The 115,343-nt window shown below is 43.1% G+C and carries 86 protein-coding genes, 1 tRNA gene, 1 other RNA gene and 1 pseudogene (1 of these 89 cut by a window edge); 59 read left to right on the top strand and 30 right to left on the bottom strand.

The genetic code is table 11. The features are described from left to right. Window positions 1-133 precede the first annotated feature (133 nt). The 6 genes from M8998_RS05415 (at window position 134) to M8998_RS05390 (ending at window position 5,662) form a co-directional block, all read left to right on the top strand. On the top strand, window positions 134-1,405 hold the full coding sequence (locus M8998_RS05415; RefSeq protein ID WP_249991114.1) for a dihydroorotase: 1,272 nt from the start codon (window positions 134-136) through the stop codon (window positions 1,403-1,405). A 9-nt stretch (window positions 1,406-1,414) separates the two neighbouring features. After that, entirely contained in the window at window positions 1,415-2,083 is a 669-nt protein-coding gene (locus M8998_RS05410; protein ID WP_249991111.1) for a hypothetical protein, read from the top strand. A 10-nt stretch (window positions 2,084-2,093) separates the two neighbouring features. After that, entirely contained in the window at window positions 2,094-2,717 is a 624-nt protein-coding gene (locus M8998_RS05405) for a DUF4199 domain-containing protein (RefSeq protein ID WP_249991110.1), read from the top strand. 39 nt (window positions 2,718-2,756) lie between these two features. Beyond that, window positions 2,757-3,722, top strand: coding sequence for a glycosyltransferase family 2 protein (locus M8998_RS05400; protein ID WP_249991108.1), 966 nt, complete (start codon window positions 2,757-2,759; stop codon window positions 3,720-3,722). Next, window positions 3,723-4,718 (top strand): glycosyltransferase family 2 protein, encoded by a 996-nt coding sequence (locus M8998_RS05395; RefSeq protein WP_249991106.1) that lies wholly within the window; start codon window positions 3,723-3,725, stop codon window positions 4,716-4,718. Between the two features lie 179 nt (window positions 4,719-4,897). Beyond that, entirely contained in the window at window positions 4,898-5,662 is a 765-nt protein-coding gene (locus tag M8998_RS05390; protein ID WP_249991104.1) for an MBL fold metallo-hydrolase, read from the top strand. A gap of 9 nt (window positions 5,663-5,671) precedes the next feature. On the opposite strand, the gene M8998_RS05385 is transcribed toward M8998_RS05390, so the two are convergent. Both M8998_RS05385 and M8998_RS05380 read right to left on the bottom strand, forming a co-directional pair. Continuing rightward, entirely contained in the window at window positions 5,672-6,466 is a 795-nt protein-coding gene (locus M8998_RS05385; protein ID WP_249991102.1) for a murein L,D-transpeptidase catalytic domain family protein, read from the bottom strand. Between the two features lie 97 nt (window positions 6,467-6,563). After that, window positions 6,564-7,616 (bottom strand): L,D-transpeptidase, encoded by a 1,053-nt coding sequence (locus tag M8998_RS05380; protein WP_249991100.1) that lies wholly within the window; start codon window positions 7,614-7,616, stop codon window positions 6,564-6,566. Window positions 7,617-7,972: 356 nt separating this feature from the next. Between M8998_RS05380 and M8998_RS05375 the strand changes: the two genes are divergently transcribed. The 3 genes from M8998_RS05375 to M8998_RS05365 are packed head-to-tail and all read left to right on the top strand — an operon-like array spanning window position 7,973 to window position 13,822. Further along, complete coding sequence (locus M8998_RS05375; RefSeq protein WP_249991098.1) at window positions 7,973-9,139, top strand: efflux RND transporter periplasmic adaptor subunit; 1,167 nt, start codon at window positions 7,973-7,975, stop codon at window positions 9,137-9,139. A gap of 48 nt (window positions 9,140-9,187) precedes the next feature. Then, window positions 9,188-12,355 (top strand): efflux RND transporter permease subunit, encoded by a 3,168-nt coding sequence (locus M8998_RS05370; protein ID WP_249991097.1) that lies wholly within the window; start codon window positions 9,188-9,190, stop codon window positions 12,353-12,355. 3 nt (window positions 12,356-12,358) lie between these two features. Beyond that, on the top strand, window positions 12,359-13,822 hold the full coding sequence (locus tag M8998_RS05365) for an efflux transporter outer membrane subunit (protein ID WP_249991096.1): 1,464 nt from the start codon (window positions 12,359-12,361) through the stop codon (window positions 13,820-13,822). Between the two features lie 4 nt (window positions 13,823-13,826). Here the strand turns inward: M8998_RS05365 and M8998_RS05360 are convergent, their stop codons facing one another. Beyond that, window positions 13,827-15,263: an alkaline phosphatase gene (locus M8998_RS05360; protein ID WP_249991095.1), complete on the bottom strand. Its 1,437-nt coding sequence runs from the start codon at window positions 15,261-15,263 to the stop codon at window positions 13,827-13,829. A 203-nt stretch (window positions 15,264-15,466) separates the two neighbouring features. On the opposite strand from M8998_RS05360, the gene M8998_RS05355 reads away from it, so the two are divergent. Genes M8998_RS05355 through M8998_RS05340 form a run of 4 tightly spaced genes read left to right on the top strand, consistent with a single transcriptional unit; the run spans window position 15,467 to window position 19,916 of the window. Beyond that, the gene (locus M8998_RS05355) at window positions 15,467-16,459 is read left to right on the top strand and encodes an NAD(P)H-dependent glycerol-3-phosphate dehydrogenase (protein ID WP_502957361.1); all 993 of its coding nucleotides are present in this window, start codon (window positions 15,467-15,469) and stop codon (window positions 16,457-16,459) included. A gap of 8 nt (window positions 16,460-16,467) precedes the next feature. Next, a complete protein-coding gene (hemF, locus tag M8998_RS05350; RefSeq protein ID WP_249991094.1) occupies window positions 16,468-17,361 on the top strand; it encodes an oxygen-dependent coproporphyrinogen oxidase in 894 nt (297 codons plus the stop codon). Between the two features lie 16 nt (window positions 17,362-17,377). Next, the gene (locus tag M8998_RS05345) at window positions 17,378-18,634 is read left to right on the top strand and encodes a M16 family metallopeptidase (protein WP_249991093.1); all 1,257 of its coding nucleotides are present in this window, start codon (window positions 17,378-17,380) and stop codon (window positions 18,632-18,634) included. After that, complete coding sequence (locus tag M8998_RS05340; protein WP_249991092.1) at window positions 18,624-19,916, top strand: M16 family metallopeptidase; 1,293 nt, start codon at window positions 18,624-18,626, stop codon at window positions 19,914-19,916. Before M8998_RS05345 ends, M8998_RS05340 begins: the two co-directional genes overlap by 11 nt. Window positions 19,917-20,231: 315 nt before the next feature. Here the strand turns inward: M8998_RS05340 and M8998_RS05330 are convergent. Then, window positions 20,232-20,302 (bottom strand) — tRNA-Cys (locus tag M8998_RS05330). 345 nt (window positions 20,303-20,647) lie between these two features. On the opposite strand from M8998_RS05330, the gene M8998_RS05325 reads away from it, so the two are divergent. Further along, the gene (locus M8998_RS05325; protein WP_249991090.1) at window positions 20,648-21,283 is read left to right on the top strand and encodes a porin family protein; all 636 of its coding nucleotides are present in this window, start codon (window positions 20,648-20,650) and stop codon (window positions 21,281-21,283) included. 123 nt (window positions 21,284-21,406) lie between these two features. Here the strand turns inward: M8998_RS05325 and M8998_RS05320 are convergent, their stop codons facing one another. Further along, window positions 21,407-22,243: an MBL fold metallo-hydrolase gene (locus M8998_RS05320; protein ID WP_249991089.1), complete on the bottom strand. Its 837-nt coding sequence runs from the start codon at window positions 22,241-22,243 to the stop codon at window positions 21,407-21,409. A 28-nt stretch (window positions 22,244-22,271) separates the two neighbouring features. Then, entirely contained in the window at window positions 22,272-23,006 is a 735-nt protein-coding gene (locus tag M8998_RS05315) for an SIMPL domain-containing protein (RefSeq protein WP_249991088.1), read from the bottom strand. A 104-nt stretch (window positions 23,007-23,110) separates the two neighbouring features. On the opposite strand from M8998_RS05315, the gene M8998_RS05310 reads away from it, so the two are divergent. Both M8998_RS05310 and M8998_RS05305 read left to right on the top strand, forming a co-directional pair. After that, entirely contained in the window at window positions 23,111-25,957 is a 2,847-nt protein-coding gene (locus tag M8998_RS05310; protein ID WP_249991087.1) for a S9 family peptidase, read from the top strand. Window positions 25,958-26,139: 182 nt separating this feature from the next. After that, window positions 26,140-28,329 carry a glutamine synthetase III family protein gene (locus tag M8998_RS05305; RefSeq protein ID WP_249991086.1) on the top strand — a complete coding sequence of 730 codons (2,190 nt, stop codon included), beginning with the start codon at window positions 26,140-26,142 and terminating at the stop codon, window positions 28,327-28,329. Window positions 28,330-28,564: 235 nt separating this feature from the next. Here M8998_RS05305 and M8998_RS05300 read toward each other — a convergent pair whose 3' ends face one another. The 3 genes from M8998_RS05300 to gyrA form a co-directional block, all read right to left on the bottom strand. Next, the gene (locus M8998_RS05300; RefSeq protein WP_249991085.1) at window positions 28,565-29,737 is read right to left on the bottom strand and encodes a tetratricopeptide repeat protein; all 1,173 of its coding nucleotides are present in this window, start codon (window positions 29,735-29,737) and stop codon (window positions 28,565-28,567) included. Between the two features lie 69 nt (window positions 29,738-29,806). Then, window positions 29,807-30,922 (bottom strand): tetratricopeptide repeat protein, encoded by a 1,116-nt coding sequence (locus M8998_RS05295; RefSeq protein WP_249991084.1) that lies wholly within the window; start codon window positions 30,920-30,922, stop codon window positions 29,807-29,809. After that, window positions 30,906-33,497 (bottom strand): DNA gyrase subunit A, encoded by a 2,592-nt coding sequence (gene gyrA, locus M8998_RS05290; RefSeq protein ID WP_249991083.1) that lies wholly within the window; start codon window positions 33,495-33,497, stop codon window positions 30,906-30,908. The genes M8998_RS05295 and gyrA overlap by 17 nt, the downstream gene beginning before the upstream one ends. A gap of 325 nt (window positions 33,498-33,822) precedes the next feature. On the opposite strand from gyrA, the gene serC reads away from it, so the two are divergent. The 4 genes from serC (at window position 33,823) to lysA (ending at window position 38,498) form a co-directional block, all read left to right on the top strand. Next, window positions 33,823-34,890, top strand: coding sequence for a 3-phosphoserine/phosphohydroxythreonine transaminase (gene serC / locus M8998_RS05285; RefSeq protein ID WP_249991082.1), 1,068 nt, complete (start codon window positions 33,823-33,825; stop codon window positions 34,888-34,890). Between the two features lie 26 nt (window positions 34,891-34,916). Beyond that, entirely contained in the window at window positions 34,917-35,864 is a 948-nt protein-coding gene (locus M8998_RS05280) for a D-2-hydroxyacid dehydrogenase (protein ID WP_249991081.1), read from the top strand. A 119-nt stretch (window positions 35,865-35,983) separates the two neighbouring features. Beyond that, entirely contained in the window at window positions 35,984-37,297 is a 1,314-nt protein-coding gene (locus M8998_RS05275) for an aspartate kinase (protein WP_249991080.1), read from the top strand. A gap of 16 nt (window positions 37,298-37,313) precedes the next feature. Further along, entirely contained in the window at window positions 37,314-38,498 is a 1,185-nt protein-coding gene (lysA, locus tag M8998_RS05270; protein ID WP_249991079.1) for a diaminopimelate decarboxylase, read from the top strand. Between the two features lie 99 nt (window positions 38,499-38,597). On the opposite strand, the gene M8998_RS05265 is transcribed toward lysA, so the two are convergent. After that, a complete protein-coding gene (locus M8998_RS05265) occupies window positions 38,598-39,203 on the bottom strand; it encodes an NUDIX hydrolase (RefSeq protein ID WP_249991078.1) in 606 nt (201 codons plus the stop codon). 22 nt (window positions 39,204-39,225) lie between these two features. On the opposite strand from M8998_RS05265, the gene pyrE reads away from it, so the two are divergent. The 12 genes and pseudogenes from pyrE (at window position 39,226) to M8998_RS05205 (ending at window position 50,541) form a co-directional block, all read left to right on the top strand. After that, window positions 39,226-39,867 carry an orotate phosphoribosyltransferase gene (gene pyrE, locus M8998_RS05260; protein WP_249991077.1) on the top strand — a complete coding sequence of 214 codons (642 nt, stop codon included), beginning with the start codon at window positions 39,226-39,228 and terminating at the stop codon, window positions 39,865-39,867. A 45-nt stretch (window positions 39,868-39,912) separates the two neighbouring features. Next, a complete protein-coding gene (locus M8998_RS05255) occupies window positions 39,913-40,311 on the top strand; it encodes an SRPBCC family protein (RefSeq protein WP_249991076.1) in 399 nt (132 codons plus the stop codon). Window positions 40,312-40,421: 110 nt separating this feature from the next. Then, window positions 40,422-41,837 (top strand): tRNA uridine-5-carboxymethylaminomethyl(34) synthesis GTPase MnmE, encoded by a 1,416-nt coding sequence (gene mnmE / locus M8998_RS05250; protein WP_249991075.1) that lies wholly within the window; start codon window positions 40,422-40,424, stop codon window positions 41,835-41,837. A 181-nt stretch (window positions 41,838-42,018) separates the two neighbouring features. After that, a pseudogene (locus M8998_RS16345) lies at window positions 42,019-42,473 on the top strand (JAB domain-containing protein). Between the two features lie 218 nt (window positions 42,474-42,691). Next, window positions 42,692-42,877 (top strand): hypothetical protein, encoded by a 186-nt coding sequence (locus tag M8998_RS05240; RefSeq protein WP_249991074.1) that lies wholly within the window; start codon window positions 42,692-42,694, stop codon window positions 42,875-42,877. A 168-nt stretch (window positions 42,878-43,045) separates the two neighbouring features. Further along, window positions 43,046-43,297 carry a hypothetical protein gene (locus M8998_RS05235; protein ID WP_249991073.1) on the top strand — a complete coding sequence of 84 codons (252 nt, stop codon included), beginning with the start codon at window positions 43,046-43,048 and terminating at the stop codon, window positions 43,295-43,297. A gap of 449 nt (window positions 43,298-43,746) precedes the next feature. Continuing rightward, window positions 43,747-44,028 (top strand): helix-turn-helix transcriptional regulator, encoded by a 282-nt coding sequence (locus tag M8998_RS05230; protein ID WP_249991072.1) that lies wholly within the window; start codon window positions 43,747-43,749, stop codon window positions 44,026-44,028. Between the two features lie 98 nt (window positions 44,029-44,126). Beyond that, the gene (locus M8998_RS05225) at window positions 44,127-45,002 is read left to right on the top strand and encodes an alpha/beta hydrolase (protein WP_249991071.1); all 876 of its coding nucleotides are present in this window, start codon (window positions 44,127-44,129) and stop codon (window positions 45,000-45,002) included. A 312-nt stretch (window positions 45,003-45,314) separates the two neighbouring features. Further along, on the top strand, window positions 45,315-46,829 hold the full coding sequence (locus M8998_RS05220; protein ID WP_249991070.1) for an ankyrin repeat domain-containing protein: 1,515 nt from the start codon (window positions 45,315-45,317) through the stop codon (window positions 46,827-46,829). Window positions 46,830-46,833: 4 nt separating this feature from the next. Then, complete coding sequence (locus tag M8998_RS05215; RefSeq protein ID WP_249991069.1) at window positions 46,834-47,319, top strand: DUF2271 domain-containing protein; 486 nt, start codon at window positions 46,834-46,836, stop codon at window positions 47,317-47,319. A 10-nt stretch (window positions 47,320-47,329) separates the two neighbouring features. Continuing rightward, window positions 47,330-49,546, top strand: a complete 2,217-nt coding sequence (locus M8998_RS05210) for a PepSY domain-containing protein (protein ID WP_249991068.1) — start codon at window positions 47,330-47,332, stop codon at window positions 49,544-49,546. Beyond that, complete coding sequence (locus M8998_RS05205) at window positions 49,546-50,541, top strand: FAD:protein FMN transferase (protein WP_249991067.1); 996 nt, start codon at window positions 49,546-49,548, stop codon at window positions 50,539-50,541. The genes M8998_RS05210 and M8998_RS05205 overlap by 1 nt, the downstream gene beginning before the upstream one ends. A gap of 67 nt (window positions 50,542-50,608) precedes the next feature. Here the strand turns inward: M8998_RS05205 and M8998_RS05200 are convergent, their stop codons facing one another. From M8998_RS05200 to M8998_RS05185, 4 genes are all read right to left on the bottom strand, one after another. After that, entirely contained in the window at window positions 50,609-52,462 is a 1,854-nt protein-coding gene (locus M8998_RS05200; RefSeq protein WP_249991066.1) for a RagB/SusD family nutrient uptake outer membrane protein, read from the bottom strand. A gap of 18 nt (window positions 52,463-52,480) precedes the next feature. After that, the gene (locus M8998_RS05195; RefSeq protein WP_249991065.1) at window positions 52,481-55,534 is read right to left on the bottom strand and encodes a SusC/RagA family TonB-linked outer membrane protein; all 3,054 of its coding nucleotides are present in this window, start codon (window positions 55,532-55,534) and stop codon (window positions 52,481-52,483) included. Window positions 55,535-55,875: 341 nt separating this feature from the next. Beyond that, entirely contained in the window at window positions 55,876-56,457 is a 582-nt protein-coding gene (locus M8998_RS05190) for an HD domain-containing protein (protein ID WP_249991064.1), read from the bottom strand. Window positions 56,458-56,467: 10 nt separating this feature from the next. Beyond that, window positions 56,468-58,522 carry an adenylate/guanylate cyclase domain-containing protein gene (locus M8998_RS05185; RefSeq protein WP_249991063.1) on the bottom strand — a complete coding sequence of 685 codons (2,055 nt, stop codon included), beginning with the start codon at window positions 58,520-58,522 and terminating at the stop codon, window positions 56,468-56,470. A 605-nt stretch (window positions 58,523-59,127) separates the two neighbouring features. Between M8998_RS05185 and M8998_RS05180 the strand changes: the two genes are divergently transcribed. Then, a complete protein-coding gene (locus tag M8998_RS05180; protein WP_249991062.1) occupies window positions 59,128-62,067 on the top strand; it encodes a M16 family metallopeptidase in 2,940 nt (979 codons plus the stop codon). A gap of 170 nt (window positions 62,068-62,237) precedes the next feature. On the opposite strand, the gene M8998_RS05175 is transcribed toward M8998_RS05180, so the two are convergent. From M8998_RS05175 to M8998_RS05160, 4 genes are all read right to left on the bottom strand, one after another. After that, on the bottom strand, window positions 62,238-63,095 hold the full coding sequence (locus M8998_RS05175) for a glycoside hydrolase family 16 protein (RefSeq protein ID WP_249991061.1): 858 nt from the start codon (window positions 63,093-63,095) through the stop codon (window positions 62,238-62,240). A gap of 41 nt (window positions 63,096-63,136) precedes the next feature. Then, window positions 63,137-64,417, bottom strand: coding sequence for a glycoside hydrolase family 2 TIM barrel-domain containing protein (locus M8998_RS05170; RefSeq protein WP_249991060.1), 1,281 nt, complete (start codon window positions 64,415-64,417; stop codon window positions 63,137-63,139). Between the two features lie 122 nt (window positions 64,418-64,539). Further along, the gene (locus tag M8998_RS05165; protein WP_249991059.1) at window positions 64,540-66,090 is read right to left on the bottom strand and encodes a RagB/SusD family nutrient uptake outer membrane protein; all 1,551 of its coding nucleotides are present in this window, start codon (window positions 66,088-66,090) and stop codon (window positions 64,540-64,542) included. Window positions 66,091-66,116: 26 nt separating this feature from the next. Continuing rightward, complete coding sequence (locus M8998_RS05160; RefSeq protein ID WP_249991058.1) at window positions 66,117-69,173, bottom strand: SusC/RagA family TonB-linked outer membrane protein; 3,057 nt, start codon at window positions 69,171-69,173, stop codon at window positions 66,117-66,119. Window positions 69,174-69,350: 177 nt separating this feature from the next. On the opposite strand from M8998_RS05160, the gene M8998_RS05155 reads away from it, so the two are divergent. Beyond that, complete coding sequence (locus M8998_RS05155; RefSeq protein WP_249991057.1) at window positions 69,351-72,248, top strand: triple tyrosine motif-containing protein; 2,898 nt, start codon at window positions 69,351-69,353, stop codon at window positions 72,246-72,248. Window positions 72,249-72,370: 122 nt separating this feature from the next. Here M8998_RS05155 and M8998_RS05150 read toward each other — a convergent pair whose 3' ends face one another. Then, a complete protein-coding gene (locus M8998_RS05150) occupies window positions 72,371-72,940 on the bottom strand; it encodes an ankyrin repeat domain-containing protein (protein ID WP_249991056.1) in 570 nt (189 codons plus the stop codon). A gap of 63 nt (window positions 72,941-73,003) precedes the next feature. Beyond that, window positions 73,004-74,530, bottom strand: a complete 1,527-nt coding sequence (locus M8998_RS05145; RefSeq protein WP_249991055.1) for a catalase — start codon at window positions 74,528-74,530, stop codon at window positions 73,004-73,006. A 227-nt stretch (window positions 74,531-74,757) separates the two neighbouring features. Between M8998_RS05145 and M8998_RS05140 the strand changes: the two genes are divergently transcribed. Next, window positions 74,758-75,096, top strand: a complete 339-nt coding sequence (locus M8998_RS05140; protein WP_249991054.1) for a zinc ribbon domain-containing protein YjdM — start codon at window positions 74,758-74,760, stop codon at window positions 75,094-75,096. Between the two features lie 459 nt (window positions 75,097-75,555). Here the strand turns inward: M8998_RS05140 and M8998_RS05135 are convergent, their stop codons facing one another. Then, window positions 75,556-76,485, bottom strand: coding sequence for a DNA/RNA non-specific endonuclease (locus M8998_RS05135; protein ID WP_249991053.1), 930 nt, complete (start codon window positions 76,483-76,485; stop codon window positions 75,556-75,558). 87 nt (window positions 76,486-76,572) lie between these two features. Here M8998_RS05135 and rnpB point away from each other — a divergent pair. The 7 genes from rnpB to M8998_RS05100 all read left to right on the top strand — a co-directional run bounded on the left by rnpB (window position 76,573) and on the right by M8998_RS05100 (window position 84,602). Next, an RNA gene (gene rnpB / locus M8998_RS05130) (RNase P RNA component class A) lies at window positions 76,573-76,955 on the top strand. 69 nt (window positions 76,956-77,024) lie between these two features. Next, the gene (locus tag M8998_RS05125) at window positions 77,025-78,380 is read left to right on the top strand and encodes a sigma-54-dependent transcriptional regulator (protein ID WP_249991052.1); all 1,356 of its coding nucleotides are present in this window, start codon (window positions 77,025-77,027) and stop codon (window positions 78,378-78,380) included. Window positions 78,381-78,620: 240 nt separating this feature from the next. Next, a complete protein-coding gene (locus M8998_RS05120) occupies window positions 78,621-79,535 on the top strand; it encodes a hydroxypyruvate isomerase family protein (protein WP_249991051.1) in 915 nt (304 codons plus the stop codon). Between the two features lie 92 nt (window positions 79,536-79,627). Further along, window positions 79,628-80,851 (top strand): nucleoside permease, encoded by a 1,224-nt coding sequence (locus M8998_RS05115; RefSeq protein WP_249991050.1) that lies wholly within the window; start codon window positions 79,628-79,630, stop codon window positions 80,849-80,851. A gap of 34 nt (window positions 80,852-80,885) precedes the next feature. Beyond that, window positions 80,886-82,571, top strand: a complete 1,686-nt coding sequence (locus M8998_RS05110) for a GMC oxidoreductase (RefSeq protein ID WP_249991049.1) — start codon at window positions 80,886-80,888, stop codon at window positions 82,569-82,571. Between the two features lie 31 nt (window positions 82,572-82,602). Further along, window positions 82,603-84,027 (top strand): Gfo/Idh/MocA family protein, encoded by a 1,425-nt coding sequence (locus tag M8998_RS05105; protein ID WP_249991048.1) that lies wholly within the window; start codon window positions 82,603-82,605, stop codon window positions 84,025-84,027. Window positions 84,028-84,032: 5 nt separating this feature from the next. Then, window positions 84,033-84,602, top strand: a complete 570-nt coding sequence (locus M8998_RS05100) for a gluconate 2-dehydrogenase subunit 3 family protein (RefSeq protein WP_249991047.1) — start codon at window positions 84,033-84,035, stop codon at window positions 84,600-84,602. A 134-nt stretch (window positions 84,603-84,736) separates the two neighbouring features. Here M8998_RS05100 and M8998_RS05095 read toward each other — a convergent pair whose 3' ends face one another. The 6 genes from M8998_RS05095 to M8998_RS05070 form a co-directional block, all read right to left on the bottom strand. Next, window positions 84,737-86,092, bottom strand: coding sequence for a hypothetical protein (locus M8998_RS05095; protein WP_249991046.1), 1,356 nt, complete (start codon window positions 86,090-86,092; stop codon window positions 84,737-84,739). A gap of 247 nt (window positions 86,093-86,339) precedes the next feature. Continuing rightward, window positions 86,340-87,506 (bottom strand): homogentisate 1,2-dioxygenase, encoded by a 1,167-nt coding sequence (locus tag M8998_RS05090; RefSeq protein WP_249991045.1) that lies wholly within the window; start codon window positions 87,504-87,506, stop codon window positions 86,340-86,342. 34 nt (window positions 87,507-87,540) lie between these two features. Beyond that, window positions 87,541-88,404, bottom strand: a complete 864-nt coding sequence (locus tag M8998_RS05085) for a flavin reductase family protein (protein WP_249991044.1) — start codon at window positions 88,402-88,404, stop codon at window positions 87,541-87,543. Next, a complete protein-coding gene (locus M8998_RS05080; RefSeq protein ID WP_249991043.1) occupies window positions 88,401-89,396 on the bottom strand; it encodes a fumarylacetoacetate hydrolase family protein in 996 nt (331 codons plus the stop codon). The genes M8998_RS05085 and M8998_RS05080 overlap by 4 nt, the downstream gene beginning before the upstream one ends. Before the next feature lie 12 nt (window positions 89,397-89,408). Next, a complete protein-coding gene (locus M8998_RS05075) occupies window positions 89,409-90,800 on the bottom strand; it encodes an MFS transporter (RefSeq protein ID WP_249991042.1) in 1,392 nt (463 codons plus the stop codon). A 429-nt stretch (window positions 90,801-91,229) separates the two neighbouring features. Beyond that, the gene (locus M8998_RS05070) at window positions 91,230-92,102 is read right to left on the bottom strand and encodes an AraC family transcriptional regulator (RefSeq protein ID WP_249991041.1); all 873 of its coding nucleotides are present in this window, start codon (window positions 92,100-92,102) and stop codon (window positions 91,230-91,232) included. A gap of 385 nt (window positions 92,103-92,487) precedes the next feature. Here M8998_RS05070 and M8998_RS05065 point away from each other — a divergent pair, with 385 nt between their 5' ends. Genes M8998_RS05065 through M8998_RS05055 form a run of 3 tightly spaced genes read left to right on the top strand, consistent with a single transcriptional unit; the run spans window position 92,488 to window position 96,538 of the window. Next, window positions 92,488-93,165 (top strand): hypothetical protein, encoded by a 678-nt coding sequence (locus M8998_RS05065; protein ID WP_249991040.1) that lies wholly within the window; start codon window positions 92,488-92,490, stop codon window positions 93,163-93,165. 17 nt (window positions 93,166-93,182) lie between these two features. Then, window positions 93,183-95,201 carry a hypothetical protein gene (locus M8998_RS05060; protein WP_249991039.1) on the top strand — a complete coding sequence of 673 codons (2,019 nt, stop codon included), beginning with the start codon at window positions 93,183-93,185 and terminating at the stop codon, window positions 95,199-95,201. Between the two features lie 5 nt (window positions 95,202-95,206). Continuing rightward, entirely contained in the window at window positions 95,207-96,538 is a 1,332-nt protein-coding gene (locus tag M8998_RS05055) for a hypothetical protein (protein ID WP_249991038.1), read from the top strand. A 3-nt stretch (window positions 96,539-96,541) separates the two neighbouring features. Here M8998_RS05055 and M8998_RS05050 read toward each other — a convergent pair whose 3' ends face one another. Continuing rightward, entirely contained in the window at window positions 96,542-97,723 is a 1,182-nt protein-coding gene (locus M8998_RS05050; protein ID WP_249991037.1) for an MFS transporter, read from the bottom strand. A 144-nt stretch (window positions 97,724-97,867) separates the two neighbouring features. Beyond that, window positions 97,868-98,104, bottom strand: a complete 237-nt coding sequence (locus M8998_RS05045) for a hypothetical protein (protein WP_249991036.1) — start codon at window positions 98,102-98,104, stop codon at window positions 97,868-97,870. Between the two features lie 945 nt (window positions 98,105-99,049). Here M8998_RS05045 and M8998_RS05040 point away from each other — a divergent pair. The 14 genes from M8998_RS05040 to soxC all read left to right on the top strand — a co-directional run bounded on the left by M8998_RS05040 (window position 99,050) and on the right by soxC (window position 114,208). Continuing rightward, a complete protein-coding gene (locus M8998_RS05040) occupies window positions 99,050-99,454 on the top strand; it encodes a DoxX family protein (protein WP_249991035.1) in 405 nt (134 codons plus the stop codon). Between the two features lie 362 nt (window positions 99,455-99,816). Beyond that, window positions 99,817-100,407 (top strand): TetR/AcrR family transcriptional regulator, encoded by a 591-nt coding sequence (locus M8998_RS05035; protein WP_249991034.1) that lies wholly within the window; start codon window positions 99,817-99,819, stop codon window positions 100,405-100,407. A 241-nt stretch (window positions 100,408-100,648) separates the two neighbouring features. Further along, window positions 100,649-101,107, top strand: coding sequence for a hypothetical protein (locus M8998_RS05030; RefSeq protein WP_249991033.1), 459 nt, complete (start codon window positions 100,649-100,651; stop codon window positions 101,105-101,107). Window positions 101,108-101,173: 66 nt separating this feature from the next. After that, window positions 101,174-101,485, top strand: a complete 312-nt coding sequence (locus M8998_RS05025; protein WP_349665647.1) for a DUF3817 domain-containing protein — start codon at window positions 101,174-101,176, stop codon at window positions 101,483-101,485. Then, window positions 101,482-101,847 carry a rhodanese-like domain-containing protein gene (locus M8998_RS05020; protein ID WP_249991032.1) on the top strand — a complete coding sequence of 122 codons (366 nt, stop codon included), beginning with the start codon at window positions 101,482-101,484 and terminating at the stop codon, window positions 101,845-101,847. The genes M8998_RS05025 and M8998_RS05020 overlap by 4 nt, the downstream gene beginning before the upstream one ends. Before the next feature lie 160 nt (window positions 101,848-102,007). Further along, window positions 102,008-102,421, top strand: coding sequence for a DUF4267 domain-containing protein (locus M8998_RS05015; RefSeq protein ID WP_249991031.1), 414 nt, complete (start codon window positions 102,008-102,010; stop codon window positions 102,419-102,421). A gap of 87 nt (window positions 102,422-102,508) precedes the next feature. Beyond that, entirely contained in the window at window positions 102,509-103,081 is a 573-nt protein-coding gene (locus tag M8998_RS05010; RefSeq protein ID WP_249991030.1) for a Crp/Fnr family transcriptional regulator, read from the top strand. Window positions 103,082-103,136: 55 nt separating this feature from the next. Then, window positions 103,137-104,006 (top strand): DJ-1/PfpI family protein, encoded by an 870-nt coding sequence (locus M8998_RS05005; RefSeq protein WP_249991029.1) that lies wholly within the window; start codon window positions 103,137-103,139, stop codon window positions 104,004-104,006. 940 nt (window positions 104,007-104,946) lie between these two features. Next, window positions 104,947-107,982, top strand: a complete 3,036-nt coding sequence (locus tag M8998_RS05000) for a SusC/RagA family TonB-linked outer membrane protein (protein WP_249991028.1) — start codon at window positions 104,947-104,949, stop codon at window positions 107,980-107,982. Window positions 107,983-107,989: 7 nt separating this feature from the next. Then, complete coding sequence (locus M8998_RS04995; protein WP_249991027.1) at window positions 107,990-109,336, top strand: RagB/SusD family nutrient uptake outer membrane protein; 1,347 nt, start codon at window positions 107,990-107,992, stop codon at window positions 109,334-109,336. A 1-nt stretch (window position 109,337) separates the two neighbouring features. Then, the gene (locus M8998_RS04990) at window positions 109,338-110,681 is read left to right on the top strand and encodes a hypothetical protein (RefSeq protein WP_249991026.1); all 1,344 of its coding nucleotides are present in this window, start codon (window positions 109,338-109,340) and stop codon (window positions 110,679-110,681) included. A gap of 17 nt (window positions 110,682-110,698) precedes the next feature. Then, window positions 110,699-112,318 (top strand): hypothetical protein, encoded by a 1,620-nt coding sequence (locus M8998_RS04985; protein ID WP_249991025.1) that lies wholly within the window; start codon window positions 110,699-110,701, stop codon window positions 112,316-112,318. Beyond that, a complete protein-coding gene (locus tag M8998_RS04980; RefSeq protein WP_249991024.1) occupies window positions 112,305-112,919 on the top strand; it encodes a c-type cytochrome in 615 nt (204 codons plus the stop codon). Before M8998_RS04985 ends, M8998_RS04980 begins: the two co-directional genes overlap by 14 nt. A gap of 32 nt (window positions 112,920-112,951) precedes the next feature. After that, window positions 112,952-114,208 carry a sulfite dehydrogenase gene (soxC, locus tag M8998_RS04975; protein WP_249991023.1) on the top strand — a complete coding sequence of 419 codons (1,257 nt, stop codon included), beginning with the start codon at window positions 112,952-112,954 and terminating at the stop codon, window positions 114,206-114,208. Between the two features lie 155 nt (window positions 114,209-114,363). Here the strand turns inward: soxC and M8998_RS04970 are convergent, their stop codons facing one another. Beyond that, window positions 114,364-115,343, bottom strand: partial view of a PAS domain S-box protein gene (locus M8998_RS04970; RefSeq protein ID WP_249991022.1) — the 3' portion only. 1,954 nt of this gene lie beyond the right edge of the window; only the last 980 of its 2,934 coding nucleotides appear in the window; its start codon lies off the right edge, out of view; it ends in the stop codon at window positions 114,364-114,366.

Genomic DNA, 115,343 nt, shown 5'->3' with positions numbered 1-115,343 from the left:
CACTACTTAGATATTTGAAGTTGGAAAATCTACCTAAGTCCGTCCAGATCACTTCTGGAAGCTGTTTGATACGAAGATATCAAATGGAGAGTAAGTCATTATTTTTACATTACCTATTCACGTACACATATACATGGCTACTGTTCTAATTACTTCAGCAACATTGGTATTGCCGGGGCATGCTTATCACCTGTCGGAGGTTGACGTATTGCTTGAGGATGGCATCATCAATTCTATTGGTAATCAACAAACTAATAAGCAAGACAATTGGGAGGTGATCGATGCAAAAGGCAACTACATAGCACCTGGGTTTTTCGATCTGAATGCTAATTTTGGCGAACCAGGATTAGAAACTAAGGAAGATTTACAAACAGGTATCGCGGCTGCGGCTGCGGGAGGTTTCACTGGTATAGCGATCCATCCTAACACCAACCCTGCCATTTATACTCGATCAGAAGTTGCTTTGCTTATCAATGAAAGTCGCGGTGCATCGGTGGATGTATATCCGATCGGTGCCATAAGTAAAAAGCGGCAAGGGGAAGAGTTAGCCGAGCTATATGATATGAAATTAGCGGGAGCTTTAGCATTTAGTGATGGTGATCGTCCTGTGCAGCAAGCTGGTTTAATGAGTCGCGCGCTGCTTTATTCTAAAGGATTCGATGGCTTGATTATGTCATTCGCACAAGATGAGTCTATTGCTGGCGGCAATAAAATGAATGAGGGACCAGTAAGTACTTACCTTGGTATGAAGGGTATCCCTAACCTGGCAGAAGAGTTAATGATATCTCGTGATTTGAAATTAGCGGCGTATCACGATGCTAGAATTCACTTTTCAACGCTATCTACTGCCGAAGGTGTGGCCTTAATTCGTCAGGCAAAGCAAAATGGATTGCGTGTTAGCTGCGATGTGGCAGCACATCACTTGCTGTTAACCGATGAATCTGTACAGTCTTTCGATAGTAATTTTAAAGTTAGCCCGCCACTACGCACACAAACTGATGTCGATGCGCTACTTCAGGGTGTGCGAGATGGTGTAATTGATGCAGTGGTATCACAACACACGCCACATGAGGTCGAATTTAAGGAAGTTGAATTTCATATTGCCTCAGACGGGATCGCTTCCTTACAAACGGTACTGCCTACCTTGGTATCTGCAGGCCTGTCTGCCGAAGAGATTGTAACTGCATTGTCGATTCGATCGCGCGCCGCAGTTGGTGTAAAATTGCCTACTTTCGAACAAGGTGAAATTGCTAATTTTGTGCTGTTCGATCCGAATGGGAAATGGATTTTTGATAAAACAACCAATCGATCGAAAGCTTCGAACAGCCCTTGGTTTGGCCAAGAACTTCAAGGTAAAGTAGTGCTTACCGGAATGAATAAAATACTCACACGTCACACAAAATAATACATTGATATGGATGCAAATGTAAATAATGCCTTGCACAATGCTTTACAGTTTTATGGTACTGTAGAAGAGCAAGATTTTAAGACCATAGAATCAGAGCTGACCCTTACTTTTGATGCTGACCTTCCATTTATGGACAAAGTTTCCAAATTGGACGAAGCATTTGATAATAATCCTCGGTTTGAAGAATTACGAGAGTATGTATTTGATCTATTGATGATCAACTTCTTTTCAGAAGATGTACAGAAACTGGAAGAAGATTATCTGGATTCTGAAGAGTGGGAAGCTATTGAAGAAGATACATTGGATCGCGGTAGCGAATTGCTGAATGTATTACTTTATCTGCGAGAGTGTGAAGACGCTGAGGTAGAGCCATCTTTGGATGATTATCTAAAAGAATTTTTGTTGGTAGAAGAAGATGAGTTCCAGGATGAGCATCGCATTTATGAAGAGGTGATTAAGAACCAGATTTTGGTAGAAAGCAGCTTTGCGGAAATTGCTAAAGTAGCGGCTAAGATTGATGTAGAAGAAGAAATTAAAGATATGTTTTATCCATTGATGTCCTTTTTTGCAGAACCACGTCCTGATGAGGCTGCTATTACAGAATTTTTGGAACAAAGTGATCGCAAATCGTTAGATTTGGCTATTTACCAACTGATTATTCAATTCAACAACTAAAACTATTTTTATGGACAGTATACAGGTGGAATCAACCGATCTAAAGAAACAAGCCGCCATCTATGGCGTTATCCTGGGTGTAATAAGTTTCGTATTGGCCATTATCACGCTCATCATTGGTGCAAATGCGAGTGGCATCATGACGGTTTCTTTTGTGAGTATTTTATTGGTATACGTAGTGCCATTGGTGATTACTTGTCTTTTGGCCGTTCGACTCCGTCGCATGGTTGGCGGATATTGGGATTTCCGTACAGCCCTGAGTCATATCTTTATTATGTTGGCCGTATCGGTGGTATTATCTACCGTAGGTTCTAAGATTGTAAGTCGCGTCATGCCTTCTTTGGAAGAGCGTGCGATTGATAACATGATGAATAACTCCATTGAGTCGTTAGAATCGATGGGTTTTCCAGATGAACAGATTGACGCCACTGTAGAACAACTAGAATTGCAAAAAGAAGGTTTATACACATTTTCTTTTGTTAATCTGGTGCAAGCTTTAGCAGTATCGTTGATTATGTATTTTATTCTTGCCTTAATTTTGGCAGCCATTTTCAAAAAGGAGAAACCGATCTTTATTGATGTGCCCGCTGATAACGCGCATCCTTGGCAAGATCCACAAGAGCCTAAAAATTAGGTGCTTGTTTCGTTCTGTCTATACAATTTATTCTGCTAGATGTTAAATCCTGTGCGCGTAGATATTTCGGTGGTTGTACCACTATATAATGAAGAAGAATCCTTGCCGGAACTTACGGCTTGGATCGACAGAGTCATGGTGCAGCATCATTATGCGTACGAAATTATTCTGATCGACGATGGGAGTACAGACCGATCATGGAAAACGATCACACAGCTGAAAGAAGTGAACCCAAACATTACCGGTATTCGGTTCCGTCGTAACTATGGTAAGTCAGCAGCGCTGAATGTGGGCTTTGCCGCCGCAGAAGGAGAGGTAGTCATTACGATGGATGCAGATCTGCAAGACAGTCCGGATGAGATTCCCGAGCTGTACGATCGTATTACCAAAGGTGCAGACCTGGTATCCGGTTGGAAACAAAAGCGTCACGATCCTCCCTCCAAGACCATTCCTACCAAATTGTTCAACGCTGTTACGCGCAAAATGTCGGGTATACATAATCTCCACGACTTTAATTGCGGCCTAAAAGCCTATCGTAAAGAGGTAGTGAAGAGCATTGAGGTTTATGGGGAAATGCATCGGTATATTCCGGTATTGGCAAAGTGGGCGGGATTTAGAAAAATTCAGGAGCAGATCGTGCAGCACTATCCGCGCAAATACGGTACAACCAAGTTTGGTCCAGGTCGCTTTATAAAAGGCTTTTTAGATCTGGCTTCTATCTTTTTTGTGGGTAAGTTTGCCAAACGACCTATGCACTTCTTCGGGCCGATTGGCGTGTTGAGCTTCTTGGTCGGGTTCGTTATCACACTGTACCTTATTTTCGATAAGTTAGCCAGCATTGCCAATTCCACGCCTTATCGAAACATCACCGATCAACCATTATTCTATCTATCATTGGTTGCGATTATTTTGGGAACTCAGTTATTTCTGACAGGATTTATAGCGGAGTTGGTATCCCGTAATGGATCCGATCGGAATAAATACCATATCGAACAAGTTATATAAATGTTCTTTTCTATCATTATACCACTTTACAATAGGCCGCAGGAGATCCATGAGCTGTTGCAATCATTAACGCAACAACAGTACCGTGACTTTGAGGTCATTGTGGTAGAGGACGGCTCTAGGATCCAGGCCAATGATATTGTGGAAGCGTTTAGTGATCGCCTAGATGTTCATTATTTCCTCACCGAAAACACAGGACAGGGTTTTGCCCGGAATTATGGATTCCAAAAGGCAAAAGGAGATTTTTTTATTGTGCTAGATTCTGATGTGATAGTACCTGTACACTATCTTCAAGAAGTAGCGGCAGGCCTGTTAGAGCAACAGTTGGATGCTTTTGGCGGTCCAGATGGTGCTCATGCTTCCTTCTCTAGTATGCAGAAAGCGATCAGTTATACTATGACTTCTCCACTTACCACGGGTGGGATACGCGGAAATAAAAAGCATATTGGTCCGTTTCATCCCCGCAGCTTCAACATGGGCATTTCTCGTGCGGTATGGGAACAGACTAAGGGCTTTCGACTTTCGAGACGTTCAGAAGATATTGAATTCAGTATCCGGATGATTGCCGAAGGCTTTCATGTAGGTTTGATTCCTAAAGCATTAGTGTACCATAAAAGAAGGACGGACCTATCTCAATTTTTTAGACAAACGTATCAGTTTGGTAAAGGCAGGATTGATATTTACAAGATCTATCCCACAGAGTTAAAATGGGTACATGCCTTGCCGGCAGGATTTGTTATTGGATTGGTGGCTATAGCCATGCTCACGTTACTCAACGTATTGACCTACGGTGGTATCACACTGTTTGTGCAAATTGCTTATCTAGGATATGCTTTATTGTTAATATATACCTTTGCCTTATTTGCACATGCGTTAAAAGCGACCAAAGATCTTTCCGTCGCGCTACAGTCCGTACCTGCTGCTTATGTGCAACTCGTAGCCTACGGATCAGGTTTTATTCAAAACTATATGGATAAAATCTGGTTTCAGAAATAAGGTCTGCGCTTTGATGTTACCGGAATCATTCTTAACTTGATAGACGGTAAAACGTGATCTGATGTGCTTATGAAATAAGAGCATATGACTTAACAGAGCATCCCGATTAGTTTATCAACAATAGATCAGCGTGCGAGAGCAAATTTTGCTATACATAACACAACAAATCGATCAATAATTTGAAAGTTACATTTTTAGGAACTGGTACCTCTCAAGGTGTGCCGATGATTGGTTGTCATTGTCATGTATGCTCATCGGAAGATAGTAAGGATAAACGTTTGCGTTCTTCCATATTAATCGCTTATGGTGGCCACCAAATTGTGGTAGATACTGGCCCGGATTTTCGGACACAAATGCTAAGAGAGAAAGTGCAGCGCCTCGATGCAGTGCTCATTACTCATTCGCACAAAGATCATATAGCCGGAATGGATGATGTACGGGCTTTCAATTACTTACAGCAGGAATCTATTCCTATTTTCGGTACTACGATCTCCCACGATGCGCTTCGCAGAGAGTTTTATTACGCCTTTTCCGACCATAAATATCCGGGTGTTCCGCAGTTGGAACTCCAGGAGATCGAAGCCGCAAAACCGTTCGATTTATTTGGTAAGCAGGTGACGCCCATAGAGGTCATGCATCATCGTATGCCTGTGATGGGCTTTCGGATTAATAACTTCGCCTACGTGACTGATGCAAAGACGATATCTGAAGAGTCATACAATTTATTGGATGGGGTGGAGGTGCTAGTGCTTAATGCATTACAGCGAGAACCGCATATTTCACATCTCACGCTAGAAGAAGCTTTAGCTGTGGTAGCTCGTGTGGCGCCAAAACAGACCTACCTTACGCATATCAGTCATCGTTTTGGCCGACATGCTGAGATACAGTCGGAGTTGCCTCCTCATGTATCTTTAGCATACGACGGTTTACAGATCGAAATCTAGTATATTTTATTAATTCAATACGACAGTAGGTGCAGCCGTATGCTCGACCTCATCGTGCTGTGCTAGCATGGTTTTGGAGGCTGTTTTGGTTTTTAGAATGGTACTGCTCGCCATGTAATTCTTATTGTTGGCATAGATGTAAAGCATAGAGCCCCCTTTAATGGTATTAATTACTGCTGCATTGATTTCCCGCGGTAACGCAGGGCAGCCATAAGAACGGCCTAATCTTCCCATGCTTTTTGCCAGATTAACGTTGCAGTAATCTGCGCCATGCATCACGATAGCGCGAGCACGAGCCTGATCATTGATTCCTTTTTCTAAACCATCCAGACGTAAAGAATAGCCATTGCCTCCCTGGTAAGTTTCGGCAGTAACATAGAAGCCTAATGAACTTTGAAAGGATCCGTGTTTATTAGAAAAATTAGTAGCATAGTTCTCACCAGTATTACGACCGTGAGCTACTACGGTATGATGGAGTAGTTTTTTATTTTTAAGATCGATTACGTACAACCGCTTTGCGGTAGACGGCAATGTAAAATCGATTACGGTGATTAGGTTCTTTTTGCTGCGGTGAGCCATAGACTCGTAACCATACATCGCTTCTTCAAAGGCTTGATAACTCAGGATACTATCTACATGCAAACTATCATACAAAGAACGAATTTGATCAAATGGATCAGGTTTTGCTACGTCTATGGCGGTTATTTGCTTATTAAATTGTTCAACATATCGGTCTTTAAAGCTGGCGAATGCAATAAAAATCATCGATACAAACGCCAAAATTCCAAAAAAAATCTTCCTCATAATCCCTTCTTCCCTTTTTTTAATCCCTTCTTCCCTTTTTTTATGAATTCACAAATCTAGTAATAAAGGTGTTACGAATATGTTAAATTATGTCAAACTACTCAATTACAATAATGAGAGACGATAAAGTTTTCGTCCAATCGTACACAAATTTGGCATGTGAAGACGCATTTCTAACACACATATGGGATCGAGGAACGGTTCCTAAGGACCAGCTATATTCCACAATTTTACCTTTGGGATTATTAACAGGCACACCGTGAATATAACCCCCATTACAGAATCTGGTCGCGTATGGCGCAAACCCCTGTATGCTTGAAGTACCATCCTTCAGGAACATCATTTTTTCCTTCTTTTCTTGTACTACATATACTCCCAAAGGTGTTTCCGTAGAAAATGGAGGTTTGTGCATACCACTGGTAGCCGGATTCATACTTAATACTTTCCAGGCACCTTTATCTGTCTTTTGGAATGTAGAGACATTTTGATTGGTGACATCTACCACCACTACACGGTCAAAAACAACCGTATCGCCTAAGGTTTTGACATACCTTTTCGGTACATCAAACTTACCCGGCAAGGAAATGCCTTCGATTTCCATCATATCTGTCGTATCGTTACTCGTCACAATCACCAGGTGGCCATCCCGACCATAAATCACCGGAGCATCGTGTTCCCCAGTAGCATATAATGGCACACCTTGCCAACGTTCCGTACCTAAAGAATCAGCTACCCGTTTGTAGGCATTCCTTTTCCAGTTCTTCACTAAAGGAGCTTCCTTATTTTTGTTTCGGTGATTTTGAAGCACCGCGTACTGGTGCGGCATGCGCTGAAAATTCTCCACATCTGCCAATCGTTCTTTGATTTTATCCCATTGAAATACTCTAACCGTATCCTCGTAAGGATAAGTATCTTCCAAGGTATGCTTGTCGTATTCCAGATCTTTAGTCAGGTTGATATCTGCTGCTGTTAATGGTTGTTTTCTGACTTCTTCTTCTGCGGCTTTCACCTGTGCCAAGGAATCTGCTGTCCTTTTTTCCGCATCGGATACCGCCTTTTCTTCCGCAGTTTTTTGCTGGCAGGAAAACAGCATGCTGATGGATAATAATGTGCAGAAGATAGCCTGAATTTTGTATAATTTTTTAACCATTTTATAGTTTTAAAGAAAGTGAGAAACCGTAGAAACAAAGCGGTAGACGGCATCTCTTGGAATATTTGTCTATGCAATGAAACAAAAAGCCGACCAATTTATTACGTGTTATTCGTATCTTGTTGCCACAAAATGATCTACCCGAAAAATAGTGTTTTATTGCAAGATTTAATTAGGCAGCGCAGCACTTATGAAATTTCATTGATTATCAGTGAGTTTGCTTCTTATGCTGAACGTAAAAATAACAATTTGATACGTTAAAATAGCGTTAATTTTCATTTAAACATACCATTCGAAGGTATTTTAACGTTTTGTAGATTGAATTGTAATAAAAACGTTACTTCTAAAGCACATCTATGCTAATAATGAAAAACAATTGGTTTCGACCACAATGGATTGCCGTACTTTTTAGTGCGATTTTTTTATTGGAAGGCTGTAGCCACAGCGAATCCAAAGAAAAGGAAAAAGGGGAGAAAGCTTTGGCTTTGCCTGTTTATGAGGTAAAGCGAAGTGATGCCGTAACTGTAAAAACATACCTTGGAACCATCGAAGGTAAGGTAAACGTCGAAGTTCGTCCGCAGGTAGAAGGCTTATTGCAGGAAATTTATATCGATGAAGGCGCCTATGTTCAGAAAGGGCAAAAATTATTTAGAGTTGATCAATCGGCCTATCAGGAAAGTTTGAACAATATGCTTGCCACTGCCGAAGTGGCAAAAGCACAATTAAAAAATGCCCAATTAGAAATCGATCGGCTTAAACCTTTAGTGGCCAACGATGTAATATCTGATGTGCGACTTTCGGCGGCACAATCGGATTATGAAGTAGCACAAGCCACCTTACAACAGGCTCAAGCGGCAGTGCGTAGTGCACAGATCAATAAAGATTTTACCGTAATTACGGCACCTGTGAGCGGATACATTGGTCGTATTCCTAAGCGTATTGGTAACCTGGTTACGAAAGGAGACAAAGAGCCTTTGACGTTCCTGTCGGATATTCAGGAGGTATATGTTTACTTCGCCATGAACGAATCAGATTTTCTTTATTTTTCCAAAGCACAGGCAAAAAAAGACAGTATAGCTGGCCGGGAGTATAATAGAAATAATAAACTGACTTTTCCTAAAGTAACGCTGATGCTTGCCGATGGCGAAGAGTACCCTATCAAAGGCGTCGTGGACGCGGTAAACGGACAGGTAGACCGGAGTACGGGGGCTATATCACTACGGGCGACCTTCATCAACCAAGATAATATCCTCCGTTCGGGAAGTAGTGGTACCCTTAAAATTGCAGAAGTAAAAGAAGCGGTATTGCAGGTGCCTCAGTTAGCGACCAATGAGTTGCAGGATCGTACGTTTGTCTATGTAGTAGATGGCTCCAATCAGGTACAACGTAAAAATGTAGTGGTCAGCGGTAAAAGTAAGGACAACTACATTATCTCCGAAGGAGTTGATGAAGGCGATCGCGTGGTGTTAAGCGGCTTTGATAAGCTGACCGACGGTTCCACAATCATTCCTATTCAGAAATAAGTAGGGAGGAGAATTCCTTGCTTTATTCTTTTACACTAACATCTATCTATGCTTAAAATATTTGTCGAACGTCCAGTACTAGCTACGGTGGTATCCATCGTATTAGTTATCCTCGGATTAGTAGGAATGAAATTATTGCCGGTTACGCGATTTCCGGAAATTGCACCACCGAGTGTGGTGGTGTCGCTAAGCTATCCTGGTGCAGATGCGGAAACCGTTGCTAAAAGCGTTTTGCTTCCCATAGAGGAAGCGATCAATGGTGTAGAGGATATGACGTACATCCGTTCTAATGCCTCCAATTCAGGTGCTGGAACCGTCACGGTGTTCTTCAAAACAGGCACCAACCCAGATGTGGCCTCCGTTAATGTACAAACGCGTATTTCACGGGCAATAAGCTCCATACCAGCGGAGGTAAACGAGGCGGGTATTACCACGATGCCGCGGCAGAGTGGCGTGATCATGACCATCAATCTGTACTCCGATCATCGTGACACCGTGTACGATGAAACTTTTCTACAAGCCTATGCACAGATCAATCTGATGCGCCCACTGTTGCGGGTAGATGGCGTAGCACAGGTATCTAGGTTAGGTGCACGCGATTATGCGATGCGTCTCTGGCTTAACCCAGAAAAGCTAGCCCTATACAATCTTGTTCCGCAAGATGTTATGAAAGCCATCAGCGATCAGAACTTTGAAATGGCGCCCGGCAAATTCGGTGAAACCTCCGAAGAGGTTTTCGAAACGGTGATCCGGCACAAGGGACGATTCTCCCAGCCCGAACAATTCGAAAATATGGTCATTAAGACCAATAACGATGGCTCTGTTTTATATTTAAAAGATCTGGCTCGTATTGAGTTTGGGGCAACCAACCTCAACTCGGATAATAAAGTAGATGGCAACCCTGGTTTAACACTGAATCTCACCCAAACCAGTGGCTCTAACGCCCATGACATCGATGTCGCTGTTCGTGAAGTGCTGGAAGAGCAGGCGCGCTCCTTTCCCAACGGGATTAAATATGAGATCACTTATTCGGTACGGGAGCAGATCGATGAGTCTATCAGTCAGGTGCAACACACCTTGTTTGAAGCCTTTATTCTGGTGTTTATCATTGTATTCATCTTCTTGCAAGACCTCCGCTCTACGCTAATTCCAGCTATTGCGATCCCGGTTTCTTTGGTCGGTACTTTCTTCTTCTTGCAGATGTTTGGCTTTTCGCTCAATGTACTTACCATGTTTGCCCTGGTGCTGGCCATTGGTATTGTGGTGGATGATGCCATTGTGGTCGTCGAGGCCATTCACCAGAAGATGCACAGCACCGGCCTAAAGCCGAAGGCGGCCACCATACGTACGATGTCGGAGATTACAGGAGCGATTTTATCTATTACGATGGTGATGGCTGCGGTGTTCTTGCCGGTAGGTTTTATGGAAGGTCCTGCCGGGATTTTTTATCGACAGTTTGCCTATACATTGGCCACCGCCATCTTAATTTCGGCACTCAATGCATTGACCTTAAGTCCGGCGCTATGTGCCTTGTTGCTGAAAGCTCCCAAACACGAAGATGCCGAAGGCGAGCACGCGAGTATAAAGAAGAATAAATTCGCGCAGTACCGAGACCGATTTTTCACCGCTTTCAATACCGCTTTTGATCGTTTTACAGAGAAATACATCGCTGCTGTGAAGTTTTTGATTACCCATAAAACTGTCGCTTGGGTGGGCTTAGCACTTATTAGTGTCATTGGATTGGTGCTGATGTCCCGCTCTCCGAAGAGTTTTATTCCGACCGAGGACGATGGTTTTATTACCTACAATCTGGCAATGCCTCCAGGAGCATCACTCGCGCGTACCACAGAGGTTTTGCGCAAGGCGGATAGTATCTTGCGCAAGCGCGAAGATGTCTTGGGTATGACGACCGTATCGGGTTTCAATGCCTTGGATGGTAGTGCTAGTCCGGCATTTGCCGCAGGCTATATCAATATGTTGCCGCATGCAGAACGCTTAGGGATTAAAGGAATTGAAGCCTTTATGGATACCATAAGGAAAGATCTTTCCCAGATTCATGAAGCACAATTTACCGTTTTTGCCCGTCCTACCGTCCAAGGTTTTGGTGATTTTGCAGGTACGGAATTGGTGTTGCAAGATCGTATGGGGGGTGATATCCGCGACTTCAATATGATTGCAGATACTTTTATCAATCAGCTCAATACCTTGCCGGAGATCGACAATGCCTACACTACCTTTAAATCGAATTTTCCTCAATATGAAGTCAATATCGATGTGGTGAAAGCAAAATCTTTAGGGGTAGATGTCCTGGATTTGATGTCGACCATTCGTTCGTATTATGCCCGTGTGCAGGCCGGAGATTTCAGCCGTTTTGGTAGGCAGTATCGCGTATATATCCAGTCGGATTTCGACTATCGGAAAGATCCTGAATCTTTCAATTCTATCTTTGTGCGTAATAAGGCAGGCGAGATGGTTCCTATCAATACCCTGCTTACCTTGGAGAAAGATGTGGGGCCCGAAACCATCACGCGGTACAACCTTTATAATGCGATTGCTGTCAATGCTACTCCGGCACCTGGTTACAGTTCGGGAGATGTGATGGAAGCTATTGAAGAATTGGCCGAAGCACAATTACCGGGCAACTATGGCTTCGAGTGGACGGGTATGAGTTTTGAGGAAAGCCAATCGGGCTCTCAAATGATTATGATCTTCGCGCTCAGTATACTCTTTGTTTACTTCTTGTTGGCCGCTCAATACGAAAGCTATATTCTGCCTTTTGCGGTGCTGCTTTCCATTCCGGTAGGTTTGGTGGGGGTGTATGCTACCATCGGCCTGGTGGGTTTGCAAAACAATATTTATGTACAGGTAGGTTTGATTATGCTCATTGGTTTGCTCGCTAAGAATGCCATTCTAATTATAGAATTTGCCGTACAGGAGCGTGATAAAGGATTGACGATTGTGGATGCGGCGATTATGGGAGCACGTCTGCGACTTCGCCCCATTTTAATGACCAGTTTGGCATTTGTGGCCGGTTTGGTGCCGCTGATGTGGTCGGTAGGTCCGTCTGCTATTGGCAACCATTCCATTAGTTTTAGTGCTGCCGGAGGAATGCTGTCCGGTGTCGCTTTTGGTATTTTTGTGATTCCGATGCTCTTTATCGTCTTCAAAACACTGGATGAGAAGGTAAGGGATAAATTTAAAGAAGAGGAGGACTAATCTATGCGTAATAAGTTACTATTTGCTTTGTTCGGTCTGGCGTTGGCGGCATTATTTGGTGTACAAGGGTGCAAGGTAGGGAAGAAATATGTACAACCTGAGCTGGATCTGCCAGAAACGTATCGCGGCGATACCATTGCTTACTTTGCCGATACGATCAGTATTGGCCGCATTGATTGGCGTACCTTTTTTCAGGACACGATACTTAAGGACTTGATCGACTCGGCATTGCTTAACAACAACGATATGCGGACGGCCTTGCTGAATATTGAGATTGCTGACCAGCAGGTTCGGCAAAATCGCGCCAACTTTTTACCTGCCGCAGAAGCACGCATCGCCAGTGCCAATCGGCAATGGCGCTCGCGCGATTTTATATCTGCTCCGCCGTCCAAGTACTATGGCGATGGTGGGCGGGAGCTGCCCGAAAACATGTATGTCTTGCTTTCGCAGTTTGGTACCGATGTAAGTTTTAGCTGGGAATTAGATATCTGGGGTAAGATCCGAAATCGACAAGATATGGTCGTGGCCGATTACCTGGAAACGCACGAAGCACGGAAAGCAGTGCAGACTAATTTGATTGCGCGGGTAGCGATGGGCTATTTCAACTTATTAATGCTAGATGCAAAAATTGAGGTGGCTAAGCGAAACGTACTGCTCAACGACAGTACCTTACAAATTATCAAATTGCAATACGCTGCCGGAGAGATTACTGCTTTAGCCATTCAGCAAACGGAATCGCAACGACTTCTAGCCGCGTCTCTGGTACCCGAACTGGAACAGGAGATTGCCTTACAGGAGAATGCATTGCGTGTGCTTGCTGGTGAGATGCCTAATCGTATTGTACGTGGGGCAAGCTTTGATGAATTGCTAGACGATGCCAACGAGATTTCGTTGGGTACGCCGGTCGAGGTGATTCGGAATCGTCCGGACATTCGCAGTGCCGAGCTGCAATTGATTGCTGCCAATGCCAATGCCAACGTACAACAGGCCATGCGTTACCCGGCGCTCACTATTGGTGGCACATTGGGGGTGAATGCGATGTTGCCAAAAAACTGGTTTAATATCCCCGGAGCTTTATTAGGTGGAATTGGAGGTGATCTCACGGCGCCTATCTTTCAAAACAGACAGTTGAAAACACAATATGAGATCGCGCGATTAGAACGTGATCAGGCCGAAATAGGATTACAACAAACCGTACTGGAGGCGATCGGTGAAGTATCGGATGCGGTGATTACGGTGGGTAAGCAACGGGAACAATTGGAATTTGCGCAGCAACGGGTGAGCAATTCCGCATTAGCGGTACGCAATGCAGGCTTGTTATTTAAGGGTGGCTATGCATCTTATCTAGAAGTAATCACTGCCCAGAGCAACGCGCTGGACAGTGATCTAGCTTTGGTAGAATTGCGTCAGCAATACCTGGCCTCTTATATTGATTTATACCGCTCCCTTGGTGGAGGCTGGCAATAAAATATTAATGAGTTGCGGTAGCTTGGAGTGCCATAGGCCATTCTGCAGCTTCCGCAATTTTTCTTGGAATATCGATGTTGTCCATTTTATGGTGAAAAAGATCGGCACCTACTCCGATCGCATAAATCGGGATATAAGCGGCAGAGTGATTGCCAGATGCCCAAGAAATGCTAGATGCTCTATTCAACGCTTTCACGGCTAGTGCTGCAATGCGGTCATCAATAGCATATAAACTTTTCTCCGTTTCGTTTTGGTGTTGTACAAAGCTTCGCGTGTAAGCTTCCTTAAGCTCGTTCTCCTCGGTTTCACTGATTTTTACGGCCTTCCATAGTCCGGTGTTTTCTTCCAATAACTGTTTTACCGCATCCCATGTTGCATTTGGATTAGCTTTCCTTAAATCAGAGATCTTTTTACTCAGGGCACCTTGCGATACCTTTTGATGTTGGATACGACTCAGCTGTAACGAGGAGCTACCATTGCCCAGCACCATGCCGCCTGTCTCATGATCAGCAGTTACCAGGATCAAAGTTTCCTCTGGATGTTGCTCGTAGAACCGGAATGCCTCTGCTACTGCCGCGTCAAAATCTTTGGTTTCCTGAATAGCAGTTGCGCCATCATTACTATGGCAAGCCCAATCAATCTTTCCGCCTTCCACCATCAAAAAGAAACCCTTATCGTTATCTTTCTGCAATGTCTGAATGGCGGAAGCGGTGATCTGTTGCAAGGTCAATTCTTCCCGTTTACGATCTATGGCGTAAGTCAATGCATCGGCTGCTGTGCCTTTGTCTGCCATCAAAACCACTTTATTAGAAGATTTTGCGATCTTATGGTAATCGTTAAGGCCATAAGCTAACGTATATCCGGCTTTTTCAAACTGTGGGAATAGGGAAGGGGCTACTTCTTTTTTATAAGTTTTCTCTGGACTGAGGAAGCCAGATCCGCCAAAGAAATCAAATCCCGACTTGATCAAATCCTGTCCAATCTCATAATACATATTCCGGTCTGCTTGGTTAGCATAAAATGAAGCCGGTGTCGCATGATCAATACTTACACTGGTGGTGATACCCACTTTCATACCTTGTTCTTTGGCAAAATATGCAATGCTTTTATAGGTTTCTGTACGGCTGGAATCCATACCGATAACGCCATTTTTTGTTTTATGACCTACAGCTAATGCCGTACCTGCTGCTGCCGAGTCGGTGACCCCATGTGATAGCGAAAAGGAGGTCGCAAAAGTGCCAAAGGGAAATTTAGTAAATGTTAAAGGGAATACTGTATTTCTGTTCTCCAACGCTGCCTGATAGGATTCGGCGATATGTACTTGATTGAGCCCCATACCGTCACCGATCATATAGAAAATATATTTTGGCTTATTTTGCGCGAAGGATGCACTAATTTGTAATAGGAATAGTAAAATAAGGTAAAAAACGTGTTTTCTCATGGCTTGCTTTTTTTGCAAAGATATGCTCCTAATGTTAAGGCACTGTTACTATTACAGGTAAAATCATTGGCAAATGGTAACAAATATGCATCACATGGAATAGGTAAATCTGTTTGGATATGCGCATCAAAGCCTTTGCTAATTCGACTATTGCCTCGGATTGCGTACCTTTACGGGATAACCAAATGCAGCATATATTAGGTATGAAGATAGGTGTAATCGGTAGTGGAAGTTGGGCAACGGCGATGATTAAAATGCTTTCTGACAACAACCAGGCAAAACAAGTGCACTGGTGGGTTCGTAAGGAGGAGGATGCAGCACACATTCGAACTTACAAACACAATCCAAGCTACCTCAGTTCGGTAGAAGTTGATTTTGCCGATGAATTTGTTACGTCTAACTTATCCAAGGTCGTTGCACAATCAGATATCATCATCTTAAATACACCGGCTGCTTACCTGAAATCCGTATTAGCGCCACTATCGGCTGCAGATTTCGAGGGAAAAATAGTCGTATCTGCCATCAAGGGCATTGTACCCGACGAAAATATGGTGGTCGGAGATTACTTACCTTATGCATATCAAGTGCCTTTGGAGCAAATCGTAGTAGTAGGCGGCCCCTGTCATGCAGAGGAGGTTTCTTCCGAACGCTTGTCATATCTTACGATCGCTTCCCGAACAATGGATCATGCTAAAACAGTAGCCAGTTTGTTGGAAACACGCTATATTAAAACCATTATTTCTTCTGATATCATCGGTATTGAGTACGCTGCCGTGTTGAAGAATATCTTCGCATTGGCGGGCGGTATTTGTCATGGATTGGGGTTTGGAGATAACTTTCAGGCGGTGCTCGTGTCCAATGCGATCCGTGAAATCGATTACTTTGTTAAGGTGTTGGATCCCAGTGACCGTGATATCAACCACTCGGCTTATTTAGGCGACCTTTTGGTAACCGCCTATTCGCAATACAGCCGCAACCGTACCTTCGGTGCGATGATCGGTAAAGGATACAGTGTAAAATCCGCTCAGGTCGAGATGAATATGGTTGCCGAAGGCTATTATGCCTCCGCTTGTATCCAATCCATTATTAAGAAATATCAACTCCATATGCCCATATGCGATACCGTATACCAGATTCTTTATCAGGGAGGGCAGCCTATGCAGGAGATAAAAAAATTAGCAGATTCCCTTACTTAATCATAAACATGACAAGAGATCATATCGCCAATACATACAAAGAGATTCAACAAGAGATCACCAAATCGCTGGAGCAATTGGATGGTGGTGCTCGATTTGTGGAAGAAATTTGGGAACGCGATGGAGGTGGAGGCGGAAGAACGCGCGTCATACAACATGGCGCCATTTTTGAAAAAGGGGGCGTAAACTTTTCTGAAGTGCATGGCAAGCTTCCCGAACCCATCCGTAAGTCATTTGGCGTTGAAGAAGAAGATTTTTTTGCCACAGGCGTATCCATTGTCATCCATCCTAATAATCCCTGGATACCGATTATCCACATGAATATTCGCTATTTCGAACTCAATGACGAGATCAAATGGTTCGGCGGAGGGATCGACCTTACACCCCACTACGTAGATCAAGAAGATGCAAAATACTTTCATGAAAGTCTAAAAGGGGTCTGCGATAAATACCATCCGGACTTTTACGCTAAATATAAGGCTTGGGCAGATCGCTACTTTTATATCAAGCATCGCCAGGAAACGCGCGGTATAGGCGGTATTTTCTATGATAAGATCACACCACAAAACACGGAACTGAGCTATGAAGAGATTTTTGCTTTCTCCTGTGATTTAGGTCGTTTATTTCCAGAAGTTTATACCACACTGGTCAGCAAATCGCGACATAAAACCTTCACTGAACAAGAAAAAAACTGGCAATTGTTGCGCCGTGGTCGATACGTAGAATTTAATCTCGTATATGATTCGGGTACAAAATTTGGTTTGGAAACCAATGGGCGCATAGAATCCATATTAATGAGTCTACCGGAACAGGCCAACTGGTTTTATAATTACCAGGCTGAGCCCGGCTCCCGGGAAGAACAGACACTTTCGTTACTCAAGCAGAACATCGCCTGGGTATAATTTTTTTAAAATTTCGATGATAAATTACAACAAGTTTGTGCTTACAAACGGACTTCGTGTACTCGTACACGAAGATCCTACCACGCCAATGGCCTGCGTAAATGTATTGTACGATGTAGGCGCTCGAGATGAGGATCCTGATCGTACTGGTTTTGCACATCTTTTCGAACACTTGATGTTTGGCGGGTCAGTCAATATCCCTAATTACGATGAAGTATTGCAACAGGTAGGTGGCGAGAATAATGCCTTTACGAGTAATGATATTACCAATTACTATATCACCCTACCAGCGGTGAATTTGGAGACAGCACTTTGGTTGGAAAGTGATCGCATGCTCAGCCTAGCCTTTAATGAACAGAGCTTGGAAGTACAGCGTCAGGTGGTGATCGAAGAGTTCAAACAGCGCTACCTCAATCAACCGTATGGCGACGTATGGTTGCGCCTACGACCTTTGGCCTATCAACAGCATCCTTATCGCTGGGCTACGATCGGCAAAAATATAGCACACATCGAACAGGCTACGATGGAGGAAGTAAAGCATTTCTTTCAGACATTTTATCACCCTTCGAATGCTATTATGGTGATCGCCGGCGATGTGAAAGTCGATGCCGTGAAGCAACTGGTAGAGAAATGGTTTGATACGATACCCGATCATCCGGTTAAAAAAAGATCTTTACCACAAGAAGTACCCCAACAGGCTGCTCGTCGGGAGTCGGTGGAAGCAGACGTACCGGTAGACAGCATCTATATCGCATTTCATGGGCCAGATCGCCATCACACGGATTATTATACGTTAGACCTCGTTTCCGATTTGCTTTCTCGTGGAAGCTCTTCCCGGTTATACCGCACATTGGTTAAGGAAGAGCAATTATTTGTCGATGTAAATGCCTATTTGATGGGAAGTGTGGATAGCAATCTTTTTGTGGTAGAAGGAAAGCCATCCGATGGTGTTTCTCTGGAACAAGCGGAGCAAGCCTTATGGGAGCAACTGGAGCATTTAAAATCGGAGATGGTCTCGGAAACAGAATTGCAGAAAGTAAAGAACAAAGTAGAATCTACGATGGTATTTTCCGAACTTTCTGTTTTGGATAAAGCCATGAATTTGGCCTACTTTGAACTGTTGGGAGATGCTAATGATTATAATAAAGAGGTAGCTAAATACACGAGAATCAACGTAGCAGATATTCAGCGGGTTTCTTCCGAAATATTCCGGGCAGAAAATTCTTCTACACTATTATATAAAGCAAAACAACAGGAAGCACATGTTGAATAGAGCACAAGCACCCCAATCGCACAACATTCAGGGAATGTCATTAGTAAGTCCAGATCACAAGGTGCTGGAAAATGGCTTGAATGTCTGGATCTTCCAATCCAAAGATCAACCATTGGTGAAGGCCGAATTTGTATTCAAAAATAGGTTTGATACGCTTTCAGAAAACCCACTGCGCAATACGGCGCTAAGTGCGCTGATGAAAGAAGGTACCAGCACGCTATCCAGCGCTCAAATTGCAGAAGCCGTAGATTATTACGGTGCCTTCCTGATGCCAGAGTTTAGCTTTGATTACACCTCATATACGTTGTATACACTCAATAAATATGTATCTCAGGTACTGCCGCTGATGTACGATATATTGGTCGATGCGCAGCTTCCGCAACAGGAACTAGATAATTTCAAACGTACTAATCGCCAGAATTTACAGATCTCTTTAGAGAAGAATGAATTTATTGCAAAGCGGTTGTTTTATCAAACTTTATTTGGTGATAATCGGTATGGTGCCATGATTACAGACGAGAGTTTGCAGGAATTAGATCGGCTAGACTTATTAGCACTGTATACGCAACAGATACAACCTGCGAATTGTACCCTATTCCTATCCGGAAATATCACAGCCGAGGTGTTAGCCGATGTGTCTGAATTTTGTGGCAGTAAGTGGGGAAATACCGGTGATCTTAAGCAAAGTTCAATAGCTGATCAGTATCAGCTCAGTAATCAGTATAATAAAGAGGTACTATACGAACATCGACCAGATGCGGTACAATCTGCCATTAGATTGGGTAGGCAAAGTCTTCGTCGCACAGATCCCGACTTTCCAGCACTGCAATTTGCCAATACGTTGTTTGGAGGTTATTTCGGATCCAGGTTGATGCGAAATATCCGGGAAGATAAAGGGTACACTTACGGTATTGGTTCATCCTTGGTAAGTTTAGAACATACGGGTATGTTAGTCATCTCCACACAAGTAGGTACGGAGGTCACTGCAGCAGCCATGCAGGAGATTCAAAAAGAAATGAATGCACTACAGCATGATTTGGCAGAGGAGACGGAGATTAATTTAGTGCGAAATTATATGCTTGGAGCCATGTTAGGCAGTTTGGAATCTATCTTTTCGCATGCAGATAAATTTAAAGCAGTGCATATGTCGGGTTTGGATTTAAGCTACTACGACCGTTATGCCGAGGTGTTGCATAGCATGAATGCTGAAAAGGTACGTACGATGGCGCAGCGTTATTTGAAATACGAAGATATGGTGAAGATCGTGGTAGGGAAGATGTAAATCCTCTGTCAAAAAGAATACATTATAAAAAAGGGAAGGATTATATAATCCTTCCCTTTTTTATAATGTAATTAAGGCTGCTTAGCCCTAAAAATTAGTTTGCGTTGCTAGATAGTGAATCTAAAACCGCGTTGTTTAACGCGATTTGATCTTTATCAGACATTCTACTTTTCGATCCCAACTCGATGTTACGGCCTAATTTCAAAAATTGAACTTGAACGCGAGAAACAGTTTTGTTTCTTCTATCTTTTCTTTTTAAACGACTAACTCCCATTGTGCTAAATTTAATGTTTTACCTTTTATTATTTAAGTACGAGGTCGGAAGCGGATTCGAACCGCTGTAGGAGGTTTTGCAGACCTCAGCCTAGCCACTCGGCCATCCGACCATTGCCCTTTCGGCTTGCAAAAATATAATTTTAGTTTGATATAATAAAGTTTTTTTGCGCTGGAATATGATTAAATGAATTTAATACCTGTTTAACTTTGGGTAGCTAGCGATGATCTGCATGTGAATTAGCTGGATATATAATAACGTGTACTAGAGCTGTGCATTCAGTAATTAAGCCGTGGTAAGCAGTTTTATCCGTTTTGTTTACATCTTAAACTTCTGGTTGTCTGTACGTTGCTTTCAAGTTAATGACGTTTTATTTTTTTGGTCTGAACTTTGATAAGTATGAGTCAAATGTGGCGTGCAGTACTAAGCTGCCGTCCGAAACTTAAAGATTAAAATCATGAAAAAAGTTTTACTAACATTAGGCGTAGCGATGCTATTAGCAGGTGCTGCACAAGCTCAGGTTTCTTACGGATTACGTGGTGGCGTTAACTTAGGCAAGATTAGTAATTTGGGAGACAATCAATCCAATAACACCTCTTTCCATGTAACAGGTTACGCAGATCTTCCTGTAGCACCCAACTTCTCCATCCAACCAGGATTGTCTTTGCAGGGTAAAGGAACGAGATTTGATTCTGGAAACCGAGAAGGATTTGCATCAGGCAATTGGAGTCGTAATACGATGTCTTTAGAGATTCCGGTTAATGCTGTTTATTATATCCCAACAGGTTATAGCGGAAGTATCTTCTTAGGTGCTGGACCCTATGTAGGTTTCAATTTAAGTGGCCGCGATAGATTTAGAGGTGATGTTGCTGGTATAACTGGAGAAACTGAACGCAGCTTAAGCTTTAGCGGAGACGACAGAGATATGAATGTGATTGATGCCGGTGTGAACTTTTTAGCTGGCTATCGATTTAATGGAGGGTTGTTATTGAATGCTGGTTATGGATTAGGTTTAACAAACATGATACCAGCAAACAATAATACCACTTACGCTAACCGCGTATGGTCATTCGGAGTTGGTTTCCAATTCTAGAAATGCCAAAAGATCTTTTAATAAAATTTAATTATGCAGTAAAAAGGCGAGCAATAGGCTCGCCTTTTTACGTTGTTAAGATCGCTTCTTCCTGACTTATCGCGATGACGAAATTGGCCGACGTTACAAATCGCTGAGTTTGAAAGTGTCCTTTACACGGATACCTTTTTCAGTCTGCTGCAGTGTGCAACACTCATTAATTGGATCATGCTCTAAGTACAGTATATATTCTTTGTCCACGATCTCTTGCCAATACTCTTTTCGTTCATCCATGGTGACCAATGGCCTCACATCATAACTCATAACGTAGGGGATAGGAATATGCCCGACAGAAGGCAATAAATCTGCCATATACAGTATAGTCTTACCCTTATATTGAATTTCGGGCAACATCATGGCTTCGGTATGCCCGTGTGCATAGCGAATGTTGATCTGTTCATTGAAAGGCTGACCTTCGGCGATAAAATTCAGCTGACCAGATTCCTGAATGGGCAGGATGTTCTCTTTTAAAAAGGAAGCTTTCTCCCTCGGATTCGGATCTATTGTAGCCCAGTTCCAATGCTTCTCATTAGACCAATATTGGGCATTTTTAAATGCAGGAATCAATTGATCATTTTCACGTTTTATGGCGCCGCCACAATGGTCAAAATGCAGATGAGTGAGGATGATATCTGTAATATCATCCCGGTGAAATCCGTGTTTAGCCAGCGAAGAATCCAAGGTATCGTCACCATGTAAATCGTAATGACCGAAAAATTTAGCATCTTGTTTGTCGCCCAGTCCGGTATCTACTAGTGTGAGTTGGTTCCCATCTTCGATTAGCAACAAGCGCGTGGCCCAAGTACATAAGTTTTTACTATCGGGAGGATTCGTGCGCGACCACAAGGATTTGGGGACAACGCCAAACATGGCGCCGCCATCCAGTTTAAAAAATCCGGTATCTATTGTGTGTAGCTTCATGACAATATTTTTAAGTAGTACGTCGCTACTAACGTGCCAAATAGCTGGCTTTGACGGTGATGTTTGCTGTTTTGCTTCTAGAACTGGTGTTGAATGCACCCCCGTAAGAGTATTCCTCATTATCATTCTGCCCGGTAATTTGGAAAATTCCTAGATCTGCTTTTACCAGCTGTCCTAGAGACGTAGCCGACTCGGTAGCGATATTCTGAGCGCGTAATTTTGCATTTTCAGACGCTTGAGAGATCAATTGCAACTTTAGATCCTCCAGGCCAGAGAAATAATAATTGGGAGCGTTAGAGCTTAGTTCAACTCCTTGAGAAATTAAACTAGAAATTTCACGGGAAGCATTATCTACCTTTTCTAAATCTTTAGATTCTATACTAACTTGTTGAGAAAGGTTGTATCCGGTAAAAGTATTGGAACTATTGCCTTGGCTATCGGTATGATAGCTGAATTCGCGACTGATATTAACAGCATTAAAACGGATTTCCTTTTCCTGGATGCCGCGCTGTACCAAAAAATTCTTGACCAAATCCCGGTCTCTACCCAATTGTTCAGAGGCTCCACTCAGGTCGGCAGATTTGCGACTGTATGACGCGGACCATTTTACAATATCCGATTCAAAGTCCATCTTTGCGTTACCCGTTACATTGATGGTGTTGCTATTATTGTATTTATACCGGTATGCCGAACTGAAAATCCAGGCCACTACGATAAGGGCAATGGCGCCAATAATGCTGATAATAATGGAGGTGTTTTTCATCGCGGTGATTTTGATTGTGCCAAACTTGTTGCAAAACAAGCATAGGCAAGATAAACAAAAAATGCTATTATTGGGCTTCACAAACTGTCAACTTAACATTTAATATGAATAATTGGAGCAAATTATGTCTTGCACTGAGCACCTTTGTTAGCGTGCAAGCCATAGCACAAAAACCACCTTTAAACCATGGTGTATACGATGATTGGAAAAATATCGGTACAGCAAACCTGAGCAAATCGGGTAACTTTCTGCACTACACAATCACGCCGCAAGAAGGGGATGCTCTGGTAGAGCTAAAAGACCAAAGAAATACCTTATTACTGCGCGTGCCGCGGGGAGATAACGCCAGCTTGACAGAAAATGACGCTTTTTTTATTACTGGAATTAAACCCTTTTTTAGTGCCGTAAGAGAAGCTAAGATCAAGAAAAAGAAGTCTGAAGACATGCCGAAAGATTCGTTGCTGATCTTTAATGTCAATGCCAAAACGGCGCCTTCGAAATATGCCGATGTAAAATCGTATAAGCTGGCGCGCAATAGCCGGGAGTATGTGGCATTTCTGGCGGAAAGTAAGCCAGCTATCGTAGCGAGCGACACCGTAGCACTCAAGGATAGTACGACGGTAAGCAAAAATGCTCCAGCCAGAAACAAGGCTAAAGCTAAAACAATTTTGCACCTTTTGCACCTGCCTACCGGGGATACTACCAACTTTGAAGGAGTAGATCAATACGAGTGGAGTGCCGATGAAAAGCAACTTTTGATTACCAAAAAAGGGGATGATAAGGACAGCACCCTAGCACAAAACGCTGGACTGTACCTGTACACGATAGCAGACAAATCCTTAAAGAAAATCAGTCACGGTAAAGGCACGTATAAACAATTTAGCTTCTCTGACGATCAATCCCAGCTTTCCTTCGTAGCCTTTAAAGGAGATGACAAAACCTTGTCCAAGGAATATAAATTGTATTATTATACGGCACAGCAAGATTCGGCCAAAGTGATAGGTCAGCAATCCTCTGCTGGCGTACCCAAAAACTGGTGGGTTAGTGGCGATGCTTCGCTGAACTTCAGTGCAGATGGCCAGAAATTGTATCTCGGTCTGGCACCCATTCCATTGGTAAAGGATACCACTTTGGTTGAATTTGAACACGCTAAGTTGGATATTTGGCATTGGAAAGATGACTACTTGCAGCCCCAGCAATTGGTCAATCTGAAGCGTGACCAGGCTAGAAGTTTTGCTGCGGTTGTGTATCCGCAATCATCTGGAAGCATCATTCCTCTAAGTGATGAAACATTTAACCGTGTGATCACTACGGATTCTGGTAATGAAGAATGGGTGTTGGTCACCTCCGACTATGGAAACCGTATTCAATCTCAATGGGATCTTGGTACGCGTTCTAATATTTACAAGGTGTCTACAAAAACAGGGAAGAATGAATTGATTTTACCTAACTTAAGTGGACAAGCATATCTATCGCCAAAAGCGGAATATGCTGTTTTCTTCGATCGTGAAACGGGTAGCTGGCATAGTTATGATATCGGGAAAAATGTGAGAAAATCCCTGCACGAAGGCTTATACGTAGATTTTGTTGACGAAGAAAATGACGTTCCGGCACTTCCAGGATCTTACGGTCTGGCGGGATGGTCTAAAGATGGGCAAACAGTTTATATTTATGATCGCTATGATATTTGGGCCTTCGACTTATCGGGCAAGAAGCCATACATGATCACCAATGGCTATGGCCGAGCCAACAAAATTGAACTACGTACTTTACGACTGGCTCGGGAAGATAATCCGAGATGGCGCACGTCTTATTTATCGGACAAAGATCAGTTCCTAACCGCTTTTGATGAGACGACAAAGGAGAATGGCTTTTACAGCATAAATAGCACTAAGCGGAGCTCCGATCCTAAGAAAATCCTGATGCAACCTAAAACCTATCGTCGACTAATGGCTAATGCCGATTTATCGCAGGTGATCTATACCAAGGAGGATTATCAAAATTCGCCAGATCTTTATATTAACAATGCGAAGATGGATCAAGAGCGTCGACTAACGGAGATCAACACACAGCAAGACAGCTATAATTGGGGGACGGCTGAGTTGGTACGTTGGGAAACACCACATGGACATGCTGCTTCTGGCATTTTGTATAAGCCGGAAGATTTTGATCCTAATAAAAAGTATCCAATCATTGCCTATTTCTACGAAAAATTATCGAATGGTCTCTATGCATACCAAGCGCCAGCACCTACACCGTCACGACTGAATATTCCTTATTTTGTGAGCAACGGCTACTTGGTTTTCGCTCCAGATATTGCTTACGAAACCGGTTATCCGGGGCAAGCAGCAGAAGAATATATCAATTCGGGCATGCAAAATCTAGCACGTAGTAATAGCTGGGTCGATTCTACCAAGATGGGTATTCAAGGACAGAGCTGGGGCGGCTATCAAGTGGCGCACTTAATTACGCGCACCAATATGTATGCCGCTGCTTGGACTGGTGCACCTGTGGTGAACATGACGTCCGCCTATGGTGGTATTCGGTGGGGATCGGGCATGTCGCGCCAGTTTCAGTATGAGAATACACAAAGCCGGATCGGACAGACGCTTTGGGAAGCGCGTGATCTGTATATCGAAAACTCTCCGTTATTCTTTATGGATCGTGTAAACACACCGGTAGTAATCATGCATAACGATCAGGATGGCGCTGTGCCATGGTACCAGGGTATCGAAATGTTTACTGCATTGCGCCGTTTGCAGAAGCCTGTTTGGTTGTTGAACTATAATGGTGATGATCATAACCTTATTCAGAGACAAAACAGAAAAGATATTCAACAACGCGAAGTGCAATTTTTTGATCACTTCTTGAAAGGGAAGCCTGCTCCTGCGTGGATCTCGTCTGGCGTGCCAGCAATCCATAAAGGCATAGAGTGGGGGTTAGATATATAAAATTTGATGTTAGCGTATAAGTAGAATAGGGGAAAGGCAACTTTCCCCTATTTTTGTCTGAAATAAATTTTAATTTTTGCATTTATTGGCAAAAAGAGCCATATTTACAACAGAAAATATGATGTGCAGGTGATTTTTTAATGTAACCTGGCAATTTATTGCAAAATTAACTTTCAAAATATATGTCATTCTTACGGTTTCAATCTGTAAATTCAGCTGGTTCAAGAGAAATTAACCACGAAGGATATGCAGAGTCAAAAAAAGCCATAGCGATTTATGGTAAAAGTGTGTTTACAGTAGATAAAATGCGGGACTACCTGCCTAAGCCTACCTTTGTAGAACTTAAAGATTCTATAGAAGGCGGTAAACGCATTTCTCGCGAATTAGCAGAAGATATTGCGCAAGCCATGAAATCATGGGCTTTGGCCAATGGTGCTTCTCACTACACACACTGGTTTCAGCCACTTACCGGATCCACTGCCGAGAAACACGATGCATTCTTTGAGCCGGATAGCAACGGATTAGCAATAGAGAAATTTACAGCAGATGCGCTGGTTCAGCAAGAACCTGATGCTTCCTCCTTTCCAAATGGTGGTATTCGTAATACGTTTGAAGCGCGCGGATACACGGCTTGGGATCCTTCTTCACCAGCCTTCTTATTTGAAACAGGCGGTGGCAAAACGTTGTGCATTCCTACCGTTTTTGTATCGTACACAGGCGAGTCGTTAGATTATAAAGCACCTTTGTTGAAAGCGGTATCTGCTGTTGATAAAGCAGCTACGGAGGTGGCGCAGCTTTTCGACAAATCTGTTAATAAAGTAACTGCTTCATTGGGTATTGAGCAAGAATACTTTTTAGTCGATTTATCGATGTACAATGCACGCCCTGACTTGCAGTTAACCGGTCGTACTTTGTTCGGTCATATGGCTGCTAAGGGTCAACAGTTGGATGACCACTATTTCGGAGCTATTCCTGAGCGTGTTTTAGCGTTTATGGTCGACTTAGAGAACGAGGCATTGAAATTAGGTATTCCTTTGAAAACGCGTCATAACGAGGTTGCGCCAACACAGTTCGAGTGTGCACCTATGTTTGAAGAGATTAACTTGGCGATCGATCACAATCAATTGTTGATGAATTTGATGGAGCAAGTTGCTAAACGTCATCACTTCAAAGTCCTTTTGCACGAAAAACCATACAGCGGAATCAATGGATCTGGTAAGCATAACAACTGGTCATTGATTACCAATACAGGTGTCAATTTACTTGCTCCTGGCAAAACACCTAAAAACAACTTGATGTTTTTGACATTCTTTGTCAATACCATTAAAGCGGTTTCTTCGTATGCTGATCTGTTGCGTGCGTCTATTGCCAGTCACTCTAATGACCATCGCTTAGGGGCAAATGAGGCTCCTCCTGCGATTATTTCTATCTTCCTGGGCTCTCAGCTAGATGAGATTTTAGACGAGGTAGAATCGGCTCGCATAGCGAAAAAGGTACGGAATGAAGCTAACCTATGGCATGGCATTCCGAAGATTCCTGATTTGAAAATGGATAATACCGATCGTAACCGTACATCACCATTTGCATTTACAGGTAATAAATTTGAATTCCGCGCAGTGGGTTCTTCGGCCAATTCTGCTTTACCAATGACGATCTTGAATGCGATTGTAGCAAACCAGTTGATCGAGTTCAAAATCGAAGTAGATAAGCAGATCAAAAAAGGTACTAAGAAAGATTTGGCATTACTAAACGTAGTGCGTAGATATATTAAGGAATCTAAAGCGATCCGATTCGAAGGCAATGGATATAGCGACGAATGGGCACAGGAAGCTGAAGCTCGTGGTCTTTCTAATATCAAATCTACACCTAAAGCATTGGATGTATACGTAGCAGAAGAGTCTTTAGCTTTATTCGAAAAATTGGGTATTTACTCCAAACGGGAATCGGAAGCGAGACACGAAATTTTGTTGGAGAACTTCTATAAGAAATTGCAAATCGAAGCACGTGTGATTACCGAGTTGACTAACAGTTTAATTGCACCAGCTTGTTTTGCATATCAGAATCAATTGATCGAAAATGTGAAAGGACTGAAAGATCTTGGTTTGCCGGCAGAAGCATTTAGCTCACAGAAAAACTTTATCGAGCGTATTTCTTCCCATATCAATATTGCTTTAGAGAAGTCGGAAGCAATGCGTCAGGAACGTAAAAAAGCGAACGAAATTGAAGATATCCGTGAACGTGCTATTGCCTACGATGAGTCTGTTAAGCCATACTTTGACGAGATTCGTTACCACGTTAATAAACTAGAGAAGATAGTAGATGATAACAAATGGCCATTGCCGAAGTTGCGTGAGCTATTGTTCATTCACTAATATAGCATAACTAACTAACCTGCTATTATCCGGAAACCACTTGCTTTGACGCAAGTGGTTTTTTATTTTTAAGGTCAGCAATACGAGAAAGGATTTAAGACTTTTGAGTCTTATCGAGTTACTAGATAGATATCAAATTCTAATTGCAAAAAAAGGAGCCGTATTTACGTTGTAAATACGACTCTTGTTTGATTAGCGTCGTTACAAAATAAACAACGCGATGTTATTAGTAAAACTAGCGAGCAGCCTCTAATCTAGCTTGTACTTCATTCGCTTTATCTTCATCTTGAATGAAGTTGTAATAACTTTTTAAGTTACTCAATGCATTCGTGTTTTTTGGATCTTTGTTTAACGCTTTTTCCAAGTAAGGAACCGCTTGTCCCATTTCTGCTTTTATTTTCTCTACACGTGTATTGTAATCGCCATCAGAAACAGACTTGTCGCCATTAAGATCCATTAAGGCTTGATTTGCCATATTCATGATGATTGCAGCAGAGTTTAAATTTGCCTCTACATAATCAGGATCGATTTCCAAGGCTTTTTTGTAAGAAGCCAATGCTTTTTCGTCATTATCATTGGACGCATAAGCAGTACCCAAATAATAATGCAACGTTTTGTTGCTTGCGTCACGCTCTAGTTGACTTTCGATACCGCTGATGATTTTCTCTTCGTTACCTGTGATCAGGTTCAACTCGATGTTTTGCATTACGATATCATTGTCATCAGGAAATGCTTCCGCAGCTGCAGCAGCATATTCTAAGGCTTTGGTGGTATCACCCGTAGATAGATATAACTTCGGCAAATCCGCTCTGATCATTCGATATTCCGAATGGTCTTCGTGAGGAAGTAAGGCCTCGTATTTTTTGATCGCAGTGGGGTAGTCTTGTGTTTGGATTGCAGCCAATGCTCCAAAGTACGTCAAAGTCGTATCGCCTGGCATCAATGCCAAACCCTTGTCAAACTCTTCGGCAGCGCCTTTGAAGTTTTCGTTTTTCCACTCTTCATATCCAGTAGTTTGGTAGAAGTTGCGTAGGTTGACTTTTGCCGCGTTGATATTCGTTTCGTTTTTCTTATCGGTATCTAGTTCATTTGCTTTAGCTAAACCCGTGATTGCTTTTTCAGCATACTCGCCATTTTTCTCTGCAAAAGCTAGGTTTGAATAAATTAAAGAATAAACGGTCCAGGTTTCTGGATTATCTTTTGTTTTCTCGTGCTCAATTGCTGCCTCGATAGGCTCAACACCATCCTTCAACATTTTTGCAGACAGCTCACCCGCCTCTGGCCCACCTAACTCTTCGTATTTGGTATACGCAGATTTAGCTTTTCTGAGGTTACCACTCTGTCCGAAGACCGTACTCATCGAAATCGCTAAGACTCCGGTTATAAAAAGACATTTCTTGGTATTCATATTACGTTTGTTTGTTTAATATTCTTGTTGTTCTTAACTCTGTTTACCAAAATATAACAAAGAATATGCCTAGTAGTTTTGCAGTCGGTTAAGAAGAAGGTTTACGCGATCCAATTGCATATCATCTTCAGCATTTTCATAATACATCGCTAATGAGCGTAATGCATTGACCTCGTGCGGACGTATTTCGTTGGCTTTCAGTAAGTAATTTTGTGCATTGTACTGTGCTTCCTGATCGTCTACGTTTTCCATGAACTGTTGTAAATACAATAATCCCAAGGCTAGATTTGCCTCATAATTATTATCGTTTAACTGCACGGTACGCTCATAAAACTGCTTGGCTTTTTCAATATTACCTACATTTTCGAAAGAAAATCCAGCGAGGTAATTGAGATCCACATTCTCCGGCTCCATCTTCACGGCCTGTTCAGCAATTGGTACGATGGCGTTGTAATTTCCCTGCTGCGAATAGGTCTCAATCAATTTAAACAGAATCTCTTTATTATCAGGATAGGCAGCTCTTCCTTCTTCCAGAGTTTTACGCCGCTCGGTAATCTGGTTATTTTTATTAAAAATCTGTGCCAGCTCCAGATATTGGATAGGCTGGCGAGATTTTAGTTTAATAGCCTGCTGATAATAATCGATAGCTTCCTTCGTACGGTTGGTCTGGTTAGCCAACAACCCGAGATTGTAAATGATATCTTCATTCTCAGGTTGCAGGTCTTTGACCCGAAGAAATTGTGTGTAAGCTAAATCGTATTTCTGATCTTGCAACGCTTCATTTGCCTTATATGTGTAGGCCGCAGCAAGATTTTGCGTAACGTAAGCCATTTCACTTTCATGCGTATTCCTGTCGCGCTCTTTCAAACGTGCTAGGGTCGACAAAGTGAGATCAATCGGATCTTTATCTGTCTTGATCTTGCGCGTAGAATCTGCATAAGCAATAGAGCTATAGATCATAGCACGTGTAATATTAATGCGCACATTGGCAGAGTCACGTCTAGTCTTATAAACACCATCGATGAATTTTTTGGCATTTTCTAGATGCTTCAACTCGCCTGTCTGCGTGTATAAAGCAAAGTTATTGGTCGCTTCTTTCACGGCAGACTGAGCAAAAGCAGACAAGCTACCAATGGCTAAACCAAAAGTTAAAACATACCTTGTAATATTACTCGCTTTCTTCATCGTTGTTATCTGATACAGCACCCTCGTCACTTCCCGGTGTTGCAGCTCCTTCTTCATTAGCTACATAACCTTCACCCTGCTCTTCGCCCTCTTCCAATTCGTCTTCGCGGGCTACTTTTGTGATCGATGCAATCTCGTCATTATCATTCAGTCGGATTAGCTTCACACCTTGCGTAGCTCTACCCATTACACGAAGCGTTTCTACTCCGATGCGGATTACGATACCGGATTTATTGATAATCATCAGATCATCCTGATCATTGACATCTTTAATCGCGACCAGTTCACCTGTTTTCTCCGTTACGTTCAAGGTTTTTACCCCTTTACCACCCCGGTTTGTGACACGGTAATCCTCCACATCGGTACGTTTTCCATATCCTTTTTCGGAGACCACCAAGATGGTAGCTTCCTCATTATTATTAACACTAATCATGCCAACAACCTCGTCATTGTCATGCGCTAAACGTACTCCACGCACTCCTGTGGCCGTTCTGCCCATTGGTCTTACGGTAGATTCGTTGAAGCGGATGGCACGACCTGAACGGAGCGCCATCACGATTTCGCTGGTGCCACTCGTTAAGTTTGCTTCGATCAATTGATCGCCTTCGTTGATGTTGATGGCGTTGATACCATTTGCACGAGGGCGGGAATAAGCTTCCAGAGAAGTTTTCTTGATCGTACCTTTCTTCGTACACATGATGATGAAGTTGTTTTCCAAGTAATCCTGATCTTTCAGGTTTTTAACCTTGATGAATGCTTTAATCTTCTCGTCTTTTGGTACGTTGATAATGTTTTGTAATGCTCTACCTTTCGACGTTCTCGATCCTTCTGGAATCTCGAATGCCCGTAGCCAGAAACAGCGTCCGGCTTCCGTAAATAGCAACAAATAGTTGTGTGCCGAAGCGGTAATAATGTGCTCTGTGAAGTCTTCCTCTCGTGTGCTGGACCCTTTAGAACCCCGGCCACCACGACTCTGACGGCGGTATTCCGACAATGGCGTACGTTTCACGTAGCTATTATGGGAGATCGTGATCACAATCTCTTCATCATCAATGAAGTCTTCCATGCGCATATCTTCCGCAGAATGCACGATAACAGAACGACGCTCGTCACCGAATTTTTCGCGAATTTCTATGATCTCATCCTTGATGATCTGCATCCGCAAACCTTCATCTGCCAATACACTCTTCAAATATTCGATGGTTTTCATCAATTCGGCATATTCTTCCTTGATCTTGTCGCGCTCTAGTCCAGTAAGACGGCGTAACGTCATATCTAGGATAGCTCTCGCTTGAAGATCGGATAGGCCAAATTGCTCCATCAAACCTACGCGAGCATCTTCTGGTGTGTCCGACGCACGAATCAATTTGATCACCTCATCCAAGTGATCTAAAGCGATCAGGTATCCTTCTAAGATGTGCGCCCGCTTCTCTGCTTCTGCTAATTCGAATTTGGTACGGCGCACCACTACATCGTGTCTGTGCTCTACAAATTCATGAATCATATCCTTCAGATTCATCAATACCGGACGTCCTTTTACTAGGGCGATGTTATTGACAGAAAAAGAAGTTTGTAGGGAAGTATACTTAAACAAATTGTTGAGCACTACGTTTGCGTTAGCATCACGTTTTATCTCATAGACGATACGGATATCTTTAGTCGATTCGTCACGGATTTCGGAGATTCCCTCAATCTTCTTTTCGTTGATGAGGTCTACCGTCCGCTTGATCATGTCTGCTTTGTTGACCTGATAAGGAATTTCTGTAACAACAATAATCTCTTTGCCGGTTTTAGTCGCTTCAATCTCCGCTACGGCACGCATTACGATACGTCCACGTCCTGTTTCGAAGGCATCTTTTACACCACTATATCCATAAATCAATCCGCCAGTAGGGAAGTCGGGTGCTTTGATGTGTTGCATCAATTCACTTACCTCAATCTCGCGATTGTCGATATAAGCGACGGTGCCGTTTAACACCTCCGTTAGGTTATGTGGCGCCATATTAGTCGCCATACCAACAGCAATACCCGAAGCACCGTTGACCAAAAGGTTAGGAATTCGGGTAGGCAATACGGTTGGCTCCTGCAAGGAGTCGTCAAAGTTTAGTTGAAAATCAACGGTGTCTTTATTGATATCAGAAAGCATTTCTTCTGCAATCTTCCGCAGTCGTGCTTCTGTATAACGCATGGCCGCTGGCGGATCACCATCAATCGAGCCATAGTTACCTTGTCCGTCGACCATCGGATAGCGCAACGACCAAAACTGAGCCATACGCACCATCGCATCGTACACGGATGTATCGCCATGCGGGTGGTATTTACCCAATACATCACCTACGATACGTGCCGATTTCTTGTATGGCTTGCTGCTGGTAACGCCCAAGTCGAGCATGCCATACAGCACACGACGGTGAACGGGTTTTAGCCCGTCTCTGGCATCAGGTAGTGCACGGGATACAATCACCGACATCGAATAATCGATGTACGCTGATTTCATCTGATCCTCAATATTTATGGGGATGATCCTGTCGTTAGCAGGTACTAAATTGTTTTCGTTTTCTGTTTCTTCAGCCATATTATTGGGTTACATACTAACTAATATTAACACCTTGGAATATTGTAGGCGCAATCGTGCGAAGATACGGATTTTTTTGCTACCATTTGAATAAATGCCCCCTCAAATAAGCAGGTTTGCAAAATCCTATTGCATTAGATGGCTTGAAAATGTATTATTGATAATAAATAAATGTATTGATTGATTTGTTTTCAATGAATCTATGTATTTTTTGTTAAAAAGAAACTGTAATCAATTTTCTGTTATGAACTCAGTTAAAAATCTAGTACATTTGTCGCATAATTTTTTCATTCACGTTATTCATTCATTTTAGCATTTTACGCATATGAAACATAATTTCGGTGCCGGACCTTGTATTTTACCAAAGGATGTCTTTGCAGAAGCCTCGCAGGCAGTTTTAGATTTTAATGGATCAGGTTTGTCTATTTTAGAGATTTCGCACCGTTCGAAGGAATTTGAGGCTGTGATCGCTGAAGCAGAAAATTTGGTTCGCGAGCTTTTAGAGGTGCCAGAAGGTTATTCTATTCTTTTCCTGCAAGGAGGTGCGAGTCAACAGTTTGCTATGGTGCCATTTAATTTGCTTCCTGCATATGGGCGTGCGGCTTACCTGGATACGGGTACTTGGTCGTCTAAAGCGATTAAAGAGGCTAAAAACTTTGGCCCGATCGATGTGGTGGCTTCATCCTCGGATCGCAATTATAGTTATATACCCAAATCATACACGGTACCTGCCGATGCGGCGTACCTGCATTATACGTCTAACAATACCATCTTTGGTACAGAAATCTTTGAATTGCCAAAGGCTGATGTGCCCTTGGTGACGGATATGTCTTCTGATATTTTTAGTCGCGTAGTATCCGTTGCCGATCACGGATTGATTTATGCTGGAGCACAAAAAAATATGGGCCCAGCCGGCGTAACTTTGGTCGTTGTTAAAGATGAACTGCTTGGCAAAACCGGGCGTACTATTCCAGCTATATTCGACTATCAACAACATGCTAAAGCGGATTCCTTATATAATACACCGCCAGTGTTTGCTATTTATGTATCGATGCTCAACCTGCGTTGGTTGAAAGCTAAGGGTGGCGTAAGTGTAATGGAGCAGGAAAATATTATTAAAGCGCGCAAATTGTATGAGGAAATTGATCGCAATCCATTCTTCCGTGGTACGGCAGAAGTGGAAGATCGTTCCCGTATGAATGTCACCTTTGTCATGAACAACCCTGCTTTGGAAGAAGAGTTCCTAGCTTTGGCTAAGGAGCGTGGCATGGTTGGATTAAAAGGACATCGCTCTGTGGGTGGCTTCCGGGCTTCGATCTACAACGCACTGGGCATTTCTTCGATCAATGCCTTGATCGATGCGATGCGGGAGTTTGAAGAGACACATAGTTAAGTTACATTTTTAAGGATTTTTTGAACATGAGAATATTAGCAAATGATGGTATAGATCCAATCGGACAACGTTTGTTGGAAGAAGCGGGTTTTACCATAGATACAGTACATATACCACAAGCAGAATTAGCAGAGAAGTTACCCGCATACGATGCCATTACGGTACGCAGCGCTACCTTGGTGCGCCAGGATCTCATCGATGCTTGCCCAAATCTTAAAGTGATTGGTCGTGGTGGTGTAGGTATGGATAATATTGATGTAGACTATGCACAATCCAAAGGTGTTGTGGTGGTCAATACACCTGCTGCTTCCTCACATTCTGTGGCAGAATTGGTGTTTGCTCATTTCTTGAATGGTGTGCGCTTTTTATACGATGCCAATCGCAAAATGCCATTAGAAGGGAATACGCAATTTGGGGCGCTGAAGAAAGCATACGCAAAAGGAGTGGAGTTAAAAGGTAAGACACTTGGTGTAGTAGGTTTTGGTCGTATCGGCCGCGAGACGGCGAAGGTTGCTTTGGGTCTGGGAATGGATGTCGTGTATTCTGACCTTTTTGAAGGCCCCTTATCTTTGCCCCTGGCTTTCTCTGGCAATATTGAAGTAGAAGTACCCGTGAAGCAGCTTCCTTTTGAGGAGTTGTTGGCTGTAGCAGATTTCATTTCTCTACACGTGCCATTCACCGATAAAGCGGTGTTAGGCGCGGAAGAGTTTGCGAAAGTGAAGGATGGTGTCGGCATCGTCAACGCCTCTCGCGGAGGTGTGATCGATGAGTTGGCTTTAATCGAGGCACTCGACGCGGGTAAAGTTTCATTTGTAGGACTAGATGTATTCGATAGCGAGCCCACGCCACGCGCGGAGTTGCTACAGCATCCAAAGGTATCCCTTACGCCACATATTGGCGCAGCCACCAATGAAGCACAAGAACGTATTGGCGAAGAATTGGCCAACTTACTCATCTTAAATCTTAAGAATTAATCATATTGCTCTTGAAATAGCCTGTAATGTGCTATATTCACGCGTTTTTCTGTTTGCGTGCGCAGCGATGCGTCACGCAAACGGAGGTTAATCAGTATCTATAATAACGTAATATTCTAATGAAAATTCTAAAATTCGGTGGCACTTCGGTAGGGAGTGCAGCGCGTATTCAAGGGTTGCTCGAGATTGTAGCACCCGAGGAACGGCAGATTGTAGTGTTGTCGGCTGTATCTGGCACGACCAACGCATTGGTGGAAATTGCACAGGCTTTTGCTGGTGCCAAGACGGAGGAAGCCAAACAGCTGATTAAGAAACATAAGGATAAGTACGAGGAACTAATTACCGAGCTTTTCGCTACCGAGGAAGGTTATAAAAAGGGTAAGGATCTGATCGATCATCATTTCGAAAGCATTTCTTCATTCGCCAGTGACCTATTCACCCCGTCGGAGGAGAAGATTATCTTAGCCCAGGGGGAATTGTTATCGACTACCTTATGGCACTATTATCTGGAAGAATTGGGCATTCGCTCGGTATTGCTTCCTGCGTTGGACTTCATGAAAATTGATGAAGATAACGAGCCCATGATCGAATTTACGTCCGAAAAATTGGGCGCAATTTTGAGTCAGCATCCGGATAATACACTTTTTATTACGCAGGGCTTTATCTGTCGTAATGTATTTGGCGAGATCGATAACCTACGCCGAGGTGGGTCGGATTATACCGCTTCACTGATTGGCTCTGCCATCCGGGCAGAAGAAGTACAGATCTGGACGGATATCGATGGCATGCATAACAATGATCCGCGTGTGGTGCATGGTACCACGCCGATTCGTCACCTGAGCTTTGACGAAGCCGCGGAGTTAGCCTATTTCGGCGCAAAGATCTTGCATCCGCAGAGCGTATTTCCAGCGCAGCGTTACAATGTGCCTGTACGTTTATTAAATACGATGGATCCGCAAGCACCCGGCACCTTGATTAGCAAGGAAGGGGCACAAAAAGGTGTCATCCGCGCTGTAGCAGCCAAAGATGGCATTACGGCCATTCATATTCATTCGTCGCGCATGCTGCTCGCCTATGGTTTCTTGCGCCGCATCTTCGAAATCTTCGAGCGGTACAAAACCCCGATCGATATGATTACGACATCCGAGGTCGCTGTTTCACTCACGATTGATGATACGACGAATCTCGAGGATATTATTAAAGAGGTAGAAGATTTTGGTACCGTAGCGGTAGATCGCGAACAAACCATTGTCTGTGTTGTCGGAGATTTCAGTTCCAACGCCCATGGCTACGTAGGTAGGGTACTGGAAGCCGTAAAACACCTCCCTGTTCGTATGGTATCTTACGGTGGATCCGATTTCAACGTATCTGTCTTGCTGGATACCGAACATAAAACCGAAGCATTACGTTCTTTACATCACCGTTTATTTTAACAATACAACCCGTTTGATGTCTTATTTTGATTCCAAGCTATTAGCAAAATTCGAAGGGATGGAAACGCCCTTCTATTATTATAATTTAGATCTCCTGCAACAAACCTTGTCGGAAGCCAAAGCAGCAGCAGATAAGCGTGGTTTTCATGTGCATTACGCGCTGAAGGCCAACTTCAATCCGCGCGTACTTTCTACGGTGCAAGCGCAGGGGTTTGGTGCCGACTGTGTGAGTGGTAATGAGGTGCAGAAAGCGATTGAAGTCGGCTTTCCGGCTTCGAAAATTACTTTTGCCGGGGTAGGCAAGTCGGACAAAGAGATTCGTACTGCTTTGCAGCATGGCATCTTTGCGTTCAATGTAGAATCCATTCAGGAGATGGAGATTATCGATGGATTAGCCGCAGAGATGGGCGTACGTGCCAATGTGTCCCTGCGTATCAATCCGAATGTAGATGCCAAAACCCATCAGTACATCACGACAGGACTAGACGAAAATAAATTTGGCTTACCTAATTCTGAATTGGAACGCGCTGCCAGCGTTTTGCGTAACTGCACCCATATCGATCTGGTAGGACTGCACTTTCACATCGGATCACAGATTACCGATATGAATGTATTCAAGAGTCTTTGCGTGAAGGTCAATGAGTGGAAGAATTGGTTTGAGGAGCGTGGCACTACGATTCGCGTGCTCAATGTAGGCGGCGGACTGGGCGTAGATTATTACGGGCCAGACGAACGTCCGATTGCGGATTTCGAAACCTATTTTGATATTTTCGATCGGTTCTTGGAGCGTACATCCAACCAAGAAGTGCATTTCGAACTCGGGCGTGCTTTGGTAGCACAATGCGGCTCACTAATAAGCAAAGTGCTTTATACGAAGAATGGGGTAAAAAAGCATTTCCTTATTCTGGATGCAGGTATGACCGAGTTGATGCGCCCAATGCTTTACCAGGCGTACCACAAAATAGAAAAAGTAGGCGCGGCAGGAGAGGATACGATGAATTACGACGTCGTCGGACCGATCTGTGAAAGTACAGATGCTTTCGGCAAGGAGGTTCCATTGCCAATCAGCGAGCGAGGAGATTTGATTGCCATTCGTACCGCCGGTGCTTACGCGGAAGTGATGGCCTCCCGGTATAATCTACGCGATGAAGTGCGTTACTGTTACGCCAGCGGAGATCAACTGGAATCAGTCTCTATGTAAGGTTTAGTTACTGCTATATAGTAAATCAGGCGTGTTTTTAGGGGTGATATTCATCTCCTAAAAACGCGCCTGATTGATTAAAGGCCCATTTCTATCTAATTACTGCGGGTCGCTACTCTGGTATAGGATGCTTTTGGCAATATCGGCTATCAATGGATAGGTGTCGTCTAATATCGTGTCAAAATCTTCTATATCCACCCATGCTGCCTCATCAATATCTTCTTCCAACTGCGGGATTAGCTCTGGAGATTTATTGACTCCCATCTCGTACCAGTTTGTTTGCTTGAGTACGACTTTCCCGCGCATGGTGTAGGTATGGTAGGTAGTACAAAACTTGGCTCCGAGATAATCCACCTTCACGCCGCACTCTTCCTCTACTTCTCGCTTGGCTGCCGAACGCACTTTCTCGTCTTCTTCCAGTTTCCCTTTTGGCAGATCCCATTTACCAAGCCGATGGATGAAAAGATATTCTCCATGGCCATTCTTTACAACGCCACCTGCTGCCTTGATAACCTTGATGTTCTCTAAAAGGCTTTTAAAGAAGGATGTCGGATCAGGTAGGATCAACAAGTAGGTAATCGGATCGGATAAACTGGTGCTGGCTTTAAAAAGTTTTTCTATATCAATTTCTTGTAAACCAATCGTTTGAGGATTGACTAAGTGCTGCGGTACGAAATCTGCTAAAATTAGCAGGTTCTGGTTCATATAAATTTTATAAATTTGTGGCATGAATAACTACAATGAGGTTGAACAAAAAATTGCTGAATCGCTTCTGCAAATTAAAGCAATTAAATTGCAACCTAAAAACCCTTTTACTTGGGCATCGGGTTGGAAATCGCCTATTTATTGTGACAATCGCATCACACTATCTCATCCATCCATAAGAACCTATATCAGACAAAATTTATCGCAACTTATTCAGGAAGAGTACGGTACGGTAGATATGATATCAGGTGTTGCCACAGCAGGAATCCCTCAGGGAGCTCTGGTAGCGCAGGATTTAGGTCTTCCTTTTACCTATGTTCGCAGTAGCGCGAAAGAACATGGTCGCCAAAATCTGATTGAAGGTGAAGTAAGTGGTGGTCAACGTGTGGTGGTTATCGAAGATTTAGTGTCTACAGGAAAGAGTAGTTTGGCAGCTGTACAGGCATTGCGCGAAGCGGAATGTAATGTCGTTGGCTTAGTTTCCATCTTTACCTATGGTCTGGATGCTGCTGAAAAGAACTTTAAAGATGCTAAGTGTAAGTTGCATAGCTTGTGTAACTATGATGCATTGATCCACGTGGCTTTGCAAAATGGCTACATCATGGAGTCGGATATGGAGGTGCTGCAAGACTGGCGCAAAAACCCATCGACCTGGGGTCAGTAGATTTGGCCTGTTAGTTGTTCTGGTTCTTTAAAAAACACACTCGATATGACTATTATTCAAAATTCCACCGTTATCCATAAGCCGATAGGCGATGTCTATACATTCTTGTCAGATCTAAACAATCATGAGCAATTGATGCCAGACAATATCTATAACTGGTCGTCGACCACAGATGAGGCACAGTTTACGATCAAAAACATGACGAAGCTGGCCTTGCGCATCAGTCAGCGCGTGGAAAACAAAGAATTAGTTTGTGTACCGTCTAACGATGTGCCTTTTGAGATATCGCTCCACTGGAAGGTAGAAGAGGCGGGAGAAGGGCAGACAAAAGCAAGCTTTGTCATTGAAGCACAATTGAACATGATGATGAAAATGATGGCTTCCGGTCCCTTGCAAAAACTAGTAGACCATCAGGTAGCTCGCCTAAAAGAAGTATTAGGCTAAGCGAGCTTTTATATAACTTATTGAATGAAGCGTGCAGGAAATCCTGCACGCTTTCTTTTTGCCCAGTATATGCCGTCTTTGCATTCACATTTATTCCTTAATTTTGCGGCATGATTACCTCCGATATTATTTCTTCTGATACCATTGTGGCATTAGCCACATCTCCTGGCGCGAACGGTGCGATCGCTGTGATCCGGCTATCGGGTGCGGAAGCCATCAACATTGCCAATACCGTTTTTAAAGGAAAGGATTTATCTCAGCAAGCCACGCATACGCTGCACTTTGGCACTATAAGAGATGGGGAAGATATTGTCGATGAGGTCGTCATCTCGCTATTCAAAGGTCCGAACTCCTATACCAAGGAGCATGTAGTTGAAATATCAACGCATAACTCTACTTATATTATTGAGCGGGTGCTCAGCCTGTTGATCCGCCATGGTGCGCGCGCCGCTAAGCCCGGAGAATTCACCTTGCGAGCGTATCTCAATGGTGGCTTGGATCTATCGCAGGCCGAGGCGGTAGCCGATCTCATTGCTTCTGAAAATAGAGCATCGCATGAGATCGCTATGAATCAAATGCGTGGCGGTATCAGCAGCGAATTGCAACGTATGCGGGAGCAGCTGATCAATTTTACTGCATTGCTGGAGCTAGAATTGGACTTTGGCGAAGAAGATGTCGAATTTGCGGATCGTTCGGAATTCCTATCGCTGATCGCTACGCTGAAATCTCATGTGACGCAACTGATTAATTCTTTCGAGTATGGCAATGCAATTAAGAATGGGGTACCGGTAGCGATTATTGGTAAGCCGAACGCTGGCAAATCTACTTTGCTGAATACCTTGCTGAACGAAGAACGTGCTATTGTGAGCGATATCGCCGGCACGACGCGCGATACTATTGAGGAGATGATGACCATCGATGGCGTCACGTTCCGTTTTATAGACACGGCGGGGTTGCGTGACACGTTGGATACGATCGAAGCCATTGGTGTAGCGCGTGCCAAGGAAAAGGTGGCTGCCGCTAAGATATTGCTGTACTTGTACGATTCCGAAAGCAACACAGCGGAAGAAGTGATTACACAGATCAAAGCCTTCCATCGGGAAGGTTTGATCACTATTCTGGTGCGCAATAAGATTGATCTGGAGGGAGGTTATTCTGCTAATGAATTTGATGATCAAATTAAAGCCGCACTGTTCCCAGATGGGTATGCGGATGAGATTGTTGCGATCTCAGCCAAAGATCCGGCGTCTGTCGCTCGCTTAACGGCATCTTTAGTAGACAGAATACGAGGAATGGTTTCCGATAATCAGCAGGTGATTACCAATATTCGGCATGTAGAAGCACTCAAATTAGCTTTCCAGTCGATGGAGGATGTAGATCACGGCTTTCAAATCGGCCTCTCCGGCGATTTGCTGGCATCACACCTTCGAGATGCCCTTCGTCATATCGGTACCATCACTGGGCAGATCGACGTAGATCGGGATATCCTGGGAACGATTTTCGGGAAGTTCTGTATTGGGAAGTAGTACTAGCGCGCTACTGCTAATATTTTTGATGTATACCCAATAAAGTATAAAATCATTTTATTTTTTTATACCCGAAGGGGTATAAATATGGACTCTTTATGTTTACTCACCATGCAGAATCGAAAGGAGCTAATTTACTCGCTAACAAGAAAGAAAAAAGATCTGCTGAAAAGGCGGTAGTATTACCAAGACGATCGACGTAAATGAGCTTTTCATTTCTTACAAATGCTTCAGACAATTAAAGCAGCCAACATATAAATCATTAAATAGTTCCAAGAAGCTCGCGGAATTACTTAAAAATATTTGGAACACAGATGATCTTATTGTACGAGAAAGTTTCTACTTACTTTGCTTTTCACAAAGGATGGATCTTATTGGGTTTTACGAAGTTTGTGATGGAGGATTTGATTGTATAGCAGTTGATGACAGATTGTTATTTACTGCTGCATTGCTGTGCCGGGCCTCATCCATCGTGATCGCGCATAACCACCCGGATCTCTACGGCCAAGTGATGCGGATATAGCTTTCACTAAGTGCATAACACGCGCAGGAAAAATACTATCAATTAAGATGCTAGATCATATCATACTTACTTCAGAAGATCACTATTCGTTTCTGGATAACGGAGACTTATAATAATTCCCTGGTTGCGTAGTCTTCCAACAAAATATGGACGCCTCGAAATAATTGGTCCTCTTCAGACACAGGGCAAAGGGCAACCTGAACTAAAGGCGAATAAACGTGAACTCATAGCCAACTAACAGTGAACCTATGGCCAGCTAATCGCGAACTAACAAGCACCGCACTAAGGTTATGAAGTCCGTACCAAGGGCGGTGTAGACAAGCAACGCATCATGGACGATCCAAGTTTCCAGCGTACCTGGCAGAACATGAGCGAATTTGGATCTGCCGCAAGTATGTCCAGACAGATTCGCCAACAGTTGAACAACATTACCCGAGGCGCAGCAGATTCCTCGTCGACCAATCGCCTTATATCGCGGTGGTTTCGCCGAAAAAGCGAGCAGAAACTAAAATTTTGATATATTTGGTAAATTATGAAATCTATGAAAACCAGACATTCCAAAAGGACGTATTGGAGAGACGTCATGTTCTTCGCTTTAGGTGTAATCTTATACAAAATTATTGTTGACTTCGCTTTTCCCCTGTTTTCTTAACCCTAAAATTCATAAATCTAACCTTACAAACTTATGTTAAGTAAAATTGACTTCAAGAGCACATCGGATGATGATTTAATACGTAAATCAAAAAAGATGCAAAGACATTACAAAATATCTTTAACATCTGCGATCGTATTGTCAATCGCATCGATTGTCTCGATTATTGATGGTAATGCCAAAGTGTATACATTTTTGTTTATTCCTTTGCTTTTACTGCTGATCGCTAACCGTCGACAGCGCAAATCTATCTTAAACGAGCTGGAACAGCGCAAAACTGCTTGATGAAAGATCATGTATTTACTTACTTAGTTAGGACGAGTGTAAGCGCTCTTTTCACTGATCATATATCACTACTTAATAGCATTTAATTCAATGAAAAACCAAAGCAATAGCCTAAATACAATATCTATGGAAGAGCTTTTGAAAAAAAAGGCTTCTGTTCGGGGTGTAATCATAGGTACTACTTTATCTACGACATTATTAATAAGCATACTGATATACTTAGCCATAAGTAAGGATAAATTCGCACTACTAATAGTGGCTACAATTCTTCCACTGACTCTAACACCGAGTCTGATATACTTGAAGAACATTAACGACGAAATCGGAAGAAGAAGTTAATTGTCATAAAATATTTTATTAGTCATTTTTACTACAAAACGAATGATAATTTTTTTGTTTGTTATTTCAATCGTTTTATCTATTTTTGTTTGAAATAACAATCATTAATTGTGAGAAAGCAATCTGTGCTACCTAATTTTCAAGCTGCATTGCAACAAATGGGCGAGAATATTAAACTTGCACGTAAGCGAAGGAAGTTAACTACGGTTCAAGTGGCGGAGCGCGCCGGAATCGCTCGATCGACTTTGTATCTAATCGAAAAGGGAGAGCCTAGTGTGGCGATGGGCGCCTATTTTAATGTACTACGCGTTTTACGTCTTCAAGATGATTTCTTAAAATTAGCAGCAGATGATGTCTTTGGACGTAAACTTCAGGATTTAGATTTGTTGTAAGATGGCTTCATGAGCAAAATTATAAGTTGTCGTAAGCATTACATCAATTAAAATTACACGGAATAGTCACTATATTTACTACTTGTAACAATCCAATTATGAAGAACTTCCTATTCCTATACACATTTCTGCTGCTTGGCCTCAACTCACATGCCCAAACGGCCAACCTTAAAAGCCAAGTAAAAACGGATACTATTCATAGCGAGATCCTAAATGCGGATCGGGCGTATACCATCTACTTGCCGAAGGGTTACGAAAGTAACACAGACAAGAAATATCCTATTTTATATTTGTTGCATGGTTTGTCTGGCATTAACAGCAGCTGGTTCGAAAGTGCCAGCGTAAAGCAGGTGCAAGATCAATTGGCCGCAAGTGGCGAATCCGTGGATATGATTATTGTAAGCCCCAATGCTGGAGGTAATCCAGACACGGAATGGAACGGTTATTTTGATATGCCCGGTTGGAATTATGAGCAATTCTTTTACAAAGAATTTTTACCACATATTGAAAGTATGTACCGGGTGATTGGCAATAAGCAGAATAGAGCCGTAGCAGGTCTATCTATGGGCGGAGGAGGAAGCACAGCCTATGGGCAACGTCACCCAGAGTTATTTGGATCGGTGTACGCCATGAGTGCACTGATGGACCTTCCTGAAAATCGTAACAATCAGACGGATCAAAACAGCCAGACCAAGCGCGCGTTGCTCACTAAATCAGTAATCGAAAATAGCTGTGTAGATTATGTGATTAATGCCACAGAAGAGCAGAAGGAGGCCTTGCGGAGTATTCGTTGGTTTGTAGATTGCGGCGATGACGATTTCCTATTAGATTCCAATATCGATTTTTTTCGCGCCATGCGCAACGCCAAAATTCCGCTTGAATTTAGAATAAGAGATGGAGCACATGATTGGCTCTATTGGCAATCGGCATTGTTGGATTGTCTGCCATTTGTTTCACAGAGTTTTCAGCGATAATCTGAGTCTATAATCAATTCGGAGATCAGTTTCGATAGAGTAGACGCTAACTATTGACTTCCTGGAGAGCCGGGAGATCGCACTGCAATTTTGGGATAAAGATCAGAAGGATATGGATGATGGTATCGCCAAATACCCGTTCTCGCGTGGTAAACACCACATTTTTTTCAACGATATTCTTATTGAAATCGGACAATCTAACTGTACACTAAAGACATTATGTAACTATTTCGTATTTAAAAGCACTATTTATTGATAATTTGGTTAAGTTTGGCTTTAATTAGACTTATAATAAATAAAGCCAGATCATATATGAAGACTTATCAACTAGCCCTACTACTTTTTGGTCTTAGTACAGGTGCTGCCTCCGCACAAAGCCAGAATGTATTTTTGAGCCGCGATTTTTGGGGAACGAACCCAGACCTGAATAAAGTAAAAACATTAACAGCCGAAGGAAATAATCCTGCCGAATCCAATGCAGCGTCTTTCGATGTGCCCACCATGGCAATCAATAGCGGTGCTTCCAACGATATTATATTCTACTTGCTGGACCAAGAGGGAAACCCAGTAGATAAGAAAACACACCATAGTCGCCATTACTTACACTGGGCTGCCGCGTCTGGCAATAAAGAAGTCGTAGACTACCTGTTAAAGAAAGGTGCTGACGTGAACTATGCTGACAGTTATGGCGTACCTATTGCAGCGTATGCGGCGGGCAATGGGAATACCAATACGGCAATATACGATGCATTATTTGAGAAAGGTGTCGACCCGAAAAAGACCTATGCCGATGGTGCCACACTTTTGATGTTAGTTGCCCCGGGTGACGAAGATCTAGCTTTGGTGGAATACTTCGAAGCTAAAGGTCTTTCCATCAAAGATAAAGATGCACACGGCCGTACTGTAGCCGATTATGCGGCGAAGTCCGGCAAGCCTGAGTTAATCGAAAAATTAATTCAACGCGGATCAAAGTTAACTGACAATGCACTGTTTTTTGCCAGCCAAGGATATCGTAGAGAATCCAACGGTTTGGATACCTACCAGTATCTAGTCGAGAAAAAGGGGTTAAATCCACAAGCGATCAGCCACGATGGTGCTACCGTGTTGCACGGATTAGTACGTGGAGGTAATATGGAAATTATCAATTATTTCCTGGCTAAAAATGTTCCGGTAACCAAAGCGAATAATGATGGTACTACGGCATTGATGCTAGCATCGGCTGGACAAAATGAGGAGGTTGTAGCCGCATTATTAAGCGCTGGTAGCGAGGTAAATGCCATCAACGAAAAAGGAGAATCAGCGCTGACGTTAGCAGTAGGCAACGGTTCGCCAGAAAATGTAAAACTATTGCTGGCACAAGGCGCAGAGACAGGTTTGTTAAACAAAGATGGACACAATCTGGCCTATTATTGGTTCAACTCCCATCGTGCTGCTACAGGTCGTGGTGCCGGTCGGGAAGGTGCAGCGACTACATCCGCTAACCCGTTCGAACAAAAGCTAGCGCTTCTGCAAAGCAAGGGAATTGATGTTGCTGCGCCACAAGCAGATGGCAGCTCCCTTTTCCACTTAGCGGTAGCGAAAGAAAATATAGATTTAGTACAGCAGGCTGCAAAGTTGGGTGCTAATATCAATGCGCAGGATAAAGAAGGGGTGACGGCATTGCACAAAGCAGCCTTGATTGCGAAAGATGACAAAATGCTTAAAGCATTAGTTGCGCTTGGAGCAGATAAGTCGTTGAAGACCGAATTTGATGAAACGGCGTTCGATCTGGCGCAGGAAAATGACTTTTTATCCAATAATGAAGTTTCTACAGACTTCTTAAAATAAGCAAATGAATACAACTGTGAAAATACTGTTGGCTTTGGCCTTAGGATTAGGTTTTATGTCTTCCGTTGCTGCTCAGTCCAGCAAATATAAATGCATGATTCAAATGAATGCGTACGAAGGCGAAGCGGCCTACGTAATCATTTCTTTGATAAACCCCCAAGGTGGCTATGAAAAGACCTTGTCTGTACTGGGGCCAGACAAACAATGGTACAATACTTTGAAAGAGTGGGACAAATTCCAAAACAAAACCAAGGAAAAGCTACACGCAGTAACTGGAGCTTCTGTCGGTGGTGGTGATCGCGCGGTAAAAGTGCTGGAAATAGATAACGATAAATTGAACAAAGGTTATAAATTACGTTTCGAGTCGGCTGTAGAAGAGCAGAAGTACCACACGGCAGATGCGGAAGTATCACTAACGACAGACGGTATTACCGCACGAACAAATGGAAAGGGTTACATTCGGTTTGTAAAACTGACGAAAGCCCAATAGTTCGCCAACAATGACGTTATCGGTTTGGAGGTACGCGCACCTTTTGTTAGCGTTGATATCCTCCTTGTTCTTACTCATACTATCGCTTACCGGTGTTATACTTGCTTATGATGCGGTGGAGGATAATAGTAGCTCGTATCGATCCACGAGTTTAGACAGTCTCTCCGTCGCCCAAACTGTGCAGGTTGTTAAGAATCTATACCCGGAGATTATCGAGCTGTCGGTGGATAAGCAATCCCGGGTATACATAGATGCGCTGGACGAGGAGAGTGAGACAGTAAAAGGATACATTGATCCTCATACCGGATTACTGTTGGGGCCTGTGGCAAAGAAGAGCGACTTCATCCAATGGACGACCACCTTACACCGGTCGTTGTTTCTGCATGAAACAGGGCGTATTGTAGTCGGCGTGGTTTCTTTCCTACTCTTGCTGATTACCCTTACCGGTATCCTTCTGATCGTTAAAAGACAACAAGGCTGGCGACATTTCTTTGGAAAAGTACATCGGGACTTCTTCGCACAATATTTCCATATTGTAAGTGGCAGGTTTATGCTCATTCCTGTCCTGATGATTTCCCTAACAGGGACCTATCTTTTTCTTGTGAGGACAGGTATCTTGACTAAGCCAGAGCTGCGACAAGAATATAACTTGGAGGAGCGTACAGCAGAAGAGTGGGGTGAGAAGCAATTGATGCCGGCAGATTTTCCGATTTTTCAAGAAATTATGCTGGACGAGGTCGAACGGCTGGAATTTCCTTTTATGGAAGACGATCCAGAGGAATACTTTGTACTTACTTTAACGGATCGGCAAGTTACGGTGCATCAAATAAGTGGTGAGGTTGTGGAAGAAACACGCTATGCCTACGCTGCTGTTTGGGAAAAACTGAGTTTGGATTTACATACCGGACAAACTAATCGGGTATGGGCTGTTATTTTAGGCTTAGGGGCATTAAATATTCTCTTCTTTATCTATTCGGGGTTTGTTATTACATTTCGCAGAACCGGCACAAAGATCAAAAATAAATATCGCGCTCATAATGCCGAGATCATCTTACTGTATGGCTCGGAAAATGGCAGTACCTTGGCCATGGCCAACCGGGTATTTAAGCAATTACTGGATCAGGGCGAACGTGTTTTGCTCACCAATATGGATCAATATACCGTTTATCCCAAAGCGCGGGAAATGGTGATCTTCACCTGTACCTACGGATTGGGCGAAGCGCCGAGCAACGGAAAGAAATTCGAGCAGCTCTTGTCTGCCTCTCTCCAGCAGCAACCGATCGGTTTTTCCGTTTTGGGATTTGGATCTCGATCCTATCCGGATTTTTGCGCATTTGCATATCATATCGATACGGTATTAGAATCGCAGGCTTGGGCGAAGCGTACACTACCTTTGCACACCGTTAACGAAAAATCAACCGCAGATGTGGTGGCTTGGGCGCAGGAATGGAGTAAGGAAACGCTGATGACCTTAGCGACAGCCGAAACCGTATATGCTTCGGCGCAACCACCGTTACACCAACTGACCGTAATCTCCAAAACCGCCGTAATCAGCGATCACGATCCCGTGTTTAAGGTTATTCTAAAACCCAAAAAGCGCCTCCGTATTGCTTCTGGGGATCTGTTGGCCATCTATCCGGACAATGATGCGAAGGAACGGTTTTATTCGATCGGTTTAACGGGCGGAAAGATCCAACTCATCGTCAAACTTCATCCAGAAGGGTTAGGCTCCGGCTACTTACACTGCCTGGCAGCAGGTGATCGTTTATCGGCTCGTTTGCTGCCGAATCCCAACTTCCACCTGCCGAAGAAGTCGAAACCAATAGCCATGGTGGCTAATGGAACAGGCATAGCACCTTTTCTGGGAATGGTAGACGCTAATAAAAAGAAAAGATCTATCCGTTTGTATGCCGGATTTCGGTACAAGACGCCCTCTAATGAGGAATATGCCGCATTTGCTAATCAGCAGATAGCGAAGCGACAACTGTCATCCTATCATGTCGCCTATTCCCGGGAGAAGAGTAGTCAGTACGTACTGGATCTAATTCGACAGGATTCGAACTACTTTGAACAACTGCTACGAGATGGCGGCGTGATCATGATCTGTGGCGCGCTGCAAATGCAACGTGATGTAGAAGTAATTTTGGAAGCTATTTTGCACTATGCCGGCCTAGCGAACCTAGAACATTACCGAAGCAAAGGGCAACTTTTAACAGACTGCTACTAATGAATGCTGGATGGCTGCATACATGCCGGAAGGCGTTGGTGTTTGGTGCTTTAGTCATCACTAGCCATGCACTGATGGGGCAGGAGATCCTGCTTACCCGACAGGCCACTTTGATGGGATCGGTTTTCGATATCAGTATCGTTGACGTGGATTCTGCACAGGCGAATCAACATATTGATCAGGTCATTGCAGAAGTAATCCGTATCGAAAACCTGATCTCGGAATGGCAACCGCACACCCCCATATCGCGAGTGAATCAGCAGGCAGGAGCTCGTCCTGTCGTGGTAGATCGAGAAGTATTTGAACTGACAAAGCGGGCACTGATGTATTCTCAACTATCGGATGGCGCTTTTGATATTAGCGTGGCCGGACTGGATCAGGTGTGGCGATTTGATGGCAGCATGAATGAATTGCCAACGGAGGAAATGGTACAACGAAGTATAGCGCACGTAGGATATCAATACATCGTATTGGACAGTGCCGCCTCGAGCATTTACCTGAGCAAGAAAGGCATGAAGATTGGCTTTGGATCCATTGGGAAAGGTTATGCAGCCGACAAGGGACGAGAATTGATGCAAAAGCTGGGGGTAAAAGGTGGGATCGTTAATGCTTCTGGCGACTTGGCGACTTGGGGAGCACCTCCACAAAAGCAGTATTGGAAGATCGGGCTGAATCATCCGTTTCGTCCACATAAAATGATACAGGTTTTGAAGCTGGAGGAGGAGGCGGTGGCTACCTCAGGCAGTTATCAGAAATACGCCGAAATAGCGGGTACTCGGTATGCGCACATTATTAACCCCAAGACTGGATACCCATCTACTGGCCTTACCAGTGTCAGTATATACGGACCGTCGTGCGAAATGGCCAATGCGCTGAGCACATCCATCATGGTATTGGGGCGTGAAAAAGGGAAAGCTTTGATGAAAGCTTTCCCCGGTTACCATTATATTTTTGTGACAGATGCAGGTCGCATCTTAAAGAGTAGAAAGCACTAGAAACGTACCATTAAGTGGCTTTCTTGCCAGCAATTTGCCGGATATCGGATCAAAAACGACTACCAAACTATTCATCGCCTGCATCACCGATCTGATCAATCACGTAATCTAATGGTTCTATATTGGTCTCCGCACCCACGTAGCCGTTATTCTGGTTAATGTTTCCCTGCGGATTTCCGTTGATGGCACTAATGGGTACCGGCCACAGCACGTGATACGGACTCATGCGGTAGTTAATCCCAAAGTTTGTCCGCACCCCTTTATTATAAAAGTCGCTTTTAGCCATCACCCGATCGTAGAAGTAATTGTTTTCGGAAAAGTTGACCAAGCTATACGTTTTACCTTCTTCGGAGGTAGCCCCGGTTTTAGCAAAGATATAAGCGACGCGGGTGATCTCTGTTTTTCGTGGTTCTTCGTAATATAATTCCCTAGCCCTTTCGTCTAGCACGATGCCGATATTCACATCTGCTGCCGCAATAGGCAGTGCATTAGCGCGCGTTCTTACGGCGTTAATATCTGTCGCGGCACTAGCTAAATCGCCCTTCCATACGTAGGCTTCGGCACGAAGTAGCAGCGTTTCTGCCAGGCGGAAAACGTACCAATCGGAGTTACCACCCGCAGGCTGCACGCGCTGTGGATCTTCTACATACAGCTTGTAATGTGGCCAATCAAACCAAAACCGTATGCTATCGGTGGTCAATAGTCCGCCTTGCGCATTACGCTTCTGTAGTGGTTGTCCGTAACTTGGATCACTACCTTTTAAGCCTGGCGCATTGTACACCAAATCCTCCATACGCATCCAATTCCCCGGTGCATGGCGTAAGTCGGTGTCATCCGTCCACAAGCTATGTTGGCTATACCAGGTTGGTCGCACACGACCGATTCCACGGCCATATTGCAATACCTGCGGTAGCTCGATGGTATGCAGATCCGACATGGCGCGATTTCCGGCCGGCGTCACAATGCCGGCATTGCTCCAGAACGGCAGACCATTTCGCATGGACTGCACGCCACCGGATTGATTGCCATCCAGGTTGATACGGTCGATCACCAGGAATAAGGCTTCGCGGTTGTTCGACAGCGATTTATTTTCCGGACGATGCAGATCCCAAATGACATTCCGACTCGCATTGGTTTGCGCGGAGCCAAAGCGCGTGGTCATTAAGCTATATGTACCGCCGTTGATGACGTTGTTTGCAGATTGTATCGCGTCGTCAAAGTAACCTAAAGCTAGATTGACTTTGGTGAGCAAATGACTGACGGCACCTTTAGTTACCTGCCCTTTATTGACATTATCGGGAACCCATTCCTGGGCAAATTCCAAATCTTCTTTGAGTTGTTCGAGGATGACTTCCCGCTTGGTACTGTAGAAATCCAATTTCGGTTCGGTGGCCATAAAGAATACCGCAGGCACATCCCCAAATTGGTGTACCAGGCGATAGTAGCGCAGCGCCCGGTGAAAGTAAGCGGCACCCAAGAGATGATTTCGTTCGTCTTCGCTAGCATAATCCTGCGGAACATCGATATAATGGATGGCCGTGTTCGCGTAGCGAATGCCGCGATAGCCTTCTTTCCAATACCATTCAATACGATTTTCGTATTCAATATTGTCCAGGTCACCATCTGGTGTGATGGCTTGATTAAGATCAATGGCCGGACCGGGCTTGTCGGTACTACCCGACACGGCGATATCCGAATAAATCATTTCCGTCACAATGGGAGCGCCGTCGCCCATAAATTCAATCCGGGCGTTACGCTCGCAGGCGACTAGGGTGGCCCATAGGGCGGCAGAACTTTGAAAAGTTTCATCGGGCGTGTAGATGGAAAGCGGATTTGGCTCTAAAAAAGAGCGCTTACAACCTTGTGTTACCATGGCCAGTAGGAGGAAAGAATATATGGAGTATTTTGAAAACGTTTTCATACGATGGGTAGCTTTAAATTATAGAGTGATGTCCAATCCGATGGTGTAAAATCTGGGTGTGGGGCCAGGGCCATTACTCGGATCCCATTCTGGATCCCAGAAAGACCATTCTGGTGCCCACATGCCGGCATTTCGCACATTGGCAAATACACGCAGCCCACGTAGACGGTAGCGCTCCAACCATTCGGTGTTGACATTGTAAGCCAAGGAAATATTATCTATCCGCACAAAGGAACGCTTGCGGTATACGTTGAAACCGGTCGCACTGCCTTCGTTGGAATTAATGCGTGCCCATTCATTGGAAGGATTCTCTGGTGTCCAGTACGGAAAAGCATAGCTATTTCTGCGATCCGGAAATCCATCCCGACTTTTCAAGGAATTGAAAGGAGATTGATGCCCCCATAATGCATACATAGAGATCGAAGCCGAGAAGTTCTTTAGGAATTGAAAATCATTTCGGAAAGACCAACGGTATCTAGGTTCTGTAAAGCCTAAAAACTGGCGGTCTGCATTGCTGAACCGGCCATCGCCGTTCACATCCTCTAATCGATAATCTCCCGGTTGAAGACCATAACGGGCGGCTTCTTCTTCTTGCCCCAATTGATAAATCCCTTGGGCTTTCCAATCCCAGATGGCATCAATCGGTTGCCCGATGAACCAGCGGTTTTGGATATCGTTGAGCTCTTGGCCATCGGGACCATAATCGCGGTAGATATGCTTAATCGCATTACGATTCAGTTGAAACAAAGCGGTGGAGCGCCAGCTAAAATTCTCTCGGGAAATATTTAAAGAGTTCAAAGTAACCTCAAAACCCCGATTCCGCACTTCCCCTAAATTGTCCATCACATTATCAAAACCGATAACATTTGGCAGGCTGCGTAAGACCAATAGATCCGTAGAATTCATCTGATAATATTCCAGATTACCTGATAGGCGGTCATTAAACAGGGAAAAGTCTAGTCCAAAGTTGTACGAGGTATTTCTTTCCCAGCGGAAGTTGGGGTTTTGCATGCGGTTCACCCAGAGCTGATTGGCTTGAATAACAGATCCGTCTGGTCGTACATAGAGGTACTTACCTGTCGTGAGGTCGGCCAACGCAACATACATATCTCTGCCTGCACCCACATCGCGGTTTCCGTTGCTACCCCAAGAAGCCCGTAGCTTTCCGTAATTGAACCAGTCCACATCAAAAAAGGACTCTTCAGAGAAAGTCCATGCTCCTGCAATGGAACCGAAGCCAGCGCGCGGATGCCGCTGTCCAAAGGCCGAATAGCCATCGCGACGGTACGTTCCGGTGATGGTATAGCGATCTTTCAAAGTATACACCATGCGCGCCATCAAGGCATCGCCCGTGCTGTAGCTATCATAGCTGCCGATAATGGGGTTGATCCCGTTGCCAATACCGTGAAAACCCAAATCGTCGTTCGGATCAAAATTATCGTTCGACATATTGTTGTCCCAACGTTGTAGCTTCTCTGCATTGGCGAGTAAGGTGACATCAAAGCGATGCATACCCGCAAATTCCTTGTTCCAGTTTAGGATATTATCGACCTGCCAGAAGTAGGTAGTCCGCTGCTGACGAGATGCTCGACCACCAAAAGTGGCCCAGCTTTCATGTGTAGACCGCTCATGGTTATAGCGCTCGTACAGTTCCAGCCGTGGAGTGAAGTTCGTCGTGAAGGTAAATCCGAGTGGGAGTTTTAACTTGGCGAAGATCGTACTGTTTAGAGAATTGGTACGATCGATGCGATCCGTATGAAAAGCGTCGTAGCCAGGGCTCACACCGCCAGAAACTTCGTTGTTAGGTCGCCAAGTTAAGTTGCCTTCTGCATCGAATTGATCGCCGTAAGGTGATAGGGCGGTGATCTCCCCCCAGGCATGTGGTATGGCGCTGTCATCTCGGGAAACCGCCTGAAGATTCATTCCGAAAGACAGAAAGCTCGTTACATTCGCCTCGAGATTGACGCGGGTACGCAAGGTCTTGAAGCGGTCTCCTACGATGATTCCTTCATTATCCAAGTAGCCTGCACCTACATAATAGGATATGTCTTTGTTTTTACCTGATACGCTCAGATTGTGATCCTGTCGCAAACCTTGTTGAAAAACCTGACTATACCAGTCCGTCACGTTCCCATTCATATAATTGTCTACTTCGTTGGGTTGCAGGTTTAGGCGTCTCAGCCAGACCCGAACCGGGTCGCCAGATGACTGATCGTAACCCAACCAGGTATCTGTACTGATGTCGCTAGGTAAATTTCGTGGATCATCAAACTGGAAAGGTTGTGCATTTTCATTGATGCTTTTGAATACGTCGGATCGCCAGTTGACGAAATCTTGTCCCTGATGTACCGGCTGGTTGATGGCCATGGTGGCCAGGCCAATTGTGGTATTGTAGTTAATGAGTGGCTTACCTTCAGTACCTTTTTTAGTGGTTACCAAGATCACGCCGGAAGCTGATTTCGCACCGAATACGGCGGCGGCGCTGGCATCTTTCAGTACATCGACCGTTTCTATATCTGCCGGGTTAATATCTTCCCAAGCACCGTAGTAAATGGCTCCGTCTAGGACGATGAGTGGACTCGTGCCAGCATTTAGGGACGTTCGTCCTCGAATTTGCAGAGAACCACCACCCTTGGCACGTGAACTAAAACCAACATTCAATCCGGCGACATTTCCCCGTAGTGCATCGGTCAATTGCGTGGGCGCTTCATTTTCGATTTTTTTCGCATTGAGCGAGGAAACAGCACCCGTCACATCTCGCTTTCGCATCGTGCCATAACCCACGACCACCACTTCATCGAGATCTGCCGCGACGGCACCCATGGTAATATCGATGTTGGTTTGGCTTTGAACACTTCGTTCTACATTAGGATAGCCGATGAGCGAAAAAACCAAGATCGCATCTGGAGCCACGTTTTCCAGCGTATACCTTCCTTCGCTGTCTGTGCTGGTTCCTGTGTTGGTTCCCTTTACTTCTACCGTGACATTTTCCAATGGATTGTTCGTCTCTGCCTCCCGCACGAATCCCCGAACTTGTATCGGATCTTGGGCATGTAGATGTGTGGGCATCATAGAAAAGGAAATATACAGCAGTAATAGTTTACAGATGACAGACACCCGACAAGGGGGCCGCCTAGATAACATCATCATATGGGTATTATTTTATGTTTATAATTCAGTTAGTGTGACTGAACAATCCTAATGGAAGAAGCTAATTCTCCCAAAACGACTGGATTTTCCTTTTGGTCATCAGATAGCCAAAAGTTGTTCATCAAAAGTAGGGATTCAAATAGGGCAGGGGTTGCCATATTGTATCAAAATATAGCGATATAGTCTCAATCGCCTTTCGGAAATACGAGGGCGCTAAGGAAGGAAATTTCTACAAAAAGAAGGTAGAATGTAACTTAATGCAACTATTGTGATAGCTTCTGCTTGATAATCGCTAGATTTTCATCCTTTTTTTGTTGTCGCGTGCTAATAGCTGTTGGGGTGAAATAGTGGTGATTTTCTAAGAATTTTTCCTGCAAGCTATTCCAGTCGTTTTCTGTCTGTACAATGCCAAACATGGCTAACTCTTCGTAGAGTTTGTCGCCAATGACGAAGAAGTCGTCCCGACCGAGGTAATCCAAATCGGCGTCTGCTAGTATTTCTTCCAGGTGATTTTGGGGAGATTGTGGGATTTTGGTCGCCATAATCATGCCTTTGATAAGCGCGATATCGTGTTCTGCGTAGCCATATTCTGGCAGGTACGAAGCGGCAATCTCGCAGGAGCGTTCCTCATGGTTTTTGGAGCCATAGATAAAACCTGTATCATGAAATAACGCAGCAGTTACTATTAAGGTGAGCGTGTCTCCGGTGATGCCTTCGCTTCTTGCTATATTTTCTGCCGCATGAATCACATCTTTTACATGGGTGACGCTATGGTAAGAAAGGTGACCAGGAAGTTCGTCACGCAATTTCTGTATAATTATATCATGCAATTTATGGTATTCCATCCTCGTAATCTTATGCTTGGTATTCATCTATGGTGGAGTTCACAAAATACATGGGTATCTCGCCCTTACCTTTGGCCTCTACCAGTCCACGGTTTTCAAATATATAATAATCTTTCACTAGTTGATAAGTGGATTCGGAGATATTGATTTTGCCGGGCAAACTATGTTGCTCCAGGCGTGCGGCGGTGTTTACCGTGTCTCCCCAAATATCATAAGCAAACTTTTTAACGCCCACAATACCGGCTACCAAAGATCCGGAGTGAATCCCAATGCGAATATTTAAGGCATTGCCCTCATTTCTAAGCGCCTTTTCCCGTACATAGTCCAAGATATCGAGCGCAGCCAAGACCGTTTGGTGTGCATGATTGGACGTTTTGATGGGGATACCACATACCGCCAGGTAAGCATCGCCAATTGTTTTGATCTTCTCGAGCCCGTGTTTCTCCATAATTCTATCAAAAGCGGTGAAATCCTCGTGCAGTTCGGCAATCATACGCTCGGCACCCCAACGCTCCGAATTCTCCGTGAAATTGACGAAGTCGGTGAAAATAACGGTTACTTCCTCATGATAGCGCGTTTGCGTCGCACCGCGTTCCTTCAGTTCTTCGGCGATTTCCTGCGGTAGAATGTTGAGTAGCAATTCGTCCGATTTTTGCTTTTCTAACTGCAAATCTTCGGTACGTATACGCACTTCTTCTTCCAGATGGATATTCTGATTTTGCAGAATTTGCTGCTTTTCGTGTTCCTGCTCCAATGTTCGGGTGGAGAGGCGCTTTACTTCTGCTAGTTGTTGCTGTAAACTGGTATTTGTCTTGCCGAATTGATAGGCCAGATAGGCTGATATGGACAGCGGAAAGCTAATTAGGATGAGTAGTAACGCATTTCGGCTGTTGCTGTCCATAAAGTTGTTGATGGGATTGGCCTTCCCTAAGAAGGAGACTAAAAACAACAAGAGGATATAAGCAAAGCATGCCAAAATGCCACCACCCACGATAAATGCCGCACGCTCCCGACGAAGCATCGCGCGGAGTATGATGTAAAATGATTCTATTAACACCGCGAATAGGTAGAATGGAAATAGTAAGACCATGATGAGTGGCGACACCAGTGTAGAGAAAAAACAAAGCGCACCAATACCTAACATGATAATTCGTCGAATACGGCTGCGGCCGAACAATGTATTCGTAAATCCGGTCAATGCGACAGAAAATAATATGGACGTATACACCGAGGCTTTAACATAGAATAGATAGAGATCTATTTCATACGTAGATTGTATCTTAAATATCAGTATACAGAAGATGCCAATAGCCAGATTGTACGCTCCAAAATATAAATTATACCACCCTTTATAATAAAAGCAAAAAAGTAGGAAGTGTACCGCTGCTAATGCGCAGAAAACCCCGCTTAACACCATCGATACGGTGGTGATTTTTAGGTTTTTAGCAATGCTTTTCTCGTAATAGGTATTGGCATCGCGAAAGGAGATGTTAAAGTCTTTATAAGAATTCAACAATCCTGCACGAAAGCTGCCGTCTAAATCATTCATGGCATTCACCTTGGGATGGTTTTGATAGCGTACGGCAATGACATGCACACCGGTGTCTGCTACGGAAAAAGTAGTGGGAAAGCGCTTGCTTAATTCGTTTAATTTGGGTTCGTCCTGGCCTATAATGCCAACGGAGTCCAATAATATGCCATCTAAATAAATCTCCGACGCTCCGTTTTGCGAAATATCCAAACAAAGTGGCGTTCTTAATAATTCTGGCGCTACTCGAAATGATAGCCTACGCCATGCTATATAATGCGCATTACGCTTATCCACTTCGGTACCCCGTAGCGCCCAGCCGCTGTCATCGTATGTCGGTAATTTAAATTGGGGATCATCCTCGCCAATTGTCCTCCATAGCGAATCGTACTTTATGTCGTCTTTTTCTGTCAATATCTCCAGCAGAAGAACGCGAGGTTCACGTAAGCTATCTTGTGCATGGCTAGTTAGGAAAGAGAAAAGAAAGCAAATAAGGATTGAAATTCGTACGTAGCAAAACTTCTTGTCAGCATTCATGAAAGTCGGCATCCTGGTCAATCAAAAGTGGGTGATATGGTTAATTATGGTCTTAAAGATAGCTGTTTACGACTATATTATAAAGGACAGATGCGCATTATAAAAAAGAAACACCTGAAGCGGGGAACTTCAGGTGTTTCACTAACTAACCAATTATTAACCTAAATTATGAATACTTGTACATAATCAATACTTATGCCAAAAATATACTACAGTGTATTTTTTACACTTTTTAACAACTTTATTTTCTTATACCCATTCTCTGAAGTTGGTATGAAAGGCGTAATTGATATTAAAAGGTGTTTTGTTTCATTCGCGATTCAATATCTGGTGTCTTCATAAAGGACTACACTGGTTTTAAAATAATAGAGATTTCAACGTAGTGAAGAATATCTTTTCCACGTGAATTAATATTTTGTGTTTCAAAATTATCTTAAAGAGAAAATAATAATATTTTAACCTAAGTTGGTATAGTTGTAGTTTGTTTGTATAATTGTGTGTATGTCGACGAAATTGTTTGCAATTCGGCATAATGGAACGATCGAAACTTCTAGGCACGACTTGTTTTTCCTTCGAAACCATACTATTTAACCAAAATCAATAATATGAAAGTAATTTCCAGAGAAACTTTATTCACGCTATTGTTTTTTCTTTCCGTTGGCGCATATGCTCAACAGAAAGAATATGCTTGGGCCGAGGCAGAAGATGGTGGATATTCATACCGTTATGTAAATAACGATCCGACAGAATCCCGGTTTTATAAACTTAGTAATGGGCTAACGGTTATATTAAGTGCCAACAAAAAGCAACCACGCATTCAAGCCTATATCGCGACAAAGGCAGGAAGTAAAACCGATCCACAAAATCATACCGGACTAGCACATTATCTAGAGCATATGCTATTTAAAGGTACGGATACGTTTGGCTCACTGGATTGGTCTAAGGAGAAGCCGCTACTTGATCAGATTGATGTGCTCTATGAAGCTTACAATTCCACCACGGATGAAGAGGAAAGAAAAAGTATCTATCGTCGAATTGATTCGGTTTCGGGCGAGGCGGCGAGGTTCGCAATTCCCAATGAATACGATAAAATCATGGGCAATATGGGTTCAGAAGGAACCAATGCTTTTACCTCCTTTGAACAAACGGTGTATGTAGAAGACATTCCTAATAATGTGGTAGAAAAATACCTTGCTGTGCAAGCCGAGCGTTTCCGCGCACCCGTGCTTCGATTATTTCATACTGAACTGGAGACTGTTTACGAAGAGAAAAATATAGGACTAGATAATGATAGCAGGAAAACCTTTGAAGCGATGTTTGAAGCCATGTTCCCTAACAATAATTATGGCAGACAAACGGTGATTGGTACGGTAGAACATCTTAAAAACCCTTCACTCAATGCCATTCGTGAATATTATTCTACCTACTATGTGCCTAATAATATGGGTATAATTATGTCTGGCGATTTTGACCCGACTGAAATGGTACAGAAGATAGATCGAGCATTTTCTTACATGAAACCCAAAGATATTCCGGAATATACCTTCGCCCCGGAACCGGAAATTACGCAACCAGTTAGTCGAGAAGTGAAAGGACCAAGTACAGAGTTCGTGTATCTTGGTTTTCGCTTTCCAGGCGCCGCAACTGATGATGCGCAAATGCTGGATTTAATATCTAATGTCTTGACCAATGGAGCTGCAGGGCTTATTGATCTCAATCTGGTAAAAAAGCAAAAACTACTTGGAGCTGCGGCATTTGCTTACACATTAAAGGATTATTCGATACTTATGCTTCAGGGGAATCCTTCACAAGGGCAATCTTTGGAAGAAGTACGGGACCTACTGCTTGCGGAGCTTAAAAAGTTGCGCGATGGGAATTTTTCGGACGATCTAATCACCGCTATTATTAATAATGAGAGAAAAGCGGAGATTTCATTAAATGAAAGCTATAAAGGTAGGGCACGTGAGCTTATGGAGGCATTCACCTCGGAGGTAGACTGGGCGAAAAATGTAGGGTATACAGATCGATTGGCCTCGTTGACCAAAGATGATGTAGTCGCATTTGCCAACAAATATTTGAACAATGATAATTATGTAGTAGTATACAAGCGCCAGGGAACAGATGATCAGGTAGTTAAAGTACAGAAGCCAGAAATAACACCCATTGTGCTGAATAGGGATAGCGAATCTGCCTTTTCTAAAAATATTAATGCTTTACCTGAAGCGAGTATAGAACCTGTGTGGCTGGATTACGAGAAGGACGTGACCAAGGGTAAACAGGATGATATAGAGATTTTAGCGGTAGAAAATAAAGACAATGCATTATTCAATCTATCCTACCAATATGCTTTTGGGAAATGGGATAATAAATTGCTGCCTCTGGCATTGGATTATCTAAAATACTTGGGTACGAAAGACAGAGATAGCGAATCGTTTAGTCAGGCATTTTATCAACTGGCCTCGAATTTTTCGGTATCAGCAGGTAATGAGGAAACGCGAATCAGTATCTCAGGCTTAAATGACAATTTCGATGAAACAGTTTCTTTGATTCAGGATCTTTTGAGAAATTGTATAGCAGATGAAGAGGCTTTTGATGCCTATATTTCGCGGTTGAAAAAATCTCGTTCGAATGCTAAAGAAAATAAACAGGCTATCATGGAAGGGCTGCGTGCTCATGCAAAGTTTGGTGCGGAAAATCCATTTAATTATACGCTTAGTGATGCCGAATTGGACGGGTTGACCGCTAAGGACTTGGTCGAAATTCTACACGATCTACCACATACCAAGCACAGGGCATTGTATTATGGACCTCAGCTGGTTAGCCAGCTAATACCTCGGTTACCAGCTTTAAATAACGGCGGTAAACCCTATGTAGAAGTAACAAAAGGAACCATATTTAAAGAATTACCGACGACTGAGAATCAGGTGCTTTTTGCTCATTATGATATGAAACAGGCCGAAGTACACTGGTTTCGAAATTCCGGGGAGTACGATGTAGCGAATACACCAGTAATCTCTCTGTTTAATAATTATTTTGGGGCAGGAATGTCGAGTATTGTTTTTCAGACTATTCGTGAATCAAAGGCTCTCGCGTACTCTACCTACGCCTATTTCTTTGAACCACAGAAGAAGCAAAACGACTACACGGTTAGCGCCTATATTGGTACGCAAAGTGATAAATTCGCCGAAGCGATAACGGGAATGAATGACCTACTGGACGAACTGCCGGAATCAGAAACAACTTTAGAAACAGCAAAAGCCAGTTTATTGAAGTCTATCGCTAGCGAGCGCATCACCAATGCAGCCATCCTGAACAGCTACATAGCAGCAGAACGACTGGGCAATACCAGCGACGTTCGAAAAGCGATATACGAGCGAGTACCTGCATTAGGGTATCAAGACCTGCGAAATTTCCACGGGGAAGAATTTAGTAAGAAGCCGTATGTGTATTGCGTAGTAGGAGACGAAGAGGCTTTAGCCGAGCATCAACTAGAAGAAATAGGGAAGGTGAAAAAGCTGTCCTTAAAAGAGATATTCGGCTATTAGTCGGCACATGGTGATCATGCGCCACCAAGCAGGATCAGGTGCCTTCTTATGTAGTGTGGCCGATTTTGTATCTTAAAAGGACAGATGGATTCAATATTTGAAAAGGTGAATCGAGAAAAGAGAATAGGCTGTTTCAGGTTACGAAACAGCCTATTCTCTCTTGATTGTATTTACTTGACTAAATCGTATACCCGCACATAATCTACAACGAATGCGGCCGGAAATGCTTCCCGATCGACGCCCTTTGCACCACCCCAAAAGCCACCGACAGCTAGGTTAATTAACCAGTGGAACTTTTGGTCAAAAGGCCATGCTTTAAAACCGGATCTTTCATTAGCAAAAGAGAATAATTCCTGGCCATCCACAAAACCTTTGATGTAATCCGGCGTCCAATCCACGCGATACACATGAAAGTCATCACGCGCATTCTCGATCTTCCGAAAGGCTGTTTTCTGTGTGCCAATAGAATGGTGGTATGCTTTGGTATGCACACTGATGTGCACCACATCAGGATCATAACCAACATGCTCCAAGATATCAATTTCTCCAGAGTTTGGCCAAGCTCCATATTTCCAGTCGGTCGGCAACATCCAAACAGCTGGCCAAGTGCCTTTTCCTTCCGGCACTTTTGCACGAACTTCAAACCTTCCATACAGAAAATCACCTTTTCCTTTGCTAACCAATCGAGCAGATGTATAGTCTAGCCCTTCTTTTTGCTCAGGAAGCGCATGAATGTAGAGATGCCCATCTTTTACCGCTACATTTTTTGAATCCGCATCGGTGTAATATTGTAACTCTTGATTTCCCCAACCATTATGTAACGAACCCACATCGTAAGACCATTTGTTTGTATCTGGCAAACCATCTTTATCAAATTCATCGGCCCATGTAGGCTCTGAAGTAAAGGTGTAGCCCACCGTGTCTACGGAGTCTTTTGCTGCTGAATCTTGTTTGGATCCCGATCCGCAAGACACAAGCGTGAACGACGTAGCAATAAGCAACCAGGTTGGATGTAATGAATTCAGCATATATTTAGTTTCTTGATATTTAAATCGTGTGGTGAAACCCCTTATTTCTTAACGAAAAATGGGATGTTAGCTGTGGCAACCTTATTATTTCCGTCTGAAGAATAATAAAACAAACGATACGCTCCCTCTTTCTTTGGTGCAGTAAGTACGGCTTCGTCAAACGAATTTTGCTGTACTAAGCCATCAACAGCAGTAGGGCGATCTTCTCTATCACCACCTTCTTTCAGGTCAGTACTTTCGGCCAGCAATTCCCAGCGAGCTGTTAGTGGCTTTCCGGCAGGGTCTGTGACGCGTGCATTTACTGGGTATTTGGTACCTGGTTTCAGATAGATATGATCAGCCGCTTTTTTGTTATTGATAGTAAATGAGGTGATATGCGGAGCGCGCTTTGCTGGCCATTTACCTGTCCACAAGTATTGCATGACGTCGATCACCTCAGATTGTTCCCCATTTTCGGTGAATAAGCCATACCAGGTTGGTGTGCGTTCCTGTTTTTGTCCCCACAAAAACACGTACGAACCTACACAACGTGGGTCTTTTGCGATAGACGCTTCGTATCGACTTTTGTATACAGTTGCTTTTTCACTGCTTGTTTCTTCGATAGAAGCTCCCCAAGGAGTTTGCAAACCCTCCCAATGTCCGGTTGGTCCCCACTCAGTTACCATATAGGCCTTATGCCAGCCTGCATCCTCAAGTTGTTGTGGCACGGAGGCTAAAGTGCCATACACTTGTACAGCTATTAAATCTAACGAAGGACATTTGCTGTTGATTAGATCAATTTCCTTTTTATTCACGCCGGCCAACATAGTGGTTACGAGATGATGCGGATCTTCTTGATGAATCATAGTAGCAATTTCATTGACAGCATCCCACACTTTTTCATTGCTATAATGTAGGTTTAGCTCATTACCAATACCCCAAGCTAATAGTGCAGGGTGTTTTTTAAAAGTATTGATTTCTCCACGTATTCTTTCCAGTTGTTGGCGGGTTTTTACCGGATCATTATAATCGAAGCCATGTCTCTCGGTGCCTACACGTAGACCAAGTGTAACCGTTAAACCCAGTTTTTGTGCTTCGTCAAGAATTTGCTGCGCTCCATCGGTGCTCCAAGTCCGAATGGAGTTGCCACCAGTCGACTTTATTTGTTCCAGCTTTCCGGTACCGCCTGCACCAAGAATAAAGTAAGGTTTGTCTTCACGTAGTATCTCAAACCGTCCCTCATCTTCCACAATCTTAACAGGGATAGGAGCTTGAGCCTGTGCTGCTTGACTTGCGGTAGTGATACCCAGGCACAGCATGGAGAGTATTTTGCATATGTTCATATTGTTCAGTTTTAAAATGCGCGATTAGCACAAGGCTTTTTTGATAATACAGCTTAAAAAATCAGCCTATGGTAAATAGACGAATAGGTTGTCTGTTTACCATAGGCTGATGTATCTGGGATCTATCTAAAATTTGGATTAGCGTCTATTTGTGTTTGCGGGATCGGCACAGACTCGCTTACACCTGGTACAAACCGTGAACCAAAAACTTGTTGAGCACGGCCGGTACGCACTAAGTCATTGAAGCGTTCGCCCCACCATTCACAAGCAAATTCAGCACGACGTTCATCTAAGATCTGATCTAGTGATACACCGGTAATGGCAGGCATATTCACGCGTTCGCGAACCAATCGGAATGGCTCATCCCCGTTTTGTCCTTTGCGTACTTTGGCCTCGGCGTTCAATAGTAGCACGTCTGCATAACGCAGGATACGCACATTGTTATTGGCTCCATATTCCAAACGGCCCGCGGTCATCTGAGATACTGGTAAATAGGCCTTTCCATTAAAGTATTTAGTACCAAATGTACCCCGATATACTAAGTCTCCACTTGGTGTCTCCGCTGGTACATTGGGTTGCCCATCTACTCCGCAGTATAAAATCGTTGTCCGCAAACGGGTGGCATCACCACGAGCCGTTAAGAAATCAACAATATTTTGTGATGGCGGAATCCAACCTGCACCTGAAATAGCACTGCCGCGCTGGTCACCTTCCGGTCCCTGCCAGCGAAAGAAAGTTCCCCAGTCGATACCAGGACGCACGATATCTCCAGCTGGGAGTCCAAAATCAGAATATTGCAATTCGAAAAGCGACTCGTTACTTAATTTGCCTGGCACCTTCCACATTTGGTAGTAATCACCAAATAATGAAAAGCGGTTACTACCAATAATTTCATTTGTCGCATCTAATACCACATCCCATTGGGCACTACCGTTATCATTTCCAGCAAGATCAGCTGCTGCTTTAGCTTTCAACAAAAGAGCGGAATAGGCAGTTACTGCTCCAACATGACTGGATTGGTTCGGACGTTCTTTTTTTAGATTTGCGGCGCAAAAGTCCATCTCCTCAATAATCCATTGTCTAACCTCCGCACGAGTACTTTTTCCGATCGTGGTAAGGCGTGCAATGTCTTCGCTATCCGATAAGATAGGCACATCCCCAAAGATTCGGGAAGCCATCAAGTGCGCGTATGCTCTTAGAAAGCGTACCTCGCCTTGATATTGAAGATTAAGAGCCAATTGTTCTGCGTTATTGGGATCAATGCGCTCGGCGAAATTGGCTAATTCCATCAAGGCATTGTTCGCACTAATAGCTAAGCTGTAATAGCTGATCCAAGATTGGTTAAGCCCCCAATAGGATTGAATAGTCACATCATTTTGGAAGTTTTTGATGGCCATTAGCTCTGGGTTGTCATTCGGATTTGGTGCTGCTTGTTGATAGTCATCATCACGGATAACGCGAATAGAAAGATCAATCCAATGCACTAAATTATCGTCCGAAGCGGCGCGGTAAACACCCGAAACCGGTTCATACATCCGACGAAGATCACCATAATTAATTTCTTCTGATCGCTGCTGGTTCTCCAATGGTTTATCCAGGAATTTCTCGCAACCGCCGAAGAGGATGGCGCTGCTTAAGCAGCCTGCTATGAGAATATGATTATATTTTTTCATGGTTGTTTTACTAAAAAATGTTGTCATTAAAAACTAGCTCTTAATCCTAAACTGTAGGTCGCCGCTACGGGGTATACATTTGAGTCAAAGCCCATACCTGTTACCTCTGGCGTGAATCCATTGTAGTTCGTAAAGATTAATGGTCTGTCGGCTGTAGCAAACACGCGGAACGGGATAGATGGCGTTAGATTAAAGCTATAGCCCAATTGCACATTTTGTACCCGCAGATACGCACCACTCTCCACGAAGAAGGAGCTCGCTTGCAAATTCCATGAAGCGACACTTCCGGCCGCAGACGGATACGTGTTACTACTGCCTTCGCCAGTCCACAAGCCTTCCATAAACGCTTGATCGGCATTCATTTGTGGGTATTTCCGGCGCATGGCTCTATTTAAGTTGTGAATTTTGTTGCCCGCAACACCTTGAAGTGCGACGCTTAGGTCAAACCCTTTGTAGTCGATACCGATATTAAAGCCATAGGTCAATGTAGGGAGGTAGCTGCCCAGGTTTACACGATCAGCCTCGTCTAGTTCACCATTACCATTTTGATCTCTATAACGTAAATAGCCCGGTAGGATAGGGGAACCCGGATTCAGCTCATTGTAACGACTGGCGATAGGGTCGGCATTGATCTCCGCTTGGTTTTGGTATACACCTTGCACTTCGTAACCATAGAAATAATTGATCGGTTGGCCCACTTCGATCCGAGAAGGGAATTCCGCTGCCCATTCAGGGAAGCCATTCATAATATTTGCTAAACCACCAAGATCGGTGACACGATTTTTCAATGTAGTAGCGTTGGCACCGATGCGGTAACCCCAGTCACCACGCTTGTCGGCCCAGTTCAAGCCAAATTCCCAGCCACTATTGGCAACAGTACCCCAGTTGCCGTAAACGCGATCCCACATAAATGGAATAGGACGTTCGAAAGCCAAGTCTTTCGTTGCACGGTGGTAATAATCTATTGTACCATTCAATCTATTGTTGAACATAGCAAAGTCAATACCTGCATCCCACTCTTCTACAATTTCCCAACGTACTTGCGTAAAGAAACGACCTACTCGGTACCCTGGTACGCGACTTCCATAGTTTTCGCCGATACTACCAAAAATTCCGGAAAAGTTATTGCCTGAATTCACAATGGCATAGCCAGCATTAGGCTGTATACCATCATTACCTAATAGACCCCAGCTACCACGAACCTTCAATAAATTAAATAGATTTTGGTCTTGCATGAAGCCTTCACGACTCAACACCCAGCCTAATCCTAAGGAAGGAAAATAGCCCCATTTTGTCTGGTATTTAGAGCTTCCATCGGCCCGGAAAGTGGCGGTTAATAAGTACTTGTTGTCGTAGTCGTAAGTACCACGCGCAAACACGGATACACCCGCATTGCGGAAGCCATTTTCGCCGTATCCGGTGGCAGAGCCTAGACCCTGAGCACCCTGACCCGCATACCAGAACTCTGGAGATGCCGGTACATCGTTTGCCGATACCCAGGTTTCTCGCCAACGTTCCTCACGGGTGGATTGCCCTAAGAGCACGCTCCAGTGATGGTTTTTAGCGGCATCCCGATAGGTAAGGAGGTTGTCCAGAATATAATTGGAATCGCGGCCTTGTGCCGAACGTAAGTAAGAGCGATCGGTACGTTGCGCATTATCTATGTAGAAGATTGGGTTGTACTGGATGTTATGAGCAGATTGATACCGTTGGCTTAGCTGAGAACGGAATGTCAACTTATTTTCCCAAAAATTGGCTTCGACATATGCGCTCGGCAGTATTTGAAAGCCTTTACTCTCATTGTGATTGTAAAATCCAGTGGCTACTGGATTGTTGAACCAGAAACCAGTATTAATGCCTATTGGTAGGCTGGAACCAAACTTAACCGGGTCTGCCAATTCGTTGTTCGGGTCATATGCGGGGTATAAAGGCGAAGCAAAATATGCCTGTCTAAATGCCGCATTGTTTGGGTGGAAATTATTGAAATTATTTACATGTGCTGTAAAACCTACTTTTAACCAATCGGTTACGCGGGCTTCGGTTTGCGTGCGTATGTTGTACTTACGGTGAAAGTTTTTCGCATCCATAATACCATCCTGGTCGATGTAGTTTAAACCAAAGGAGTATGTGATTTTATCGCTACCTCCCTGTACATCGATGTTATGATTGTGTATCAAGGCTTGAGAACGAAGTAATTCGCTGTACCAATCTGTGTTCTGTGTTGGATTAGTGGCGGTGCCACCAAAACGTTCTGCCGAACTTGCTACAATGGCCGAGTTACCGATCGCGTTAGCATAATCGGCATACTGTTGTCCATTTGCCATTTTGAGCATGTTGGTAGGTGTTTGGATACCTGCATAGCCGTTATAGGTAACACGCGCTTTCGTATTTAGCTTTCCGCGTTTGGTGGTCACGATGACCACACCATTTGCTGCACGTACACCATATATAGCAGCTCCAGATGCATCTTTTAGAACCGACATATCTTCTATATCGTTGGGATTTAGGAAGTCAATATTGTCCATAAACATCCCGTCTACTACGTAAAGCGGACTTTCGTTGTTAAACGAGCCTACACCGCGGATTCTGACAGAAGGTGTAGATCCTGGAGCGCCACTGCTCACCACCTGAACGCCAGGTACAGCGCCCTGAATCGCATCCATAGGGGTAGCCACTGTTCGTTTAATGGCTTCTTCCATATCTACGGTCGCAACCGGAGCGGTTAAATCGCCCTTTCGTTGTGTACCGTAACCGATAACCACTACTTCTTCTACGTTGAAGCCTGCGTCAGCAATCATTTGTACGTTAACTGTATTGGTTTTTACAGCTACCGCCTGTCGCATATAGCCCACGGAAGTGATGATCAAAGAATCGGCTGCTTCGGGTACTTGTAAACGATAAGACCCGTTGGCAGTAGAGCTGGTGCCGCTGCCAGATGCTCCTTTAATCATGATGGAAGCAATTAGCGGATGTCCATTTGGATCCGTAATTCTTCCGGTCACCTCCCGACTTTGTGCGAACGCCGCTGACGACAGCAAACAGGAAAAGGTAACCATAACAAAAATGAGTACACGATGTGTCATGTGTTAAGATTTAGTTTTTGGTTGTAGTTTATAATTTAGATGTCCCAAATGTAGGAAAGGCCTGCTAAAACTGCTAAAAACCACACTACTTCATTACTACGTCATGTAGGCATAACGGGCTTTATTGCTATATTTGTCCCGCTACCAACGTCTGCGGACGTACCATTATAAATTTTCATGAAATTTAATTTTTGGTTTTTACTCTATGTCTTATGTTGCTGTATCTATCCAGCATCTGCTCAAAATACTTTGGGTACGCCTTTACTATATTCTTATTCTAAAGCGGAATTTCAAGGTGGAAGCAGGACTTGGCAAATTGGACAAGATAGCCGCGGCTTAATGTATTTTGCTAACAATGAAGGTCTAATTACCTACGACGGGAACCGTTGGGGTAAGCATAGTATTTCTAATCAAACCATTGTGCGCTCCCTATTTATTGATGGAGAGGATCGTGTGTATGTAGGTGGCCAGGGGGAGTTTGGTTATTTTCAGGCAAATATCTCTGGATATTTAGTGTACACCTCTGTTAGTGAGCGTATTGATGATAAATATGCAGGATTTGCCGACGTTTGGAATACGGTAGGATTTAAGAACGCTATTTTTTTTCGATCTCACGAAGCTATCTTTCGGCTCTTAGATGGCAAGATAACGATCTATCCTGCTACTAATCGCTGGGAATTTATGGGTAGCGCCGGTGGTCGATTATTCGCGCAAGACACTCAAATGGGATTGCTCGAGTTTAGAAACGGGAAATGGCATGCGCTATCCGGCTCCCCCGAATTAAAAAGTGAGCTTATTACGGCAGTGATCCCGAAGGATAACAACCGAATATTGGTTGTTACCTCTACGGATAAACGCTACGTGCTGACCGAGAATGCATACCAGAGATCCAAAACCCAATCAGGCTATACTAAAAATTTATATACCCCCTCTGTCGCGAAGATCACAGACAGTGCCTATGTGTTTGCCACTGCACTAGAGGGTTGCCTGATTCGGGATGCGGAGGGCAACACGTTGCAACGAATAGGTACCACACAGGGGTTACCAAATAATAACGTGTCGACAGTTTTTGTGGATAAGCAACAGAACATATGGGCTGGATTAGACAATGCGATTGCATTAATCAGCTATGGAAGTGCAATCCATTATATAAGACCTAGCACAGAAGTGGACGTCACGGGCTACTCCGCCTACGTTCGCAAAGAAAGGTTATATATTGCATCTTCAAATGGTTTGTTTAGCGCACCATTAGATAGAAATAAGATAGACCATAGCGAAGCTTGGGGAAGATTTACGTTGATGGAAGGTACCGATGGAGGAGAGGCTTGGAAACTAGATGAGGTAAATAATCATTTGTGGTTAGGACATAATCGCGGGGTTTTTGACGTAGATGATACGAAGGTAACTCCAATAGCGTCTGAAACAGGCACTTGGTTGTTTCTACCATGGCTTGGTAATAATAAAGCCTCAAAAGAGGTGACAAATACCTTGTTGGGAACTTACCAAGGCTTGGACTTAATTGCTCAACCGGAGGGAGCAACTAGCTACCATGGCGCTTTAGAGGGACATCGCGATTCGTACCGATTTATGGTGCGTGATACACTGCATTATATCTGGGCATCTCATCCTTATAGAGGTATCTATCGCATTAGTATTGATGTTGATCGTAAAAAATATAGCCACCAACTGTTTACAGAACGAGACGGCTTACCATCTTCCTATCAGAATTACGTATTTAGCTGGAATAATAAGGCTGTTTTTGCAACCGAGAACGGAGTGTATTATTTTGATCGCCCTAGCAAAACATTTAGGCCTTTTGAGCCGTTGAAGATTTTTGCTGGCATGCCAATACGTTACTTTAAACAAGACCAAGCCGGAAATATATGGTTTTCCAGTGCAAAAAAGGTAGGTGTTGCAAAATACCGCGCTCGCCATCATCGCTATCAGTTAATCTATTTCCCGGAAATAGATGGTTTATATACCACAGGTTTTGAAAATATTTATCCTTACAATGAAAAGAATACATATTTGGGAGCTGAACGGGGTATGCTACACATCAACTTGGATAAATATGTCGATAATATAGAAAAGCCAACCCTCGTGTTTTCTCAAGTGCAGAGTAAAGGTGAACGTGATACGCTGTTATACGCTGGGTTTGGAGCTTATCAATTTTCTAAAAAGTACCCCACCCCAAGTTTAGATGCACATTACGACGAATTTCATTTTCAGTATGCTTCTCCCAGGTATGGAGCCTCCGCCAACTTGTTGTATAGTTACCAATTAGAAGGATATGATAGCCGATGGTCCACCTGGTCCAACGAGCAGGCAAAAGCGTATACCAATCTGCCGAGTGGGAGCTATGTTTTTCGGGTAAAAGCAAAAAATAGTTTGGGACTCGAATCGGACGAACTGACCTGTAAATTTACGATTCTGGCTCCTTGGTATGCTACGCAAATCGCGTGGGTAATCTATACGCTTTTGCTTTTATCTTTTTTCTTTCTCGCAGTGAGATGGCAGCGTTCCGCATGGATAAGCAGACAGGAGAAGCATGAGGAAGAACTCGCCCGCTTACGCTATATCTACCAGTTGGAGTTAGAAAAAAACGAACGCGAAATCATCAAGCTACAAAAGGAGCACCTGGAAGATGAAGTGCTAATTAAAACAAAAGAATTAGCCAGCACAAGTATGCAACTAATGGAAAATACAGGCGCACTGCATAAACTCAGAATGGAATTAGCAAAAATGGAATCGGGCGAAGCCGATGAAGCTGACCTCAAACGGGTGACCGCTTTGCTAAAGGATGTGGACAAAAACACCACACACTGGGATCAGTTTGCGGTACATTTCGATGAGTTGAATGATGGATTTTTACAGCGATTGACCAGTCTACATCCTTCCCTTTCTCGCAATGACTTAAAAGTATGTGCGTATTTACGGCTGCATTTTACGACCAAACAAATCGCTCAACTTCAAAATATATCGGTCCGAGGTGTGGAGGTACACCGATACCGTATTCGTAAAAAGCTGTCAGTAGATACGCAGATTTCTCTCAGTTCGTATCTTAATACCTTATAATTTGGATGTTCGAATAGCTAATTCCAATTTTGAGATACGCGAATGATTAGATCAAATTACCTTCAAAAAATTTGATCTGCTATAATTAAAGCGAAGAATCACATACACGTAGGATGTATAAATTAATTGATCACTAGACCATTATTCTCCTTCTTTTTCGGAGTACCAACTGTCTTTAGTAGTTGATATATTTCATTATTTTGTTGTAGGAGTGCATGATCAAGAGCTGTTTTACCGAATCGATCATTAATAAGGGGGTCAGCACCGGCATCCAACAATACTTTCACCATTTTCTGTTGACCGAATGTCGCAGCGAAAATCAATGCGGTGGCATCATTCTGGTTTTGCTGATTTACATCTGCACCCTGCGCTAACAATAAGGCTGCAATGTCTACATAGCCTTTAAAAGCGGCACCCATGAGTGCGGTGTTGCCCATTTTATCTAAACGATTGGCATTTGCTCCGTGATCAAGTAATAATTTCAACATACGCAGATTGCCATGGTAAGCAGCTAGAATAGTGGGGGTATACCCGCGTGCATCCACAATATCTACACTACTTCCCGATGTAACGTACTCTTTCACCTTTGTCGTATCATTGTTTTGGATGGCTTGAAATAATATCTCTTGCTGAGCCGAAGTCTGTTTTGCCAAAGCAAACAAAACAACGATGAGCCATATGTATTTTGTCATATTTTTAAGGGTGTAAAGGGCAGATATACTGCCCTTTATGATGTGTGATAAATAAACTTGTTGTTATTGTAGGTGTTTTTCCAAACTCTCCCTGCTCAGATTTAGTGCTTGAGCGAGCCTCATTCCGTAATCGCGGTCTGCGCGGTAGAAGTAGGAAATCATAATAGCAACCACTTTCGGGTCTTTCACATCGCGCAAAGCGTCTGATAGATTTTTGATCAGGTGATCTTGATCCTCTGAAGAAAAGGAACGATAAAGTGCTCCTGCCTGTGTGAAATCATCAGTTACTGGAATCTTTTGCTGAGTCGTACTAGCGTTACCTAGGGGCTTTTGCGAGTATTTGAATTTGCTGTTATCGGCCACTGAAGGTTGGCTGTTTGCGGGTTGGTAATTTACTTCACCTTCCTGCTCACGAGTCGACATGTAACCATTTTGATTGTAAGTTTTCACAGGGGCTTTTGAAGCATTTACCGGTAATTGCTGGAAATTTCCCCCAATGCGGTGCCTTTGTGTGTCGAAATAAGAAAATAAACGGCCTTGCAATAGTTTGTCTTCAGAAGGTTCAATTCCAGGAACTAAAGTGCCAGGAGAAAACGCGGATTGTTCCACCTGTTGAAAGTAATTAGTAGGATTGGCATTTAGTGTCATCGTACCAACTAGTACAGGAGGTATTTTATCTTCTGGCCAGATCTTAGTAGCATCCAAAGGATTAAAATTCAGTTGTTCGAATTCATTCTCTTTTAGCATTTGTACGTAGAGATCCCATTTAGGATAATTACCCTCTTCGATGGCGGTGTACAGATCCGCAGTAGCATGTTCTATATTTTTAGACTGTATGCTGTCTGCTTGATCTTGCGTGAGATTGCGCTCGCCTTGCTTGCTTACCCATTTGTATTTAACATACGTAACTTCTTTCTTTTCATTAACCCATTTGAAGGCATGTACACCATTTCCTTGCATTTCGCGGTAATTGGCTGGGATCCCATAGTTAGAAAACACCCATGTGAGCATATGTGTTCCTTCTGGAATTTGTGCAAAAAAGTCGAATACTCTATTTGGATCGGAGGCCTTATTCGTTACGGGGGATGGCTTGAAAGCATTTACCATGTCTGGGAACTTCATGGCATCACGAATAAAAAAAACAGGAAGATTATTGCCTACCAAGTCATAGTTGCCCTGTTCTGTGTAAAATTTAACAGAAAAGCCACGAGGATCACGGTAGGTTTCGGGCGAGCCTTGTTGGTGAATTACGGTAGAAAACCGCACCATCACCGGAGTTGCTTTTCCTCCTTTGGAAAGAAACTCAGCGCTAGTGATGTCGGAAAAGTCATTAGCAGCGATAAACTCTCCAAATGCGCCCGCTCCTCGGGCATGCACAACGCGTTCTGGAATACGTTCTCTATCGAAAGCAGCCAATTTTTCGATGAGGTGTATATCTTCCAATAATGTTGGTCCATTGACTCCTGCAGTTTTGGAACTTTGATTGTCGCCCACAGGAGTGCCTGTATTCGTAGTAATTACTTGTGCCGACAGGCAGCTTGCCAATAAAACAGCTGTAGCAGCAGATACAATATTCTTTCTATTTATCATTGTTTTTTCATTTTGAACAAAAATAAATCGAATGAATTAAATATGAACATTGATATTATTTATGATTGTATCGAGGAAGTTTATAATAATAATTTTTAGGATCTGTTGCTGTACTTAAAATGTTGGCTACTAGCTGAGACCAGTAGTAACTAAACAAAGGAAATACGCGGCTAAAGTGATATCATCTAATTGTTGTAACTTTACAGCTTATCATAAAAACATCAAAATTGAATACTATACCTCCTTGTCCACGATGTGAATCTGTTTATGCCTATGAAATGGACGCTTTATTGGTTTGTCCAGAATGCGGCCATGAATGGAACCAGGAAGAGATCGAAGAAGAGACTCTTGCAATCGTAGTAAAAGATAGCAACGGAAATATTCTACAAAACGGCGATAGTGTAATTGTCATTAAAAATTTGCCCGTTAAAGGTTCTCCAAAGGGTATTAAATCAGGAACTAAGGTTAGAAACATAAAGCTCGTTGATGGGGATCACAATATAGATTGCAAGATTGAAGGCTTTGGTGCTATGGCTTTGAAATCGGAATTTGTCAAGAAGTCTTAAATGCCATTTTAACCCGTATTTATTACGGGTTAGTAATTACTTTTAGCAATCAGATGCATTTATAGCAGGTGTTGTGGCTATTTATACCCGTTTAATTCAGGTACTTCTTAGGGTAACAAACTCGCCGATCTAACGTTTTATTATCAAGTCAGTTAACAATAGTGATTACTAATATTGATTGGATATGGATATTAAAATGGTAAGGTTGGTGGATCAATACATGGTTTCGAATAAGATAATTCAGACGTTAGATTTGGGAGAAATGGAACTTCTTCGCAAATTGTTATATAAAGCTATTTCTTTTAAGCCGGATAAATCTACACTAAATCAAATCCTATCTTACTGTACGAAAGTGTTTAGAGGCAGAAAGAGCTTTACGAAAGATTTGGCTAGATTCAGTAACCGCACATTCGATCTGATTTTGCTGCAGCAGCTACAGTTTGGATTTCATAAACAGCATTAAGCGGCCTGATCCGATTGCAATTCCAATTCATTCTGCATAGGAATGCTTAGTTCCGAAAGAAAGTTGTAACCCGTAGCGTCTTCAATAGCACGGATACTTACTATATAGTTTTTCCAGGAAGAGCGTACACTATTTTCATTGGGTGTAGTGATGGCAATAATCTCTGCTTCGCCCGCTTCAATTCGATCTAGATCGTTCGTGCCTTCAGGCAGAATAATCGCAATCTTCCAGATATGCGAAGGTACAGCCACACGACCATCATCTATGCTCAAGGCGTAGCCTTCATTTCCTACGCCACCTTGACCATAAGAACCCATGATAATGTAGATTTCATTACCTTCATTTACCCGTTTCCTCAGGTACATTTCAAAATTGTTCCATACCCGTTGATTGTTATTTGGTGCTTGTGGTAGCATATTGATCATGAGAAAGGTTGATGCATTAGCTTGCTCAGAAGTTAACCTATCTGCTGAAGGGCAATGATGCCCGCGGTCAAAGCCAGAGGCGGTATAGCTTCTATGCTGTACCTGATACCAACTTTCAGGAAGGCCTGTGTATTCGACAAACTTATTGCTACGCTTGGTGTTATTGATTAAACGATCGCTATTTAAATGCCAGCTTACCCAATTTGGGATTCCACGATCAGCATCATAAGACATGATATAGTACTCCAGATTAATCAAGTAGTTGTTTTTGAAGATAAAGGATGGTTGAGCATTCGACGGGTTTCCTAAGTACATGTTACTGTTTTCGCCCACCGATGGTGGTACGTCTGTAGCAATTTGTACATTGATCTTACCCATGTTGCCAGCTGTTGAACTCGAAGCCGTTCTGGTATCCGAAGAGTCGCTTATATGAACGAGATTTTTACAGGATCCAGCCAATAAAAAAAGATAGAATAAGAAGTACGATATATAGGATTTCATAAATTGGAGATAAAGGTAAACCAATTTTTACGCTTTGTGCGGATTGCCCGTAAACGTTTATGAATTATTACGTAGTTTTGCCTGCTGAAGCAAACTGGTTCTATCGCTGCTCTAGTAATAGGGAAGAGGAAAGTCCGGGCAACGCAGAGCAACACGCTTCCTAACGGGAAGGCGCATTTTACGGAATGCGATAGAAAGTGCCACAGAAAATATACCGCCTTTGTAAAAAGGTAAGGGTGAAAATGTGAGGTAAGAGCTCACGGCTTTGTATAGTGATATGCATCGCGGTAAACCTCGTGTGTTGAAAAACCAAATAGGTTGCAGACTTCGGAAAAGGCGGCTCGTCTTTTGTCTTCGGACATCTGCAATGGGTAGGTTGATACAGTCTGTATGCGAATGCAGGCGTAGATAAATGATAGAGGTTCAACTTAGGTTGGGCACAGAACCCGGCTTACAAGGTTTGCTTCTTTTTCTTGAATTTTGCATGATATGTAAGAATACTTCCTACATATCAACGATACTTTAAATATTTGTCATAGATGACTACAGTACTGATTATTGATGATGAAAGACCAATCCGGAGTTCACTTCGAGATATTTTAGAATATGAAGACTACAAAGTCCTCGATGTGGATAATGGCACCGATGCACTGGAAATTCTAAAAAAAGAAAAAATTGATTTGGTGTTATGCGATATCAAGATGAATAAGATGGACGGTATGGAAGTACTCAGTACTTCTAAAACCTTTACCGACACGCCATTCATCATGATCTCTGGGCATGGTACTATCGAGACTGCTGTAGAAGCGGCCAGAAAAGGTGCATTCGACTTTTTAGAAAAACCACTAGACCTCAATCGACTCCTAATTACAGTACGTAATGCGCTGGAAAAAGGGTCTTTGGTGAAGGAAACCAAAGTTTTAAAGAAGAAAGTTTCCAAAACCAAAGAAATACTGGGTGAATCCAGTGGCATCTCTGTCATAAAAGACACCATAGATAAGGTGGCGCCAACAGATGCTCGGGTATTGGTTACCGGAGCAAATGGAGCTGGTAAAGAATTGGTGGCGCGCTGGCTGCACGAAAAATCAGAACGCTCATCGGCACCTCTGATTGAAGTGAACTGTGCCGCGATTCCTTCCGAGCTTATTGAGTCCGAACTATTCGGACATGAAAAGGGATCTTTTACGTCGGCAGTAAAACAGCGGATTGGTAAGTTTGAGCAAGCCACCGGTGGAACACTTTTTCTAGATGAGATAGGAGACATGAGCCTTTCTGCTCAAGCAAAAGTATTACGCGCTTTACAGGAACATAAAATCACCCGAGTTGGTGGCGATAAAGAGATTTCGGTAAATGTACGTGTGATCGCTGCCACGAATAAAGATTTGCTTCGTGAAATTGAAGAAGGCAATTTTCGGATGGACTTGTATCACCGATTAAGTGTAATTCTGATTCACGTACCACCGTTGAACGAGCGTAAAGGCGATATTCCTATTATTGCTCGCTCTTTTTGCGAGGAGATTTGTGGTGAATATAGCATGCCGGTTAAAGAGTTTACGAACGATGCCATGAAGGCACTGCAAGCATTACCATGGACGGGCAACATACGTGAGCTACGTAACATGGTAGAGCGCTTAATCATCCTAAGCGGTAAAAATATTACTGCCAAGGAGGTCGAGTCCTTCGCAAATCCTTCACAGCCCAACTCTAAAAGCCGCAAGATGTTGGATCTGGATGCTTTTGAATCCATTACAGCATATCAGCAACACGCGGAGTCGTTATATTTGGATTTTCAATTGGCGAAATACAACGGACGTAAGGATCTTGTTGCACAAGCTGTTGGCTTGTCGGCTTCCGAATTAGATTCAAAACTTAGGCAATATAATCTCGAGCATTAGCATTAGCGAGTATCTTAATCCAAAAGTCACCTTCGTGAGGCTTAGACTGGTGAGTAATACCTCCATTCGGACGCTAACTAGAAGGTGATTTTTCTTTTTGTAACGGATTTGTTATATATCTGATTGCCTCGAATTCCCTATCTTTCGAATCATTTACCAATATAAATCGACTCATGAGTAAATACTTACTATCCATTATCTTATCTGCCCCTAGCAGATCAAAATTTATGAGGCTGTGTTATGAATAGAATGGATTTTCTTAAAAAAAGTGCGCTTGTTGTGGGTGCCTCAGCGGCGTTGCCGAAGTCGGACGTATGGGCGGCCGAATCGCTAAAATCCAATGCTACTTTTAATCTCGATTATGCCCCCCATCAAGGGATGTTTTCAGCTACGGCAGGTAAAAATTTTCTTGATGAAATTCGCTATATGCACGATCTAGGGTTTCGCAGTATTGAAGACAATAATATGCCATCCCGGTCGCAGCGCGAACAAACGGAAATAGGCGAGCTACTGACCAAGCTGGATATGCGTATGGGCGTTTTCGTAGTGCCAAAAGGTGGTAATGGACAAAATACGCTGGCAGCGGGCAAACAAGCGCATGAAGACATCTTCTTAAAAGGATGCAAGGAATCTCTTGAAGTCGCCAAACGTGTTAACGCAAAATGGGTAACCGTGGTACCCGGTGATTATGAGCGAAAGCTGCCAATAGGAGTGCAGACCGCCAATGTCATCGAGAGCCTAAAGCGTGGTGCAGCCATCTTCGAACCACATGGAATCAGTATGGTTTTAGAACCACTTAGTGATACCCCAGATCTATTTCTTCGCTATAGTGATCAGGCTTACGATATTTGTAAATCTGTTGATAGTCCTTCCTGTAAAATTCTTTACGACATCTACCACCAACAAAAAAATGAGGGCAACCTCATTCACTTGATGGAACTATGTTGGAGTGAGATTGCCTACATTCAAGTAGGTGATAACCCTGGCCGAAATGAGCCTACTACTGGAGAAATAAACTACCTCAACATATTTAAATGGTTGAATACAAAGGGGTATCAGGATATTGTAGGTATGGAACATGGAATTTCAGAATCCGGCAAAGCAGGAGAGGAACGTCTTCTAAAAGCTTATAGAGCAGTAGATTCATTCAACTAAATCGTATTACTGAAATGTTAATACTTTGTTATAGATCTTAAGAATCTCATTTTTTTAACTATTTTTAAAAATCAATATTATAAACCATTTGTATGTCCTTTGCTATAAGATTTAAGTTGTCTTTCATGATGTTTCTCGAATTTTTTATTTGGGGAGCATGGTTCGTTACTTTAGGCACTTTTGTCAAAAATAATTTACTCGCTTCAGATAGCGATGTGGGTCTTGCATTTCTTTCGCAGTCCATTGGCGCTATCATTGCACCTTTTATTATCGGTATGATCGCCGATAAATACTTTGCTGCACAGCGTATTTTAGGTCTTTTGCACCTCATTGGTGCCGGCCTGCTCTATTACGCCTCGACACTAACGTCATTTAATGACTTTTTGCCCATAGTAATGGCTTATATGGTTTGTTTTATGCCTACGTTGGCATTGGCAAATTCAGTTTCCTTTCGTCAATTAACAGATACAGAAAGACAGTTTCCCGGTATACGTGTTTTTGGTACTATAGGTTGGATTATCGCGGGTCTATTGATAGGTTGGTTGTCTTGGGAAAAAACTAATTCACTACAACTCACATTCATCTTGGCGGCGGTAGCTTCGGGTATATTAGCGGTTTTTAGCTTATTCTTACCAGATACCCCCCCAACTAAGAAAAATGAAAAAACCACTGTTGGAGAGATTTTGGGACTAGAAGCCTTCGCATTATTGAAAAACAGGTCATTCTTATTGTTTTTCTTATCTTCTATCGCCATCTGTGTTCCACTAACCTTTTATTACAACTTTACTAATATCTACTTAAACGAGATTGGAATGCAATCGGCCGCTGCCGTGCAGTCATTAGGACAGGTATCCGAAACCTTATTTTTATTAGTGATGCCCTTCCTGTTTGTGCGTTTAGGGGTTAAAAAAATGTTGGGTATTGGCATGTTAGCTTGGGTATTGCGGTATGTGTTTTTTGCCTTTGGAGATGCTGGCCAAGGATATTGGATGCTGGTGATGGGTATTGTATTGCATGGTATCTGTTACGACTTTTTCTTCGTAACGGGCCAGATATATACGGATAAGCTTGCAGGGCCGAAAATTAAAAGTGCTGCACAAGGGTTCATCTCATTAGCTACTTATGGTGTAGGTATGCTAATCGGATCTTTATTGTCGGGTAAGATTGTAGAAAGTTATGTAACGACTGATGGAGGTCACGATTGGAAAACAATCTGGTTGATTCCTGCCGGAATTGCCTTTGTAGTATTAGTGATTTTCCTATTGTTGTTTAAAGACAACATTTCGAAGAAAGCTACGGCTGAAGTAAACGCATAAATTAAATTTTTGGGAAATTATAAAACACGAGATAATGGTACAAAGTAATACGTATGACGCAATTGTTATAGGTTCCGGAATCAGCGGTGGGTGGGCTGCTAAAGAGCTGACGGAAAAAGGCCTAAAAACTATCATGCTGGAACGTGGACGTAATGTAGAACACGTAAAAGACTATCACGCAAACAAAGATACCTGGGAGTATCCACATCGCGGAGGTAGGACTACGCAGATGGAAGAAGACTATCCAGTTTTACGTCGGGACTACGCACTAAATGAAAGAAATCTGGACTTTTGGGTAAACGAAAAAGAAAGTCCGTATACCGAAGAGAAGCGCTTTGATTGGTACAGAGGATACCACGTTGGTGGTCGTTCTTTGATGTGGGGAAGACAGAGTTACCGTTTCTCAGACCTGGATTTTGAAGCTAATGCGAAAGATGGACACGGTACCGACTGGCCAATTCGCTATAAAGATATCGCGTCGTGGTATAGCTACGCAGAGAAGTGGGCCGGAATCTCTGGAAATAGAGATGGGTTGGATGTGTTGCCAGATGGGGATTTCATGCCAGCTATGCCGTTCAACGTAGTAGAAAAAGACTTGGTAGAACGTATCAAGAAAAACTATGGTAGCAAGCGCCACTTCATTATGGGGCGTACCGCAAATATTACGGTTCCACACCACGGCCGGGTGAACTGTCAGTATCAAAATCAATGTTGGTTAGGCTGTAACTTTGGTGCATACTTTAGTACACAATCATCTACACTACCGGCGGCTGTGAAAACAGGAAATCTAACCTTACGTCCGTTTTCGATCGTGACACGTATTTTATACGATAAGGACACGCAGAAAGCAACGGGCGTTGAAATCGTGGATGCAGAAACAGGAAAAACGTATGAATACTATGCAAAAGTTGTATTTGTATGTGCTTCAGCGTTCAATTCTACTTGGGTATTGATGAACTCTGCTACCGATGTTTGGGATGGTGGTTTAGGAAGTAGCAGTGGCGAATTAGGTCACAATGCTATGGATCATCATTTCCGCTTAGGAGCCAGCGGTCGTATGGAAGGATACGATGACAAATATTTCTATGGCCGTCGTCCTACAGGTTTATACGTGCCTCGATTCCAGAATATACCAGGTGATGATAAAAAGCGTGATTATGTACGTGGATTTGGATACCAAGGTGCCGCTAGTCGTGGACGTTGGTCTGGTGAGGTTGCCGAGATGTCTGTGGGTGGCGCTTGGAAAGATGCTATGACAGAAGCTGGCGATTGGAATGTAGGTTTTACCGCTTTTGGAGAGATCTTACCATATCATGAAAACAAAATTTCTCTAGACAAGTCCGTTAAAGATAAGTGGGGATTGCCAGTGCTTAAGATGGATATGGAGATTAGAGATAATGAACTGAAAATGAGGCCTGATATGATGTCTGAGATGAAGGAAATGTTGGAGTCTGTCGGTGCTAAAGACGTACACACATACGACAACGGATATGGCTTCGGTCAAGGTATTCATGAGATGGGTACAGCGCGTATGGGTACTGAGTCTACCAATTCTGTGTTGAATAAGAATAATCAAGTTTGGGATGCTAAGAACGTTTTTGTGACCGATGGTGCTGCGATGACTTCTGGTGCTTGTGTCAACCCTTCACTAACGTATATGGCGCTAACAGCTCGTGCGGTAGATTTTGCGGTGAGCGAATTGAAAAAAGGAAATCTATAAAAAACATAATACCAAGTAAACACTAAAAAACATGAGTGATAAGAATTCAAGAAGAAGTTTCATAAAGCAGGCGGCTGTTGCAGCTGCTGCGTTTACGATAGTTCCTCGTCATGTGTTGGGCGGATCGGGATTTGTAGCACCAAGCGATAAGCTGATGATTGCAGGTATCGGTGTAGGTGGAAAAGGAGAAAGCGATATCAAATCTTTCCACGACAGCGGAAAAGCAGAGATCGCATTCCTATGTGACGTAGATGATCGCCGCGCTGCCAAAACGAGAGGTAGATTCCCTAAAGCTAAATATTACAAAGATTACCGTGAGATGCTCGATAAAGAGCACAAGCATATTGATGCGGTATCTGTATCCGGACCAGATCATAACCATGCTATACATGCCTTAGCAGCAATGCAGTTGGGCAAGCACGTATATGTACAAAAACCATTGACACACGATATTTGGGAAGCACGTGTGCTTACCGATGCGGCAAAACGTTATAAAGTGGTCACGCAAATGGGTAACCAAGGATCATCTAACGATGGTACTCGTCAGGTAAAAGAATGGTACGAAGCGGGTTTAGTAGGTGATGTGCATACCGTATATTGTTGGACTGACCGCCCCGTGTGGCCTCAGGGAATCAAATGGCCTCAGGGCACAGCAGAGATTCCTAAAGAACTAGACTGGGATCTTTGGTTAGGAACGGCACCTCAAAAAGATTATGTAGATCATTTAGTGCCATTTAACTGGCGCGGATGGTGGGATTATGGTACAGGTGCGTTAGGCGATATGGGCTGTCACCTTGTGGAAGTTCCGTTCAGCGTACTCGGTCTGCAATATGTGCAAGATGTACACGCCAGTGTAGGTACTGTATATGTAGATGAGTTCAAACGTGGAGTATTCCCAGAAAGTTGTCCTCCATCAAGTCATGCAACCATGACTTTCCCTAAAACAGATCGCACAGCAGGTCCTGTCACCTTGCACTGGATGGATGGTGGTATTCAACCAGCAAGACCGGAAGAATTAGAAGCTAATGAAATCTTTGGTGATGGTGGTAACGGTATCTTGATGATCGGTACAAAAGGTAAAATATTGGCCGATACATACGGAGAGAATGCCCGCTTATTACCAACCTCTCGCAAAGAGCAAGTCGCGCAAAAATATGAGCGCGTACCAGGGCAAGCATCTGGTCACTATGCACAATGGGTAGAGGCTGCTATCGCTGGTTACGGCAAGAAAGAGGTAAGTGCACCTTTCGAGATCTCTGGCCCATTGACGGAATGTTTATTAATGGCTAACTTAGCAATTCGTGGTGCAGATATGAACATCGATGGCAAATATCCAGGTCGTAACTTGAAATTGTTGTGGGATAATAACAACATGAAGGTAACTAACTTTGATATGGTTAATCAATTCGTGAAGCGTGAGTACCGCTCAGGTTGGGATATGAATTATAAGTTTTAAAGAGCATGAATAGAAGAGAAGCCATTCAGCGTGTAGCACTACTCATGGGGGGTGCCGTAATCGGAAGCAGCCTATTTTTAGAGGGCTGTACTAGAACAGCGTCCAAAGAAGTCGCTTCACTTTTTGAAAAGGACAGTATGAATCTTTTGGGTGATTTAGCGGAAGCCATCTTACCCAAAACTTCCACGCCTGGAGCTAAAGAAGCAGGCGTTGGAGAGTTCATTCCGGTCATGATTCGCGATTGTTATACAGAGGCAGATCAAAAAGCTTTTATGGAAGGTTTAGGGAAAATCGATGAACGTGCCAATGAAAAGCACGGTAAGGATTTCCAGAAGCTGACACCGGAAGAGCAATTGACATTTGTGAATGCCTATGATAAGGAAGCAAAAGAATACCAGAAAAATAAAAAAGAGGATGATCCTAATCATTTCTTCACGATGCTAAAACAGTTGACATTAACCGGATTTTTTACTTCGGAAGTCGGCATGAAACAAGCGTTGAATTATGTGAAAATTCCTGGTCGTTACGACGGCGAGTTTCCATATAAAAAAGGAGACAAAGCATGGGCTATATAGTGATCTGATTCTTCTGATCCTATTTTTAAAATATAACAGCCTGATGGTGTATAACCGTCAGGCTGTTGTTGCATTATGGCCGTGAAAGATCTTCATGTTCCTGAATGGCATGAACCCGAACGCAATAAAATTAGCTAGAAAAAGATCTGTGCACCCAGTATGTATTCAGACCCTCGACGAAATATCCTACGTGTCATGTGATCATACATCGGTCTATTATCGTACTGAAAAACAATTTTTGTACGATGGTTATCAATCAAAAAATTCATACCAGCCTGATAGGTATTACCACGTTCATTAACGGCTTCGAAATTTCTAGAGTAGATCGAAGTGAATGGTTGGAGGCGGATAGGGAATAAGTTCGGTAAAAGGTAACCAGCCTGGATATACCATGAGTCGCCCGTTCCGGCAAAAGTCTGGCTATTTCCAAATCCTATTTCTCGTTGTCCAGTATAGTTTGGATCGCCCACCCCCGGATTGATCATCCCAAAATTCCGTAGATAATTTGGACCCATCTTGGAATTAATATAAGAGATATATGTTGTCACGGCTGATCCATTTTGTCCGACTGGAAGATCCAGAAGCATATCTAACCCTAGAATTGTAATCGGGTGATTTTGAAAATTTCCTTCAATAGGTTGGGTTATTGTCGCATTAGCGGCATTGTAGAAGCCCGCACCTATATTGAATATACGTTTACTACCTAAGTAATTCTGTACGAATACGGGATACTCCTGTACTTCTCTGTCTAAAAAGTTGTAGGTTACATAGCCACTGTACGATAGGTTTCCATCTCTATTGTTGTCTACAGCCTCTCCGCCAACAGTTGGCTGCAAGTTTGTAGCGAAAGGTTTGTTGGCAGCAAATCGATAGGCAACATCACTCCATCGTCCCTGAAGAAAGATACCTAATTGCCTGCCGAACTGATCGGTCTGATCAATAATGGCCGGTGCGGGCATAGCGTCTAGCGTTAATGTAGCGACGGCAGTAGAGTTATATAATCGACTGACGCCATTCCATGCATGTAATCCAGCTCCCAATACCATCGTAAATTCATTGTTTTCCCCACGACTATTTTTTTCTGGAACCAATGAGAACTCATTATATACATCGTGTATGTAAAATTGAGGGCGTTTTCCGGCACCATTAGCTCCTGTTCCGTTGCCCAGGCCGCCCGTATTAAACGATTGATTATTTACCCCAGCATGTATCAGCATTCGATATCGCGGCGACAGGTTAAACATGGCCAGTCCGCGCGTTCGTCGCAAGACAATATCGGTAGTATATCTTTCCGCTGAATTGTTCACGAGAGTTCCCGGATTGTTTTCAATACTTCGCCCCCAGATCTGCGACCAAAACATAAACCGAACGTATTGCGAACCGGTATTGTTGAGATTTACCCTGAGTTCCTTCACATCGTTTTCTTTATTGTTTATTGGGGGCATATCTGAAAGCTCTACCCGATCTTGCGCAATAGCTCTTGGAGGCATTGCGAAACAAATTGAAAGAAGTGTAATTGTTAAAATAGGATTCTTTTTCATTTTTATAATATGGTTAGTTGAATAAAAAGGACATAGCTATCCCAGGTGAGTTCATGGATGCTTTTTTTTGCATCAATCACTCACTATGATTTTCTTACTAGTTTAAAAGGCTGTAGTGAATTAAGGAAATACGGTCGTACCAACACGGGTCACCGTATTTCCTTGCTTGTTTATTCCGAGAGCGGAATACCTATTATTATGTATTTGTAAGCCAACTTAAGGAATAGGATTCATCTGCAATTTCCTGTCCCTCGACAGTCAATAAAAGGGGGCGAAAGGTGTCGATCATTATAGCGAGTTCTTTCGTGTCGGTTTTTCCCAAGCTATTTTCGACCGTACCCGGATGTGGCCCATGTGGAATTCCACCCGGATGTAAAGTCAGCATCCCTCGTTCGACATGTTTGCGACTCATAAAATCTCCATCCACGTAGTACAACAACTCATCACTATCTATATTACTATGGTTGTAAGGCGTGGGTACAGATAAAGGATGGTAATCATATAACCGCGGTACAAATGAACAAATAACAAAGTTATGAGCCTCGAAAGTCTGATGAACGGGAGGTGGTTGATGGATTCGACCTGTTATAGGTTCGAAATTATGAATAGAAAATGCGTAGGGATAACAGCATCCATCCCAGCCAACGACATCAAATGGATGGGTAGCATAGTGAATAGGGTACAGGAGGCTATCTTTTTTTGTGTAGAGAATAAAATCTCCATGCTCATCATGATCCACTAGGTTTTCTGGCGTTCGGATATCACGCTCACAAAACGGTGAATGTTCCAGTAATTGGCCGTTCTTGCTAATGTACCGGTCTGGATATCGAATAGGGCTGAATGATTCTACGATAAGTAAGCGGTTAGCGTCATCGTCGAAATGGATCTGATAGATCGTTCCTCGAGGAACTACCAGGTAATCTCCATAAGAGAATGGTAACTCGCCATACTGCGTGAGCAATTTACCCGTACCCTCATGTACAAACAAAACTTCATCTGCGTCTGCATTTTTGTAAAAATAACTAGTAACACTCTGTTGTGGAGCTGCTAATGCAATCTGCAAATCATTGTTATATAGTATCGTCTTACGACTTTCTAGAAAGTCTTTCTCCGGTTTAATATGAAACCCATTTAAGGCACGGGCTTTCATTAGGTTGCTGCCAGGGGCCAACTTTGGTTTTAGGTCTCTAGGCTCATCTACCTGAGTTACGGCCGTTGGAATATAATGATGATAAAGCAGGGAGGAATCGTTGGAGAAACCTTCGGTGGAGAAAAGCTGCTCGGAATATAGACTGCCGTCCGCTTTCCGAAATTGGACATGCCTCTTGTCGGGCACTTGTCCGCGTCTTTGATAATGTGGCATAATTTTATGATTTATAATTTTAACTACTCTAATGCTAAATTTTCATTTCCCAACGCAGAACAATCTGCCAAGCCTCAGTTAACTGCCCCATATCCAATAACTGTACGATGCGCTCTTCGTATGCAGTAGTGCCATCACTGTGATGGAAAACAGGATCGTCAAATTCTTCATTCCAACTAGGTATAGCTGATACATTGGCGAGCTGCCCACGATGGTTTCCAGTAAAAATCTTGCTTTGAAGCACCTTTTCTGGCAACTCGTCTACGCCGATGCCCAATTGTGCAGCAGGTTTGGGAAGTAAAAACATATATTCCGGCTTCACATCAACGTACCAGTCGCCTCCTAAACGTGCTACCTGGCGAACCTTAAGTGGATTAATGTGTCCGGTATTATCCAATATATCTTCATCCAAGTGCATTTTTAATACTTCTGCGATCACCAGTATCCCTGCTCCACCTTCTTTACCTAACTCTTTGGTATCAATGACCTTGCACTCTAACTTGATCTTACTTTCTGCAACAAGGGGCGGTCGTATCTGGTCAGCAGGTTGCATCGTAAAGCCTGCTTTCAAAAATTCATTTACTTCCGGGGCATATTCACAGCTGGAAAGACTCATCTGATGCACCATGTCATAATCGACGATACTAATGGCAACTTCAGGAACTTCGGTAATATTGATGTAACTGTCTTTCAGCGTGTTTTTACGCCCACTGCGTGAAGGGCTAAATACCACGATTGGGGGATTGGAGGAAAATACATTGAAAAAGCTGAATGGACTTAGATTTACTTGCCCTTGTGCATTTATGGTGCTTGCAAAGCAAATAGGTCGCGGTGCTACAGCATGTTGCAGATAATGCTGAGCTTCTGGTACGCTCAAGTTTTTGAAATCTACCGTCATGACGATTTCAATTTAGAAGCCAATATAGATAGTTTACTGGGGTCAGCAACAATGGTATTCGTCAACGTTCCTAATCCATCGATCGACATCTCCACCAGATCACCAGCCTGAAGCCATTGTGGTGTATAATTTGGATCGTTCAATAGGCCGGTTCCATTCAACTCTAAAAAGCAACCAGTGCCTACCGTACCGCTACCGATAACATCTCCGGGGTAGATGGACGTTCCGTATGCGCATCGTTCTAAAATTTCGCTAAATGTCCAATCCATATCCGACATGTTTCCGGCACTTACCTGCTTACCGTTTACCTGGCACGTCATCTTCAAATCATAGCTAAATCCGGTATGTCCAGGTTTAGCGGCTACCTTATAGGGCTCTAACTCATCTGGAGTGACCAGCCATGGACCGATAACGGTACAGAAATCCTTGCCTTTTGCTGGTCCCAAATTCAGTTTCATTTCCTCCATCTGTAGCGTACGGGCACTCATGTCATTCATAATTAGGTAGCCACCAATATATTTTTCGGCTTCAGCAGCAGTGAAGTTTTTTCCCTCCCGGCATACTACGATGGCGACTTCCAATTCAAAATCCAACTTATCGAAATGATCGGGCATACAACGAATTTCTCCCGGCCCCTGGATACTCTGGTGGTTGGTAAAGTAAAAGATGGGATATTGGTCAAACTCTTCAATCATCGGCACACCACGGTTGCGTCTTGCAGCAGCAACATGTTGCCGAAAAGCATATCCATCTCGGCATGAAGGTGGTTCGGGTACAGGTGCTAATAGGTTCAATTCTTTTGATTCATAAACCAAATTCGCACTTTTATCCCCTACCGCCTTTGCTTTATCTATGTTTGTATCCCAATCCTTCAAAAACTCTTTCATCGACTTTGGAATGGATGGATCTGCGTCATGGAGATCTAAGATCGCATCTTGGAGATAAAGTCCTATTTTGCTTTCGTTGTTTATTCGATAGGTTATCAACTTCATAGTATGTATATTTTATATGTTCGATTTCGTGATCGATGATGGAGATACTTCGTCTTCTTCATCATCTGTATGCAGCTTATTTTGATATGTTTCCGGTACCCAGCCTAGGCTAACTATAATAGCTGTTAAGATCATAATCAGCGGGTATAATAAGGACACAAATGGCATTAGAAGAGGCCCGAAAATTGCCGCTCTGCGTAAAGCTTCGCCAATGAGCGTGGTTGACCCACCTAATACTCCGTTACCAATATTATAAGCAAACGCCATGCTAGTGTACCTTATTTTGGCAGGAAACAGTTCTAGCATAAATATGCCCATCGGGCCGTAAACCATGGCGCTGGCAAAACAAAGAAGAAAAGAGAGGCCTGCTAGTTTTAGCGTAGTATCGAAAGATATAGCATGCGTGACCTGTAAGCCATGGGGATTTCCGATCGCTCCGTAACCATAAAAAACCAGTGGTATGACTATTGCGCTGAGTATAAGACCCGGAATGATCACTTTCTTTCGGCCTATTCGATCACTCAGAGCAGAGAAATGCTGGAAAAAGGGAACGGAAAAAAATGTCGCAATACCCAGGATCAACACACTGCTTTTCAAGTCTATATAAGCCGATTGTTGAAGAAAAAATAGGGTTAGAAATTGTGCAGATTGCATAATGGTAGCCTGTGCGGCATTTCCGCCAAAGACAGCTAGCATAATCAGACGGAAATTTCCTTCAGTACGAAATGTTTCCTTAATCGGATTGCTGCTAACGTCGCCTGTAGCTTTCAGTTTTTTGTAAATTGGACTTTCTCCTAATTTTTGGCGGATATAATAACTCACCACAACAAGTACAGAGCTTAGTAGAAAAGGTATACGCCAACCATAGGCTTCAAATGTTTCGGCAGACATAAAATATTCTGTCGTGAATACGACGATTAAGCAGATCAATAATCCTAATGGAATTGTTGCTTGAATGAACCCCGTATAATAACCTCGCTTGCCTTTTGGAGCATGTTCAGCAACATATATGATGCCGCCGGCATATTCTCCGCTCACTGCCAGTCCCTGGCAAAGCCGTAACACCAATAACATGACCGGAGCCAGCCAACCTACCTGATTATAAGATGGTATGCAACCGATGAGGAATGTCGCTCCGCCCATAAGAAGTAGAGATAATAGGAACGATTTTTTACGACCACTTTTATCCCCAATAAAACCGAAGATAAGAGAGCCAAATGGCCTGATAAGATAAGAAGAGATAACGATGGCCAGGGTTTCTAGAAATCTGGAGTCGCCCTCTGGGAACAGGTGTATACTAAGAACAGGAGATAGGATAATTGCTAAAAGAAGGTCGTACCATTCAATTAGACTGCCCGTTGCTGAAGCAGTTATAATTGTTTTAAGATTTTGTTGTTGAGACATTTATTTTACTGATTAATATTTTCCTTCTATTTTTGATATTGCTCCTGATTTCCTTTTATAAGCCTTATGGTATATCCATCATTTTCAGCACAGCGATGCATCGTCTCGCGCTTAGAAGTTCTCTTTTGCATCATACTCGCGTATCAGTGCAGGCTCACAGCCTTTTCAATAGCCAGCTCGATCAGCTTCTCTATCCTTTACGGACTATTTCTTCTCGTAAAACTGATTGTATCGCTACAATCAGTCCCGGGTTTTCTAAATTTTTAGAATATGTTTGCAGAAACTGTATCCTTTTCAGCTCCCTGTAAATGATACTATTGTATTTGCTATTATAATGGTTAACTATTGTAAAGCTAGCAACAGATCGTTGCTTAAAAAAGGTAATTAATAGGAAAATAATGGTAAAAATAGTGTGCTGTAGAAGCCGAGTTACCCCTTGCGCTGTAAATCTCCGTTCCGACGGTAAATTAAAGGGGATATACCGGTGTGTTTTTTAAAGTACTTTGTAAAATTGGTAGGTTCGTCAAACCCCAGGGAAAAACTTATTTCTTTAACAGATTCATTACTGTAGTTCAGCATCCGACGTGCTTCTGTAAGCATGTACTCCATAATGTATTCCTTGGGTGTTTTTCCCAAAGCAGCGGCGCTAATCTGGCCAAGACGCTGCGTTGTTATATCTAATATCTCTGCGTAATCTCGTACATTAAAATGTTCACGGTAATTTTTGGCCACTAAGCTTTTGAAAGCGATGATATCCTGAAAATCTTTACTGGCCATATCCGTTACTTGCTGTACTACTTTTCCACGCTCTATAAATAGAATGAGATTATATAGCATGTTGAATAAGAGTGCATGCTGAAATTCATCTGGCTCTTTTTTTAACTCTTCGGACAGGCTGCGGAAAAGAGTCTGCACCTTAATGAGTATTTCTTTTGATTGTATGTTTTTGACTGTGGCATAGGCGTTATTGAAAATATGCAACAGAGGAAAGAATGCACTTTGTGGTATAAAATCTTCGGTAAACGCTATTAATTCTCCTTCAAATCCCGTTTGATTATTGAAATAATGGATTTGGTCTGGAGCGATATAGATTAAATTGTTTTTTTCTATATGGCAAAGATGTTGATCGATGTGATAATCCAACATCCCATCGGTCACCCAGATCATCATGAAGAAATAGGTGCGGTGTGGTTTCAACAAAATCTCCTGGCCACAATTTAGGTGTGAATCTAATGGTGAAACATATAAATTTTGGCCAGAATTTGATGTCGGTTTGAAAGCGAGTGTTTCGATAGTTTTCATACAGAATTACTTATCGCATCAATGCATATTCGTCGAAATTATAAAAAATTGTAAGAAATTAGTGATATTCAATTACTTTGTAGACATATTTTTACGTAAACAGATCGACTTTTTTAAGTTCAGCAAAATCATTCGCCCCGCAGATTAGACGGTAAATCAATTAGTGCTGCAAATCGATAAGATGTGGCAACTTTCTTAGGTACGGATACAATGTCATGTGAGGATTTGATAATGTCTAACGTGGTAAAAAATAAATATTAATCTCGGCCATCTTTGATCATGAATTACACAATCCGGTATCTCAATTTTAAGAATACCGAGTATATTCTATATTTTGGTGCCAAATTTGATATAAGGAGTGCACGTCCACCTAATGTTTATATCGATGATTGCATCTCTTAAGCGCCTACTTATTGTATTCAGCTTCAGCATCCTGCTTACCGGCTGTTTTGACATAGTAGAAGATGTTGCTCTCCAATCAAATGGAAGCGGTACGATTAAAGCGACTGTAAATCTCAGCAAAAGTAAAACTAAAGTAGCTTCTTTAATGAAATTGGATAAGGTAGACGGCATGAAGATACCCAAGCCTGCAGATATTCGGAAAGAAATGGCCGAGATCGTTGCTATACTCCAGAAAACGCCAGGCATATCCCAGGTTCAGCATTCGCTGGACTTCACCAACTTTATTGGTAGCTTGTCTTGTAAATTTACATCTGTAGAAGCTCTGAATGCTTTTACCACCACCTTGTCTAATCATTTAAAGACCAATATAAACGGTTATTCCAATTACGGGTATCAATCCAAAACAGGCATTTTTGAGCGTAAATCAAATTATAACACCGAGGCCAAGAAAAAGTTGGAGTCGTTGAGCCCTGAAAGCAAAAAAAGCTTTCATGACGCGTACTATTCGGCGATTTATAGATTTGACAGGCCGATTGTTTCCGTCTCGAATCCAGCCGCTCAGGTTTCTGCTAATAAGAAAGCCATCATGATGAAAGTGCCCGCCCTGCAAGTTTTGGAAGGCAAAATAAATTTATCCAACAAGATTCAACTAAGCAATTGATATTAAAGTAAGATTTTATGAAAATTAGATCTGTAGTTATTGCATTTGTGCTGCTTCAAACAGTTTTATGTGCGCAAGCACAAGATTTAATCACCAAGGTGCCTTCTGATGTGAATGCCTTGATTACCGTAAATACGAAAGCGGTGTTCAAGCATTTGGCGATGGATGATGTCAATGGATTTTTTAAAAGGGTAGGTGTATTCGACTCCCTTGGTTCCTTAAAACCTGGCGCATTGAATAAATTGGAAGATCTCGGTGTCGACTATGATTCCAAGGCTTATTTTTATATGCAATCTACCGACAGTGTACAATATTTTGGCGGTTTGATACCTCTTATGGATGCCGAAAAATTCGAATCCTTATTGAGTGCGGATCGAAAGATTGAGTTGGTCAACGGGTTGAAAAGTATATACAACAGAAATCGCACGATCCGTGTGAGCTGGGATTCTAAAACGGTGTATGTATTAGGAGCTAATGCGATGACCTACTACTTCGAGGCTCCCGATATTCGTGAACGCTATAAACTACCTGAGCCGGTAGCAGAGGCCTATCCAACTTATGATTATCCATCCGAGTATTACGATTATGCGTACGACGCAGCCATCCCTGTCGATTCAGTATATGTCGAAGATCGCGACTGGTCATCCGCAGATACCGTCGTTGTAGGAGATTATTGGGAGGAGATTGCTGACTCAGTCGCTATTGCTGCAGACACGTCAAACACGATCGTGATCACCGTTCCGCCGACAGTACAATGGGAAGGTATGTACGATGAAGTGGATTCGGTGTTGGCACAAGACCAGTATGCAGATGATTATTACTTGCAATATCGCAATTATACCACCGAGCGCGATTCGATGATTAATATCTTGCTCCATCAATGGATCGATCAGCGTATGCAAGACATTTCCGCAGGCACCATCTCATCGTATGCGAAAAAACATAAAATGGAGAAGATGGGAGATGATGTAATTGCAGATGTTCGTTTACAAAATTTCGGCGCATTCTACCAATCGTATCTTCCCGCGCACCTGCTGTATAGCACACTTGGTATCAATAGAATGCCAGAAATTGATTATGGAGTAGAAGCCGTTGGCGGACAAATGGTGGTACAGGGAAACAGGTTGGTGTTTCGCGGTGATGCCACGTTAGATAAGGAGATGAGTCGATACATCAAGGCCATTTATGGAAGAAAGATGAATAAAAAGTTCTTTCCTTATTTACAAGAGGACATTTTGGGCTTCATGTCATTCGCCATGGATACAGAAGCATACATCAAATATATGCCGGTAATCTTCCAGCGGTATTACGGACCTATGGCAGGCAGATATGACAAATATGTGGATATGGCTTCCTTATTTTTCGATATTTTTTTGGACGAAAAAGCGATAGGAAAAGTGTTTAAGGGAGATAACTTATTGGTTTTGCATGGTGTCACACCAGTAGAAGTGAGCTATACAGACTATGTTTACGACGAAGATTATAATTATCAAGAAGTAGAAAAAACGAAGACAGAGCAATTGCCTGACTTCGTGTGGATGTTTTCTTCTGATGATACCCGAATCTTTGAAAAGATGATCCAAGCTGGCCTTGCCGAATCAAAATTGCAGGATCTGAATGGGGTATATGCTTCTGAAAAATCTTATGGCACCGCTTTACAGCTGTATTTCTTAATTAAGGATGGAATAGTATTTGTCGGTAGTAACTTAGAAAAAATGCAAAACATTAATACCGGTAAGCATCTGGCGAAGGGACACAGACCCTACATAGATATTGCTAAAAAAGATGCATTTTCAGTGGTATTCAACACAAAACGTGCACCAGAATTGTTTGATCGTATGGACATACCCGTAGAGCGGAAAATGCGATCTACAGTAGAAGAGCTTGGGCAATATGGCGACTTTACGTTGAGATCTTCAGGTATCAAAAAAAATAAAATAGCGGCTGAGCTCTCTATTGATTTTCCTGATCGCAAAGGGAATGCTTTGGCTTTCCTGTTCGACTTAATGAATGAGTTTGTTCCTACTATAAAATAAGAAACATGAAAAGATTTGTACGCGTATTAGGGTGGATTTTCTTGAGCTTAGGTTTGATCGCTTTAGCCATTATACTCTTCTTTTCGTACAGACAAATGCGTTCGGAATCTCAATGGGTACATCGCGATGCCACCGCTATCGTAGAAGTAAAATCAGATCGGATTTTCCGGGAGCTGGCAGCTAATGCGCTGTGGAACCCAAGCGCCTATTTTGGTAGCGAACGCGATACCTTGGCAGACACTGTACTTCAAAAATTACGTCCTTGGAATTTGGGTGTTTCGTTGCCCGCTAATGTCTACTTTTTTAGCTTACCATCCGGAGAATCTTCTTATTTCACCATCCTTCCGGTGGATGATTTGCCACGCCTTCAGCAGGTATTGTCTACTGCTTTAAACACATCTTTAAACGTCGAAAATTCGTCCAACTGGTGTGGACGTACAGAAGATAAAAGTTTATATGTAGTCGGTAACGAGCGTTATGTTGTTTTAGGCTGGAATCCGAGTAAGACCGATACAATCGTAGAACCGATGCAACAGATGTTAGCATCGCAAGATGATTTCATAGAAATAGCTACGCTGAAAGCCGGTAAACCGAAAGAAGCGACAGGCGATATTGTCTTTTGGAAACCTGGAGAAGCAAGTTTCTGGTCCATGGATTTTAGGGCGGGTGAGATTGTGATTGCTGGATTATTAGGCGATGCTGACTGGCGGTTTAGCAACAAACCAGTAGGAGCAATATTTCCTGAAAATAATATCTTGTCCGTGCGGCTGTTAGCAGACATTCGCCCATGGCTAGCGAAACATGAAGACATGTTGCAGGCTCAGGGGCTCCCTTGGAAAGATATTGAGCCTTATCTGGGCAATTATTGGGAATTACAATGGAAAAATGAAGCAGTGCTACAAGCAGATACCATTATCACGTATGATTACGACGATAACTTTGAAATGGTGGAGAAGCGTGAACTCAGAAATGAAACGGTTCCAGATCTGACATTATCTTTTATGGCCTCACCACATCTTTTGTCGTATCTTCCGGAGAAGCTATTTTATAAGTTTTATAAAAAGCAGGCCGGCCAGTTGCTGATTTTAAGTACGAATAACGCTCGACCTGCCCAAGGGCAAGAACTTGTGCCACAAACAGATCTTCTCTATGTACGTTATCAGCAGCCTGAAATATGGAATGCGCCGATACCAATGCCTACATGGCTGCAAAAGATAGAGCGCGCAGACATAGCCGGAACGCAGGGTGCTGAACAAACGATAAACGTATCAGGAACTTTTGAATTTACGAATGGAAATTTGCATCCTTTGAAACATTTACTTTCTCCAAAACGCTAAGGATTACGAATTCTTAAAGATAGGCAGGATACTGCACATCGTGCAAAGTACAATCCCAAATAAGGAAAATACACCATAAGAAAAGCGTAAGCTGGACAGTTCCGCAATGTATCCAATCAATGGCGGCCCGATCAAAAAGCCAAGGTAACTTAGGCTAGATACCATGGCTAGCGCCATGCCAGATGAGATCGTTGGATGCTTTCCAGCAACAGAATAGATGATCGGTACATTACACGCTACGCCCAGACCTACGAGCATAAAACCCAATGTGCTCGCCATCAGGCTGGGGAAGGAAACGGCAATCGCCATCCCGACAAACATCAAAATACCGCTGCCCTGTAATATACGTTGTCTGCCGAATCTGGAAAGTGCTTTGTCGCCGATGAAGCGTGCCATAGCCATCATGACCATAAACGCGGCATAACCCAATACGATCAGACTTTTGGGCGCATGAACCACTTCGTCGAAATAAACGCCCGACCAATCAAACATAGCGCCTTCGGTAGCCATGCTGCAAAAACCTACGATTCCCAAAGAAATCAATAGCCTATCCGGTTTGAAAGCAAATCCTCCTTTTTTCGGTTGAAGCCCTGCCGGTGGCGCGAGATATTTTCTATTCAAAAGATTCAGTGTCCAAACGATTCCAGTAATAATCAGAAAATGCCCTTCAATAGGGAGTTTTAACGTCATGCAGATCAAGCCGATGAGCGCACCTGTAAAACCAGCAATACTCCATGTGCCATGGAAAGATGACATGATCGAACGCCGGTAAATACCTTCAGCGAGCACACCTTGGGTATTGACCGAGATATTGCACATATTTCCAATAATACCAAAAAAGAGTAGTGCGAGAGCCAAAGCCCACATATTTGGCGCAAGTGCAATCGTGAAAAGATTAGCCACATACAAAAAGCCAACAATCGGAAGTAACCGATGACTTCCATATTTTGAAACTAACCTTCCTGATAATGGCATGGTTAATAATTGGCCAATTGGCAGCATAAGAAGTACTGTGCCTAATTGAGCTTCGGAAAGTCCCAGATGCTGTTTGATAGTTGGAATTCTACTCGCCCAAGAGGCGAACGCAAGTCCTTGACAGAAGTAGAAGGCAGCAACTGCCATACGAATTCTACCCTTATTCGGGCTAAGATCTGAGGTAATTTGCGGCGCACTGGAGATTGTCATGGTATTTTATAGATGTTCCGCAAAGTTAATCAAAAGCGTTCACTACCAAAATACTACATCTTGCAAATCGTCAAATGCTATTTACTCTTACCAAAGCTTCTTTATCAATACGGCTTTATGATACGATCATACATTAAGAAAGGATTAATCAAGAAATGGAAATTGATTTTCAAATAAATGTCCGATGATCGGCAACGGCGTGCGCTCTTGATTCAGAGCATTAAATACTCCCAGAACTACAAAAATTAGAAAGACAATTCCGATAATATTAGTAATGAATGCTAATGGAGTAATAATACTGATCACTATGTATCCTAAGGTATTGACTACGATCCCGGTCAAAAGCAGGCCGAAACCTTGCTTTAAGTGGTATAAACTCATACTGTCGCGGTTATTTTTGCCAAAAAAGTATGCTATAAACCATAAAATACCAATGTAACTTAAAGCGGATTGAGTTTTTGAGTTCATAATATTCTTTTTAGGTGGTTGTAGAATAGTGTTTGATTCCCAGATTATACCAGGGTTGATCCTCAATACAAGATACATTTTTATTCGCTATTTCTTATTTTAAATCTATGCTTACTTGTAAAAGCGTAGCGTATATGTTATGGAAGTTGCAACTTATCAACGGATTAACTACTTTTGATAAAATTAACACGTTAGTATGAAATTATTTTCTTTTGTAACCATTCTGATCATGTTTCTTGTAGAAGCAATTTGTTTATAGTTTCGTAAGATTAGAAATGTTAAATTTCTCTATTCTTAGGGCATGGAGAATGGTACCATAGTTTTCAGCAGATACTCTACACCGTACAGCTAGTCGTTTCTCATTTTTGGCGTTTTTATAGGTATTAGAATTAACCCTACCGATGCACCAATATAGTTTGTAAATGACCATGAGCGCTGATCTTAAAACACCAAGATATAGTTTGTAATCTCAGGTGATTTGTACCCCAAAACTTTTTTAAAACAGGATCGCTTGTACTGCGCGGTAAATAATGCTGTTGTTCAGTGATTATTTGTTTTTAAATAAGCAATTATTTAAATAAATAATTTATATATTTGTTCTTAAGATTAATTTTAATTGATCCTCAATTTATATATATAAGCTTTAGCGAACAGGTAGTGCTCATGATACCGATGTTTCGAGTTATCGGTTGTGATATCGCTTAGTGCTGGTGATACTAGGCTGAAGTAATCATTAGCCGCTGTAATACAGAAAGTTTAATGTGGATGTATGTCTACAAAACAGAGCTTTGTTATATATGTAGTTTAATATTAATGATAGAGTAGGTATTATTTCTTAATAAATTTCGCAAAAAACGTATGAATTCTAAAAATTATCATGTAGGATTACTTGTTCTCAGATTGAACTTTGGCATACTAATGCTTTTTCATGGAGTGCATAAGTTGCTAAACGGTGTTCACCATGTACAAGATATGTTGTCAGAAATCGGACTACCATCATTTTTAGCTTATGGGGTACATATCGGTGAGACTATCGCGCCAATTCTTTTGATTATAGGTTTTAGGACTAAAATTGCTGCTTCAGCTTTCACATTAGTAATGTTAGTAGCGTTCGCTATGGCGCACACAGAAAATTTTTTCGAACTTGGAAAAGCTGGAGCTTGGCAACATGAATTAGTTGCATTGTATTTATTTGGAGGGCTTGGTCTCTTTTTTACAGGTGGAGGAAAATACGCTTTGTCGTCAACAAATAAATGGGATTAGTTCGCATTTTATCCTATTCATTTTTTACAACGAGGCACAGCAACGAATTTTCAATATGTATGAAATTACCAAGCTGTTTTTAAATAATTCCTTAACGTCGTGTTACCTGTTTAAGTAGTTCGACGGATCAGCAATATAAAATGTGTATACCCATGATCGGTAACTATATTCCAATGATCCAAAAAACAAAAATCATGTAATATTCTAATATATAGGTGTTTATTTGTTTTTGTGTTTGAATATGAACACAGACTGTCCATATTCAGGTACAGTGGCTCAATAAAAACATACCCAATTAATCCATAGCGTTTTTCCATTTTAATTTGTTTAATTTGTAAAAAAATACTGAGCAGTATCTAAATATGAAGAAAGCAGAAGCTACACGATTGAATATTTTGCAAAAATCGTTTGATCTGATTTATGCAAGAGGATATCAGAATGCGAGTATTGACGAGATATTAGCCACGACTCAGGTAACAAAGGGAGCATTCTATTACCATTTCAAAAATAAAGATGAAATGGGATTGGCTATCATACATGAACTCATGAAGCCTGCATTGACACAAAGTTTTGCTAAATCATTGCAAAACACAAAAAACCCATTAGATGCTATTTACAACCTGATACACCATCTATTGCTCGAAAACGATTTTCTGAAAGTAGAGTATGGCTGTCCGGCCGCCAACTTTACACAAGAAATGACGCCATGGAATCAAGATTTTAGTAAAGCATTGCAAGAGATAACACAAGAATGGATTAAGATTATGACAGGCATGATTGAACGTGGAAAAAAATCGGGTCATATACGCCATGATGTCAATGCGAAGCAGGTTACTTTTTTCGTGATGTCTGGATATTGGGGTATCCGAAATTTTGGAAAGCTGGAGAATAGTAAAAAAGTGTATTTAACTTATTTAAAGGAGCTTAAAGTTTATTTAAATGGATTAAAATGATTTTTTACACTAAAAACATACTTATTAGTATGTTTTTAGTGTACATTTGAAATGTATTACGTCTTCAAGATGATTTGCATAGGTGCAAAACGTGTTAATGATTACATCATCATGAATGGAAAGGAGTTTTTAAAATTAAGTAGGATGATGTTTCATTAAATAGTTCCCGATAGGGAATCAGTTCTCAAACTTGTAAATCAGTTTTTTTTAATCTAAAACATACCGATTAGTATTTTATAACATGTATCAAACACTCACATTTTATCACAATTCATTGCGATGGCTTGTTTTAGCAAGTCTGCTACTAGCCATTTACAGAGCGTACAGGGGCTATCTCACCAAATCTACTTTTTCAAAAATAGATAATGCGGTACGGCATTGGACTGCTACGATAGCACATATTCAGTTAATGATCGGTATGATCCTCTATTTTCAAAGCCCATTAATAAAATACTTTTTTGCGAACTTCAAAACAGCAATTCAGGATATGCAGCTTTTGTTTTTCGGGTTATTGCATAGTTCCTTGATGTTATTAGCTATTATACTCATTACCATCGGGTCAGCTTTTGCCAAAAGAAAAGAAAGTGATACGGAAAAATTTAAGACGATGATGATTTGGTTTACTGTGGCATTACTCATCCTATTGATCGCTATTCCATGGCCATTTTCGCCTTTTGCCAGCCGACCCTATTTTAGGTAAGGATAGCAATAATGCTGATTGAACGACAAATCTCAGACAAGCTCGGATAATTAAAGACTTAAAATAATGATTTTACAGCTGTTAGAAACAAACATGGGGAGGCTTAGAATAATGGCTATTCTAGAAGGGATTTCACTTATAATCTTAGTGTTTATTGCGGTACCGATAAAGTATTGGTTCCTTGATGATTCATTAACAAAAATGTTGGGCCCAACTCACGGAGCACTTTTTTTACTATTCCTGCTAAACACAATTAGCACCAGTATTGCACAAAAATGGAAACCTAAGACCACCGGACTGATATTAGTTTCCTGCCTTATTCCCTTCGGCACTTTCTACGTAGACCACAAGTTTTTGAAAAAAATAGACAAAAGATGAAATACATATTGATTACTACGATCGTTGTTTTGATGATGTATTTGGTATATAGAACTTATCGCTTCGTAACTCTGGCGAATGGTTTGGATAAAAAGATAGAACGCGGAGCAATTATATTAGATGTCCGAACCACGCGCGAGTATGCTATGGGACATATTGAGGGGTCAATTAATATCTCATTAGGTGAAATAAGAGAGCGATATACGGAGCTCGATTCTTCCAAAACATACATCACTACCTGTTCTCACGGACTTCGGAGTGTAAAAGTAGAGAATCTGTTGAAGGATCTCGGGTTCAAACATATCCATAATGGCGGCGCATGGAGCGATCTGGAAAAGATAATCAAACATAAGAAACAGTAATACAATTGTTTCCCTCAGTCACTTGGCACTGGGATATTCAAATAAGTTTGCAAATGACAGTTTTCATTGCCCTATGAATGATGTATTTTCTATTTATTAACTCAGGTGAATCATAAGCGTTTTTTTTAAAACGATTTTTGTTTCGATAAAATTGAATTTTATGGAAACAAAAAATAATCAATGGCGCGTAAAGTCCTTTTCATTTTGGTGTGTACTGATGATAGCCCTTGGTATTCTATTTATAGGAATCCGTTTTATTATAGAGCCTGAAATAGGAGCCGCCGGCTACGGTATTCCTTTCTCAAAAGTAGATGATACAGTTTATGGGCAGATAAAAGGTATCAGGGATGTTGCTTCGGGACTAATCTTATTGCCAATGCTATTTCTGCGTATGCGCAAAGCAATTGCTTGGGTGTTCAGTATCGCTTCTATTATTCCCACGGGCGATTTTCTAATTATTCTTTTCCATAAAGGCGTGAGTGATTTATCACACCTCCTCATCCACGGTATTACCGCTGCAGTAATGATGCTAACTGGAATGCTACTTTTTTATGGACTTTCTAACAAAAGATAAGGGTTAAGTTTTATTATTCCATCAAATGCTATTGATGCAGTTTTGGCAAAAAATGGTGTTATGTAGAGAATTACTTAATTTGCTATCATGGATTCTCTTATTCAAACAATTAAAGATCAGATCTCCATTTCGGAAGAGGATATTCTATTGATCAAAAGCCTTTTTCGCAAAAAAGAACTAAAGAAGGGAGAACATTTATTGTCTGCGGGAGAAACCTGTCGTTATATTGTCTTTATAGAACAAGGTTTAGTCCGTTACTATACTAATAATGACGATGCCGAACCTACTTATTATTTTAGTAAAGAAGGTGAGTTTGTGTGTGATTATTCTAGTTTTTTGCCGCAGATACCTTCCACAACCAATATTCAAGCGCTAGAAGATACGATCGTATATCGGATCAGTAAGGATGGTATTCAAAAATTTTACGATGCGGTAAGAAACGGTGAAAGGTTTGGTCGCAAAGTAATCGAGCAAGTATTCGTAAATGTCTTAAATCAAATCATCTCACAATATACCGATTCGCCGCACAACCGTTATCGTAAGTTTCTCTTGGATTTTCCTGAGCTTGTACAGCGTATTCCTCAGTACTATATTGCAGCATATGTTGGGGTAAAGCCACCTTCTCTAAGCCGAATCCGAAAACGGTTGAAACTTTTGTAAATTTAATTCGTTTTAACTAAAAAAACATTTATAATATATACCTTAAATTTTCAACATGTCACAGGAATTAAGTAAATCACCCGTGTTTGATGGTACAGGATACGAACCATCTGTATTTTCTAGATCACAATTCGTACCAGCTAAGACAGATTATAAAGTCGTAGATTATAAAAACACCAATACCGATAAGAATAAGAAAATATTGGTGATAGCTACCGAAGAAAAATATATGACCATGGATAACGGGAAAAAATTCTCTACCGGAAATCATCCCGTGGAAACATTTGTTCCTATCCTTCACTTACAAGAAGCTGGGTACGAAGTAGATTTTTATACTCCCACTGGAGGCTCCGTAAAATTGGAATTATGGGCTCTTCCACTACAAGATAAGCTGGTTAATGATGTGATAGAGAAATATACTGAACAGCTCGTCAGCCCCAAAAGTCTAAAAGATTTCGTAGCAGGAGATATGAAGTCGGAAACTGATTATGTTGCTGTATTCTTACCTGGTGGCCATGGAGCAATGTTGGGCTTACCGGAGAATGAAGACTTGAAAAAAGTAATTAATTGGGTTGTAGCAGAAGACAAATTTATGTTGGCCATCTGCCATGGTCCCGCGGCGTTATTGGCTGCTGCCTACCAAGCTGAATCAGCAGATTTCCCTTATAAAGGATATAAAATCAATGCCTTCCCCGATAAAATTGATGCGACGCTTCCAGAGATTGGCTATCAACCAGGACAAATGCCTTGGTTTTACGGCGATAAGCTTGCAAAACTAGGTGTTGAGTTTTTAAATGATGATATCAGTGGAGCATGCCACGTAGACCGAAAATTAGTATCAGGCGACAGTCCACTTGGGGCAAATTTATTTGGAGAAATGAGTGCAAATGCACTTTTGGCAGATCCAAAAGCGAATGCAAAGTAATCTAGCATAACTTTCTGCATCGACACATTTAATAAGAAATGTGTTGATGCAGATTTTGATATTTAAGACCCTTAATGAATACGGAGCACATGATTTTGATGCGGTCAAAGCCCTATTCGCAATTTCAACGATACACCATAGAGGGGGTGTGTCATAACCAGATAAATAAAATTTTTTATTTGGGACCATTCATATCACCTATTATATTGACTGTTGATACAGCTGTTTACAACAATATAATCTGCATCTAGTCAATATGCTACAAACAAGCCATTAAGCTCCCAATTACCTGTACTAGCTATTCGAACAATAAAAGCCTAGCGCTACATCATACTTGCAATTTTCTACACAATCTTTAATATGCAAAATTCCATTATTTAGAGCAGCACTAGGTTTATTTGCTTTATAAATTTGATTGTGAATGGCGTTATATGAAGCTCATATAACCTTCAACGGCAGTTCTCGCACAAAAGACGTGTAGAAGGGCGATGTGAAATTGTAAGTGATGGTGAATGCTTGATTTGCTAAAAATATCCTTTGAATCACTATAGTATATAAAATCTATAAAACTAGTAGAGTATTATTAAAAATGTTTTTATATTTGCTCATCGACTATGTAAATGTTGATCGTATTAGCGTGTGAATGACTAAACCCACCTTCGGTTAACAGATTAGATTATCCTAGAATTAAAGAAAGTATTTATGAAGAGCATTACCCGGTTGAGTAAGAAAAGTAGGCATCCCATCTATCTCCACAACAGTACCTGCGAAGTCATGCGAATGTGTTAGGGCTTTCTGATTGCGATAAAACAAAAGCAAATAGCTCATTGTCGCGATATAAAACAGGGAAGTACTAGACCTCCCTGTTGCCCAATAATGAAAACAAGTAATCAATTGGCGTTGGCACTTGTAGTTTTTCACCATTAAACAGTCCAAAAGTATGAAAAATTTAGGAGTACTCCGGTATTCTTCCTATCTGCTTTGTGTTCATTTATTTTTGAATGTGTTCTCCAGCTATGCACAGGAGGGCACAGGCCCCATTATCAATGCGTCCCTGAGCGGACGTGTTATTGATGCACAAACCAAGCAGCCCATAGAAGGGGTTACTATCCAACTCGAAGCCGTAACCCATAGTATTAAATCGGGTCGAAATGGCCAATTTCAATTTGTTACCGGTCAGAAATTACCACTCACAGCGACCTTTTCTTATCTCGGTTACGAAAGCAAAAAGCTAACGATTGAATCTTCTCCGGCGGTGATCGAACTCAGTCCCTCGTCCGAAAGCCTGGAAGAGGTATTGGTGGTAGGCTATACCACCGTACAGCGGAAAAACCTGATCGGCGCCATTGACCGTATTTCGCAAGAAAGCGTGAAGGATATCCCTGCCGGGAGTTTTGATGCGCAACTCCAAGGGAAAATTCCCGGGGTGCAGGTTGCGGCAAGTACCGGTGTGCCCGGAGAGGCACTGCATGTGCGTTTGCGCGGTGCCACTTCTATCAATACCAACAACAACCCCTTGTATGTGATCGACGGCGTATTTCTAAATTCAGAAAGTTTACAGACCATCAATACCGGGGGGAAGGCGACGTCGCCGATTGCAGACATCAACCCGGCAGACATTGAGCATGTAGAAGTATTGAAGGACGCGGAAGCTACCGCCTTATATGGATCACGTGGTGCCAATGGAGTGATTTTGATTACCACCAAACGCGGTAACCGTTCTCAATCCGCTCGCGTGGATGCCAATGTATATGCCGGAAGCGCACGTGCCACATCCCTTTGGGAACTGGTTACCGGCGAAGAACACGCGATCCTGGTGAACGAATATTTTCGAAATATCGGACAGGCAGAACCATTTAGGCCCATAGCTCAGGGAAGGCGAGGTTTGCCGTCAGAACAGCAGACCTATGATCGGCTTTCCGAAGCCTTTCGCACCGCAGCGGTGTATAACGCAGACGTGGCCGTTTCGGGTGGAAGTGAGCGAACCAGCTATTACCTCGGAGCAGGGTACAACAAGCAGGAATCCATCTTAAAGCCCATTTCTTTTGGCCGGGCAAGTTTTCGGTTTAATCTGGATCAAGATGTGGGTGATCGGCTGAAAATAGGGAGCAGCAATGTGCTGTCGCGAACCGGAAGAAATCAGGGACGTGCTGGCGACGGCCCACAGGGAGGTATCCTGCAAGCGGCCTTGCATACGCCGACGTATCTGTCTCCTTTCAACGATGCAGGTGTGCCGGTTGGCCGCGCCGGATTTGATAACCTCACGCTCCTCTTAGACAATTATGATGTAGGCTCCACTAGCCTGCGCTATATCGGCAATGTGTACGGAGAATATCAAATCTCCCCGTCATGGAAATTCCGCTCTACCTTCAGCGTAGACTACAATAACTACGATGAACACGAATATTGGAACAACCTGTTGATCGCCGGCAGCCCAAATGGCTTAGCCACCTCTGCCATCTCCCAGGCCACAACCTGGATTAACGAGCAGACCTTAACCTATCGAAAAACACTTGGACAGCGGCATGCGCTGGGGCTATTGCTTGGGAATACCTTGCAAGGTAGTCACTTCTCGTTGACCGCTGCCGAAGGACGCGGATTTGCCACGAACGACTTTACCTTGATCAGTGCCGCAGCAAATACTACTAGCACCCAAGCTTGGGATCAATACAGCCTGGCATCATTCTTTGGCCGGGTGGATTATGGCTTTGACGGAAAATATTTGGTCGACTTCTCTCTACGGGCGGATGGTTCGTCGAAATTCAACCCTGGTTACCGTTGGGGATATTTTCCGGCGGTGGGTGTCGCCTGGCGGCTTAGTAAAGAACGTTTTCTGGAAGATGTATCCTTTCTGGATGACCTGAAAATACGCAGTAGCTATGGCCTAACCGGGAATCAAAACGGAATCAATTCCTTTGCTTCCAGGCAATTGTGGTCGGGCGTCGGTACAGCGTATCAAGGCGTGGCGGGCATATCGCCCGAACAGCTGGCGAATCAGCGACTGAGTTGGGAAACGACTTCCCAATTCAATATCGGCTTAGATGCTACCTTGTGGAGAGGCAGACTGACGGCTGCGGCAAACTATTATTATAAATACACCCGCGACGGACTCCTGACGGAAGTGCTACCCGGCACCACAGGGTTCGACAGTTACACGAACAATGCCGTGGAAATTAGCAACCGAGGGGTGGAGTTTAGTGTCAGCTCTATCAATATCAGCAAACCACAATTTCAGTGGAGCACCAACTTCAATATTGCCCGCAATATCAATAACATCGAAAAGCTGGAAACACCACAGAATTACGGCAGCCGCAACCTGATCCAGTTTCGGGAAGGCTATCCGATGTATTCTTTCTGGGTATACAATCAGCTGTATGTCGATCCGCAAACGGGAGATGCGGTGTACGAAGACGTGAACGGCGATGGTCGTATCACGACCGACGACCGACAAATTCTGGGGAATATATGGCCAGACTATTTCGGTGGGCTAAGTAATGATTTTCGGTATAAGAATTTTGATCTTAATGCCTTTTTCATCTTCTCCGTTGGCAATGATATCTATAATCACAACCGCTTTTTTGCAGAAGGTGGCGGTGCGCGTGATGCTGCACGGGTGATCTTCGCCAGCAATCTTGCCCGCTGGCAACAGCCGGGTGATGTGACCGATGTTCCCCGATCGGATGGCGTAAATAATAACAACTACCGGGATGGCGGAGGGCGCTGGCTGGAAGATGGTTCGTACCTGCGGTTCCGCACATTAAGCGTGGGTTATACCTTTGGTGCCGCAAATCTGGGTCGTCTCTCCCTGTCCAAGCTGCGCATTTATGCGCAAGCGACCAACCTGTTTACGCTAACTAGGTATACTGGACTTGATCCAGAATCGGCGGCCAATAGCGACCCCAATCAACAAGGTATTGATTTGGGTACACCGCCACAGCCACGTAGTTTTCAACTGGGGATTAACTTAACCTTATAAGAACGTCATGAAGAAATATGTGTACTTCCTTTATATACTATTATTGTCGAGCTGCTCGTCTTTTCTGGAGGTCGATCCCAGAGCGTCTATTTCCGGAGAAAACATTATTCACGATGCTACCTCCGCGCAGGCGGCTATCAATGGAGCATATGCTGGATTACGGAGTTATTATAGCCTGAATTACCAATCGATTGCCTACCTCTCGGGCGACAACGTGCAATGGACTGGGTCACAATCGCTGGTGCAGGAATTTATTAACCATCGTGTTAATCCGGAAAATGCCACGCTGGCGGTGACTTGGATTGATATCTATAAAACCATCAATCGAGCCAATCATGTGATCAAAGCACTGCGTGAATTGTCGGGAGATGCGATCCCGGAATCAGTGAAAAATTCTATACTCGGACAGGCTTATGGCATCCGCGCGTTGGCCTATTTCGACCTTATTCGCGTCTGGGGCGGTGTCCCTCTAATCACGGAGCCAACACAAAACGTAGGCGAAAACCTGGGTATCGCGCGAAGTACAAGAGAGGAGACCTATGCCTTAGTGCTGGCAGATTTAAATCAGGCGGAAGCGTTGCTTCCCGAGACGACTAATCGTTTCATCTTGACCAAGAAGACCATCTGGGGATTGAAAGCACGCTACCACTTGTATCGGGAAGAATGGGCACAAGCAGCTTCGTTCGCTAGCTTATTGATCGCCGATCAGGCGAATTACGATTTGCTCAATCCGTACTTTACCTTTTTTAAAGAGAATGTGGCCGGCACCCGCGAATCTGTTTTAGAACTCTTTTATAGCGTGAATGAGCCTAATCCGCATCGCGGACAGTGGCAGCCGCAAACTAACGGTGGCACGCGGCAATGGGCGCCGAGCGAAGCGTTGATCGGTCTACTAACCAACGCCACAACCGCCGGAGCCCGAAGTGAGTTGATTGCCAGAGATAATCAGAATCGCTGGTACGGCAATCTCTATTATCGCAGCACCGCTGCCGATCCCACCTACCTGATACGCATCGCAGAACTTTACCTGATTCGTGCGGAAGCCTCCGCGCATCTGGGCGAATACAGCCAGGCTTTGGCCGACCTCAATCGTATCCGCGAACGCGCGTTGCTTGCGCCCCGTTCGGCCAGTAGCGAGCCGAACACCCTGCTGCGCTGGATAGAAGACGAGCGCCGGTTAGAGTTCGCGTTCGAAGCTCACCGCTGGTTTGATTTGGTGCGCACCCGCCGAGCTGCAGCCGTGTTGGGTGTCACGGAAGCGTTTCGTCTGGTACTTCCGATTCCATTTAATCAAATCCTAGCCGATCCGGTATTGGAACAAAACCCAGGTTATTCATCTCCACAAAATCCTTAATATGTCTATAGATCACGATATCCCTTGGGGCAAAAAGTTTTTACTTCGCGTAGCGATACTATTTATCGGGGTAGTCAGCATTCCGTTGCAGGCCGATTTTTATACCATCCTGTTTACGATCAGTTGGGCTAATTTAATCCCAGATCTGTTCAATTTGCTGACCTTTCTGCCGCATTACTTCGGGGCATTGAGTAGCCTTTATGACTGGCTACTGCTACTAGCCATCGCAGCGGTTGGCGCATTGGTATGGTTGCGTTTGGAAAACGGCAGCAGTCTGCAACGGGAGTTTTGGTATTTCTACTACCTGCGAGTTTTTGCCCGGTTCAAACTGGCGGCGATTCTCTTTGTAGCTGGTTTTATCAAGTTGTTTCCTTTATTCGCGCCGGATCTATCCTTAAGTCATTTAAATACGGCCTATGGACAGTTTGAAGACTGGAAGCATTTGTTGCTAAGTCTTTCTGCAGCGCCCGCGTACTTAGTGTTTTTAGGGATTGTAGAACTGTTGGGCGCCAGCTTGCTGTTGTTCCGCCGCACCGCGTTTCTGGGCGTGGTGTTTATCATTCCTTTTTACGGCAATGCATTTCTGGCGGATCTGGCCTATCAAGGGCCGACTTACTTTGCATCAGCGTATGTAGTGCTATTAACGGTGCCGATCTTTCTATACGACGTAAATCGCCTAGCTTCCTTGGTCGTTCATCTCCGTACAACGCTTCCCGCCGTGACGTACGATGCATGGAGCAGGGTCTCCTGGTCGAGTGGGCGCTGGGTATTCAAGCTGTTGTTTGCCATTATTTTCATTGGTTTCGTGGGGGTACGAGCCTATCAGATTCATCAACAGCCTTTCGCTTCGTTGCATTATCCAGAGGAAGCTGGTCTGCCCGACATTCAGGGCAAATATGTGGTGGATCGCTTCGTCTGGAATGGCGATACGATTCCTTATTCACCTACCGATACGCTACGCTGGAAAGATGTGGTGTTTGAGAAATGGAACACGCTGAGTGTGCGTTTAGAAAATGCACATATTGTTTCCGACACGTCCGCAGGCTTATTTCAACGGGTGGCAGACGGGCGCGATTATGAATTCACCCATGTGGGTGATCGTTTATACTATCGGTATACGACGGCACAGGGTAATAGTAGTATTCGTCTTCATAATCCGAATACGTATTATAAGCATCAAGGATATACGCTACAGGTCGATCGCCCGGATTTGACGCATGTAAACTTGTCCGGGGTAAGTCATCAGGGGGATTCCCTGCAGGTCGCTTTGCGCAAAACCGATAAAAAGTACTTGCTCGAGGAAATTAAGAAGCAAGGGCGACGCAGTTTAGGGTACAAGTTATAAACGAAAAACGAATAGAAATGTCCGTAGAACATTCCACCACTTCAGCCTACACGGCCACGCATTGGCCCACCTGGCAACTGATCGCCTTTCGGATTAGTTTTGTTTTCTTTGTCATTATCGCCATTCCCAACAATCCTTTATGGTATCAGCACGTGTTGGCAATCGACTGGACCAATTTGGACTATCGGGATCTGTATGATATCTGTCGCTTTGGTTCGGGGGTCAATTGGTTTGGCCGTACCACTTTCGGTTATCGGCTAGAGGGCTATAGTATTTGGGTAAATACCTTCGGGTTTGCCGTGCTGGCTGGCTTGCTGTGGACGGCCAGCACGCGGGTGTTTAAATCGCGCCGTACCGCATACAATACCTTGTTTTATTGGCTTAACGTGATTGTGCGATATCGTGCCGGATTAGGCATTATAGGCTTTGGTTTCACCAAGGTATTTCCCGTGCAGATGCCTTATCCATCCTTAGGTATTCTGGATACAGACTATGGCGACATCACCGCGCAGAAGATATTCTGGCTTTCATTTGGTATCGTTCCCTGGTATCAGGTATTTGCTGGTATATTGGAAGTGTCTGCAGGAACGATGCTACTCTTTCGTAAGACCGTGCCCATTGGTGCCGCTTTGTTAGTCGGCGCACTGGGTGCCATTGTGGTGGTGAACTTCGCCTATGATGGCGGCGTACATGTGTACAGTACCTACTTCGTTCTGTTAAGCTTATTTCTGTTGGTTCCTTATTATGTGCCGTTTTACCGACTTTTTGTACAAGAGATTCCGGCTAGGGTCTGGTTGTTTTATCCCGATTTTGGACGTGTGGCGAATATTTCGCGACATGGAATTAGGGCGGTACTGCTCTTCGTCTTTTTAGGCGTTTTCTTCTACCTACAATACATCGACTTCCGTTACGATCCTTACAAACAACCTTCCTCTGCAGGTGTGCCGGAGCTTCGTGGACATTACCAGGTGACTACTTTTCGATTAAATGGGGCAACACACCCATTCGATCCCAACGATAGCATTCGCTGGCAATCAGTCGCCTTTGAAAAGTGGTCGACCTTAACGTATACCGTGAATCGCCCCTTGCAGCTTGATCTGTCGAATGGGGGCGGAGACCCAAAAAGAGATGTCAACCGGACGTTTGAGCTGTCCGGCGTAGCTGGCGGCCGCCGGGCATTTCATTATTATGCCGATACCCAAAATCAGACCCTCTACCTGGAGGACAAGTATAAGCTCATTCCTGATCAACGAAATATAACCGCCGGCGATGGGGGAGATGGAGGCGTACGCAATTACTTGCAGGAGTCTGGCTTGGATGCGGATGGCCTGCCCGAGTTGTCGGCTGCCGAATGGATTCCCGAATCTGTTCGACCGAAATTTGCGCAAGAAGTGAATGATGTGCACCCTCGTGCACGCACGACACGTCGCATTCGGGAGTTTGCCCGTGCCGATACGCTGGCCGAGCAGGAAGTGCGTCGCCGTTTTGTGGTGCGCTACACCGCGCAGCAGCAGGGGGGGCGGGTCATCTTGGAGGGGATAGATGAGAATCGGGATTCCCTGTACGTGGTGTTGGATCGGGTAGACAAGCATGTTAAACTCAGACCTGGAAAATTGGTAGCGGGTGAATACGATTAGCAAAACAAAAGCAGCGTGTATAGTAGTGTTGTTTGGCTGGCTGGTTGCCTGCATGGCTCCGCAACGGCCAGATCTGGCAGAATCTGAAGATCCCATCAGCGTGTCTTGGTCCGACGGTCTGAACAAATATGAAACCACCTGGCCTGATCAATTTAAATTAGGACGACCCGCGTCTGCCGATTTTATTGCCCGCTGGGATATCGACGTCAGACCGGATGGTAAAGGTCTACCCGTCGGCATAGGTACGCCGCGCGAAGGTGCGCAAGTATACGCGCAAAAATGTGCGTCTTGTCATGGAGCAAATGGCTATGAAGGTCCGGAGGATAAGTTGGTCACGGATGGTACAGCTACGAATACAATTGGCAATTATTGGCCGTATGCGACGACCATATTCGACTATGTGCGGCGGGCCATGCCCTTTGATCAGCCCGGCTCGTTGACTGATCAGGAGGTGTATGATATAACCGCCTACCTGCTGGCGTTGAATGGCATTATTGATCAAGACAGTCAGATCGATCAAAAGACATTACCACAGGTGGAGATGCCAGCCAGGAAAAAGTATGTGTTGGATGATCGGCGCGGGGGCAAAGAAATCAAATAATCATAGTGAAGTCAGTTTAAGAAAACATAAGTATGGAGAAGCACGAGATGCGCAGCATGTATAGATCAGTCCTGCTATTGGTAGGCGCGATGGTATTGCTTATCGCGGTGGGGATCGGGTTGATTTATCAACAAAGTTTTGGTAATAGAATCGTTGAACCGGATTTTGACTCCAAAATTGTGGTCGACCCGAGTAAGTCGCAGGGTGCCCCGTCCTCCGAAAATGGTTGGCGATCTCCTTTCGAGCGCCCTACGAAGTCTGCGTCGTACGCCTCTGCTTCACGGACACCTTTGCAGGATTTGCAGGGAACGATTACACCCTCAGACCTTCACTTTGAACGGCACCACGCCGGTGTGCCGGAAATCGATCCGGAGCAACATGAGTTATTGATTCATGGTTTGCTGGAGAAGCCTATACGCTTAACGCTAGCTGACTTAAAGAAATATCCGTCGGTTTCCCGGATTTGCTTTATCGAATGTTCCGGGAATTTCCGCTATGGAAAGCGGGAAATGACGCCACAGGAAGTGTGTGGATTAACGAGCCAGAGCGAGTGGACGGGCGTACTGCTATCGACTGTACTACGCGATTTGGGCGTAAAACCCGCAGCGAAATGGCTTTTGGCGGAAGGAGCAGATGGGGCACTGATGGCGAGGAGTGTGCCGCTGGAAGAAGCATTGACCGAAGCCATCATTGCGTATGGTCAAAATGGCGAAGCCATACGCCCGCAGCAAGGATATCCGATGCGCTTGGTGATTCCCGGGTTTGAAGGCAATACCCAGATCAAATGGCTACGAAGAATCGAAGTAACGGACCAGCCGGTCATGACCAGGGAGGAGACTTCTAAATATACCGAGAAGGTGAAAGGAGGGAAGATCAGGATGTTCAGCCTGGTCATGGATGCCCGCTCCATTATTACCTACCCGTCTTACCCGAAGGTGATTGATAAAGGCTGGCAGGAATTGCGGGGTATTGCCTGGAGTGGTCGGGGAAAGGTGAGTCGTGTGCTGATCAGTGTAGATAATGGAAAAACCTGGGAAGATGCACACCTGCAAGGCCCCGTGTTGGAAAAAGCGCATACGGCTTTTCGCTTTATGTGGAACTGGGATGGTAAGCCCACTCGTGTATTGAGCAAAGCCATTGATGAGACGGGTTATGAGCAGCCGACTTATAATCAACTGGTCGCGGCGCGGGAGTCCAAAGGCGGCTATCACTTTAACCCTGTGGTAGGATGGGATGTAGAGCAGAATGGCAACGTCTTCCTAGCAGACGTGAAGGATATCGAACCTTAAGGCGACTAAGCAAAGCATCATTCATTATGCTTCAGCTAAAATAGTGTTTCCGAATAATTTAAACATCCTCTTCTGTAAAGCTTTATGCATGCTTTGAGGTTGGTTTTTGTCTACTCTAATCAGACGATTTCTAAAGATGGTAGCTTCCGTTCAATTTAATCTATTGGCGTTAATGGAAGAGATATCCAGAAAGAAGCTCCTTGTCCAATTGTACTAGATACGCCTATCTCTCCTCCATGTAGCCCCATGATTTCGCGGGATATATAAAGGCCTATGCCAAATCCAGAAATTAGCGGTGAATTCGCACCATGAATCCTGAAAAACTTATCAAATAATCTAGTCTGATTTTCGTCTGAAATGCCAGGACCTTCATCGCTTACCCGTATTGTTAGCGCGGTTTCGTCGGTATCTGCCGCTAATGTTACCTTGGTATTTGATGGGGTGTATTTTACTGCATTATTTACAAAATTAATAATCACCTGTTCCACTTTTTCTCTATCAGCAAACACTTCTAAGGATTTATTTGAAATATCAAGTACAAATTTGTGGCTTCTAATTGTGTCACAAAATGTTCCATAGAGTTCTTCAAGCACGCCATACATATTAAACTTTGTTCGGTTCAAACGAAGATTACCATCTTCAATATGGGAAATATTTAAAAATCCATCAATTAGCGTACGCATTCTATACGTTTGGTGCTCTGCACTTTTTACAATAGCAGCTATGCGATCGGTAGACAATGAGGCACTTTTGTGTTGTAGAATCTGCAGGTATCCGGTTAATGCAGTAAGCGGTGAACGAAGTTCGTGTGAGGCAATGCCTAAAAAGTCAGTTTTACGCTTTTCATCAACTTTTTGAGCAGTTATATCGATAATTAACCCGTAAAACATGCTGGGGTCGGTATAACCAGCACTATTTCCTACAAATCTCAACCATTTTGTATCTCCTGATTTTGTGTTGAGTATTTGGAAGCTTTCATCGTAAAGAATCCCACTATTTATGGCTTCGTGTATTCCATTTTTTAGAAGTGGAATATATTTGCCTAATACATTTTCTAAAGTTTCGGATTTCTTTGGCTTTCCATTATCAGTGAATCCAAAGAGGAGTTGTGAATGATTGTTGAACTGTATTTCAT

This window comes from Sphingobacterium sp. lm-10 (assembly GCF_023554555.1).
Lineage (GTDB): Bacteria > Bacteroidota > Bacteroidia > Sphingobacteriales > Sphingobacteriaceae > Sphingobacterium.
The sequence above is the reverse complement of the archived record's forward strand: the minus strand, read 5'-3'. Positions and strand labels throughout refer to the sequence as shown.

Bases quoted from the DNA above. Each gene is read 5' to 3' on its own strand.
- M8998_RS05105 (WP_249991048.1), top strand. From the start codon at position 82,603: ATGAGTGATAAGAATTCAAGAAGAAGTTTCATAAAGCAGGCGGCTGTT.
- M8998_RS05310 (WP_249991087.1), top strand. From the start codon at position 23,111: ATGAATAATTGGAGCAAATTATGTCTTGCACTGAGCACCTTTGTTAGC.
- M8998_RS04985 (WP_249991025.1), top strand. From the start codon at position 110,699: ATGTCCGTAGAACATTCCACCACTTCAGCCTACACGGCCACGCATTGG.
- hemF (WP_249991094.1), top strand. From the start codon at position 16,468: ATGACAAGAGATCATATCGCCAATACATACAAAGAGATTCAACAAGAG.
- M8998_RS05125 (WP_249991052.1), top strand. From the start codon at position 77,025: ATGACTACAGTACTGATTATTGATGATGAAAGACCAATCCGGAGTTCA.
- M8998_RS05255 (WP_249991076.1), top strand. From the start codon at position 39,913: ATGACTATTATTCAAAATTCCACCGTTATCCATAAGCCGATAGGCGAT.
- serC (WP_249991082.1), top strand. From the start codon at position 33,823: ATGAAACATAATTTCGGTGCCGGACCTTGTATTTTACCAAAGGATGTC.
- gyrA (WP_249991083.1), bottom strand. From the start codon at position 33,497: ATGGCTGAAGAAACAGAAAACGAAAACAATTTAGTACCTGCTAACGAC.
- M8998_RS05225 (WP_249991071.1), top strand. From the start codon at position 44,127: ATGAAGAACTTCCTATTCCTATACACATTTCTGCTGCTTGGCCTCAAC.
- M8998_RS05165 (WP_249991059.1), bottom strand. From the start codon at position 66,090: ATGAAAAAATATAATCATATTCTCATAGCAGGCTGCTTAAGCAGCGCC.
- M8998_RS05275 (WP_249991080.1), top strand. From the start codon at position 35,984: ATGAAAATTCTAAAATTCGGTGGCACTTCGGTAGGGAGTGCAGCGCGT.
- M8998_RS05030 (WP_249991033.1), top strand. From the start codon at position 100,649: ATGTATCAAACACTCACATTTTATCACAATTCATTGCGATGGCTTGTT.
- M8998_RS05150 (WP_249991056.1), bottom strand. From the start codon at position 72,940: ATGACAAAATACATATGGCTCATCGTTGTTTTGTTTGCTTTGGCAAAA.
- M8998_RS05205 (WP_249991067.1), top strand. From the start codon at position 49,546: ATGAATGCTGGATGGCTGCATACATGCCGGAAGGCGTTGGTGTTTGGT.
- M8998_RS05170 (WP_249991060.1), bottom strand. From the start codon at position 64,417: ATGAACATATGCAAAATACTCTCCATGCTGTGCCTGGGTATCACTACC.
- M8998_RS05415 (WP_249991114.1), top strand. From the start codon at position 134: ATGGCTACTGTTCTAATTACTTCAGCAACATTGGTATTGCCGGGGCAT.
- M8998_RS05240 (WP_249991074.1), top strand. From the start codon at position 42,692: ATGGACGATCCAAGTTTCCAGCGTACCTGGCAGAACATGAGCGAATTT.
- M8998_RS05295 (WP_249991084.1), bottom strand. From the start codon at position 30,922: ATGAAGAAAGCGAGTAATATTACAAGGTATGTTTTAACTTTTGGTTTA.
- M8998_RS05220 (WP_249991070.1), top strand. From the start codon at position 45,315: ATGAAGACTTATCAACTAGCCCTACTACTTTTTGGTCTTAGTACAGGT.
- M8998_RS05320 (WP_249991089.1), bottom strand. From the start codon at position 22,243: ATGAAGCTACACACAATAGATACCGGATTTTTTAAACTGGATGGCGGC.
- M8998_RS05235 (WP_249991073.1), top strand. From the start codon at position 43,046: ATGTTAAGTAAAATTGACTTCAAGAGCACATCGGATGATGATTTAATA.
- M8998_RS05055 (WP_249991038.1), top strand. From the start codon at position 95,207: ATGAAAAGATTTGTACGCGTATTAGGGTGGATTTTCTTGAGCTTAGGT.
- M8998_RS05015 (WP_249991031.1), top strand. From the start codon at position 102,008: ATGGAAACAAAAAATAATCAATGGCGCGTAAAGTCCTTTTCATTTTGG.
- M8998_RS05400 (WP_249991108.1), top strand. From the start codon at position 2,757: ATGTTAAATCCTGTGCGCGTAGATATTTCGGTGGTTGTACCACTATAT.
- M8998_RS05265 (WP_249991078.1), bottom strand. From the start codon at position 39,203: ATGAACCAGAACCTGCTAATTTTAGCAGATTTCGTACCGCAGCACTTA.
- M8998_RS05385 (WP_249991102.1), bottom strand. From the start codon at position 6,466: ATGAGGAAGATTTTTTTTGGAATTTTGGCGTTTGTATCGATGATTTTT.
- M8998_RS05280 (WP_249991081.1), top strand. From the start codon at position 34,917: ATGAGAATATTAGCAAATGATGGTATAGATCCAATCGGACAACGTTTG.
- M8998_RS05210 (WP_249991068.1), top strand. From the start codon at position 47,330: ATGACGTTATCGGTTTGGAGGTACGCGCACCTTTTGTTAGCGTTGATA.
- M8998_RS05120 (WP_249991051.1), top strand. From the start codon at position 78,621: ATGAATAGAATGGATTTTCTTAAAAAAAGTGCGCTTGTTGTGGGTGCC.
- M8998_RS05370 (WP_249991097.1), top strand. From the start codon at position 9,188: ATGCTTAAAATATTTGTCGAACGTCCAGTACTAGCTACGGTGGTATCC.
- M8998_RS05355 (WP_502957361.1), top strand. From the start codon at position 15,467: ATGAAGATAGGTGTAATCGGTAGTGGAAGTTGGGCAACGGCGATGATT.
- M8998_RS05115 (WP_249991050.1), top strand. From the start codon at position 79,628: ATGTCCTTTGCTATAAGATTTAAGTTGTCTTTCATGATGTTTCTCGAA.
- M8998_RS05025 (WP_349665647.1), top strand. From the start codon at position 101,174: ATGATTTTACAGCTGTTAGAAACAAACATGGGGAGGCTTAGAATAATG.
- M8998_RS05160 (WP_249991058.1), bottom strand. From the start codon at position 69,173: ATGACACATCGTGTACTCATTTTTGTTATGGTTACCTTTTCCTGTTTG.
- M8998_RS05005 (WP_249991029.1), top strand. From the start codon at position 103,137: ATGTCACAGGAATTAAGTAAATCACCCGTGTTTGATGGTACAGGATAC.
- M8998_RS05080 (WP_249991043.1), bottom strand. From the start codon at position 89,396: ATGAAGTTGATAACCTATCGAATAAACAACGAAAGCAAAATAGGACTT.
- M8998_RS05095 (WP_249991046.1), bottom strand. From the start codon at position 86,092: ATGCCTCCAAGAGCTATTGCGCAAGATCGGGTAGAGCTTTCAGATATG.
- M8998_RS05180 (WP_249991062.1), top strand. From the start codon at position 59,128: ATGAAAGTAATTTCCAGAGAAACTTTATTCACGCTATTGTTTTTTCTT.
- M8998_RS05155 (WP_249991057.1), top strand. From the start codon at position 69,351: ATGAAATTTAATTTTTGGTTTTTACTCTATGTCTTATGTTGCTGTATC.
- mnmE (WP_249991075.1), top strand. From the start codon at position 40,422: ATGATTACCTCCGATATTATTTCTTCTGATACCATTGTGGCATTAGCC.
- M8998_RS05395 (WP_249991106.1), top strand. From the start codon at position 3,723: ATGTTCTTTTCTATCATTATACCACTTTACAATAGGCCGCAGGAGATC.
- M8998_RS05035 (WP_249991034.1), top strand. From the start codon at position 99,817: ATGAAGAAAGCAGAAGCTACACGATTGAATATTTTGCAAAAATCGTTT.
- M8998_RS05195 (WP_249991065.1), bottom strand. From the start codon at position 55,534: ATGATGCCCACACATCTACATGCCCAAGATCCGATACAAGTTCGGGGA.
- M8998_RS05325 (WP_249991090.1), top strand. From the start codon at position 20,648: ATGAAAAAAGTTTTACTAACATTAGGCGTAGCGATGCTATTAGCAGGT.
- M8998_RS05075 (WP_249991042.1), bottom strand. From the start codon at position 90,800: ATGTCTCAACAACAAAATCTTAAAACAATTATAACTGCTTCAGCAACG.
- M8998_RS05185 (WP_249991063.1), bottom strand. From the start codon at position 58,522: ATGAATGCTGACAAGAAGTTTTGCTACGTACGAATTTCAATCCTTATT.
- soxC (WP_249991023.1), top strand. From the start codon at position 112,952: ATGGAGAAGCACGAGATGCGCAGCATGTATAGATCAGTCCTGCTATTG.
- M8998_RS04995 (WP_249991027.1), top strand. From the start codon at position 107,990: ATGAAGAAATATGTGTACTTCCTTTATATACTATTATTGTCGAGCTGC.
- M8998_RS05070 (WP_249991041.1), bottom strand. From the start codon at position 92,102: ATGAAAACTATCGAAACACTCGCTTTCAAACCGACATCAAATTCTGGC.
- M8998_RS05410 (WP_249991111.1), top strand. From the start codon at position 1,415: ATGGATGCAAATGTAAATAATGCCTTGCACAATGCTTTACAGTTTTAT.
- M8998_RS05380 (WP_249991100.1), bottom strand. From the start codon at position 7,616: ATGGTTAAAAAATTATACAAAATTCAGGCTATCTTCTGCACATTATTA.
- M8998_RS05405 (WP_249991110.1), top strand. From the start codon at position 2,094: ATGGACAGTATACAGGTGGAATCAACCGATCTAAAGAAACAAGCCGCC.
- M8998_RS05375 (WP_249991098.1), top strand. From the start codon at position 7,973: ATGCTAATAATGAAAAACAATTGGTTTCGACCACAATGGATTGCCGTA.
- M8998_RS05010 (WP_249991030.1), top strand. From the start codon at position 102,509: ATGGATTCTCTTATTCAAACAATTAAAGATCAGATCTCCATTTCGGAA.
- M8998_RS05060 (WP_249991039.1), top strand. From the start codon at position 93,183: ATGAAAATTAGATCTGTAGTTATTGCATTTGTGCTGCTTCAAACAGTT.
- M8998_RS05200 (WP_249991066.1), bottom strand. From the start codon at position 52,462: ATGAAAACGTTTTCAAAATACTCCATATATTCTTTCCTCCTACTGGCC.
- M8998_RS05100 (WP_249991047.1), top strand. From the start codon at position 84,033: ATGAATAGAAGAGAAGCCATTCAGCGTGTAGCACTACTCATGGGGGGT.
- M8998_RS05305 (WP_249991086.1), top strand. From the start codon at position 26,140: ATGTCATTCTTACGGTTTCAATCTGTAAATTCAGCTGGTTCAAGAGAA.
- M8998_RS05020 (WP_249991032.1), top strand. From the start codon at position 101,482: ATGAAATACATATTGATTACTACGATCGTTGTTTTGATGATGTATTTG.
- M8998_RS05045 (WP_249991036.1), bottom strand. From the start codon at position 98,104: ATGAGTTTATACCACTTAAAGCAAGGTTTCGGCCTGCTTTTGACCGGG.
- M8998_RS05190 (WP_249991064.1), bottom strand. From the start codon at position 56,457: ATGGAATACCATAAATTGCATGATATAATTATACAGAAATTGCGTGAC.
- M8998_RS05040 (WP_249991035.1), top strand. From the start codon at position 99,050: ATGAATTCTAAAAATTATCATGTAGGATTACTTGTTCTCAGATTGAAC.
- M8998_RS05000 (WP_249991028.1), top strand. From the start codon at position 104,947: ATGAAAAATTTAGGAGTACTCCGGTATTCTTCCTATCTGCTTTGTGTT.
- M8998_RS05175 (WP_249991061.1), bottom strand. From the start codon at position 63,095: ATGCTGAATTCATTACATCCAACCTGGTTGCTTATTGCTACGTCGTTC.
- M8998_RS05085 (WP_249991044.1), bottom strand. From the start codon at position 88,404: ATGACGGTAGATTTCAAAAACTTGAGCGTACCAGAAGCTCAGCATTAT.
- lysA (WP_249991079.1), top strand. From the start codon at position 37,314: ATGTCTTATTTTGATTCCAAGCTATTAGCAAAATTCGAAGGGATGGAA.
- M8998_RS05315 (WP_249991088.1), bottom strand. From the start codon at position 23,006: ATGAAAAACACCTCCATTATTATCAGCATTATTGGCGCCATTGCCCTT.
- M8998_RS04990 (WP_249991026.1), top strand. From the start codon at position 109,338: ATGTCTATAGATCACGATATCCCTTGGGGCAAAAAGTTTTTACTTCGC.
- M8998_RS05145 (WP_249991055.1), bottom strand. From the start codon at position 74,530: ATGATAAATAGAAAGAATATTGTATCTGCTGCTACAGCTGTTTTATTG.
- M8998_RS05215 (WP_249991069.1), top strand. From the start codon at position 46,834: ATGAATACAACTGTGAAAATACTGTTGGCTTTGGCCTTAGGATTAGGT.
- M8998_RS05050 (WP_249991037.1), bottom strand. From the start codon at position 97,723: ATGACAATCTCCAGTGCGCCGCAAATTACCTCAGATCTTAGCCCGAAT.
- M8998_RS05300 (WP_249991085.1), bottom strand. From the start codon at position 29,737: ATGAATACCAAGAAATGTCTTTTTATAACCGGAGTCTTAGCGATTTCG.
- M8998_RS05340 (WP_249991092.1), top strand. From the start codon at position 18,624: ATGTTGAATAGAGCACAAGCACCCCAATCGCACAACATTCAGGGAATG.
- M8998_RS05090 (WP_249991045.1), bottom strand. From the start codon at position 87,506: ATGCCACATTATCAAAGACGCGGACAAGTGCCCGACAAGAGGCATGTC.
- M8998_RS05345 (WP_249991093.1), top strand. From the start codon at position 17,378: ATGATAAATTACAACAAGTTTGTGCTTACAAACGGACTTCGTGTACTC.
- M8998_RS05110 (WP_249991049.1), top strand. From the start codon at position 80,886: ATGGTACAAAGTAATACGTATGACGCAATTGTTATAGGTTCCGGAATC.
- M8998_RS05360 (WP_249991095.1), bottom strand. From the start codon at position 15,263: ATGAGAAAACACGTTTTTTACCTTATTTTACTATTCCTATTACAAATT.
- M8998_RS05135 (WP_249991053.1), bottom strand. From the start codon at position 76,485: ATGAAATCCTATATATCGTACTTCTTATTCTATCTTTTTTTATTGGCT.
- M8998_RS05365 (WP_249991096.1), top strand. From the start codon at position 12,359: ATGCGTAATAAGTTACTATTTGCTTTGTTCGGTCTGGCGTTGGCGGCA.
- pyrE (WP_249991077.1), top strand. From the start codon at position 39,226: ATGAATAACTACAATGAGGTTGAACAAAAAATTGCTGAATCGCTTCTG.
- M8998_RS05065 (WP_249991040.1), top strand. From the start codon at position 92,488: ATGATTGCATCTCTTAAGCGCCTACTTATTGTATTCAGCTTCAGCATC.